This window comes from Petrimonas sp. (assembly GCF_963921705.1).
Classification (GTDB): Bacteria; Bacteroidota; Bacteroidia; order Bacteroidales; family Dysgonomonadaceae; genus Petrimonas; species Petrimonas sulfuriphila.
Map to the genome: position 1 here is coordinate 1614804 of NZ_OY997410.1, position 115343 is coordinate 1730146.

General features: G+C 43.7%; 75 protein-coding genes, 1 tRNA gene and 1 pseudogene (1 of these 77 only partly in view). 31 read left to right on the forward strand and 46 right to left on the reverse strand.

Translation table 11 applies throughout. From position 1 onward, the window contains the following. The 8 genes from AACM02_RS06775 to AACM02_RS06810 form a co-directional block, all read right to left on the reverse strand. Positions 1-864: the 5' portion of a lipoate--protein ligase gene (locus AACM02_RS06775; protein WP_321716205.1), read on the reverse strand. It extends 129 nt beyond the left edge of the window; the window shows 864 of its 993 coding nt (coding positions 1-864); its start codon is at positions 862-864; its stop codon lies off the left edge, out of view. A 124-nt stretch (positions 865-988) separates the two neighbouring features. Further along, positions 989-1282: a PG0541 family transporter-associated protein gene (locus AACM02_RS06780; protein ID WP_332457402.1), complete on the reverse strand. Its 294-nt coding sequence runs from the start codon at positions 1280-1282 to the stop codon at positions 989-991. Further along, on the reverse strand, positions 1279-4449 hold the full coding sequence (locus AACM02_RS06785) for an efflux RND transporter permease subunit (protein WP_339116454.1): 3171 nt from the start codon (positions 4447-4449) through the stop codon (positions 1279-1281). The genes AACM02_RS06780 and AACM02_RS06785 overlap by 4 nt, the downstream gene beginning before the upstream one ends. A gap of 15 nt (positions 4450-4464) precedes the next feature. Then, positions 4465-5484, reverse strand: a complete 1020-nt coding sequence (locus AACM02_RS06790) for an efflux RND transporter periplasmic adaptor subunit (protein WP_339116455.1) — start codon at positions 5482-5484, stop codon at positions 4465-4467. Between the two features lie 21 nt (positions 5485-5505). Further along, positions 5506-6948: a TolC family protein gene (locus AACM02_RS06795; protein WP_339116456.1), complete on the reverse strand. Its 1443-nt coding sequence runs from the start codon at positions 6946-6948 to the stop codon at positions 5506-5508. A 9-nt stretch (positions 6949-6957) separates the two neighbouring features. Then, the gene (locus tag AACM02_RS06800; RefSeq protein ID WP_321716204.1) at positions 6958-7572 is read right to left on the reverse strand and encodes a TetR family transcriptional regulator; all 615 of its coding nucleotides are present in this window, start codon (positions 7570-7572) and stop codon (positions 6958-6960) included. Between the two features lie 92 nt (positions 7573-7664). After that, positions 7665-8495: a LytTR family DNA-binding domain-containing protein gene (locus tag AACM02_RS06805; RefSeq protein ID WP_339116457.1), complete on the reverse strand. Its 831-nt coding sequence runs from the start codon at positions 8493-8495 to the stop codon at positions 7665-7667. Positions 8496-8509: 14 nt separating this feature from the next. After that, positions 8510-9112: a LiaF domain-containing protein gene (locus tag AACM02_RS06810; RefSeq protein WP_339116458.1), complete on the reverse strand. Its 603-nt coding sequence runs from the start codon at positions 9110-9112 to the stop codon at positions 8510-8512. A 160-nt stretch (positions 9113-9272) separates the two neighbouring features. Between AACM02_RS06810 and AACM02_RS06815 the strand changes: the two genes are divergently transcribed. Together AACM02_RS06815 and pncB are read left to right on the forward strand one after the other, a co-directional pair. Next, positions 9273-10223 carry an IS30 family transposase gene (locus AACM02_RS06815; RefSeq protein ID WP_238866016.1) on the forward strand — a complete coding sequence of 317 codons (951 nt, stop codon included), beginning with the start codon at positions 9273-9275 and terminating at the stop codon, positions 10221-10223. A gap of 130 nt (positions 10224-10353) precedes the next feature. Beyond that, positions 10354-11526 carry a nicotinate phosphoribosyltransferase gene (gene pncB / locus AACM02_RS06820; protein WP_332457397.1) on the forward strand — a complete coding sequence of 391 codons (1173 nt, stop codon included), beginning with the start codon at positions 10354-10356 and terminating at the stop codon, positions 11524-11526. Positions 11527-11567: 41 nt separating this feature from the next. Here the strand turns inward: pncB and AACM02_RS06825 are convergent, their stop codons facing one another. Then, positions 11568-13268, reverse strand: a complete 1701-nt coding sequence (locus AACM02_RS06825) for a M23 family metallopeptidase (RefSeq protein ID WP_339116459.1) — start codon at positions 13266-13268, stop codon at positions 11568-11570. A gap of 259 nt (positions 13269-13527) precedes the next feature. On the opposite strand from AACM02_RS06825, the gene AACM02_RS06830 reads away from it, so the two are divergent. The 5 genes from AACM02_RS06830 to AACM02_RS06850 all read left to right on the forward strand — a co-directional run bounded on the left by AACM02_RS06830 (position 13528) and on the right by AACM02_RS06850 (position 19118). Continuing rightward, on the forward strand, positions 13528-13917 hold the full coding sequence (locus AACM02_RS06830; RefSeq protein WP_339116460.1) for a PadR family transcriptional regulator: 390 nt from the start codon (positions 13528-13530) through the stop codon (positions 13915-13917). After that, entirely contained in the window at positions 13914-15899 is a 1986-nt protein-coding gene (locus AACM02_RS06835; protein WP_339116461.1) for a PspC domain-containing protein, read from the forward strand. Before AACM02_RS06830 ends, AACM02_RS06835 begins: the two co-directional genes overlap by 4 nt. Before the next feature lie 127 nt (positions 15900-16026). After that, entirely contained in the window at positions 16027-17373 is a 1347-nt protein-coding gene (locus AACM02_RS06840) for a DUF389 domain-containing protein (protein WP_339116462.1), read from the forward strand. A 101-nt stretch (positions 17374-17474) separates the two neighbouring features. Next, positions 17475-18932 carry a hypothetical protein gene (locus AACM02_RS06845; RefSeq protein ID WP_339116463.1) on the forward strand — a complete coding sequence of 486 codons (1458 nt, stop codon included), beginning with the start codon at positions 17475-17477 and terminating at the stop codon, positions 18930-18932. Positions 18933-18959: 27 nt separating this feature from the next. Further along, positions 18960-19118: a hypothetical protein gene (locus AACM02_RS06850; RefSeq protein ID WP_214062857.1), complete on the forward strand. Its 159-nt coding sequence runs from the start codon at positions 18960-18962 to the stop codon at positions 19116-19118. An 8-nt stretch (positions 19119-19126) separates the two neighbouring features. Here the strand turns inward: AACM02_RS06850 and AACM02_RS06855 are convergent, their stop codons facing one another. After that, positions 19127-21286 (reverse strand): DUF5686 family protein, encoded by a 2160-nt coding sequence (locus tag AACM02_RS06855; RefSeq protein ID WP_339116464.1) that lies wholly within the window; start codon positions 21284-21286, stop codon positions 19127-19129. 214 nt (positions 21287-21500) lie between these two features. On the opposite strand from AACM02_RS06855, the gene AACM02_RS06860 reads away from it, so the two are divergent. The 6 genes from AACM02_RS06860 (at position 21501) to AACM02_RS06885 (ending at position 26192) form a co-directional block, all read left to right on the forward strand. Beyond that, on the forward strand, positions 21501-22202 hold the full coding sequence (locus AACM02_RS06860; protein WP_339116465.1) for a Crp/Fnr family transcriptional regulator: 702 nt from the start codon (positions 21501-21503) through the stop codon (positions 22200-22202). 8 nt (positions 22203-22210) lie between these two features. Beyond that, positions 22211-22843, forward strand: a complete 633-nt coding sequence (locus tag AACM02_RS06865; protein ID WP_332457389.1) for a DUF4923 family protein — start codon at positions 22211-22213, stop codon at positions 22841-22843. Positions 22844-22943: 100 nt separating this feature from the next. Beyond that, a complete protein-coding gene (locus tag AACM02_RS06870) occupies positions 22944-24455 on the forward strand; it encodes a GH3 auxin-responsive promoter family protein (protein WP_332457388.1) in 1512 nt (503 codons plus the stop codon). A 79-nt stretch (positions 24456-24534) separates the two neighbouring features. After that, positions 24535-25347, forward strand: a complete 813-nt coding sequence (gene bamD, locus AACM02_RS06875; RefSeq protein ID WP_214024833.1) for an outer membrane protein assembly factor BamD — start codon at positions 24535-24537, stop codon at positions 25345-25347. A 47-nt stretch (positions 25348-25394) separates the two neighbouring features. Continuing rightward, positions 25395-25727, forward strand: coding sequence for a DNA-directed RNA polymerase subunit omega (locus AACM02_RS06880; protein ID WP_214024834.1), 333 nt, complete (start codon positions 25395-25397; stop codon positions 25725-25727). A gap of 9 nt (positions 25728-25736) precedes the next feature. Beyond that, positions 25737-26192: a DUF4293 domain-containing protein gene (locus AACM02_RS06885; protein WP_214024835.1), complete on the forward strand. Its 456-nt coding sequence runs from the start codon at positions 25737-25739 to the stop codon at positions 26190-26192. A 3-nt stretch (positions 26193-26195) separates the two neighbouring features. Here the strand turns inward: AACM02_RS06885 and aspA are convergent, their stop codons facing one another. After that, positions 26196-27632 (reverse strand): aspartate ammonia-lyase, encoded by a 1437-nt coding sequence (aspA, locus tag AACM02_RS06890; RefSeq protein WP_214024836.1) that lies wholly within the window; start codon positions 27630-27632, stop codon positions 26196-26198. Between the two features lie 197 nt (positions 27633-27829). Further along, the gene (locus tag AACM02_RS06895) at positions 27830-28741 is read right to left on the reverse strand and encodes a M48 family metallopeptidase (RefSeq protein ID WP_214024837.1); all 912 of its coding nucleotides are present in this window, start codon (positions 28739-28741) and stop codon (positions 27830-27832) included. A 265-nt stretch (positions 28742-29006) separates the two neighbouring features. Here AACM02_RS06895 and AACM02_RS06900 point away from each other — a divergent pair, with 265 nt between their 5' ends. Continuing rightward, positions 29007-31718: a DNA gyrase/topoisomerase IV subunit A gene (locus AACM02_RS06900; protein ID WP_339116466.1), complete on the forward strand. Its 2712-nt coding sequence runs from the start codon at positions 29007-29009 to the stop codon at positions 31716-31718. A 37-nt stretch (positions 31719-31755) separates the two neighbouring features. Here the strand turns inward: AACM02_RS06900 and aroC are convergent, their stop codons facing one another. The 23 genes from aroC to AACM02_RS07015 all read right to left on the reverse strand — a co-directional run bounded on the left by aroC (position 31756) and on the right by AACM02_RS07015 (position 79738). Next, a complete protein-coding gene (gene aroC / locus AACM02_RS06905) occupies positions 31756-32817 on the reverse strand; it encodes a chorismate synthase (protein WP_339116467.1) in 1062 nt (353 codons plus the stop codon). Between the two features lie 35 nt (positions 32818-32852). Continuing rightward, a complete protein-coding gene (locus AACM02_RS06910) occupies positions 32853-33404 on the reverse strand; it encodes an FKBP-type peptidyl-prolyl cis-trans isomerase (protein ID WP_339116468.1) in 552 nt (183 codons plus the stop codon). Between the two features lie 60 nt (positions 33405-33464). Next, on the reverse strand, positions 33465-34637 hold the full coding sequence (locus AACM02_RS06915; RefSeq protein WP_339116469.1) for a PatB family C-S lyase: 1173 nt from the start codon (positions 34635-34637) through the stop codon (positions 33465-33467). Position 34638: 1 nt separating this feature from the next. Further along, positions 34639-35484 (reverse strand): DUF3316 domain-containing protein, encoded by an 846-nt coding sequence (locus AACM02_RS06920; protein WP_339116470.1) that lies wholly within the window; start codon positions 35482-35484, stop codon positions 34639-34641. Between the two features lie 122 nt (positions 35485-35606). Continuing rightward, a complete protein-coding gene (locus tag AACM02_RS06925; RefSeq protein ID WP_339116471.1) occupies positions 35607-38333 on the reverse strand; it encodes a family 78 glycoside hydrolase catalytic domain in 2727 nt (908 codons plus the stop codon). 26 nt (positions 38334-38359) lie between these two features. Beyond that, positions 38360-41059, reverse strand: a complete 2700-nt coding sequence (locus AACM02_RS06930; RefSeq protein ID WP_339116472.1) for a family 78 glycoside hydrolase catalytic domain — start codon at positions 41057-41059, stop codon at positions 38360-38362. 115 nt (positions 41060-41174) lie between these two features. Continuing rightward, complete coding sequence (locus AACM02_RS06935) at positions 41175-43676, reverse strand: hypothetical protein (protein WP_339116473.1); 2502 nt, start codon at positions 43674-43676, stop codon at positions 41175-41177. A 23-nt stretch (positions 43677-43699) separates the two neighbouring features. Further along, the gene (locus tag AACM02_RS06940; RefSeq protein WP_339116474.1) at positions 43700-45337 is read right to left on the reverse strand and encodes a glycoside hydrolase; all 1638 of its coding nucleotides are present in this window, start codon (positions 45335-45337) and stop codon (positions 43700-43702) included. A gap of 13 nt (positions 45338-45350) precedes the next feature. Then, positions 45351-46553, reverse strand: coding sequence for a glycoside hydrolase family 99-like domain-containing protein (locus tag AACM02_RS06945; RefSeq protein ID WP_214063719.1), 1203 nt, complete (start codon positions 46551-46553; stop codon positions 45351-45353). 20 nt (positions 46554-46573) lie between these two features. Then, entirely contained in the window at positions 46574-49159 is a 2586-nt protein-coding gene (locus AACM02_RS06950; RefSeq protein WP_339116475.1) for a glycosyl hydrolase, read from the reverse strand. 10 nt (positions 49160-49169) lie between these two features. Continuing rightward, on the reverse strand, positions 49170-52427 hold the full coding sequence (locus tag AACM02_RS06955; RefSeq protein ID WP_339116476.1) for a glycosyl hydrolase: 3258 nt from the start codon (positions 52425-52427) through the stop codon (positions 49170-49172). A 22-nt stretch (positions 52428-52449) separates the two neighbouring features. Then, on the reverse strand, positions 52450-54105 hold the full coding sequence (locus tag AACM02_RS06960; protein ID WP_332457374.1) for an alpha-L-rhamnosidase C-terminal domain-containing protein: 1656 nt from the start codon (positions 54103-54105) through the stop codon (positions 52450-52452). 129 nt (positions 54106-54234) lie between these two features. Continuing rightward, positions 54235-56109 carry a beta-L-arabinofuranosidase domain-containing protein gene (locus AACM02_RS06965; protein ID WP_339116477.1) on the reverse strand — a complete coding sequence of 625 codons (1875 nt, stop codon included), beginning with the start codon at positions 56107-56109 and terminating at the stop codon, positions 54235-54237. 162 nt (positions 56110-56271) lie between these two features. Next, entirely contained in the window at positions 56272-58983 is a 2712-nt protein-coding gene (locus AACM02_RS06970; protein ID WP_339116478.1) for a glycoside hydrolase family 78 protein, read from the reverse strand. A 12-nt stretch (positions 58984-58995) separates the two neighbouring features. Beyond that, a complete protein-coding gene (locus AACM02_RS06975; RefSeq protein WP_339116479.1) occupies positions 58996-60426 on the reverse strand; it encodes an L-fucose/L-arabinose isomerase family protein in 1431 nt (476 codons plus the stop codon). A gap of 84 nt (positions 60427-60510) precedes the next feature. Beyond that, complete coding sequence (locus AACM02_RS06980; protein ID WP_339116480.1) at positions 60511-63618, reverse strand: glycosyl hydrolase; 3108 nt, start codon at positions 63616-63618, stop codon at positions 60511-60513. A 24-nt stretch (positions 63619-63642) separates the two neighbouring features. Beyond that, positions 63643-66339, reverse strand: a complete 2697-nt coding sequence (locus AACM02_RS06985; RefSeq protein ID WP_339116481.1) for a glycoside hydrolase family 78 protein — start codon at positions 66337-66339, stop codon at positions 63643-63645. 14 nt (positions 66340-66353) lie between these two features. After that, positions 66354-69167 (reverse strand): family 78 glycoside hydrolase catalytic domain, encoded by a 2814-nt coding sequence (locus AACM02_RS06990; RefSeq protein WP_339116482.1) that lies wholly within the window; start codon positions 69165-69167, stop codon positions 66354-66356. 14 nt (positions 69168-69181) lie between these two features. Then, the gene (locus AACM02_RS06995; protein WP_339116483.1) at positions 69182-71623 is read right to left on the reverse strand and encodes a family 78 glycoside hydrolase catalytic domain; all 2442 of its coding nucleotides are present in this window, start codon (positions 71621-71623) and stop codon (positions 69182-69184) included. 23 nt (positions 71624-71646) lie between these two features. Further along, positions 71647-73926 carry an alpha-L-rhamnosidase C-terminal domain-containing protein gene (locus AACM02_RS07000; RefSeq protein WP_339116484.1) on the reverse strand — a complete coding sequence of 760 codons (2280 nt, stop codon included), beginning with the start codon at positions 73924-73926 and terminating at the stop codon, positions 71647-71649. 165 nt (positions 73927-74091) lie between these two features. Then, on the reverse strand, positions 74092-75588 hold the full coding sequence (locus AACM02_RS07005) for a RagB/SusD family nutrient uptake outer membrane protein (protein WP_339116485.1): 1497 nt from the start codon (positions 75586-75588) through the stop codon (positions 74092-74094). 12 nt (positions 75589-75600) lie between these two features. Continuing rightward, positions 75601-78729, reverse strand: coding sequence for a TonB-dependent receptor (locus AACM02_RS07010; RefSeq protein WP_339116486.1), 3129 nt, complete (start codon positions 78727-78729; stop codon positions 75601-75603). A gap of 253 nt (positions 78730-78982) precedes the next feature. Further along, positions 78983-79738 carry a GntR family transcriptional regulator gene (locus AACM02_RS07015; protein WP_339116487.1) on the reverse strand — a complete coding sequence of 252 codons (756 nt, stop codon included), beginning with the start codon at positions 79736-79738 and terminating at the stop codon, positions 78983-78985. Between the two features lie 98 nt (positions 79739-79836). Between AACM02_RS07015 and AACM02_RS07020 the strand changes: the two genes are divergently transcribed. Genes AACM02_RS07020 through AACM02_RS07035 form a run of 4 tightly spaced genes read left to right on the forward strand, consistent with a single transcriptional unit; the run spans position 79837 to position 86987 of the window. Next, positions 79837-81084 carry an MFS transporter gene (locus AACM02_RS07020; protein WP_339116488.1) on the forward strand — a complete coding sequence of 416 codons (1248 nt, stop codon included), beginning with the start codon at positions 79837-79839 and terminating at the stop codon, positions 81082-81084. A 16-nt stretch (positions 81085-81100) separates the two neighbouring features. Next, on the forward strand, positions 81101-82567 hold the full coding sequence (locus AACM02_RS07025) for an L-fucose/L-arabinose isomerase family protein (RefSeq protein WP_339116489.1): 1467 nt from the start codon (positions 81101-81103) through the stop codon (positions 82565-82567). Between the two features lie 35 nt (positions 82568-82602). Continuing rightward, entirely contained in the window at positions 82603-85518 is a 2916-nt protein-coding gene (locus tag AACM02_RS07030; RefSeq protein WP_339116490.1) for a glycosyl hydrolase, read from the forward strand. 29 nt (positions 85519-85547) lie between these two features. Further along, complete coding sequence (locus tag AACM02_RS07035) at positions 85548-86987, forward strand: sulfatase-like hydrolase/transferase (RefSeq protein WP_339116491.1); 1440 nt, start codon at positions 85548-85550, stop codon at positions 86985-86987. Positions 86988-87012: 25 nt separating this feature from the next. On the opposite strand, the gene AACM02_RS07040 is transcribed toward AACM02_RS07035, so the two are convergent. The 11 genes and pseudogenes from AACM02_RS07040 to rpmH all read right to left on the reverse strand — a co-directional run bounded on the left by AACM02_RS07040 (position 87013) and on the right by rpmH (position 103289). After that, positions 87013-89694 carry a family 78 glycoside hydrolase catalytic domain gene (locus AACM02_RS07040; protein WP_339116492.1) on the reverse strand — a complete coding sequence of 894 codons (2682 nt, stop codon included), beginning with the start codon at positions 89692-89694 and terminating at the stop codon, positions 87013-87015. Positions 89695-89803: 109 nt separating this feature from the next. Further along, positions 89804-91369, reverse strand: a complete 1566-nt coding sequence (locus tag AACM02_RS07045) for a RagB/SusD family nutrient uptake outer membrane protein (RefSeq protein ID WP_286861213.1) — start codon at positions 91367-91369, stop codon at positions 89804-89806. 27 nt (positions 91370-91396) lie between these two features. After that, complete coding sequence (locus AACM02_RS07050; protein WP_339116493.1) at positions 91397-94462, reverse strand: TonB-dependent receptor; 3066 nt, start codon at positions 94460-94462, stop codon at positions 91397-91399. A 346-nt stretch (positions 94463-94808) separates the two neighbouring features. Beyond that, positions 94809-95651 carry a glycosylhydrolase-like jelly roll fold domain-containing protein gene (locus AACM02_RS07055; protein ID WP_339117441.1) on the reverse strand — a complete coding sequence of 281 codons (843 nt, stop codon included), beginning with the start codon at positions 95649-95651 and terminating at the stop codon, positions 94809-94811. 9 nt (positions 95652-95660) lie between these two features. Then, positions 95661-97975: pseudogene (locus AACM02_RS07060) on the reverse strand (glycosyl hydrolase); the annotation flags it as partial. A 429-nt stretch (positions 97976-98404) separates the two neighbouring features. Then, positions 98405-99013, reverse strand: coding sequence for a NigD-like C-terminal domain-containing protein (locus AACM02_RS07065; RefSeq protein WP_339116494.1), 609 nt, complete (start codon positions 99011-99013; stop codon positions 98405-98407). A gap of 7 nt (positions 99014-99020) precedes the next feature. Next, on the reverse strand, positions 99021-100184 hold the full coding sequence (locus AACM02_RS07070) for an acyltransferase (protein WP_339116495.1): 1164 nt from the start codon (positions 100182-100184) through the stop codon (positions 99021-99023). A gap of 3 nt (positions 100185-100187) precedes the next feature. Continuing rightward, entirely contained in the window at positions 100188-101171 is a 984-nt protein-coding gene (locus tag AACM02_RS07075; RefSeq protein ID WP_339116496.1) for a D-alanine--D-alanine ligase, read from the reverse strand. Positions 101172-101182: 11 nt separating this feature from the next. Further along, positions 101183-102331, reverse strand: a complete 1149-nt coding sequence (locus AACM02_RS07080; RefSeq protein WP_339116497.1) for an RluA family pseudouridine synthase — start codon at positions 102329-102331, stop codon at positions 101183-101185. After that, positions 102315-102989 (reverse strand): PASTA domain-containing protein, encoded by a 675-nt coding sequence (locus AACM02_RS07085; protein WP_332457354.1) that lies wholly within the window; start codon positions 102987-102989, stop codon positions 102315-102317. The genes AACM02_RS07080 and AACM02_RS07085 overlap by 17 nt, the downstream gene beginning before the upstream one ends. Positions 102990-103148: 159 nt before the next feature. Further along, entirely contained in the window at positions 103149-103289 is a 141-nt protein-coding gene (rpmH, locus tag AACM02_RS07090) for a 50S ribosomal protein L34 (protein ID WP_332457353.1), read from the reverse strand. 242 nt (positions 103290-103531) lie between these two features. On the opposite strand from rpmH, the gene AACM02_RS07095 reads away from it, so the two are divergent. The 13 genes from AACM02_RS07095 to AACM02_RS07155 all read left to right on the forward strand — a co-directional run bounded on the left by AACM02_RS07095 (position 103532) and on the right by AACM02_RS07155 (position 115020). Then, a tRNA-Glu gene (locus tag AACM02_RS07095) sits at positions 103532-103603 on the forward strand. 32 nt (positions 103604-103635) lie between these two features. Then, positions 103636-103890, forward strand: a complete 255-nt coding sequence (gene rpsT / locus AACM02_RS07100; RefSeq protein WP_332457352.1) for a 30S ribosomal protein S20 — start codon at positions 103636-103638, stop codon at positions 103888-103890. 359 nt (positions 103891-104249) lie between these two features. Further along, on the forward strand, positions 104250-104555 hold the full coding sequence (locus AACM02_RS07105) for a Dabb family protein (RefSeq protein ID WP_339116498.1): 306 nt from the start codon (positions 104250-104252) through the stop codon (positions 104553-104555). A gap of 146 nt (positions 104556-104701) precedes the next feature. After that, a complete protein-coding gene (gyrB, locus tag AACM02_RS07110) occupies positions 104702-106660 on the forward strand; it encodes a DNA topoisomerase (ATP-hydrolyzing) subunit B (protein WP_339116499.1) in 1959 nt (652 codons plus the stop codon). A gap of 12 nt (positions 106661-106672) precedes the next feature. Continuing rightward, positions 106673-107581: an LD-carboxypeptidase gene (locus AACM02_RS07115; protein WP_339116500.1), complete on the forward strand. Its 909-nt coding sequence runs from the start codon at positions 106673-106675 to the stop codon at positions 107579-107581. Between the two features lie 9 nt (positions 107582-107590). Continuing rightward, positions 107591-109105, forward strand: coding sequence for a potassium/proton antiporter (locus AACM02_RS07120; protein WP_339116501.1), 1515 nt, complete (start codon positions 107591-107593; stop codon positions 109103-109105). Then, positions 109105-110130: a M28 family peptidase gene (locus AACM02_RS07125; protein ID WP_339116502.1), complete on the forward strand. Its 1026-nt coding sequence runs from the start codon at positions 109105-109107 to the stop codon at positions 110128-110130. The genes AACM02_RS07120 and AACM02_RS07125 overlap by 1 nt, the downstream gene beginning before the upstream one ends. Next, on the forward strand, positions 110127-110561 hold the full coding sequence (locus tag AACM02_RS07130; RefSeq protein WP_332457346.1) for a SufE family protein: 435 nt from the start codon (positions 110127-110129) through the stop codon (positions 110559-110561). The genes AACM02_RS07125 and AACM02_RS07130 overlap by 4 nt, the downstream gene beginning before the upstream one ends. 61 nt (positions 110562-110622) lie before the next feature. Next, the gene (locus AACM02_RS07135; RefSeq protein ID WP_339117442.1) at positions 110623-112680 is read left to right on the forward strand and encodes a M3 family metallopeptidase; all 2058 of its coding nucleotides are present in this window, start codon (positions 110623-110625) and stop codon (positions 112678-112680) included. A 229-nt stretch (positions 112681-112909) separates the two neighbouring features. After that, entirely contained in the window at positions 112910-113224 is a 315-nt protein-coding gene (locus tag AACM02_RS07140) for an RNA-binding protein (protein ID WP_214062394.1), read from the forward strand. A gap of 113 nt (positions 113225-113337) precedes the next feature. After that, positions 113338-114024 (forward strand): tRNA (adenosine(37)-N6)-threonylcarbamoyltransferase complex dimerization subunit type 1 TsaB, encoded by a 687-nt coding sequence (gene tsaB, locus AACM02_RS07145; protein ID WP_339116503.1) that lies wholly within the window; start codon positions 113338-113340, stop codon positions 114022-114024. 425 nt (positions 114025-114449) lie between these two features. Then, on the forward strand, positions 114450-114611 hold the full coding sequence (locus tag AACM02_RS07150) for a hypothetical protein (protein ID WP_214062396.1): 162 nt from the start codon (positions 114450-114452) through the stop codon (positions 114609-114611). A gap of 64 nt (positions 114612-114675) precedes the next feature. Next, positions 114676-115020, forward strand: coding sequence for a hypothetical protein (locus AACM02_RS07155; protein WP_339116504.1), 345 nt, complete (start codon positions 114676-114678; stop codon positions 115018-115020). Positions 115021-115343: the final 323 nt, after the last annotated feature.

Genomic DNA, 115343 nt, shown 5'->3' on the forward strand with positions numbered 1-115343 from the left:
TTCCGACAGGTTGCTGTTGTTTCCAAAAAAAGTTCCGTAGAATCGGATTTGCTGAATAAGAGCGTTCTTCACATCGGCAAAAACCTGAATTTTTCCGGCCGTATACCGGGATTGCCTTTCGATGCCAAATTTAGGAGAATGCCCATAATTCCATTCCCAGGCACCGAATTTCGAAGCACGCAACTTCTCTATATCAGCCAACTCTTCTTCCGAAAAAGTGTACTCTTTCATCTCGGGGAATTTAGATTTCATGTGCTCCAGCAACTTATCGGAAAATTCATTGACCGATATCTTTACCGGCAGGTTGGGCAAAATATTATCCACTACACTTCGTACGGACTTCACGCTTTTGCTTTCGATCTTGTCTTTAGGCACTTCAAGAGCCTTTGAAAGAACGGTCAGGTCGGTATCAAAAAGCAGGCATCCATGGTGCATGATCCTTCCCTGCATGTATGCCTGTGCATTTCCGCAAATCTTTTTCCCGTCGATAACCAGGTCGTTTCGTCCCGTAAACTCGGCCTTAACGCCTAAATCAGCCAAGGTATCGATGACTGGTCTGGAAAATGTTTTGAAATCGAAATCGGCACCCTTATCCTCGTTTGAGATAATGGTGTAATTGAGGTTGTTCAGGTCGTGGTACACAGCTCCCCCACCCGATATACGCCGAATGACGTGAATCCCGTTCTGTTTTACGTATTCCGAATTAATCTCTTCTATTGTGTTCTGATGCTTTCCCACAATAATAGCCGGCTCGTTTATCCACAAGATAAACACTTTATCGTGGTGCAGCAATTTTTTGAAGCAGTACTCTTCCAGCGCTATATTATAATCGGGTTTATTGGATTTGTTGACTATATAAATCATTTTTTTTATTTTTTGTGCCACAAAGATAAAAATTTTATCGAAGATTTGGTCGACGGCTTTTCAAACAAAACAGCAGCTGCCTTTTGAAACAACTGCTGTTTTAAAAACTCGAACGGTAATCCCATTAAATCATATCTTCCACGTTCCATACGAAAGCCCGGAGCCCCAGATTTTCGTATGCCTTGTCTAATTTCTTCAAATAATCCATCAGCGGCGCTACCCGGTGATCCTCCACTACAGTAAGGACAGCATTGTTTACCGATGGCCAGGCATGGCTGCCATAATGCGGCTCGCCGGCCTTGCTTCCTCTGCCGAATACTTCGCGCCACGAAGTGAATCCCCGGATATTGAGTTTGGAAAGGTCATCGATTATTTGTGAATAATGTGCCTGGTCTAATATTATCATTACTGCTTTCATGCTTTTGCTCCTTTCAAATAAGTTGTTGTTTCTCCCTGTCCGATTTGATTGTGAATTTCCTCACGATGCTTGCGACGCCGGCGCTTCACGCCGTTTCCTCCGAAAATGGAGTAGAGTGCAGGAACAAGGATAAGGGTTATGATGGTAGAGAAAGTCATCCCTCCGATAATGGAAATTCCGAGTGACTTCCACATTTCCGAACCTTGTCCGGTACCGATAGCCAACGGAACCATACCCAGGATGGTCGTCAGCGTAGTCATCAAAACGGGACGTAACCTCGACCTTCCACCGTGAACCACGGCTGTTATGATGGACATACCGCGTTCTCGGTTCAGGTTGATATAGTCGATAAGCACAATCCCGTTCTTTACGACCATACCCACCAGCATAATCAATCCCACGAAGCCCATGATGCCGAGAGGTTCGCCGGTTATCGACAGCAAAAGTAACGAGCCTATGAACGCAAACGGGACGGTCAGGATAATGATGAACGGATAGGTCAATGATTCGAACTGGGACGCCAACACGATGTAAACCAACAACGAAACAATCATCAACAGTAATCCCAACTGCGAGAAAGACTCCTGCTGTTCCTCCAGCGATCCGCTTATTTCTACCTGTACACCAGGCGGGACATCAAGTGAAGCAAGAGTGGCATTTACATCTTTTACAATCTCGCTTAACGCACGTTTGTATATGGTCCCCTGAACGGTTACTATGCGCTGGCGGTCTTTCCGGTCGATTTGCGGAAGCGACGAGTTTTCTTCAACCCGTCCCACATCGCGTACACGAATACCGACACCCATAGGATTGTAGATCATTATATTTTCGATATCTTCGATCGATTGACGGTATTGTTCGTCGTACCGCACACGTATGTTATACTCTTCGCCGTCTTCCCGGTAACGCGACATAATAAGCCCGTTGATCCGGTTCCTTACGGCATTTGCCGTTGTTGCCATATTCAGCCCGTTTAACGACAGCTTCTCCCGGTCAAAAACAATGTTATACTCCATCCGGTAATCTTTACGCGAGATAGTGATATCGCGTAATCCGGCAATAGCCTCCAACTTAGGTTTCAAATCGGCGGCCAGTTTATCGGTTTCCGTCAGGTCGTAACCGTAAATCTCAACGGCTACGTTGCTACCTCCTGTCATTCCCATATCCCCACCGCCGGGCATTACCCTGAAGCGGTGTACTTCTGGCATGGCTGCCAATTCGGTACGCAGTTCGTCGGAAACATCGTATATGGATTTCTTCCTGTTTTTGGCTTCGGTCAACCGGATGTTATAGCTAAGAATGTTGGATCCGTTATCCTGCATGGCAGCCCACGCATTATCGTCACTCGCCTGTCCCACAGCAAAAGAAACTATCTCTACCTCCGGATGTTGTTTCTCCATCATTTGGGCAATCTTGTGTCCGGTTTCCCGAGCTAGTTCCATTCTTGTTCCCGTAGGCATCTCAACGGTCATAGCTATATCGTTGTTGTCCGAGGCAGGCATAAATTCCGTTTTAAGCGTTAAGGCGCTGATAACAACTCCCAATATAAATATGGCTAAAACAGTGGTAACGGTCGTTCTTCTGTTGGTCGCCACCTTTTTCACCAGCCGGGAATACCCTTTGTCGAGCTTATCCAACAGGGGCAGTACATTCTTGTTGTACCATCTATCGAACATACTCATTTTCTTATCCTTATCGGCTCTCATCATTTTCGCACTCATCATCGGCGTTAGTGTCATGGCAATAATCAAAGAAAGTGAAATAATGATAGTCACCATCCACCCAAGCTGTTTAAACATAACTCCTGCAAAACCGCCAACCATTGTCATTGGCAGGAACACAGCCACGATAGTAAGTGTGGACGCGATAATGGACAACGAAACTTCTTCGGTTCCGTAAACAGCCGCCTGTTTGGGACGACTACCCCGTTCGATGTGGGTAGTGATGTTTTCGAGTACCACGATAGCATCGTCAACCACCATGCCTATGGTAATAGACAGGGCCGACAACGATATGATATTGATCGAGTTGCCCGTTAGATACAGGTAAATAAACGATCCGATCAACGAAATAGGAATGGTTACCATGATAATGACCGTTGCCCGCCAACGCCCGAGGAAGAAAAGTACAACCAGCCCCACAATTACCAAGGCAAGCAAAATGGTCTCGAGCAAACTGTTGATAGACACCTTCACATACTCCGATGTATCCATCACGGTTACAATCTCGATGTCGGGCGGAAGGTTTTTCTTCAACTCCACAATTTCTTTTTTAACAGCATTGGCAATTGCTACCGTGTTGGAACCCGATTGCTTTTGCACCACAAGAGAAGCACTTCTCTCCCCGTTGGTATAATTTTCCATGATACGGTCCTGCAACGTATCCTTCACAACGGCCAAATCTCTTAAATAAATGGGCCGGCCTTGATTACTCCCCACAATGATGTTGTTGAGTTCACGGCTTTCGGAAAATTCACCTTCAAGACGCAGCATATACGTTTGTGATCCTATATCGAAGTTTCCGGCAGGGACGTTAACATTTTCAGCGGAAATAACCTGAGCGATCTGTTCCAGGGAGATATTGTAGGCTTCTAACTTCTCAGGCATGATATTTACCTGAATCTCCCGCTCCGGCGCACCTGATACAGCTACGGTCCCTACACCCGGGATACGGTTGAGCGGATTGGCCACCTGCTCGTCGAGAATTTTATACAACGCCCCTGCACTCTCCCGGGCCGTTGCCGAGAGAATGATTACGGGAATCATATCGGAGCTGAATTTCAGGATCATGGGATCTTCAGCACCTTCAGGAAGAAATCCCGAGATCATGTCCACTTTGTCCCGGACGTCGTTCATCACATTATCCATATTCGTCCCGAAATCAAACTCAAGCATCAGCATAGACATTCCGTCTCTCGACTGGGAAGTGATTTCTTTAATGCTCTCCGTAGAGTTCAGCACGTCCTCCAACGGCCTTGTGACGTTGGCTTCAACGTCGTCTGATCCGGCTCCGGGGTACGAGGTCATCACCGAAATAATGTTCATGTCTATTTCGGGATATAAGTCGATGGGAAGCTGACGGTAAAACATAAACCCGATAATCACAACTCCAATAAATATTAGTGAAGTTCCGACGGGATTCTTTACCGCGGTTTCATATATTTTCATTTTTCTGCTTTTAGCTTATTCTACAACTTCTACTTCGGTTCCGTCTATCAATCCGGCGTTACCTTGCACAATAACCCTGTCGCCTGCACTCAAGCCGGAAACAATCTCGTATTTATCTTCGATGCGGGTTCCTAATTGAACGAGGGTGTAAACCGCCTTTCCGTCTTTTTCAACGAAAACATACCTGTCGTTTGACCCGGTTTGTTTCAACACTGCCATATCGGGTACAAGCGGGCGATCGTTTGTTCCAAAATTCATGGTTACACGGGAAAACATTCCCGGACGGAGCCGCTGATCAGAATTATTGACTTCTATTTCTACCGGAAAAGTATGCGAAACAGGATTTAACGTAGGATGGATCAACGATACTTTTCCCTCGAAAACTTCGTCAGAGAGCGCATCTACCTGTACTTTTGCGGGCATTCCTTTTACCACCTGGCTATAGAACGATTCAGAAACATTGATGATAACCTTCACCGGATTAATGTTCTCAATGGTGAGAATAGGCTGACCACCAGCCATGTCTCCCGGATCGTAGTTTCGTACTGTCACCACTCCGTTGATCGGGCTCGTCAGGCGGGTGTTTTCACCCAGATTGTTCAGTGCAGTTTGAGCGACGTCGAGCTGGGCTTTTACCTGGTCGAGTTGTTGTTTGGAGATCCCTCCGACATTGTAGAGCTCCAGGTATCGCTCATAATCCCTTTTCAGTGTAGCCAGTTGCGTTTGCTGCTGTGAATAGTTGGCAGCATCCATAGTCACAACCGTCTGTCCTTTGCCTACCCGGCTGCCTACATCCACGTGAATGCTTCTGATACGCCCACCCATTGCCGGAGCAATGTTATTTACCGTATTGGCCTCAACCGTCGCGGTGAAAGTCGATAATTGGTCAACGGGGGTCAGCCGGACCTCTTCCACCTTTACGTTTTTCTTAACTGTTTCGGTTTGCGTTTCGTTCTTTGTCGTTTCTCCTCCGCAAGATGCGAGAAAAAAGAGAGCTGCCAGCGGCATAAATTTCAGCACATTTTTCCGTTTCATATTTAAATTTGTTTGTATTTCTTAATTTGTTGCCTGGATATCATATCCGAGTGTCTTTTCCAAATCGGCTTTAGCAGCCAGATAATCGTAAATAGCGTTGCGATACTGCAGTTCTGCGTTTGTTATTGCCAGGGCAGCTGCGTTGACCTCAACAATGGTACCCATACCGGTTTCGTAACGCTTCTGTGTAATTTGATACCCTTTGCGCGCTTGCTCCACCGCCGATTCAGATGCCACGACTTGTTCCATACTCTTTGCCATCAGGTCCCAATTGTTTTTAATCGAGAGTTTCAATCCACGTTCCACGTCTTTTCGTTGTTCCTTCAACTGATAAAGCTGAATTTCGGACTGCTTCATGTTGTGATAGCGCTGCCCGCCGTTGAACAACGGAATGGAGAGCGTGACACCCAGCATGGAATACGGATCCCAGCGATAAGTGCTGAACTTGAAATCGTTGTTCTGACTCATATACATGTAATTAAACGACGAGACAAGTGTCGGTGCGAATTGGAATTTCTGCATCTCGTAGCCCTTTTTCGCCATATCAGCTTGCAGATCAAATTGCTTGATGTCGCTATTGTTCAGAAGCGACGTATCTGCAGGAATGATTGTATCGAACATGGCTTTCCGGTAATTATCGAGCGAACCGACTACTTTCAGCGGTATCTCGCTATCAATTCCCATAAGCATTTTCAATTGCAACTCGGCAATCTTCATCATGTTCTCCGACTGTAAGATACTTGGAATAAGGCTTTTGAGGCGAACATCAGCGGTAATCACATCGTATTCAGCCACCACACCCTGTTTAAAACGGTCCCTGATGTTCTCCAGGTTGAGCGAATCGGTAGCATACGTTTTCTTAAAAACATCGTAACTGTCTTGAGCTAGCAACAAGGAGTAAAACGATTTTTTTACCTGGTTCGTCAAATCAATGCGCGACGAACGGGCTTTCTCCATAGCGAGTTGAATATCCACCCGGCTCATCTGAATATTCTTCCATAACGAGGGCACCACCAAAGGCATACTTACGTTCAGGCCGGCGGTGTAAACATTCAGACGCCCCATTTGAATGCCTTCGCCGGCACTTTCAGGGTCTGGGGCAAACATTTTACCCACGGTCTCCATTATCTTCAATTCTTCGGGTGTATATTTTGTTGGATCGATAGCGCCGCCACCCAGCCCGAAACCTTCATCAAAATATACGGTCTGCCGTTTAATAGCGCGTTGATATTGGCCGATAAGATCAAACTGTGGAAACAACGCCCCGTAAGCCGATTTCCGGGCATACTCTTTTTTGGTGATTTCCATATCGGCCACTTTTACGTTGGGATTTTCGCTGAGCGCGATCTCCAAAGCCGTGTTCAAATCTATTCGTAAACTGTCTGAATCCTGTGCAGCTGCCGTGGATAAACACAGCCCTCCCCAAGCCATCAGTAAAACGATACTTAATTGCTTTGCTCTCATATACAGTAATTAATTGTTTTCGTTTGTTTTGTTTGTAAGATAATCATCAATAATTTGAATCCCTTTATAGGTAGAAATTCCGCGAATAAAATTTACCATCATCGTAAAAAAAAGCTGCTGAAAGGAAAAAGGCGGTTTCTCAAGATACGCTGCACGAATATACGTGTAGGTACTCTCCTCCACCAGGAAGGCCGCCACGTCCACGTTCAGGTCCCCGCGGATATAACCTTGATCGATTCCCTGCTGCAGGTATGTTTTTATATGTATTTTATTGTTTTCAACATCTTGCTGAATCAGCTTATAGATCCGGGGATAATACTTATAGATATCTTCGTAAAATTTAATGGAAGGCAGTTCCTTATTTTTATGGTATTCAATTAAATAAAGAAATACCTCAATCATATTTTCCGACCGGTTTATTACCTCCACAATCTTATTGTTCCTTTCATCGCGCTTGCCAGCCAGGTAAGTCAATAAGACCTCTTCCTTATCCCGGAAATTCTCGTAAAGGGTGCGTTTTGAAATGCCTAAAGAAGACGCTAAGTCATCCATAGAGACGTTTTTGATACCGTACTGGTAAAAAAGAGTACCTGCTCTTCTGACTATTCTTTCTTTTAGTGTCATCGTATTTAAAAAAACGCCACAAAGGTAATTCAGAAAACTCAAAACATCAAATCGGTTTTCCAGGTTTTAACAAACTTTACAATAAGATTTTGTTACAAGCCCAGCCTTTCCCGAAGCCGCTTGTATCCGGAGACACTGATTTTTATTTTATCACCGTTACTCAAGGTAAGCAGTTGATTTTGTTTCTCGTACAATTCGATGCGCAATATTTTTACCGTGTTGACCAAATAAGAACGATGCACCCTTACAAACTGCTTCTCAGGCAAATGAAGTTGGAAATACTTCATGGTTTCTTCTTTCAAAAACTTGTCGGAATCGGTAAAAATACGCACATAATCGCCTTCGGCCCGGAAATAAACAATTTCTGAAACCTGAATCATGTTTATCTTTTGTCCCGATCTGATAACAATACGTTCGAGCGGTTGGATTTCTTCTGTGCCAATATCGCCTGGTTTCAACAAATCCTCTTCCGTATCCTCATCTACCGGCTGGGGAGAGGCCTCCCTTTCAGCAAGTCTTACCCTGAAAAACTGTACCAACAGGAGATATATGAGAAAAGCAACGAAAGCTTTCAGCGGAAACATCTTTATGGCTTCCATCAGGTTTTTCGGATTAAAAACCAAAAAAGCCGAAATATAACCTAAACCCGTCCAAATGGTTATGGCTAAGAAACCAAGTGCAGTGTAATTGATAAAACGCTGATAAATTTCCAATGTTTCAAAATTCCCGTACTTGACCACTTTCCAGAGCAAAAAACTTACACCTGTAAAAAACAACGCATTCATCATCCCGTCCAACATCAATTGGGGGAAAGGAAACGTTACAAGCGAACGGAATGCCAACGCCTGCATAAATGCATAGGCGACGCACAAAACGGCTATCGCTAATAAGCGCGAGACATTATTCGAAAGAAAAAAATTCATCTCAATAAAGGTGCCTACCGTATTTCACAACCTCCGAAAACGATCTCGCCACTAATAAGCAACCGGCGCGAAGTATCCTGATTCGTTGATTTTGAAAAATGTTTGTTGTCCACTCCCCCCAAAACGGTACTTATCTTAGGCACAACCACCCAATCATCGGGCAGGTACAATTTTATGCCGCCAAATACGGCTTCAACCTGAAGGTACGTATCACCTTCGGGCAGTGATGCCCGGCGCAGATCGAGCTCTACTCCTCCAAAGACAACTTCAATTTGTCCTCCCCGGAACACAGGTTCCAGAAAAATATCTTCGATACCGCCGAAAACAACTTCCCGTACATAGATACCGTCTGTGCCTTCCATTTTATCAACATTCAAAGGCCGTTGTATATGACCATGACGATGGCAACAGGCTTTTTTTCCAAACAGTATTTTTAATATAACTCCGGCTCCGACTACTATAAGCAGAACAGGCCAGAAGGTTGCGGTAAAACCTTCGTTAATACCCGGCAGCGCATCAGGATATAAATGAGCGATACGGGGCAATAGGAAAAAAGCAGCCAGGGTCAACCAGAAAAACAGGGCCAGGTACTCACTAAGTTCAAGATAGAAGTGCAAAAGATTTGATTACATTACACTTCTTATCTTAATTGTTTTTTTCCAAAATCCCCTTTCAAAAGTGCTTAAGGGGTTTTGAAAAAAACAATTAGTCAATCAGCAACATAAAAAAATAAAAAAGGAGACCGAAGTCTCCCTAAAATTAACTATTATGTTGCTTATGAAAAAATACAAACAGTTAACTTCAGAACAAAGATATGCTATTTATTTAGGCTTACAAAACGGAACAAGCAAGTCTGAAATAGCCAAGCAGATAAAGGTAAATATTTCTACGGTTTATAGGGAATTAAGCCGTAACAAAAACAAAACTGGAGGCTACTCATGGCGTTTGGCACAAGAGATGGCCCAAGAGCGCAAAGAACGTTTACCGGGCAATAGATCGACATCGGAGTGGATTAAACAGAAAATAATCCGTCTCATTCGCAAAGATTGGTCGCCCAAACAAATCAGCGGATATCTCGCAAAATATGATCAAATATCTATCTCTCACGAGACTATTTATCAATGGATCAGGCAAGATAAGAAATCGGGAGGAAACCTTTACAAGCACTGCCGCCACAAGCTCAAATACAGAAAAAGACCCGTAGGTTCTGCCACTAACATACCCAACAGAAAAAGTATTCGCCAAAGGCCAAAAGAGGCCGACGGAAGCCGGTTTGGAGATTTTGAAATGGACACCATAATAGGAAACGGACAAAAGGAAATAATACTGACAATGACAGAAAGAAATACAAACTTTATAATGATGAGAAAACTGCCTATGGGCAAAGACTCTAAGCAGGTTTGCAAGGAAGTCATTGCTATGTTGCTGCCTTATAAGGACAAACTGAAAACCATTACAACAGATAACGGATCCGAGTTTGCAGCACACGAACTGATAACAAAAAAGTTGAAAGTACCGGTATATTTCACTGATCCTTATTCATCGTGGCAAAAAGGAGCTGTTGAAAATGCCAATAAATTAATCCGGCAATACATCCCAAAAGGAGCAACATTTAAAGATTATTCCGATGAGAAAGTAAAAGAAATACAGCATAAACTAAACAGAAGACCAAGAGAAAAATTAGACTTTAGCAATCCTAAAATAGAGTTTTACAAAAATTATTACTAAATTGCACTTGCTGGTTGACTCTAGGGGGAACAAACGAGATACATATAGTTTGGAAGAAATGCTTTTTTTACAGGTGTGAACCGATTACTCTTTTAAGTGTTTTAGAACTAAAACTAATTATCTGCGAAAAATGGCAATTATCAAAAGTATTCTTGATACGGATTTGTATAAGTTTACCACCAGCTATGCATACAGCAAGCTTTTTCCCCGTGCCTTTGGAGAGTTTGTATTTGTGGACAGAAGTAATGGCGATTATCCCGACGGATTTGATGAACGGGTACGGCAAGAATTGGACAAGATGTCGGAACTGAGCCTGACGATAGGGGAGGAGGAGTTCGTGAGAAAAAAGATGCCGTATCTACCACCAATTTATATCGATTTTTTGAAAGGGTTCCGTTTTGATCCGTCGGAAGTGGAGGTTTCTCTCGAAGGCCGTAAATTAAAAATCCGTGCCACGGGGTTGCTTTATCGCATTACGCTTTGGGAAACGCCTATCCTCGCTACGGTATCTGAACTTTATTTCCGGGAAACGAAGCAGTATCCCGACACGCAATACATGGAAAAGGCGGCCATAGAGAAAGCACTTAGCCTGAAAGAAAACGGTATCACGTTTTCACTTTTCGGCATGCGACGCCGGTTTAGTTTCGAAGTGGAGGACCGGGTTACCGGATTGTTGAAGCAATACGCAGGAGATTCCCTGTTCGGTACCAGCAATGTATACCTGGCATATAGACACAACGTGAATGTGTCGGGAACACATCCGCATGAATGGGTACAGTTTCACGGATCAATTTACGGATATAAAATGGCCAATTACATGTCGATGGAGAACTGGATTAACGTGTACGACGGTGATCTGGGAACCGTACTCACCGATACCTATACCACCGATGTTTTTCTTCGAAACTTCAGCAAAAAGCATGCGGCGTTGTTTACCAGCCTCCGGCATGACAGTGGCGATGCTTTTGTTTTTACCGATAAAGTCATTCGACGGTATGAAGAACTGCGGATAGACCCCAAGTTGAAATACATTGTTTTTTCGGACAGCTTGAATGTAGACAAGGCGATCCTTATCAAAAACTATTGCGGAGAACGTATAGGGGCTACTTTCGGTATAGGAACGAACCTGACCAATGATGTGGGCAACAACATCAAGGGAATGAATATTGTGATGAAACTGTTCCGATGTAAAATGACTGCCAAAGAACAATGGCACGAATGTGTGAAACTGTCGGATGTGGAAGGGAAGCATACCGGAAGCGAAAAAGAAATCCGCCTGGCACAGGAAACGCTGGGACTCTGAAACGCGTTTTGGGCCAGGTGATAAGCTCTCAATAACTGAATTTAGTACTCGAAGGCATACCTGTATTCCGTTGTATTTCCCGCTCCGTCGGTAGCCACAAAAACAAGTTCCTGTGTTTTGCCTTTTTCCAGCCTTGAATCGTCGAACCGGTAAGTATATAGGGAGGATTTCATATCGTGTGAAAAGAGGACGAATTTCCCGTTAATGGTTCCTTTAAAGGCGGATATTCCGCTTTTGTTATCCGATAGCCGGATTTGGATCCTGCGTGAAGCCACCCATTTTTCAGGATTTACGGGGACGATATTCGGTGGGAAGGTGTCTGAATCAACGGCATACATCCTGCCCAGCTCGCGGATGGAAACCTCCATGCCGTTCCGTTTGTAAGTACCGCCTATCCAGTTGTCGTTACCTGTTTCCGTGATTTCCACAATACCGTATTGCTGCTTGTTATCCAGGGTGTCCGCGTTTAATTTTATCCATACGGTAGCGTTTTGGTGTAGCGGTACCGGTGAGTCATTCACCCGGTGTATATCGGAGTAATAGACCGTTGAGCCAGTTTTACGGTGTGAAAAACAAAAGCTGTTGTATAGATTTCCAGAAGGTATGTCGAGCATAAAATCAAAGTCTACAAATGTATTGTGTAGTGTCCACGGCATAAAGTTTTTGCAGGAATCCGTTTTTGCGACGGGTTGTTGCTGTCCTACGACCACAAAAGAGTATACAAGGGTATTTCCGTTATGATCTTCAAGTTCATAGCGCATGCGGTAATCTCGCTCTTCGTTGATATCGATAAATCCGTTATTGACTGCGTCGTAGAACTTGAGCGTGTTTCCCGGCTCTATAAATGACTTCATGTAAAAAGAACTTCGTTCCCGCCATTCTTCAAAGTCGATAAATGAATTCAACATGCGCGTCTTACTGAAAGAAAACCTGTCGATGGAACTGCTGAACACCTGCTTCTCGTCTACAAATAATCTGACGTGTTTGACACTGTAGATGTTGGATTGACCGTTCATCCGATCGTATGCTTTTACGGCTACACCGATTCTACCCCATGCGTTTATCGCTTGAGGCGGTGCCAGGAGTACCCCGGACTTGTTTTTCAAAATATTCATCCGTAGGGGATTGCTGCTTCCGTTCACGATTCCTTTCCCCTCAATAGTATAAAACGCAATGCCCCGAATCTCGGGCTTTTGAGTGTCGAGGATGGCCCGGCTGAAAAAAAAAAGCGGATCCAGTGGGTCCTGCGTCTGGGTGTCGCGTACTTCAAAGTGCAGGTGTGGGCCACCGGAACTGCCTGTATTTCCACTCAATCCTATTTGCTGACCTTTTTTTACGATCAGCAAACCCGGTTCGGGGTAAAGCTCCACCCGGTAACTTTCTTGCTCGTATTGCTTTTCTTTCACAAAATCGGCAATAGGGCTGGAAAAACTGTTCAGGTGCGCATAAACGCTGGTATGTCCGCTGGGATGGTCGATGTAGAGTGCCAACCCATATCCTCCAGGGGAAACACTTATGCGCGAAACATAGCCGTCTTCGATGGCCGCAACCGGTTTGTTTACCGTTTGTTGTGTTTTGAAATCAATGCCTGAATGAAAGTGGTTGCTTCGCAACTCCCCGAAGTTGGCACTGAGTGCCGGAGGAATATCAAGCGGGTTGGTATAGGGATGTTGTGTATAAGCCGAGAAACGAGCCATGGAAAAGAAAAGAAAAACGCATGAAAATAGTATATTGAACTTCATAAATCCTTGTTTGATTTGCAAACATAGGTATAAAAGAGTAAAACAACAATAGGAATTCCGCAGACAATCGATTCATAATCCGTTTTGAAGAACGAAGCATACACTCTAAATGCCGCATTTTACGAGGAGTAGGCGAGGATAGCGTCAGGTAGGGTTGTTTTGTTAAATAAAATTAAAATAAAGAAATTCATTGGTACTTTGCATTGCATATTACCTTGTTTAATTTATCTTTGTGGTGTAAATAAAAATTTATTGAAAAATGAATATTGAAAATACCCAAAGTCAAATGAGGAAAGGAGTACTGGAGTACTGCATTTTGGCGATTATCAGGCGGAACGAAGCATATCCGGGTGATATAATCGACGAAATGAAAAATGCAGGCCTGCAGCTTCTTGAAGGAACGCTATATCCTTTGCTCAATCGGTTGAAGAACGCCGAAATACTCACTTATCGCTGGGTGGAAAGTACTTCGGGCCCTCCTCGAAAATATTTTATCCTGACAGAGAAAGGTGAAAAATTTTATGATCTTTTAGAATCGACATGGATAGAATTATCCACCGGAGTAAACGTCGTTGTCAACGGCAATTATTCTAAAGAAGACACTGTTGTCAATGACAATTTAAATGAACCTAACACCACAGAACAATGAAAAAAGTGATTAATATCAATTTCCAGGGGCAGGTCATCGCTATCGAAGAAACTGCTTATGAACTTTTGAAGCAATACATAGACAGTCTGAAAAAATATTTTTCGCGGGAAGAGGGCGGAGAAGAGATTGTAAACGATATAGAAAACCGTATTGCCGAATTGTTTGGAAACCGGCTGAAGCTGGGTATCAATTGCATTACCGATGAAGATGTTCAGTCCATTATCTCCAGCATAGGAAGACCGGAAGATTTTGACACGGAATATCAGGAGTCGGTTTACGCCTATGGTGAAACACCTTTTGAACAGTTTGCCTCAACTTCGGAGCAGCCGAAATCGGAACCTGACGGAAGCGAAAGGCGGCAGACCCTTTACCGCAATGCAAACGATAAAATAATTGCTGGTGTGTGCAGCGGCCTCGCTCATTACTTCAAAATAGATCCGGTGTGGATGCGTATTGTTTTTGTTGTGCTTTTCAGTGTGTTGTTTTGGGTGTACCTCATTTTATGGATTGTCTTAAAGCCCAAAGTGCTGGAGACAAATGTTGCCAGAAGGCTTTATCGGAATCCCAATGACCGTTTCCTGGGAGGAGTTTGCGGAGGAATTGCAGCGTACTTCAAAATTGACACGTGGATTCCGCGTTTGCTCTTTGCAGCTCCGTTATTTCTGAATTTGATGGGGATGATCTCCATACCTTTTTTCCCGTGGAACCGTTTTTTTGACAACGTGGATTTCAACTGGAACATCAATATGTCGGTTGTCGTGATCTATGCCGTTCTATGGGTAATTATTCCGAGGGCCACTACCGTAAAGCAGAAACTCGAAATGATGGGAGAGGAGGAATATATCAAATCCATACGTGAAACTGTAAGCGATAACGTGGCAAGTGTGAAAAGCAAAACTGACGACGGTGATAATTATACCAAGCCGTACGCTGCAACAGCTGCTGTTGCCGGTGATTCGGAAAAAGTGTCTCTGGATGCCATGCCGCCCGAGCCCCCACGCTTCCATGCCGCGAAAGCGTCAGCAAACGCAACGGTTGGTTCTGGTAATTCGGGTTGTCTGAATGCATTGGGAATCCTTTTCAAAATTATATTCTTTGCGTTCGCCGGAATTTTTGCTGTAGTTACGACGGGAATGATGATCGCTTTTCTTGTAGCCGGCACAAAATTTGTCCCTCTAAAGTCGTTATTTATTGACCAGGGTTACGAAAATACCCTGTTGTGGTTGTCTGCAGGATTACTGTTTGCAGTTCCTATTATATCCATTATCGTGTGGATCGTTCGTCGGTCAATGAAAGCAAAATCACGTCCGGTTATCGGAGTCGTGTCGATTATCTTGTGGGTCGTCGGAATCTTTTCTGCTACTATGCTCGGATTTAAAGTGGCCGAAAAATTTAGTGTGGAGTCATCTGCTGAAAATGTACAGGCTCTTTCTGCTTTTAGCGGCGACAAGTTATACGTGGATATGGCGGTTTATCCGTCAGACTACTACTCTTTCAGCCGTAACTTCGGACCGGGTTCAGATTTGGATAATTTCCCCTATTATACCATAAATGAGGACTCCCTGCTGTTTTCAAACATTAAGCTACAGATTGTTCAAAGCCAGGATTCTTTGTATTACGTGAGAACCATTTCGTCAAGTTCGGAAAGAGACCTGAAGATTGCCAGAAAGAATGCCGGAGAGTTTACTTATCCCTTACAACAACAAGATTCCCTGTTGTTTTTGCCCGAGTTTTTCTCGGCACCTATTTCACAAGGTTTCCGCTTGCAGGGGATGATCGTGGAAATAGCTGTGCCGCTTGGCAAAAAAATTGAGATCGACGAACGGTTGGACGATTACGATAATTTTACCTCAAATTCGTCTGTTCGCCGAAAATTGAAAAAAAGCCGCAACAACAAGACTTTCGATTGGGATTATGGGGAAGAATATATTCTCGAAAACGGAGGTTTAAACAAGACGGTCATACTTACGGATTCTATATAAGTTTTACTTTTGCATTAATAACTTCATGTGTTCAAAAGCAGCCGGACGTTTTTTTCGGCTGTTTTTTTGTTGAAAAAGAGGAGGGATTTTCCTTTTTTTGTAGTTTTGTAAAAACAACCGCATAGCTATGGAGAAACAAGTCCGGAAAATCGTTACAATTTTTAATCTTCGTTCAGAGTTGGAGGATTACGAAACCATTCATGCAGAAATAGAAAAAGGGATTCAGTTCAGGGGGACCAACCTCTGGATCTTGATGTTTGCCATTGTGGTAGCATCGGTGGGATTGAACATGAATTCTACGGCTGTAATTATCGGCGCTATGCTTATCTCTCCGTTGATGGGTCCAATAAACGGGATGGGGTATAGTTTGGCAACTTACGATTTTTATCTTTTCAGGCGGTCGCTTAAAAACTTTATCTATGCTGTAGGGGTAAGCCTGCTCACCTCCGCACTCTATTTTTTCCTTTCTCCGATAAATGAAGCTCATTCGGAATTGTTGGCCCGGACCAGCCCCACTATCTACGATGTTTTGATCGCTCTTTTCGGTGGGTTAGCCGGTATTGTGGCCATCAGCAGTAAGCTTAAAGGTAATGTTATTCCCGGAGTAGCTATAGCTACAGCACTTATGCCGCCTATCTGTACTGCCGGGTACGGATTGGCCACACTACAATTCAACTTTTTCTTCGGAGCCCTGTACCTCTTCACGATCAATACGGTTTTTATTGCCTTTGCGGCATTGGTTGTGTGTCAATACCTGAAGTTTCCCATCGGAAGCATTGTCGATCCCGACAGAAAGAAGCGGGTAAATCGAGCCCTTACAGCCGTAATTCTTATCACGTTAGTTCCGAGTGTCTATTTCGGATATCAACTCGTGCAGAATGAAAATTTTATCCAGCATGCCGAATATTTTATCAGTCAGGTTTCTGTAGTGGAGGGGAATTACCTGCAAAAAAGCAACATTAATCCGTCGAATAAAAATGTGGATCTGGTGTATAATGGCTACGGACTTTCCCCGAAACACATCGATTCCATTAAACTGGTGGCTTTTTTTAATAAAATCGATACAGCAAAATTAAGCATCAGTCAGGGTTTTGAGGCTTCCTTCGTACAGGAAAATACAAGAAGATATCAGTCGGAGACCGAAGTCCTTAACAACAGACTGAATGCTACAACGTTTGCCCTGAAGCAAGCTGAAAACAGAATAGACAGCATTCGGAATATTCCTGCTTTGGGAGAAAAGCTGTTATCGGAAATACAACCGCTGTATCCGCAGATAAGCGGTTGTTCGTATACGGAAACTTTTTCTTACTTTATGCGAAAAGACAGTATTCTTCGCAGCAACAGAACCCCGCTTGTTATTTTTACCGTGTCCCGAAACGCGTTGCGTACTGCCGATAAGAACAAGATAGGGGAATGGCTCAAAAACCGGTTGGAGAAACCGGAAGTGCTTACCTATTACGATGAGATGCGATAAACGAAAAAAAGAGTGCTTAAGTCGCTATAAACAAAAGTTTTATTGCTACATTTGCAGCAATATGTCTTAATCTTCAATGTTTAACTAATCCAAGAAATACTATGGCAAGATTACTCATCTTAGGCGCCGGTATATCCGGCCACACAGCGGCATTGTCGGCAAGACGGAAATTGGGAAAAGAACACGAAGTAGTGGTTGTCAGCCCAAATGCCTACTACCAGTGGGTTCCTTCCAATATCTGGGTTGGAATTGGTTTAATGAAAGTAAAACAAGTTATTTTCGAACTGGCTCCGGTTTATAAAAAGAACCACATTGTTTTTAAGCAGGCGCTGGCGCTCTCCATTCATCCCGAAGGAAATGCGGAAACCGATAAGGGATTTGTGAAAATCAGGTATGTTTCTGAAGATAGAAAAGACCGGGAGGAAATCCTGGAATACGATTACCTGATTAACGCTACCGGACCCAAGCTTAATTTTGGAGCCACCGAGGGTCTGGGGCCGGAATTTTACACCGATTCCGTATGTACTTATCAACATGCGGCCTTGACGTGGGAGCACCTACAAGCCTGTTTTGCCAAAATGGAAAAAGGCGAAAGGCAGCGGATAGTTGTCGGAACGGGACATCCTCTGGCCACTTGTCAGGGAGCGGCTTTTGAATTTGCGTTAAACATCGCATTTGAGGTAGCCCGGAGGAAACTCGATCATCTGGCAGAAATAAGTTGGATCTCCAACGAATATGAATTAGGCGATTTCGGTATGGGAGGGGCTTTTATAAAACGAAGCGGTTACATTACCCCTACCAAGATTCTTGCCGAGTCGCTCTTCACTGAGTATGGCATTACCTGGACTGTGGGCGCGGGAGTCAAGAAAATTGAACCGGGAATAATCCATTACGAGACACTGGCGGGAGAAGAATTGATCAAAGAGTTTGATTTTGCCATGCTCATCCCCGGTTTTGCAGGAGTTGGTTTAAAGGCTTATAACAAAAGTGGAGACGATATAACAACAGTTCTGTTTGCTGCAAACGGGTTTCTCAAGGTGGATGCCGATTATACGTTAAAACCCTACAGTGAATGGAAACCATCGGATTGGCCTTCTATCTACGAGAACCCCACTTACAACAATGTTTTTGCTACTGGGATTGCGTTTGCTCCTCCGCATGCTATTTCTAAACCCATGGTGAGCACGAAAGGAACGGCAATCTCAGCCACTGCTCCCCGTACAGGAATGCCTTCGGGGGTTATCGGAAAAGTGGTTGCTGAAAATATTGCCGACAGGATTAAAACAGGCAGACGCGAGTACAAACACAAGGCTTCCATGGCACGTATGGGGGCTGCCTGCGTTATCTCTGCCGGATTTGGAATAAAGAAAGGGAAGGCCGCATCAATGACGGTTTTTCCTATTGTCCCCGATTGGGAAAAATATCCGAAATGGGGCAGGAACCTCCGTTATACCTTAGGCGAAATAGGACTTGCTGGACATTGGTTTAAGCTGATTATGCACTATATGTTTTTATACAAGGCAAAGGCAAACCCTTTTTGGTGGCTGATTCCTGAATGATTTCGATAACCATTAGAAAACACGGATATGGATAATAAAAATACAATACCCTATAGCCTGGAATCGTTTGCCACGGTTCCCACAGGCTGGACAAAATTCTGGCGAACCTGCATTTTGTATCAGACAGTGCGGTTTTTTGTCATAGGCTTTAAAGTGATGCGTATAGTAGCAGGAGGCCACTCGTAAGCAGTAGGTTACAGCTCGAAAGATGCCTTGACGCCGATTTCCCTGAATTTGGTTTTATGAAACGAGCAGAAAATCGCAGCATTTGCAGTTTTGAAAAACCGGTTGCCGACACCGTATCCAAATTCAGTGTACGAAACAATGTAGGGGGTATAAAGCTGGCTTATGTACAAACGTTCCCGGTTGATGTAATCAGAGATTAAAGGAATGTTCCGGATGATAAGAAAAGGGGTCTCAAGCATAATATGTCCCTGCACATAAGAGTCGGAAGCGTTGTACAGGTGGCGGTTCAGCAAACTGAATGTCCCACCTATGCCGTCTTGCCAGTTGTCGGGAAAGTTATTTTTGGCAAAGAAGGTAAAATCGGCAAAATATTCAGTGCTCTGGTTAACAAACCGTCCTGCACCCACTCGATACTTAAATGAACTCATCGGCCCGAGAGGAATATTTTGGCTCATGTCGAACTCCACCCGGTTGTATTGTGATGTGCTACCAAAAACATTCCGGTAGCTTCTTGAGAGTTCTATCTTGAAAGTGGGAAACCGGGAGCGGACGTAAATTTTTTGGCGTCCTTCATAACGGTAATATTGTTCCGGAGTCCAGCTGAGCCTCAGGTAAGGCGCAAACGCCTTCTTTGTGACAAGGATATTTTCTATCGGATTACTTTCTAGGGTGACAGGGGATAATAACGGTTGACCGTTTTTTTTGGGTTGTCGGATGTGGTATTCAATGCCGATCGTAGATACAAAACCGTTGAATAGTTCATAGTCGTTGAATAATTTCACGTAATAATCCTTGAAGTAATTTACGGAAATATCTTCGAACTTGATACCGCTGTTTTGCAAGTTTTTTTGGATTTCATGAATAAACAGCGAACTGTAGGTGGGGTTTCCTATCCCTGCCGATAAGGAAACGTTGCCGTGATAAAACGGTTCGTAATTCCAAGTGCTGGTTACGTCGGTGAAAAACTCTTTACGTCTGAACATATAACCGGCAAATGCATTTACTTTGAATGTTCTGCTCCTTTTCAAATCGAAATTGAAAGAGAGTTTTTGCCTGTACGTCACTCCGTCGATCGATGAATATCCCAGCATCAACGGGTTCAACAGTCCGCTATACCCGATCATGGTGGATTTTATTTTATACCGCGAATCCATGACCATCCGCTGTGCAAACTGTTGTACCCTTTTACCGTTTTGCAGTGAATTGTCGATCTTCTCTTCGGCCGGTTTTAGTTGATTCGTTTTTTTGAAGTTTCTGATAACTTCCACCTCCCTGGCTTGAAGAGGAATTGCCCTGTTTTGTGCCCAAAAAGCCGAATCGTTGTTGACCGGAACGGAGTCTAACCTTACCCTGAAAAAATCACTGATATTCAGTATCTTTTCTTTTTTCTCCTTTACGCGAAGAGTAACATCGTTGTAATTCATGGAGGCAAGGTGTCGGCTAGCCACTACATTTCCCAGGTAATTTGCCGTGTGGTAAATCACAAAATGTACCGGTAGATAATTGGTTATCCAGGTGTTGCCCATCGTTATTTCAAACGAGAAGTTTGAAAAAGACTCTACGCCTTCGGCGCTGAAATGCACAATGCGCCAGGTGCCGCTTTCGATTACAAAATGGCCTTTTAGCAGTTTTTGATTGCTGTATATCGGATTAAATTCAACGGTGTAATAAGTCTTGTTATTCTCAAACTGCGTTTGCCTCAGGTGATAGGTATAGTACCTGGCAGTAGAAAACCGGACAGGCATAAAGAAACTTTCGGTGTTTGTCGTTTCCCCATAGACATTGATGTTCAGCAGGTAAAAAGGGATCATGTCGATGTCTTTTTTGCCTGTCAGCGTCCCGGTCACGTTTTTGATATCCTGCAGGTAATTATTCGGATAGGTGAAGCTCAGTGTGCTTAGGGTTTCAATCAAGGCTTCGTCCGATTTCGGATCGTGAAGTACAAACCGGGGCACAAGGTGTGTGTACTTATAGAGAAAATTTTTTTTCAATGTTTCCACATAAGTACGCATATAAACATCGGCCGTGTAATTTTCAACCAGGCCGTTGTATTTTTCTGCTGCACTCATCGATCTTTTCAAAACAGTATCAAGCGGGATTGTAGTCTGGCTAAGCATGCTTGAAGTGATAAAAATCGACAAGATCAATATGCTCGATCTGATTTTCATTTCTAAGTTACAAATCTAATTAATTTTAAAAAGAGAATGATTTTAATCCGGTTAAATTTTTTACAAAGCATCCGGTTTAATTGTGCTCAAGGTGTAAATAATGTCAAAAAAAATCTTTCCCATCCCCTAATTCTCAAGTTTTTGCCGGATTTTTTAATTTTTAAGTGAATAATTTCGTATTTTTGTGCTTTATAACATAGTTTTTAAACATGTGATGGGCAGAAGAGCAAAAGAAACAATTGATTTATCATCCACTTTGGCAGATATTTGGCGAGTGCTCTCGGAAGAGGAGCGTGAACTGATCAAGAAAAATGCCAGGTTTGTTCATTATAAGAAAAATGAAACTATTTATATCGAGGAGGAGCAACCCCATGATTTGATGTGTCTGCTTAAGGGGAAAGTGAAAATTTACAAGAGCGGCGTGGGCGGAAGAACCCAGATTATCCGGATGATCCGTCCCATCCAGTATTTTGGATACCGCGCTTTTTTTGCGCGAGAGCCTTATGTGACCGCCGCTTCGGCGTTTGAATCTTCCACCGTTTGTTTAATTTCGATGGAACTGATCGAAAACATGTTGAGAAAAAACGGTAACCTGGCACTGTTCTTCATTCAGATGCTGTCTTGTGATCTGGGGGTCGCCGATAACCGGGTGGTTAATCTTACCCAAAAACACGTCAGGGGAAGGCTTGCTGAATCGCTTATCTTCCTGAAAGAAAGCTACGGCCTGGAAGAAGACGGTGCAACCATCAATATTTATCTGGCGCGAGAAGATCTGGCCAATCTTTCCAACATGACCACAGCCAATGCTATCAGAACGCTCGCCAACTTTGTGAACGAGCGCATCATTTCTCTCGACGGGAGAAAGATAAAAATAATCGATGAGGATAAATTATTGAAAATAAGCAAAATAGGATAGTGGCGCTGATGAATGCCTTTAACATACCCCTGATTAAAAAACCACAAGTTGTCGTTTTTATTTTCTCATTGTCTACCCTCTTTTTCAGCGTTTCGGCTCAGGAAAAAGTGGAATCGAAGAACGTGTTTCAGCAAGTATGGAGCCTGTTTGCAAATTCATCATTGTCGGATAAAGACCTGATAGGTGACTGGGGATATAAGGGTACTGCCTGTACGTTCGAAACCGAGAACCTGTTGAAAAAAGCCGGCGGTGCAGTAGTAGCCTCACAAGTAGAGAAAACGTTTAACGAATACTGTATGAAGATCGGGATCAGCGAGGAGAAGTGCGATTTTACTTTTAAGGAGGACAGCACTTACTCTGCGAAACTGGGTTTATTGAAGCTTTCGGGTAAGTTTAGATTAGACGAAGAAAAGAAAGTCCTTTCCATGAGTTATATGCGTGGTTTGGGACGTATGACGGCCCATGTTCACCGGTCGGGTTCGGGGTTAAAACTGCTGTTTGATGCCGATAGTTTTCTTCAAATGATGAAAACCCTGAGCATGTTCACCAAGAATAATTCCGTTGAAATTCTGGCTGCCATGGCTGATCTCTACGACGGTATGTTGTTGGGTTTTGACTTGGAGATGAAAAAACAGCCTTGACCTTCTTTTTACTTTTTTTATGTTTTCAAATTTTTTTAATGGTCAATTTTCAAAAAGTCCTTCTTACCTTTGTGCCGTCAAATCATAAACATGATTGTGGATGATCAAGCAAATTACAAGAGCCGTTTTTAAATCCTATTATAAGTCAGTCGAAAAATTCATCGACCATCCCGTCGCTACGCAAGAGAAAATATTTTCATACCTGTTGGAGCACGGACGAAATACGCTTTACGGTGCAGAAAATCAGTTTGGGGATATTCTTACGGTTTCCGATTTTCAGAAAAAAGTTCCTGTTACTTCTTATGAAGATTTACGGCCTTATCTTGATAAAATAATTAGAGACAGGCAGCAAAATGTGCTTTGGGACTCGCCTGTAAAGTGGTTTGCCATGTCGAGCGGAACCACTGAAGACAAGAGCAAATATATTCCCGTAACACAGGAGTCGTTGGAGCATTGTCATTACAGGTGCGGATATCATATGCTTGGCCTGTACACAAACAACTATCCCGATACGGAGTTTTTTCTTGGCAAAACGCTGGTGTTGGGAGGAAGTCAGCAAATTAACAATATTGGTGACAGTACGTTCACCGGTGATATTTCTGCTATCTTGATGAAAAACCTCCCTTTTATAGCCAAGCTGGCACGAACACCCGAAGAGATTGCCTTACTTCCCGATTGGGAGGAAAAATTGAAGAAACTGTCGGATTACGCAGTAAAGGAAGATATCCGGGCATTTTTGGGAGTCCCGTCGTGGATGATGGTGTTGTTGAAAAAAATTGTGGAGGATACCGGCAAGCCACTTCCCGACCTGTGGAAAAATTTAGAGGTATTCTTTCACGGGGGAGTGAGTTTCGGCCCGTTTCGCGAGCAATATGAAAAACTGATTCCTACGAAGAAAATGCGTTACTGGGAAACATACAATGCCTCTGAAGGGTTCTTTGGCGTTCAGTATTCGAGCAAATCCAACGATATGTTGCTGTTGCTGGATAATGAGGTTTTCTACGAATTTCTTCCCGCGGAAGAGTGGGACAAAGAGTGTTCTCAGGCTCTGACGCTGGCTGATGTGGAGATTGGGAAGCAGTACGCGTTGGTGATTTCAACTAGTGGAGGCTTGTGGCGTTACAAAATAGGCGACACCATCGAATTTACCTCCACCAATCCGTATTTATTCAGGATTACGGGTCGCACCAAGCAGTTTATTAACGCTTTTGGTGAAGAACTGATTGTGGATAATGCCGATCGTGCTTTGACAGAGGCCTGCCGGATTACCGGAGCTAAGGTGACCGAATACACGGTAGCCCCTATCTACTTCAGCGATAATCACGGGGGAGCACACGAATGGCTTATCGAGTTTGAAGATAAACCGTCTGATTTGAAGCAATTTGAATCTGTTTTGGATGAAAACCTGAAAAAGCTGAACTCCGATTACGAGGCCAAACGCTCATACAACCTGTCTCTTGGTAAGCCTGTAGTGCGTATGCTGGAACCGGGAGATTTTTATAAATGGATGAAATTCAGGGAGAAAACGGGTGGGCAAAATAAAGTTCCCAAACTATCGAACGACAGAAAGTATGTTGAAAGTATTTTGTCCGTGTTGGGTATAAAATCCTAAAATAGAATAAAATTGGCTTTCGATGAACTAAAACTGAGAAAGTTTCCGTAAATTTGTGCGCTAAAATCGATTTTACGAAATGAGAGTAAAACCTGTATATTTTTTATTGCTTGCTGTGTTGCTGACTTCGTGCGGCGAATACAACAAGATTTTGAAAAGTACCGATAAGGATGTGAAATACACATACGCAAAGAAGTATTTCGAAGAAGGTAAATACAGTCGCTCTATTACCTTGCTCGAGGAACTGGTGCCTTTTTTCAAAGGAACTGCCAGGGCAGAGGAGTCGTTATATCTGTTGGGACAAAGTTATTATAATTCAAAGGACTACCTGTCTGCAACGGAGATGTTTACTACTTACTATAATACATACCCCAAGGGAGAGTATGCTGAGCCGGCCTTGTTTTATGCAGCTTACGGTTTATATCTCGATTCTCCCGATTCCAAGCTGGATCAATCTAAAACATATAAGGCCATTGCCGAGTTTCAGCGCTACATGGAAGAATATCCTCAAAGTGAGCGATCGGAACAAGCCAAGAACTATATGTTTGAGTTGCAGGAGAAGTTGGCTCATAAAGAGCTGTTGGCTGCGCAGTTATACTTGAACCTGGGAAATTATATGGGTAACAATTACGAATCGGCAGTCATAACTGCTCGTGAAGCAATGAAAAGCTACCCGTTTTCGAAATACAACGAGGAGTATCAGATGATTATCCTCCGTGCCCGTTTTGAGTATGCCGAACGCAGTACATTAGGGACCCAGCCCGAACGATACCGTATGGTGCTTGATGAGTATTTCAATTACAAAAATACTTTCCCGAACGGAAAATACATGCCGGAAGCTGACAGATACTACAAGAAGGCGCAAAGTAAAATAGACGTGCTGCCGTCATAAATCAATTAATTGAACACAAGGAATATAACTAAGAATTAGCATATAAAATGGATTACAGAAGAACAAATGCACCTCAGAACACCGAAACCCGTGATGTGATGAAACTTGCCGAGCCGGTGGGGAATGTCTATGAGATGGTCCGCATAATCAGTAAAAGAGCTAATCAGCTTTCTGTCGAGATGAAGCAGGACCTGGATACCAAATTACAGGAGTTTGCTTCATATACAGACAATCTGGAGGAAGTTTTTGAAAATCACGAACAGATAGAAATTTCGCGTTTTTACGAAAAACTCCCGAAACCTTCACTGATAGCCCTGCAAGACTGGAAGGAAGGGGAAATTTATTACCGCAATCCTGCCAAAGAAAAAGAGCAGTTTTAACAGAACGGTATGCTTCAGAGAATTCAAACCCTGTTTTTACTGCTTGCCTCAGTTTGTATGCTGGTGGCTACGGTAACCCCTCTGGCTTCTTTTTTCTATAACGGTGATCCTGTTGTTTTTGAAGCGATGGGAATGTACAGGAGCGGAGACCTTGAAAGTTCCACTTGGGCACTTTTTGCTATTGGTGCCATCAGCGCTCTTTTGCCGATTGTGACAGTTTTCCTGTACAAAACCCGAATTTTACAAATCCGGATATCTATTTTTAATATCTTTCTGATGGTCGGATTTTACCTTTATTTTGGGTTTTTGATTTTCAATATCAATCCCGAAGCCGGATTACAGTTTCAAAAGATCGGTATTGGTGCAATTATGCCGGTTATTGCCATTATCTTGACCTATCTCGCCATCCGTAGGATCGGTGCCGACGAGATTTTAGTCAGATCATTCCATCGGCTGCGGAAATAACTTTTATTTTAACTTGTTTATTCTTCGAGGCCGGATCATATTTTCCGGCTTCAGTATTTCATCCAACTCCTCTTGGGCAATCAGTTTGTTTTCCAGTACGATATCATAAACGCCCTTTCCTGTTCTTAATGCTTCGGCAGCTACCCGGGTAGAGTCTTCATATCCCAGGTACGGATTTAATGCCGTAACCAAGCCAATACTATTTAACACCATATCCCTGCAGCGATCTTGGTTTGCCGTGATTCCGGAAATACATTTGCTTCTCAGTGTATTGATGCCGTTGATAAGCATTTCGATGTTCTCCATCAGCGAATAGGCGATTATGGGTTCCATAACATTCAGCTGGAGTTGTCCGGCTTCCGATGCCATGGTCACGGTTAAATCATTGCCAATGACCTTGTAGGCAATTTGATTGACCACTTCGGGAATAACCGGATTTACTTTGCCGGGCATAATGGAAGAACCAGGCTGCATGGGGGGTAAGTTAATCTCGTTCAGTCCTGTTCTTGGTCCAGAGGAAAGTAATCGCAGGTCGTTGCAGATTTTTGATAGTTTTACGGCTAACCGTTTAATAACCGATGAGTTCATGATGAAAACCCCCGTGTCGCTGGTGGCTTCGATCAGGTTATCGGCAGCAACGACGGCAATATCCGATATTTCTGCCAGGTAACGGGTGCAGATTACCGTGTATTCCGGGTCGGAGTTGATTCCTGTCCCAATAGCCGTTGCTCCCATATTGGTTTCGAGAAGTAACTGGCGGTTTTGGCTCAATCGTGATACTTCTTCCTCTAAAGTTGTGGCAAATGCATCAAACTCTTGCCCAAGTGTCATAGGAACGGCGTCTTGTAACTGCGTGCGTCCCATTTTTATAACTTCTGCAAACTCTTTCCCTTTTTCCCGGAAAACGACAATCAATTTCTCCAATGCGTTAATCAATTCGCCGATACTTCGGTATAAGGCTATTTTCAGCGCTGTGGGATAAGCATCGTTGGTAGATTGAGAAAGATTTACGTGGTTGTTGGGGTGACAATGGGTGTAATCTCCCTTCTCGAACCCTAGAATTTCCAATGCCCGGTTGGCAATTACTTCGTTGGCATTCATGTTGGTTGAGGTGCCTGCACCACCTTGTACCATATCCACCACAAACTGATCGTGGAGTTTGCCGTGTTTAATTTCCCTGCAGGCTTCCACAATGGCATCGGCAATGACGGGGTTTAACAATTCAAGTTCTTTGTTGGCCAGTGCTGCAGCTGCTTTCACATCTGCCAAACCCCGGATGAGCTGGGGGTAATGATGAAGTTTTGAACGGCTAATGTCAAAGTTTTCTACTGCCCGGAGGGTTTGAATACCGAAATAACTTGCTGTGGGGATTTCCATAGCTCCGATAAGATCGTGCTCGGTGCGTGTGTCTCTGCTAAACTTAGAGGTTGTCTTGTTCATAATAAATCGAATATTTAAAGTAATCCAAGGTGAATGGTCTATTGGTTTTTTCACATTGGCCAAAGTTAGCCATTATTTTGTATTAAAGCTACTTTATCGATCTTTAAAACATGATTTCCCCTCGCTGGTGACAGTCCCAAAAAAAGGGATCGCATAGCGACCCCTTAACTAAATTTGTCATTGAGGTATTATCCGGACTAAAACGTCCACTCTTTCGAAGTTTTTGCTTCTTCCGTTTTTGCGGGAACAGGAGCCTGGGTTTTTATGGGCTCACTCGTCGTGTTCTGAACGCCGGTTCCTTTATAGTACTGCTGTACGTTGGGCATAATTTGCTGAATGCGTGCGATGCGCTTTTCGTCCGTCGGGTGAGTGCTAAGAAATTCGGGTGGAGCACCACCTTGAGAACTTTGTGCCATTCTCGTCCAGAAGGGAACTGCTGCCTGAGGATTGTATCCTGCCAGGGCCATGACAATGAGCCCTATTTCATCGGCTTCGTATTCTTGTTTACGGGCATACGGCATCATCACTCCAAATTGAGCGCCAAGACCGAATACCTGTTGACCGATTTGTGCCCCTACCGAATTGCCTAAAAGGCCGCCGGCAACAGCTCCCCCGTATTGCAGGGCCATCTGCTGGCTGATTCTTTCCTGAGCATGCCGGGCAATGACATGGGCAACTTCGTGTCCGACCACCACTGCTAAAGCCTCCTCCGTTTGTGTCACCGGAAGTAATCCATCGTAGATAACAATTTTTCCACCGGGCATGGCAAATGCATTCACGCTTTTGTCTTTAACCAAGTTAAACTCCCACTGATAATACTGCAGCTCAGATTCATAACCGTTATTCTTGTAAAATGTTTCCACGGCGTTGGCAATCCGGGAGCCCACCCTTTTTACCATCTCGGCGTTGGTCGTACTCCTTTCAAGAGGCGCAGAACGCATAAAATCCTGGTACTGCTGCAAGCTAAGTGCAACCACCTGTTCGTTCGAAACCAGGCTTAATTGTCTTCTTCCAGTGAAGGGAACGCTTCCACAGCCTTGTAAAAGAGCGAGGGCGATGACCATTACTAAAGAAAATTTCACCGGTTGATTTAATTTTTTTCTTTCCATAGTTTTTGTTTTGTTGTTAATTTTTGAGTTTTACTTTAGCCGTATATTAATCATTAATGTATGCGAGACTAAAACAACTAGTATTTCCTTTTACTAATAACACATTTTTGGGGAAGTAGTTTACCCGGCATCAAAAAAACACACATCCACTGTAATTTTTCCGAGAATTGTCCACATGACGGAAAATAGAAATGCCCTTGGCTTTCGTTTGTAAATCACGCAAAAAAAAGGTAACTTTGAATGTTTTTTCAACCTGAAACAGTATATGTCATTAAAAGATAGCAACGAAGAAGATTTTGAAGATAAAGATATGCAAATGAATCCGGAAGAGGACGATATTCTTCTTTCCGATTCTTCGCAACACTCCAATCCCCGAATTATTACCCGGCTAGCCGAAGACTCCCCCATGAACCTTTCCCGGATGTATCAGGACTGGTTTCTGGACTATGCGTCGTATGTGATTCTGGAGCGTGCGGTTCCGCATGTTACTGACGGACTGAAGCCGGTACAGCGCCGTATTCTTCACGCTATGAAGCGAATGGATGACGGGAGGTACAACAAGGTGGCGAACATTATCGGTTTTACCATGCAGTTTCACCCGCACGGTGATGCCTCCATCGGCGATGCACTGGTTCAGCTTGGCCAGAAAGACATGCTAATCGACTGTCAGGGTAACTGGGGAAACGTACATACCGGAGATGGAGCTGCTGCACCCAGGTATATAGAAGCACGCTTGACAAAATTTGCTCTCGAGGTTCTTTTTAATGCCAAAACTACCGAATGGAAACCGTCGTACGACGGGCGAAACAAAGAGCCCGTAACACTACCGGCTAAGTTCCCGCTGCTGCTGGCGCAAGGCACGGAGGGTATTGCTGTGGGCCTGACCTCTAAAATTTTACCGCACAACTTCAACGAACTGTGCGATGCATCTGTTGCATACCTGCAGGGGAAGAAGTTCAGCCTGTTTCCCGACTTCCAAACCGGTGGATATATCGATGTGGAGAAATACAACGATGGCGAACGGGGCGGGTCGGTAAAAGTACGTGCCTCGATAAAAAAACTCGATAACAAGACATTGGTTATCACTAGCCTGCCGTATGGAAAAACAACGGCTTCTGTTGTAGAATCGATCATCAAAGCAAACGACCGGGGAAAGATAAAGATCCGAAAAGTGGACGATATTACGGCTGCAAATGTGGAGATTCATGTGCAGCTTGCTCCCGGGGTTTCGTCCGACAGGACCATCGACGCCCTATACGCATTTACGGATTGTGAGATCAATATTTCACCCAATTGCTGTATCATTGAGGACGACAAACCGCATTTTCTTACCGTCAGCGATGTGCTCCGCATCTCCACCGATCGCACTAAAGAGCTTCTCCGTTTGGAACTGGAAATTGAAAAACAGGAAAAACAGGAGGCCCTCCTTTTTGCATCACTCGAGAAAATATTTATCGAAGAGCGCATTTACAAGGACAATGAGTTTGAGAATGCCCGGAATATGGAGATTGCTGTCGCCCATATCGATAAGCGCCTGGAACCGTACAAGCCGTCATTTATCCGCGAAATAACATCGGAGGATATCCTGAGGCTGATGGAGATAAAGATGGCGCGTATCCTGAAATTCAATTCCGACAAGGCCGAAGAGAATATTGCCAGGTTCAGGGGCGAGATAGAAGAGATCAACCACCATTTGGATAACCTGACCGATTACACCATCTCGTGGTACCTGATGCTGAAAGAAAAGTACGGCAAGAATTATCCACGACGTACGGAAATTCGCAGTTTTGAGAATATCGAAGCTGTTAAGGTGGCGGAAGCCAATGAAAAATTATACATTAATCGTGAAGAAGGATTCATCGGAACCGGGTTGAAGAAAGACGAATTTGTCTGCAACTGTTCCGATATTGACGACATCATCGTTTTCTTCAAGGACGGAAAATACAAAGTGGTAAAGGTTAGCGATAAAATGTTTGTGGGAAAAGGAATTTTATATGCTAACGTCTTTAAGAAGAACGATAAGAGAACCATTTATAACGTGATTTACCGTCACGGGAAATCGGGTGCACATTACATCAAGCGTTTCCCGGTAACAGGAGTTACACGAGACAAGGATTATGATGTGACGCAGGGAAAGACTGCTTCACGCATCGTTTATTTCAGCGCAAACCCCAACGGCGAAGCTGAGACCGTGCGGGTCATCCTGAAACCCAAACCCCGTCAACGGATTTTACAGTTTGAGAAGGATTTCAGCGAGATCGCCATCAAGGGTAGGGGAGCGATGGGAAATATTCTGACAAAAGCCGACGTACATCGCATTATGCTTAAACAAAAAGGACTCTCAACACTGGGAGGACGAAAGGTTTGGTTCGATCCAGACGTGCTGCGGCTTAACTACGATGAGGAGGGCTTGTATCTGGGTGAATTTTTAGGGTCGGATAAGATATTGGTTGTCAATAGGGACGGGGATTTCTATACGTGCAATTTTGATTTGAGTAACCATTTTGAGCCCGACTTTGTCCGCATTGAAAAGTACGATGAAGGCAAGATATGGTCTGCTGCTCTTTTCGATGCCGATCAGGGATATGCTTATTTGAAGCGTTTTACGTTCGATGCAACCGATAAGGCAGCCAATTTCTTAGGAGACAATCCCGATTCGAAGTTGTTTTTGCTGACCGATGTGGTTTATCCGCGTGTGGAGGCCATTTTCGGCGGCGGTGATGATTTCCGCGAGCCGCTTGAAATTGATGTGGAAGAATTTATCGGCGTGAAAAGTTTTAAAGCCAAAGGAAAAAGGATTTCCAATTACGAGGTGAAAGAGGTGAAGGAGTTGGAGCCTACACGTTTTCCTGAACCCGAAGAGGATGAAAATGACAAGCCGTCGAAAGTAGAGATTGAAGCGGAAGAACCTCTCAACATCAACGATGCCGACTTGCTGGATGAAATCACCGGACAGATGAGTCTGTTTGATGACTAGTCCTATAAACCTGTAACGCTTATTTAGGACTAGCCAACTACATTTTAGCCAGCAGGTAGTAGTCCAGGATAACCATGGCGGCCATAGCCTCAACGATGGGCACAGCACGGGGAAGAACGCATGCGTCGTGTCGCCCGCGGGCCTTAATGGTCGTGTCGTTTCCGTGGACATCCACGGTTTGCTGTTCCATTAAAATGGTGGAAACAGGTTTGAAGGCCACCCGGAAATAAATATCCTGTCCGTTGGAAATACCTGCCTGGATACCGCCGGAATAGTTGGTGCGGGTACTTATTTTCCCGTTGTCGTTGAAAAATGAATCGTTCATTTCCGAACCCCGGCGACTCACATCGAAGCCGTGTCCGTACTCAAATCCTTTCACGGCGTTAATGCTGAGCATGGCCGAGCCCAGTGCCGCGTGCAGCTTCCCAAAGACCGGCTCGCCAAGGCCTACGGGTGTCCCCTGTATAACGCAGGTAACCACCCCCCCGATAGTATCCCCCTTGTACTGGACTTCCTTGATAAGGTTGATCATTTCATTCGCTTTTCCGGCATCAGGGCATCGAACGGGCGTATCTTCGATAGTGGCAAGGTCGTATTGTTTGTAGTTGTTGTCCAGTTTAATCTCACCTACCTGTGAAGTGTAGGCGGTAACCGATACACCGACCTGCTTCAGGTATAACTTGGCTACGGCTCCTGCCACTACACGGGCTACGGTCTCTCGTGCCGATGACCGACCACCGCCCCGGTGATCACGGATTCCGTATTTTTGAAAATAGGTGTAATCGGCGTGTGAAGGGCGGTAAACATCTTTCAGGTTGTTGTAATCGGCCGAGTGTTGATTTTCGTTCTTAATGATAAAACCGATGGATGTGCCGGTTGTTTTGCCTTCGAAGATGCCCGACAGAAAAGTCACCTTGTCCGGTTCAACCCGTGGCGTGGTAATACGCGATTGTCCCGGGCGGCGCCTGTCGAGTTCGTTTTGGACGAATTCCATATCCATCTCGATCCCCGGCGGACAACCGTCAATAACTCCCCCCACAGCTTCGCCGTGGGATTCACCAAACGATGTAAGCCTGAAAATATTTCCGAAAGTGTTCATTGAGTTTTAGTATTACCGGCAGTCCGGATAGAAAATTAACAGCTGCATCCGCTTCCACAACCTCCGCTTCCACAACCCTCACTTCCGCAACCGCATCCGCTTCCGGAAAACAGGGCCGCTATCTCTTCGGGAGAGGCGTCACGTACACCTTGCACAGTCCCTTCAAAATGCATGGTTTCGCCTGCCAGGGGATGGTTGAAATCCATGGTTACCGTGTCGCCGGTAATGGAGACAACCGATCCCATCAGCCGGTTTCCATCGGTATCCATCATGGGCAATGTATTGCCTTCGAAAAGCATTTCATTGTCTATCTTTCCGTCCACCTCGAAAATGTTTTTGGGGAGGTCAATGATCCTTGATTCGTCAAAATCACCGTAAGCCTCTTCAGGACTCAGTGTAAACTTAAATGGATCGCCTTCCGAAAGCCCGTAGATATTGTCTTCGAAAGCTTTCAGCATCGAGTTTGTGCCGAAAATAAATTCGAGCGGCTTTTCGGGAGTGGCCTGTTCCATGAGTTCACGTTCGTCCCCTTCGCCTACGTTTAGATCGTATGTCAGGGTTACATATTTGCTGTCAGAAATTTTCATTGAATTTGTTTTTATATGATTAAGTGTGTGAAATTTTAACAATGTGCGGGGGAAATAGTTTTAGCTGTTTAACGCTTTTCTCAGATTATCGAGTGCTTTCTCGATGTTCGAAAGGGGTGTACCCACGTTCAACCGCATAAATCCTTCTCCTTCCTTCCCGAAAACAGTGCCGTCGTTTAGCGCCAGTTTTGCTTTGTTGACAAACAGGTCAACCAGTTCCTGCTGCGTAAGGTTCAACGCCCTGCAATCCAGCCAGACGAGAAAGGTAGCTTCAGACTTCACTGCGTTGATTTGCGGAATGTATTCCTTTAGGTAATTTTCAACGAAATCGATATTTTTCTGAATGTATGCCAGTGCCTGATCCAGCCATTCCGCACCATAATTGTATGCGGCTTCGGTAGCAGCCAGTGCGTAAATAGTTGCCTGGTCGAGTTCCCGGGGAGCCAGGTAATTCAAGTACTGCTTCCTTATCTCCGGGTTGTGGATAACGGCAAAAGAACTGACAATCCCGGCAATGTTGAAGGTTTTGCTTGGGGCCATCAGCGTGATACTGTTCTCTTTTGCCTTTTCCGACACCGTGGCAAAGGGTCGGTGCCTGAACCCGGGCAAGGTCAGGTCGGAATGAATTTCGTCGGAAACAACCAGGATGTTGTTGTCACAACAGATTTCTGCCAGTTGTATCAGTTCATCTTCATTCCATACTCTTCCTACAGGATTGTGAGGATTGCAGAGGATAAGCATCTTGCAATCGTTTTCGGCGATAATTCCCTTTAATCCTTCAAAATCGATAGAGTATTTTCCGTTCTCCAAAAGCAAAGGATTGTTTACAACCCGTCTTTCAAGCGCTTCGGGAACAATCCGAAACGGATGATAAACCGGCGGCTGAATGATTATCTTGTCGTTTTTTTTGGTAAACGCATCAATAGCAAAGGCAAAGCCTTTCACTACACCCGGAACGAAAGTGATTTCATTGCGGTAAACTTCATAACTGTGTCTGTCTTTGAGCCAGTTGATGATGGAAAGGAAATACCCGTCGTAAGGGACCGTATATCCGAAAATACCGTGTCGGGTTCTCTCGATCAGCGCTTCGGTAATTGCCGGAGGCGATAGAAAATCCATGTCGGCCACCCAGAGGGGGATGAGGTCATCGCGCCCGAAAACCGTCTTCAGCTTATTCAGCTTTACACTGTGTGAGGTTGACCGGTCGATGATTTCGTCGAAATTATATTGCATATCAATAATAGCTGCTTTTTATTAGTTTACTGTTTTTTGCCTTCAACCCGCCAAAATTAAGCGACTCGACGGCTAACCCGACCATAAACTGGTGCGAAACAATGTTTGTAACAATATCGTTTACATCGGTTCTGTAAAAATCACCCAGGTATCCGGTACGGATAGTCAGGTTGTTGAGGGGAATATCAACGGTGAAATAGTTACGTAACGCCAACTGGTTCTGGAACGAGGTAAACCTTACCGTTCCTTTTCCGTTGCCCAGGGAGAAAATCTCGTAGTAGGATTGTCCGTATGCGGGAGAGAAGAACATGCCCAGAAACGGTGTGCTTACCTGCCAGCGAAAAGTGAGCCTTCGCCAGTTATAGCTTGCCATTGCCGAGAGGTCAAGGTTCACGGAAGCTTTCAGTGAACCCGGGTTGTTGGAGTTTCGTACATTATAAATACCTCCCAGTGATGCATCTCCTCCGCCACCAGCGAGAAGGCTGAACTTCGTGTTTTTGAAAAAGGGATAGAAAGCGTTGACGTTGTAGGAAACTTCGCCGGCATATTCCGATGCGGATGCAGAAGGATTTTTGGTAAATGCCAGTTGTATTTGAAACTGCTGCTGCAGGAGTAACTTTTCGTTGAAGTGCTTGGTGGGACTGATGCGGTCGTGCAACAAAGACATAGTCAACCCTCTGTACTCTAAAGGAGATAAATAGGTGTCAGTCAGAAAAGATTTGCCCACTCCCAGAAGCGTAGCTTGATTGGTGGATTTTGTCGTACTCTCCTGAGCAGAAAGCGAAATTGAACAAATCGTTAAAAATAAAGTGACCGTTATTGTAATTTCAGCGGGTAACCTTTTCATTCTTACTTATAATTCGATATTCAACTTACAAAAGTAAGAAAATATTTAAATAAAAGCCGTTGCCCCTGTCTAAAAGTCAGTTTATTTCCTTTATTAACGATTTGTTCAATTCAAACTACCGGTTACCGGTTGGACAGGGTATAGTTGCCTGATCCTAATTCTATTTCAACTCCCGAGTCGGTTTCCTTAAAGCTTCTTACGCCATTTTGACCCGGTTTTATGATTTGTAGCTCTTTCGGCAATTTCACCACAGCGGAAGTGTTTCCCGGAATAGAGATGTTCCAGTTAAACGACCCGTTTTCTTTTGTCCATTCGCTCTTGATTTCTCCGTAAACCGATTTGTACGAAGCTTTCACATGTGAAAGTCCTTCAGGAAACCGGGGTTCCATCCACAACTTTTTGTAAGCTACACTCCCGGGATAATTTTTAATTCCGGCCAAATCTTCGTAATACCAGATGATGAGATCTCCGAGCAACATGACGTGATTGGCGGAGTTCATTGCCGGGTCGGCTGTATCCCCGTTCCAAAGTTCCCAAATGGTGGTAGCACCTTTTTTGATCATGTACCCCCAGCTCGGATAGGTCTCATTTGTCGCAATTTTGTAGGCAAGGTCCACGTTTCCGTACTGTGTAAGTCCACGCATCAACTGCTGTATCCCCAGCACACCGGTACTGACGTGTCCGTTAAAATCGACTTCTGTTTTTTGAACGATATTTTCAAACACTTGCTGTTCCTTTCCTTCGGGAACCAGGCCCAGCCGGAGTGACAGCATGTTTGCCGTTACCGTGTTGTTGTCGTATTTTGCCGAGTCGGTGTTGAAGAACGTCGTGTTGTATGCCTCTTTTATCCGGCCTGCCAGCTCTTTAAATCCCTGAATATCCTGCTGATTTCCGGTCAATTCTGCAAACTCAACCATCAGGTTAAGCAGGCTGTAATACATGGTTGTACTCAGAATCGCTCCCGCTGTCTTGCGCGAAGGATCCTGGGAGTGGATCAGCTCCTGTTTTTCGGGAGGCATGCACCAATCGCCGTAGGTGTCTTTTGTGAGGATAAAGTCTTGCATGGATACCTGCTGGATACGCTCCAGATAACGTTTCATGGAGGGATAATGTTTTCTGATGGGTTCCGTATCACCGTATTGGTGGTAAAGCATTTTTGCTGCATAGAAATAAGCAGCCGGCCAGGTTACGTCGTCGTTGTAAATGGTCCAGTAACGGGGTGAAACCACCGAAATACTTCCTTCCGGACTTTGAGAATCCTCTATGTCCTGTGCCCATTTACTGTACAGCAAGGCGTTATTAAAAACAAACGCTTCGCCGAAGCATCCGGTTGCCCGGTCGCCCAGCCAGCCCTGGCGTTCATCGCGTTGCGGACAGTCGGTGGGCATTCCGCGGTAGTTTCCGCGAATTCCCCAATATGCGTTTTTGAAGGTCTGGTTGATGATGTTGTTGGAAGTTTCGAACTGTCCGGTGGTCTCCATGTTGTCGTACACCACTTTCCCGGTAAAACTGGATAATTCGGGTTGTTCATTCAATCCGGATATTTCAACGAAACGGAAGCCGTGATAAACAAAGGAAGGTTCCCAGCTAAACGCTCCGTCTTTCGCAGGGGTGTAGATGTCCGTTACCTTTGCGGAGCGGATATTTGCCAGGTAAATGGTGCTGTCCGGATTGAGTATCTCAGCAAAACGCATCGTCACGGGTTGATCCTTTTTCCCGTTCAACTTGTTTATCTTCAGCCACCCGACCATGTTTTGGCCCATATCGAGGATAAATTTACCATCGGCAAGCTTGGAGATCCGGACGGGTTTTATCTCTTCCATCACCCGGATATTCGGGTTGGGTTGGGCCGTGAGTTTGCCTTCGGGAGCAGTCATTATGTCCACTTGTTGCCACGAGGCATCATCGTAGCCGGCTGTTTCCCATCCGGTCAGTTCGAGGCGGGCATCGTATTCTTCTCCGTCAAACTCATTGTTGGCCACGATGGGCCCTTTTGAAGTAACTTTCCAGGATTCATCACTGGCAATCACCTCCCTGGTCCCGTCGGCATATTCTATATCGAGTTGAGCCAGCAAACGGGGCAACCCGAACATCTGGCTGCGTGATCCCCGCATTCCGAAATACCTGCCGTTGCCCAGTTTAACGGCCAGCAGGTTTTTGTCTTTCTGCAGGAGCGGGGTTACGTCGTACGTATTGTAATAAACCCGGTTGGGATACCAGGAAACCGTTGGGGCAAAGACATCTTCCGAAACCCGATTCCCGTTCAGGTAAGCTTCATGCGCTCCGAGGCCTGCAACATAAAGGACGGCCCGATGGATTGTACTGTTTCTCGTCTCAAAGGACTTTCTCAGGTAACGTGCGGCCAGGCGTGTGTTGTCCTTATCCGTCTCACCGGGATTGGACAATGAGTCCTCACCAATCCATTTTGCCTGCCACTCCGAATCATTCAATAGAGCCATCGACCAATAATTGACTTTGCTCCAGTTGCCGTCGCCTTGATTGGTGTTGATTTTTACGCGCCAGAAGTATTTGCTTCCCGACGAGAGGGGTTGGCCCTGGTAAGGAATGAGTACCGACCCGTCGCTGCTGACGATTCCCGAATCCCACAAAAGATTTACTTCTTTTTTCAGATCATCTTCCGACCGGGCAACTTGAATCTGATACGATTGTTGGATAAGATCGGGAGAATTGGAACTAATCTGCCACGAAAACCGTGGAGTAAGTGTGCTTAATCCTTCCGGATTTTCCTGCATTTCAATTTTCAGGGAAGCTACATTCAGCTTTCCTTCTTTACATCCGGCCAACAGGACGGAAAGTAAAATTACGGTGAATAAAAGGGTGTGTCTCATAAGAAAAATTAGTTCTAGATATGTTATTAGTTCTCAAAGATATAGTTTCCCGAATTAATTTCAAACAGAATGTACCCGTTTTTTTTGCCCGTTTCGGTTGCAAAACCGGAACTTTCACGTATTTCCCTACCGGATTCATCGGGGAAATAAACGGTTGCTGCGCAATTGGGTGGAATGGTAACGGAGAGCGTCGTTTTACCGTTTTCTCTTTTCCAATGTGATTGAATCATACCGGCAGGAGAGTTGAAGCCTGCTTTTGCCCATGAAACGTGCTCTTCTGCAAATTTTGGGACGCGGATATCGAACTTTCTGAATCCAGGCGAATCGTCTCTTCTGCGGATTCCGGCTACACCGTCTATGTACCATGCGCCGGGATAGAGATAGGAGCTGTGTAAAAGTGAATGGCCGGGTAAGTCTTTCTCCCACATTTCCCACATGGTGGAAGCTCCGCTTTCACGCATCAGCCCCCAGCTGGGATAGGTGGTTTGTGATGTCATGGAGTAGATGAGGTCGTCGCGGCCTTCTTCGCGCAATACCTTGAAAAGCATCGCACCGCCGGTAATTCCCACATCGATGTGGCCGTTGCGGTTGACGAGGATTTCTTTTTCGAGCCGTTTCATTACCAACGGACGGAGTTTCACCGGCATTATGTCTCCGTATAACGCTGCAGAGAGGCTTCGCATGGTTTTATCGGAATAATTGTGGTCATCGGCGTGAAAGTATTTGTCGTGAAGGGCTTTGCCCGATACCTCAGCCTGGTGTTTCCATTTTTGCGCTTCGGCCGTTTTTCCGATTGCTTCGGCTATCTTTGCACCTGTCTTTAAGTTGTAAATCCAGTAACAGTTGTTGAAAAACAGGTTTTCGTCGGAATAGTTGTTCATCCCTTGTGTGGTTGCACCGGGCCAAAGCCAGTCGCCCAAAAAATCCCACCGGCCGCCGTATCGTTTGAGTAGATTATTTTCCACATGGGTGTCCAGAAAAGCGAGCCAGCCTTTTATCATCTCGAAATTTTCCTCAAGTACCCGCACATCACCCTGGTATTGGTACATGAACCAGGGTAGGGTAACCACAATTCCGCCCCAAGCAGGGCCGCCGCCGCCGTGATAGGTGGGTGCCGTCTGGGGCAATATACCCCCGCCGAGTCTTCTGCCGCTGCCTTCCTTCTTGCGCGCCCAGTCTGGATCGTTCATGTTTCCGACCATCGGTTCGGTCCCTTGTACATCCCGCCAATCTTCGAGCCATTTGTTGTAGAACGCGCCCAGCTGATAATTCAGCATTCCGGTTTCGGATGTGGCGTGGGCGTCACCACCGTAGCCGAACCGTTCACGTTGCGGGCAGTCAACAACGTACCCGCCGAGAGACAGGTTCTCGAATGTCCAGTTTACGGTATTGTAAATCCAGTTTTGCAACGGATCGGAACATTCAAACGTGGTGGCATCCGCGAAATTGGTGCGGATCATCCAGCCTTTTATATCTTCTATTTTCGGAGCCGATTTCAGGCCTTTAAGGGTGATCCATCTGCCCGAGCTGTAATTAAACCGGTTTTTGAATGTGCCTTTCCCGGAAGGGCCGATGACGTATAAGTTGTATAACCCAAAGGTCATATCGTCCTGCTGGCGTTCAGAAAATTGGAAACGAACCGTGTCGCCGGGGTTTCCGTCAACGTTGATCTGCGTCCATCCCGCAAAATTTACCCCCATGTCTACCCGGAATGTCCCATCGGGGCGGCTTACGATCTCTACGGGTTGAATTTCGTTGAACAGGGTATTTGTTTCCACGCGTTGAGCGGACAGTTTTAGTGCCGGTGTATAAACCGTTGCCCTGTTCCATACCTGATCATTATAGGTCGCCAGGTTCCAGTTGTCGATTTCTTTGTTGGCATCCCAAATTTCACCACCGTATCCGCCAACGCCAAACCCCCAGTTCCCGATGAGTTTATTGGGACTGGGATGTGTTTTCCACGACTCGTCGGTGATGATCCTCACCAGTTTTTGGTCGTTCTTTCCGAAAATATCGGTTTGGGCTGTCACAATGGGTGTCCGGGGTTTATCGGGAGTGGCATAGGGTGCGTAGATTGCCCAGGATGCTCCCAGCCACAACGCGATGACATTTTTCCCTTGTTTTAACTGCGGAGCGATGTCGTAGGCAATGTATCGGGCGCGCTGTGTGTGGTCGGTCACAGCCGGTGCCAACACGTGATCGTCTATTTTTTGGCCGTTCACATACACTTCGTGATAACCTACCGATGCTACAAATAGGGTTGCCCTGGAGGGTTTTTGTTTTAAATCGAAAGATTTTCTGAACCACGGATCAGAAATTTTGTTGGGTCCTGCCGAAGGGTCATAGATTTCCGTGGTGCCGATCCATTTTGCTGTCCATTCAGCATCATCGAACAGCCCGGTGGTGAAAGACGCTGATTTACTGAATGCAGATGGGTTGCCCTTTTCGTCTTTTACTGCAACTTTCCAAAAGTAACTCCGATCAGATTCTAGCTCTTTTCCTTTATAATCAACAAGCTGCATGTTATCTGAAGAGATCCATCCCGTATCCCAAATATTGCCCTTGTTTTTATCGAGATCCCGTTTCGTCGAGCTAACCAAAATGCGGTACGCTGTCTGCGCCTGGCCGAAAACTTGCGGGTTTGCAGTAGCCAACTTCCAGCTAAACCGTGGTTGTCGGACATCCAATCCTGTGGGGTCGACAAGGTATTCTGTGGTTAATTCCATAGGATATAAAGCACCTTGCTTCTGGGAAAATATTGAAAAACTGGCTGATAAAAAAATAACTATTAAAAGTAAGTTTCTTGTTCTCATATGATTAAAATTATTTTTCAGATTGAACCTATCCTTGTCGGTAAGTGCTGATTTTATCCAGGTCGACAAGCTGGTTTTTGCTCCGGTTCTCTATCGTTACTTCATAACCTGCGGGTACATCCAACCGATATTGTATTTGGTTATCCACTCTTTTCCATTCGAGCCGGATTACCTCATCTTCCACAGGAATGGAACCGCTGCATTGTTCCAGGTCGAGATCGGTGAAGCGAAGAACGATTTTCTTGTTCTCATAGTCAATGTTACTGATGCCCAGTACGTCACGGTAAAGCACATGGCCGATGTAGGAGGCAAATCCGTGGTTGCAGCTGGCCTGGCTGTGTACATTCTCCCAAAGGGTTCCGGTACGTTCGGCCATATAGAAGAAGTACTCCTCGATTTCGGAGATGAGTTGGGACTGGAGTCCGTACCGGGAAAGGATATCCATCCGGAGATAATTGCCGATAAATGCATTGGCAACGGCCACCTGGGGATAGGTGATGGCGGTGTTGCGGTGCGGCCCGAATTCATCGGTCAGTTTTTTCCACAAGGCAGGATAACTCTCCGGGGTTGCGATGTTGAAAAAGAAAGCGTAGTACTGGCAAACTTCGGTAATCTGGTCGGTTACCCGTAAAACCCCGTCTTTTCTTACTGCATTGTCCACAAAAAACTCGCCATTGAAGGATTGTTTCTGTATCTGACTGCGGATATGGTCCGCTTTCATTTGCCACGCTTCATTGTCGTAGAGACGCGCCGCACTTTGGAGTGCAGCGCTGTAGAGCATGTTCGTGGGATAGTTCACATCCTGTACGAGGCTGTTGGCTTTGGACCATTCCACAAAGATCCAGCTTTCCAGTTTTTCCAGCAGTCCGTCTTCGTTTTCGAACTTTTCGAAATATGCCAGCAGATCGGTAATCCGTGTTTTCAGGTCAGCGACCAGTTGCCTGTCGCCGCCGCGTTTGGCATAATCATCAATCTGAACGATAAACCAGAGTGACCAGTTGGGGATAAATACGCCGTCGTTGTGATCGGCGGGATAACACATCGGGATCATGCCTTCCGGAAGGAACTCAAATTTCTCCGGCAATGCATAGTTCTCGTAAAAATTATGGGCTACTTTTGAATACCCGGTGAATTCTTTCTCCATGATTGCGGTAAAGTAACTGTCACACAGCCAGCCGGCACGCTCCCGCGAGGGACAATCCATAAAAACATCCAGGGCGTTTTGCCGGTATGTCTGTTTGGCCGCATCATAGATCCGGTTTAATTTTTCGTTGCTGCTGGAGAAGGCAGCATCCGGATGTTCGGGTGCTGCAAACTCCCTGAGGAAGATTTTTTCTACCCGACAGTCACCTTGTGTAACCAGGATCTTTAGAAATTTAAAGGTGTAGGGTTCGAACGACTCGATGCGGTATTCTCCCGGCTGAAGTTCGTAGACTACTTGGTTGTTGACGTCGGCCATCCGTTTCTTGCTGATCACATCATCGTCTGTCAGCATCTCATCGAAATGAAACCACACCTCGGTGGGTTCCGTACAACGAATTACGGCACCGATGAATCCGGTCTGATTAATGCCGAAGTCGAGGATGGAGAACTCATTCGTTTTCAGATCGATCGTGGTTGAACCAACATAAGGTGTGTTCAACGATTCTTTCGTCACCGTCTGCAACTCCTGTATGTGCTGTGACGGTACGGCCTCCAACTCTGTTTCAGGATAGCCCTTGAATTGTTCGCTGATATTTACCAGCGAACGGTCTTTGTAGTATTGCCCCGGTATCTTGCTGGCAAAAGTGCCCCTGGAGTAGAGTTGTACCGGTTTCAGCAGAGTGTAGGCAGGTTGGTCCACTCCCCGCGGTAAGAGGTTTACCAAGGGCATCGGAACGAGTTTGACCGTTTCCAGGGTCCGGGTCTTGTCCGAACGCCATTGGTCGTATCCCTCCTCCAACCGGTAATATTCGGTAAAAGGACGCTGGAAACTATAGCGCTCTACTTTCTGCAGGCGTTCCCTTATTTCGGTGGCCTCAAAACGGCCGTTTTCACCGGTATGCAGCACCACCTTGCCATCCACCGTTGCCTCTGCCTGTAGAAAGGAGGGCTGGTCGGTGGTGTAATACGTGTTTACGTTGTACCCGGCTACCTCGATCGCCACGATATTTTCTCCCGCTTTCAGGCGTTCCGAGAGGTCATACCGGTCCACCCGGAAATAACCGTGCCCGGCACGGGCCGGTCCCGATCCCACAAACTCACCGTTGAGGAAGAGCCTGTAAACAGTAGAAGCCGCAACTCGCAGGATGGCCTCTGAGTGTGGGTCTGCGTTGAAGGTACCCCGGAATCCCAGGGTGAGGTTCATCTCTTTTTCGCGGCCTTCTGCCCATACCGGGACAGCTTTGCTCATCAACTCAGCCGATTCCTCTCCTTTAGTGTTGTTTGCGACACAGCTTCCCAGCAACAGGACGAGCATGATGACGTAAAAATAACTAATTACGCAGTGATTGCCTGTGACGGATAATTTCGTTTTTTCTTTTTTCTCCATAAAATTATTGTTGGTGTGTAGATTTATTTTAGCTGAAATATTTCCGGATATTTTCTGATGAAATAGACCGGAGTACAGCTCCAGGCATGACAATAGCTATTCACCGGAAAAAAATTGTAAGGGGAAAGAAAATCGTCATTAGGATCATAGGCCTCCCAAAAGGTATCAGCTCCCTTCTCTAGCATCCCGCCCCAATATTTTTTTAATTCTTGTTTTGCAAGACTGTGTAACCCGCTATTTATAAGCGATTGAATGTAATAGTGATAAAGATAGGGAGTTCCCGGATAACTTACATCGCGGGCATGGGAGAGATTCAATAGTGCAGTTTGCGCTTCTTTTGTAGTTGCTACACCGCTTAAAATCATCCATAACTGCGACGCATAAGAAACCTGATGGTTGATTGTGCCGGCAAAAAAACCGGTTTTCTTATCGTAAAATTTTTTACGTGCCGTGCTTTTCATTTTTTTTATCAACGGAGGAACATTTTTTACTTCATCTTCCTTTCCGATCAGTTGTGCCAGCTTATACGTTTCTTGTAAAGCAAAAATGGACACTCCCTGTAAAGGCACTTCTTTGTGTAATCCTTCACGCCAGTCAATAAAGATCCACCATTCCCTGTTTGCTCTGGCAAAATCCATCAATCCATCCTTGTCTACATATTGATAGATGATGTCCAATTGTTTTTTGGCTACTGGCCATAAATCCAAAGCAGTTTGTTTGTCGTTGGTTGCCAGAAGGTAATCTTTAAGGGTTGCATTAAAGAGAAGGGCGTATTCCAATAGGAACAGCCGTTCATCACCACGGGGTTCCGGTGTTTCATAGATGCAGGGATGCAGGTAGCCATTCCGGTGGCTCAGGCCTGCTAACAAATACAGACAACGCTTTGTCAGGTCATGTTGCCCGAAAGAATAATTATTGGTCATCGCCTGTAAATACAGGTCGCCTATCCATAACCGTTGGTCTCTTTTGGGCCCGTCCTCGTAAACCGTTTGCATACATTCTTTTAGAGTGGCTAACCCTGTCTGATCGATTTTTTTTATTATTTCTTCAGTAGAGGGAGCCAGTTCTTGTGGTACAGAGGTTACTGAAGTACCGGCATTACACTTTATATCCGATACATAAAAATCATACGAAGGTGACGCGATCAGTTCAATTTTAACATACCTGAAAGAGAGGCGCCGGGGTATGGTTATCGTTTGTGGCAAGGCAGTAACCGTGACGGTTTCATCCTGAAGCCAGGCTCTACTTAAACTACCCGTGTATGGCTCAAAGGATACTGCCAGTTCCGATGGCACTTCACCGAATGTGAATTTTAACCGCAATGGAGCATCCGGGGTTATGTTGGTAGGGCGAATAGAAAACGTAAAATAACCGGTTATATGTTCCTTGAAATCGAGGATCGTCGATTGATTTTTTTTGAATGTGGTGGAGTAAAATGAATCGATAGCTGAATGAGGAACAATTTTCCAGTGTTGAAAAGAATTTTCATCGCGGACAATGTTGATTACCCGGACGGGTTTCTTTTCAGTAATCACTAGCTGGGGTTTGTTGTCTTCAGCCTTTTGGAGCCATTCTTGTCGGTACGCTTTATAGAAATCTTCCTGAGCATAGGTACTGAACAAGCTAATAGTTAAAATACAAACGATTAAAATAGGTCTCATTCTTTCTTTTAGGTCATTGGTTATTATTTCCGGGGAAAACATGTTTTACAGCTTCCAGATATCCGTATTCCCAAACAGTGTCCGGTTCCAGGTAACTCCCTTCCGACCATTCGTTCCATGCGTTTAAGGTAATTATTTTGGGTTCGATGGAGTTGTTGTCGACAAACTTTTTTGCTTTAATCAGATACTTCTCAAACTTTTGAGGTGTGGAGTTATCTATGTATCCTGCTTTAAAAAGAAAACGAGGATTGGCGTCCCAGCTGATTGTTACATTTGGGAAATAGGTCATGGAAAAGTCGTTGTTGAATTTATCCCACATACCGGTGGATGCATCTCCCCACACTTCGTAATCTCCGTCAGGATTTTGCAGGTGAGCCCAACAATAGTTTGTTAAGCTTTTGAATCCGAAAAATTCCAGTACTTTGTTCTGACTCTCTATACTGTCTCCGGGTACCCCCACAAGGGTTGAGGGTAATGCTCCCCATAAAACAGCTTGCAAATGCAGTCCTGAAAATCCGGCCTCTTTCGTTTTCCGGGTGAAATAATCCAACGCCTCTTTGGTTTTTTCAGCCCCTCCTAAACCATGGATGAGTGTATTTAACTCGTAAATGCAGAAGACAGGTTCATCGTTTATCTTTAAATAGGAAGGTTCTTTAAAATAGCGTGAAATGACCCGGTCCACCACAATGTTAAATTGTTCCCTGTTCACTTCTCCATCCCAGATAACTGAATCTATATTGGGATTATCTACGTCCCAATATGTTGTTGCATCGTGATTGGCCCACATTAAGTAGAAGTTCATCCGATTGTTGTTCGCTTTTAAAAATCCATTGTTTACGGCATCCTCCAGGAAAGGTTTATTCTCGTACCAGTACCAATCGAAAATAAAAGTATTCACTCCGTAATCGAGTGCGGCATCAATCTTTTTGCCCATATCCTCCGGATCTGCCTCGTCCAGGTATCCCCATAAAGGGACTTTCGGTTGTTGATGGCCTTCTTCTTTAGGTACAGCATTATAAATGATCTCCCATTCCCCTTTTTTATCGGGGAACAGAAATTCAGCGCGCGGTTCGTAATGGTATGCCGGCCAGTAAAAGGCTGCCAGAATATATTCTGATTCCTGACCGTTGTTTTTCCTGTTGTTGCTTGTGCACGAAGAGATAAGAAGAGCAACCAAAAACAGGAAGAGATTAAGTGAAAATTTAAATGTTCTCATTTCCTTATACTATCATTAAATTAACTTAATGGAACAGTTGTAGAAGCATCAATTAAAAGTAAACGGACCGGACCAATCAGGCCTGATGGTATTAATGGGGATTCTCTTGTGAAATAATTATAAGTTGTGAAACAATATCTTCCTTTTGAAGGTCTTGGTTGGTTGTTCAAAAACCAATCCGGAAACTTTTTCATGTAACGAAACTTGCCGTAACCAAAGTCAGCCATACCCCATTCCATATCTTCAGGTTCCTGTTCATCTCCAATTAACCGGTTTGCCCACACATTCGTAATTTCAATTAGTATTTCGTTATTGTTCCTTTTTAATATTTCTGCAGGGATTTTTGTCATCCATGGATCACACCAGACTACTCCCAAATCTGTGCCGTTAACACGAACACGGGCAATGTGTTTGACATGACCTAAATCGACGAAAATATCTTTTCCCAAAAGCGTTTCTTCACAATCGAATAACTTGTGGTATGTAGCTGTACCGCTATAATATTTAATCCTCTTATCAGTATTTTCTGTCCAATCTTCCAATCTTGAAAAGAGGACTGGTCTCTCCGGACCACCCCATCTATGGTCAAAGGTTACCGACCAATCACGTGAGATGTCTTTCACAACCTTATGATTCGGGAAATTTTTAAGGGAAAGGGTTGAAGATTTATGAGACAGGGGTGTCCTGAATACAATGAAAAAACTCTGTGATGGTGAAAAATTGAGGGGTATATGAATTCTTCCATCTTCAATTGTGTACGCTGGTAAATCACGAATAGTGGTTGTGACAGGATCCCATAGTTCTGGTTTATTACCGGCATAAGGAAACGAACATATGACATTTCCCTGTTCCCGTGAAACATTGGCAACAAAAAAGAAGTGGATTGTTTGGTGGCTCCGTTGGATTGACTTCAGTGATATATTGCTTTCATTTGTGACTACTTTAAAAGCATTGGGGTCATCAACGTTCTTTCCGTAGAGTAACATGGCCTGACAGCGGTGCCAATATTTAAACATTGCTTTACCGTGTTCCCACCATGTTTGAGTATGGTCAAAATGTGTACCCCATTGTCCCATAGAGACACCGGGCTTGTATTTCTCCGCATAGGGTTGCTGCGTAAAACGGTGAAGAACGAATCGATTGATACCCTCACAAAAAGCCTCATCGCCAATTGCTTTGAGCCCGTGAGGTGTCTCTGACCACATACTCATGGATGGCTGGCCTGAAAAAGCTTCTGCTTCTATAAGATTTTGTCCGCTCTTCCTGGCAGCTTCGATAGTGGGTTTAACCTTGTAGGGAGTATATCGGTTATTCGTTGTCCAAAATTCTGTCATAACACGATCTACCTTCGGCAAAACATCTTCTTCTTTCCAGGGACCTCCATACGGTTCACTCGAGAAGATGAGATTGGCTTCGTGTAATTTTTTCTGAATGATAGAGAAATAGACATCTGCATGAAGGTCTCTCACTGTGGCATTAAAATCTTGCTTGAATTGTCTAGTCTTGATACTGTCTACAAAAATTTTGTCAGCAAAAGTCAATAGATAAGGCGTGAGATCGTATCCCCTTCTGGCATAAAATTCTTCTTTCATACGGGGTGTCCAGTTGGCGTTTCCTGCTTCATAGCTGTCGAAGTGAAAATGCGAGAAGGTATTACCAACAAGATCTTTTAGATGTTTCTTAGATTCACTGATAATGTGATCCAGATGAAAAGAAACAGCATCTGGATTCATTTTATCGCATTCAAATCCAGCTGCTTTCCATTGAGCTGGATAAATTAATGCCCCCATGGTAGTGTGTCCAAATCGATATATTGTCCATTTCCCTTCCGGTAACATGCAATCAACCGTATTGTTGGCATTCATTTTGTCTGTCAGATCAATGATTTGATCCGGGCTAACAGGTTTATTATCGTCAGGAATGGCTAAAAGAGCAATATCTTTGAAATAGGTGTTACGTTCCGGGATAACGGGCTTTTCCAATTTTCCGGTTTCCGGGTTGTGTACCGGACCAAGCATAACCGCTCTCGGGTCAACCGTGGGTTTGGGGATGTACAATGAGATGGGCTTTCCTCCCTCTGCTGCAGTTTCCGAATAACATATCTGCTGCATGGAATATTCAACAGGAATCCATTTTCCTCCACTTGTCTCATAGCCCGGGCAATTATTCATTCCAAAGTCCATCCCCAGTCTCTTTGATTCTTCGGCCGCGAACCGGACAAGTTCCCACCACGGTTCGGTCCATGCAACGATGTTTTTCTGAAAGGAGTTTTCGAAATCATATGCGAAAACCGTATTTACATCAGTTAAACTAAACATGGTTGTCCCGCCAAAGCCAGCCTCATGTAATGTTTCCAAGTCGCGAGTGATACCTTCTTTGCTGATGCTTGTACCCATCCACATCCACATGACTCTTGGCTTTGCATTCGCAGGTGGGGAAATGAACAAATCAACCAATTCGTCTGATAGTTTGGTATTGTGTTGATTGATTTGGAATGCAGTGTTCTCAGGGTTGGTATTTTGTGCGAAGATATTAATCAGCGATGCGAATATCAATGTTAAAAAACCAGATAATATCCTGATTATATGCAAATTATCTATTTTCATGTGTGTAATATTAATTATGATATTCAACGGTTTCAATTGTTACCGGTCCAAAAAGACCTGATGGCTGTAACTTACTTTTTGTATTGTAAGGATTGACAAAACTCCATGTTTCTCTCTTATGGTCAGGAAGTAGCTGGTCACCTATCAGTCGGTTCATCCAGTTGTTTACCACTTCTATCTCCAGTTCGTTTTGTCCCGGTTTCACCCCTTGGGTGATATCCAGCTTGTAGGGATAGGACCATACTCCCCCTGCATAATTACCGTTGATTTTCACTTTGGCCATGGCGGTCAGGCTACCTAAGTCTAACTCAATGGTCTTATTCCCTTTGTTATCAGGAGCTTTGAATGTAATAGAATAAGTGGCTGTTCCGGAATAGTATTTTATAGAATCATTCCGGGAGGTAGTCCAGTCGTATAGAGTATCAAACACTAGTGGGCTGGCAGGCCCTCTGAAAGCGGGATCAAAGGTGACACGCCAGGGTCCTTTCAGATCAGCAATGATTTCCGGTGTCGGATAGTTCTCTTCAAGATTGTTCATTACATTTTTTCCTGCTTTGTTCCTAAATACAATAAATACACTCTCGTATGGAGCTAGTTTCAGAGGTACAACCGTAGATTCTGTTTTGGCTTTGAATGCAGGAAGAGGCCTGATGTTACCGTTGTTCGTTTCCCACAGTTCTGGTTGTTTACCGGTAACCCTGAATTCAGGCTGGATCACTGTTTCTTTATCGGTCTGGTTGCTAAGGAAATAAATGTCTATTCCCTTCATTGTCCTGTGTCCGTAGTGGATGGAATTATCCTCAGGCAGTCTGCAGTCGGGGATCTGGTTGATGCTGCGAAAGACCTCCTCCAACGTTAATCCATCCATGATCCGTCCTTTTCCGTAGGTTCTTTCTTTCACCTTTATCCCGTCCACTTCGGCCCACAGCTCGGCAGCCGTTCTCATCACTTCCCGGTCAGCCTCCGGCTGATTCTGAAGGCTGGGTGAGCGGGAAGGGGCGGGGCCGTGAACTACGGCTCCATCCTGTACCAGTTGTTTAATTTTTTTGAGAAGCTCGGGCCTCATTGTTTCGAGTTTTGGCAACACCAGCACTTTATACTGTGTGCCGTGCGGTAAGGTGAGTTTGCCATCCTTTACTTCTATGTCCCTTAGAATTACCTCGGCATTGATGTAATCGAACTGGTATCCGACGGGCAGTGGTGGATCGGTGGTCCCTGTCATTTTAGGAGCATCTTCTCCAATAAAATACGCTACGTCAGCAACGTTCAGACCCTGCTGGAGCATGAAATTTACTCTTTTCAGGTATTGTATATACACGTCCAGTTGAGAGAACCATGTATTTTTCCGGTCGAATTCGTTTCCGAACCAGGCATTCACACCCGGATTCCTATCTTCATAGGGCTGCATGATATAGACGTGAAGCAGAGTGCTGTTGATCCCTTCGGCGAAGAAACGGTCGTTCCGTTGTTTCATTTTGGCGGGATAACGCGAATAAGCCGGCCCACCCGAGGTGTTTGATTCGGCTGATATTTTGTTTTTTCCGTAAATGTGTCCGGCCGAGGTTGCGGCTCTGTTTTCGATATCTCCCAACTCTCCCTCGCTCCAGAACTCACCGCCGATCTCATCGGATTGTCCTCCATACATCAGAAATTCCCCGGGAAATCCCCAGTGTCCGTAGTTCTCGAGCCATGTTCTTAGTCCGTGCTTGTGGCTGACATCCCTTAATCCGCCCACATAATCGTACGCCACTTTGTCTGCAATCATCCTCCTGATATCCCACAGGAACCTGTCCGATTCGAGTTGGCTGTTTACTACCACTCCTTCGAATACGGGTAGGAAAGGTACAGGGTTGTACCCGTATCTCTCCCTGAACTCATCGAGGAATCCATCGGTAAAGTTTTGTCCTCCTGTTTCGTAACTATCTTGTACTACTACTTTGAATGTTTTCCTGTCCTGTTCGGGTACCCTTCTTATGATTTCTCCTATAAACCTGTCGAAATGTTCAGCTACCCACTTTTTGCTCATTTTGTCCACCTCCAGGCCGGTCGCTTCAGGAGAAGCCGGGCTGTTTGTCACACGGGTTGTCGTCATCCCCATCCGCAGTATCCTCCAGTTTCCTTCAGGTACCTCCCAGTTTAGGGTTCCATCTGTAGAAAGAGATTCCGAAATATCGATTACCTGGTCTGTTTGAACTGCCAGGCTTCTGTCATCCGCTTCGGGTTGTTCCCGCCAAAGATAAGCATCCCAATAAGGCAGAGGGGTAGGGTGCATCTTGGCCAATGTCTTTTCGCTGTATCTTTCCACCTTAGGCAGGCCGCTGATTTCCACCTCGGCCAGGTTCAAAGGCTTGCGTATGTTTTTAAGCACCAGTTTAAAGCTTTGTGATGTTGTAGCCGGAATGGAAATCACGACTGGGGCGAAAGGTTTGAAGCCCACGTTCAGGCTTATGTTCGATCGGTTGACACTGAATTCCGAAACAATCCTGTATTCCCCCCTGTCGTCCTTAGCCTGAAAGACCGCTTCTACGGAAGCCGGTGTTTCGGCCAATGTAACGGTTACGCTTCTTGCCGTAAAAGGCTGCCCGGTATCAAACGTAATAGTAAATTCACTTGCCGGAGAAATTGATAGGGAAGTAGCTCCGTTTTTGTCAACAATCCTCGACAACTGTTGGTGGGAAGGAACTGAGCTTATCGTCGCGTTCTTGTCGTTTACATCCGGTTGAACGTTACCGGGCATCCGGTATGCCAATACTTTAACATCCTGAAAAAAATCGGCAGGCGGATCAATTTTTTGCGATAATTTTTTTGGCCCTTCCACCGTTAACTGGGAAGATGTAAGATACCGCATGGATTCTTCGGGTTTTATCCACGGCCCACCCGACTGGCTCCACCCGGGGGAGTTGAATATTCCTATTTCGATACCTAAGTCAGAGGCTGTCTTTAAAGCCAAATGCATAATTTCCCACCATTCTTCAGTAAACATTTTAACGTCTCCAGAAGGGAGGTCATTGAGTCCGATGTTGCCAATAAAAGCCCTGTTTATCCCCACTTCTTTCATGGCATGGAGGTCTTTAATAACCCCTTCCCTGGAGATGTTATCGGAGATCCAGTACCAGTAAACACTGGTTTGAACCGTGTCGGGTGGGGAAATAAAACCGGATTCCAGGGATTTTGATTGTTGGAGAATGGTCTCGGTATTATTCTGTTTACACGAAGTGAAAAGTAATAGAAAGAGAGAGAGAGAGAGGCCACATAAAATCTTTACCATGATGTTTTGCTTAAATATAAATCTACTTGATAACGTTTATTTCTTTCGGTGCATGAACGGTGGTATTTATCTTTCCGTCAGCCTGCTTTACATGTTTAACATAAACCTTTCCGTATGGGGTAGGGTAGTTGCCTTCGGCAAATTTCAGGTTCCCCAGGTTGGGTTTTATCCGGATTGTTTTGGCGCCGGGTTCTACAACCTTAATGCCTAAAACGTGTTCCGTCAACCAGGTAGTGGGTCCTGAAGCCCAACCGTGGCACAGGCTTCCCCTCAGCCCTACGTAACAGTAGTCGCCGCCATCTGCGTGTATGTCGTATTTTGATTCGGAAACCAATTCATCAATCCGGCCTGCATTTTTTCTTTCTTCATAGATGAAATTCTCCCAAAAAGTAGTAGCTCCCAGGTCCAGCATAGCACCCCAATAGTCCGAGATGATGTCCATGGCTTCTTCGTATTTTCCGTCTTTAGCCAATGCTTCCAGCATGTAATATCCGTAGAAAGTGGCAAAATCGGTTGCCCCGTCCTTCAATATCACTTTTGATGCAGAAGCGGAAGGGAGAACGTTGGCTATGGACAGCAGGGCGGCTGCCTGTTTGCTGTCCCGGTGTGAAGGGATGTATTTCTGCATGGAGGATAAGCTGGATAGGCACATCTTTTTTAGCGCCTCATCCTTTAACCAGCCAGCAATATCTTCTCCCGCTTTCAGGCTCATGATCGTCAGGGCTTGCAACCCGGAATGAATAACATCCTTTTTCTCTGACGTGGGCCAGTCTAAAAAGCGTCCACCGTCGAGCTCTTCCTTTCCGTTTGATACCCGGGCAACAATTTGTTGAATAAGGGCGTTCAAGTATGTTTGCTGTTCTTTCAGGTATGCTAAATCTCCCTGATGCAGGTATAAGTCCCGGTGAATAATAATCCACCATAAAGAATAGGAGGAGATGGTGTTCATCCATCCGGGTAAAGGAGTTGTGTCTCGGGCAAAATCGAGGCTTTTCCTGACCACTTCATTTTTCCCGAATACCGTGTTTATTGTCATCACCTCCGGATGCATGTCGCCGACCCAAACAAGCCGGTCGCGTTTAATCCCGTCCCAGAGGTACTCCTGCATGTTCAGATGGACAGTATATGCACCGGTTTCCCATATTCTGTTTAGCCTTTCGTTGTCGCACCTGAAGGATCCGGTATAAGGAATGTCCCGGTACCGGAAGATGGCCCTGACCGCCTTTAACGGAAGATCTTCGTTCAAATCCAACAGATCAATTCGTACGAACCTGAATCCTGAATTTCCCACTTCAACACTTCCCAGCCATGGCAACTCGATGATAAAATCCCTTAATGAATGATCGTTAGTGGCAGAATTCATTCCGGGAACAGAGTTGTCAATGCTGTTACTCATCGCTTCCGAGACCGATTCTCCCAGCCTTACCCTTACCTTTAGCGGTTTTTTGTTTCCCCTGATTCCGGCTGCTAGCTGGAGACCGCCATAGAGTTCCGTCCCAAAATCCAGTAAAACCGATGCCTGTTTATCTGTATCGGAACGCATGACGCACATTCCGGCACCGCTTGTGGATAGCTGACCGTCAAATTCTTTCAAAAGAACCTCCGGGTTTTTTACATGCTCTCCCGTTTGATCGGAAGACCAGACTAGTTTGGCGGGAGTGACGTAACTTTGAGTCATATCATCCTTTTGTAATCTGTTCTCAAAAGCGTTTTTCAAAATATTGTTTTGAGAAAACAGAGTGCTTGCTCCAAGCAAAATTATTGAAAACAGTAAACTCTTGATTTTCATTTTTAAATAATTAAATGTTTATTCCGTTTTTCTCGGATCCACTAACTGCGGCATCCAGACTTTAAAAAAGGGGTAGGTGCCCATTGTATTGCCAGCAGAAGCATAGTCGCATAAATTTACTTCAACGGGTTCTGCGTTGTATTCGGTATAAGCTTCGGGCAGGAACTTAGCGGAAAAAACCATCCAAGCATCGGAATTATGGTTTTTTTGGGGAGTTAAGTGGATAAATCCGTTCTTGTCTTTTATTGGAGCGATTACGGCTTCGAGTTTAGGGCCGGCCAACCTTTCGTCTCGCGTTAAGACAACAGGTCCGCGTGTGATAGCAACGTTTACCGGGCTTTGACCCGTATAATGGAGTTCCCCTTTCATATCCAATCTGATTTGAATCTTATCACCCTCTTTCCAGGTACGGCTGATTTTCAGGTAATCGCCCCGAGTCACCTTTTCAACCGGCTGGTCGTTGATTAAAACGGTTGACTCATCACTCCAAGAGGGAATCCTTAAGGCCAACGTCATGTTTTCAGCCGTTTTCATTTCAAGCGATATATTCACATTTCCCGAAACAGGATAATCCGTATGTTGTTTTACGGTAATTACATTTTTTTGGGGTGAAGTTGTTTGATAAGAACCTTCCATGTAGAAATTTATATTCAGGCCTTCGTTGCTCGACATAACTGCTGTTAAGGGAATAGTGAATAATCCGCGAGGCCCGCTGGCATTGCAGCAGTTCAATCCCATTCCACATTGCTCCGATCCGGGTAGCCTTTGGCCGGAAAGCGGTGTATATTTTGCCCAGTCAGACCCATCGGGTCTCATTGCTCCCAACAAAGCATTGTAATATGCCCATTCAATGGCGTCGGCATACTTTGACTCGCCGGTCAGCCTGAGTAATTGTTGATTGAATTTTATCCACGTAACGGTCACGCACGTCTCCTGATAATGCGCTATGGGGACGTGCTGGATTTTTTTTCCGGAGAACCAGGCTTCCATTGCCGCACCCGAACCTGCAATATTTATTTCGGTATCCGTAATGCTTTGCCAGGTTTGCTCTGCAGCTTTTTTGTAAGATTCTTTTCCTGTAATCCGGTAGAGCTCAAGCAACCCTTCGTAGCACGACATCATTTCATATGCTTTTTGTCCCTGTTCCCATCCGTACCAATTTTCAGCCGGTTTTGCAAATCGTTGACCCACAGGAACCGATGCTTTGGAAATAAGCTGAGGCCCTTCTGGCGTTTCCCATTGACGAACAATTTCTTCCGCAAAATCCAGATACCTTTCATTCCCGGTTCGCATGTAGAGCTGACAAACCGGTTCCAGGACAGAAGAGGCAGCCATACCTCTGTGGTTACCCATTTTTACAATCAGGGCATTTTTATCCGCTAATTCCTGGATAAGAAAATCTGCTTCTTTTGCAGCCGCTTCCAATGCCTTTCTGTCTTTTGATACATCGTAATAAGCAATTAAACCCAGCATAACGTATTTTCTTCCCCAGATATCCCACGCTTTCAACCGGCTTTCGGAGGCATAATTGCCAATGTAGCCTTCGGGAGTCTGTGTTGCCATCAGTTCGTACGCTGCATTTTTAAGCTTATTGATAAGTTGCTGGTCAGGGCGGTAGGAATAAGCCAGTACGGCTGAAGTGAACCATTTGCCCCAGAATTCGCTCTGCCAGCAGCTGTACTCATCGTGGATTGTGAACGGACGGATCAACCGGTGAGCATCCTGTGCCAATACCCGGTTGTTGAAAGAAGCATCAAGCTTTTCTCCAATATGGCCTTCAATATTTGCCGTTGTTGCAGGTGAAAGTTTGTCCTGAACAGCCGATTTTACTTTTTTTTGGGGAAATAAATGAAAGCTGCTGAAAAACAAGATCAGCAACAGGTAATACTTCATGAGAATAAATTTTTATTGTAAATCTCAGTTATCTATTTTTCTGTTTTCATTCCATGAATCCAGCGTTTAGGTCCCTATACCAGACTTTCCCTGGGCAAAGCTAAGAAAAATTGCGAAGGAAAGCCGGTAAAAGGCACTAAAAACAGTCGTTTCATGAGTTGTTTACTGCAATCTCTTTTTGAAACTGTATTTTCCGCTTTTCACGGCGGTGTAATTGGTTTCCTGAGGCAGATATACTTTTGCTTCGCAATTAATGGGAACCTCGATATCCATTTCGAACTGGCCGTTATCCACCTTCCAGTCCACCTTGATGGTCCCGTATAAGGTGTTGTAAGAGGCGTTTACATACGTTAAGTCACCTACGACCTGCGGCGCGATTTTGAAGTTCTTGAATCCGGTGTATGCGTTTTCTTCTACATCAATACCTGCCAACGACCTATAGAACCACTCTTCTATCTGTCCCATCATAAAATGATTCCACGAAGCGCCTTTTCTCGGATCCCAAAGCTCCGTAAGTGTGGTGGCTCCAAACTGAAGCTGGAAGCCGTAACCTGGAACTTCGTTGTGGTTATGCATCTTGTACATCACTTCATTCAATCCGTTTCTTGCCAGTGCCTGAAACAAGTATCGGTTCCCCACATCACCGGTGGAGAGTCTGTATCCTTTTTCTTCGATATCCTTGACCAGGTTGTCGAGGACCGATTGTTTGTCTTGGGGGTTAACCAATCCTGCAAACAAAGGCATGGCGTTGGATGCCTGGCTTCCGGTTCCGTACTGTTTGGTGTCTTCGTTGAAGAACTCCTTGTTAAAAGCGGTTCTTACCTCCTCCCGGAGATTGGAATAGAATGTTATGTCTTCTTTTTTACTAAGCATCTCGGCCGCTTGCACCAAATAATCAATCACCATGAAGTAATGAGTTGTTGCGGATAATGAGATGCGGGTATTGTGTGATACGCCATAAGGCTGATCTTCCCGGTAATCGCACCAATCGCCCAACCCGTGCGAAACGATGTGGTCTTTTGCTGTTGTGGTTAGGTAGTCGACATACCTTTTCATAACATCGTAATATTCAACTATAAGCGAGTTGTCTCCGTAAAACTCGTAGTACATAAACGGGAAAATAACGCTGGCACTTCCCCATTCGGGGGAGTCCCGAAATCCACCGTTGAAAACTACGTATTCGGGAGCAATACTTGTTACCAAACCGTTCGGTAACTGTGCATCGCGAATGTCCTGCATGATTTTAGGAGCAAACCTGGCCAAGTTGAAATTATAGTATAACCCGGGTCCATTCAGGTGCACTTCTTCCAGCCATCCGAGTTTTTCCCTGTGCGGACAATCGGTAAATACGGCTTGCATATTGCTTTTAATGGCATTCACAATCAGGTTGTGCGCGTTATTGAAGATCTCGTTGGAAGAATGAAAACTACCTGCCGGTTCGGCTGAGTTATAAACAAAACAGGATTTTATCGCTTTTATGACCGGAATATCCCTGTTGTCTTCCGATTCCGATAACTTGGCTCCATCAACTTGGATATACCGGAACCCGTAATAGGAAAAACGGGGTTGCCAGGTCTCTTCGCTTTCTCCTTTTAGTGTATATTCGTAGTAATAGGGCCCGCCAGACTGTGTTTGATTTATACTGCCGTCGTCGTTTATCCGTTCGGCAACGGTCAGACGAATTTTGTCACCCCGTTTTCCCTTTACGGTAAAGGCCGGATATCCGGAGAGGTTTTGTCCCATATCCAACACATACGATTCACCTGTTTTCATACTCTCTTTAATGGAGAAATATTCCATTTCCCTTACAGGGGTTGAAGTTTGCGGTTTTAACTCCCCATTAGGAGCATTATCCACAACAACAGGAAGCCATTGTGAATCATCAAAGCCAGGCGTGTCCCATCCCGGTTGTTCAAGACGCGCATCGTAATCTTCTCCACCATACATACTGTTAAAGACAATGGGGCTGGGAGAATATTTCCAGTTTTCATCGGATATGATCTCTTCTTTTGTGCCGTCTGTGTAGGTAATGGATATTTTTAGGAACAGGGTAGGAGGGCCGAAGCTTACCTGCATTTTCTTGTATCGTCCGCCTTGCTCGTTGTAGAATCCGTTTCCGAGGAGCACACCTACGGTATTATCTCCCTTTTTTACTCCCTCTGTGAGGTCGTATGCGTTGTAATAGACGGTTTTGTCATAATCACTCCACAGCGGATTGTACTGGTCGTTACCGATTTTCTTTCCGTTTAATGAGAGTTCGTAGTGCCCCAATCCGCTGATGTAGATAATTGCATCCTCGATCCGTTTTTGAGCTTTAAAAGACTTACGTAAATAGATGCTTCTCCTTGACAGAGGATCCGTCTCTCTCCATAGCTGTCCTTTTTCGGAGGAATCAGGTACATTGTGGTAGTTTCTTCCACCCGGAAGATTGGAGTCCTCTCTCTTTATAGCACCTATCCAAAGGGCATTAAGCTGCTTTTTATCGGGAGCGATACGAAAAAATGATTTTTCACTCCAGGACGTGCTTTTGTCGTTGTTGTCCCAGATGCGAACCCGCCATTGATATTGTTCTCCAGCACCTAACTGGTCTTTTCCCGTGTACGGGATATGCTGGCTTTCGTCGGACTGAATTTTTCCTGATAACCAAACGGTGTTGCCTTTAATGTCTAATATCTCCAGCTCGTAAGCCGTTTGTCCAAATCCATTTTCCGTTGAATGTAACTGCCATCCGAAGCGTGGAGTTTGTTCTTCAACCAGTAATGGAGATTCTTCATATTCGCATACCAGCCTGCCGAAACTTACACGGCCGGATGAATTATTCAGACTACAGCCGAAATTGATTGCAGCAATAAGCAGAATTAAGACTTTTTTCATGAGATTGTGTTTTTATTTTTTAGAAATTTCCTGGCAAACATTTACCATGGGGATATTTAACAAGAATGCCACTTTTTCAATTTTGTGCGCTATATGTCCAACCCCTATAGCACAATGGTGCGATGGCCCGTATTTACTCCAACTGTTTACGAAATCACGAATATTACACGGAAAGCTGTAACGGCTGTTTGTGTTACCTGTTTCCAGGATGGGCCCTTCAACGGAGTCGCCTTCAGCGACCAGCAAGAAGACCGAATCTTTACCCTCAACTACCGAAAGCAAAGTAACAGGCCCTTGTTTTACCGACATCTGAATGGATAGTCCATTGCCCGGTTTCCCGTGATACACAGGCAAAGGAACCAGCTTGACACGACCTTCGGCGATGTTGAAGTGAGCGGGGCCGTCGTGTCCTAAAAACACCACGTTGTCTTTAAAATCCATAAGATAGAATTCGGAAAAAGATCCTCCGGAGCCTAATTCGCTCATGATTTTCATAGCATGTGCGTTTTTTACTTCACACTCTCCTGCAACAGGAATACTTCTGCCCGTGAGCAATGTGTTTCCTGCAATCACAGAGGTAATGATATTCTCGTAGTCATTTCCCGTCTGCCCTTCGTAATAATATGCCAATGAGCCCAGTTGATATGTTTTCACCAGTTTATCCAGCGCTACGGAGGTTTTTGCCGCACGTTCAATTTCTTTCGGATCACATTTCCGGTCAATATCGAAAACAGATTCAAATTCCGCTATTTTTTCCGTTATTTCACCGGGAGAAATATTATCGCGGATTTTCTTCAACTCACACATTTCCAACATCTCGAAATGAGTGCCGAAAGTTACACTTTGTCCGGTTAAATCGGTATACACATCGAGCATCCCTCCGTAATAATTCCCCAATACACCCATCCTGTTGTTTTGCAATGCTTTAACAGTATTTGTTGCATCTATCCATCCCCTGATTTCATTCCAGACACTGCCTTCATTCAGGTATCCCGTAACAGTGTGGTATCGGGTTTCAGCCTTATTCATCACGCAGGCAATTTCCGGTATGGCGCACGCCTGACAATGTTCAAGCCATATTCCTGTTTTTTCGGCGTAGTCGTCCAAGGCATTGAATTTTTCATAATCCAAACTTCCTACCGGTTGCAGGTTAAGTAATATAAAAGGAACCTTTGATTGTTTGGCAATCGGGAGGACAGTAGAGGACAAAGCATAGGTGGATACAAAAAGGAAAATCAGATCAACATCACTGTTGTTCAGTAACTTTGCCGAATTCTGTGCCTTGTCAATATTGTCGACCATGCCGGCATCCACGACTTCAGCGCCAAAGCTCTCTAATTTGTTTCTGATTTGATTGTGGTAACCTGTGAGGTTATTAAGCAAGGCGCCAAATTGTCCCCAATAGGTGTCCAACCCAACGCTAAACAAACCAACTTTACTCATATTTTAATTTTAAATTTATGTAAATAATATAACTTTCGCATGTGTAACGGTAACAGTAGTTACGACATGCGAAAGTTAAATGAATTAATAGACCAGCTCGAAATCTTCAAACAACCCGTAATCAACCATTTTGTACGCTTCGGGTGGTATCGGAGCATTTATATTCCTCCAGTTAAAAGGTCCGGCTAAACCCTGAGAGGGATTGTTGTAATGAGGGCCTAAAAGGTTTCTTAAGCTGCCGATTACACATACGTCAATTTGATTTTTTCCTTTTTCCAGCCAGGGGGATACATCCAGCGTGTAGGGATCAAAACCAATGATTCCTGCCTTTTTGTTGTTGACATACACTTCGCAAACAGTGCCGTTCCATTTTCCGAGTTTTAGGGTGTGCTTTCTTGTTGTATCGTCAATGGAATAGGTCTTGCTGTATTTTACATCCCAGGAGTAAAAAGGTTGGCCCTGCTCCTTCCAACTTCCCAGGGTCAACTCTTTTTTGGCAGCATCAATGCTCCAGCCCACTTTTTCGGGAACAACCGTAAAGTCTCCCAACAGGTAAACGGGTTCGATTTCAGCAAAGATACTCATGGTTGGGATGCTTAACTCCACACTGTTCTCTCCGGTTTTTAAAAATTCACCCACGGAATATACTCCGAAAGATTTATCCAACCACCATTCTCCGGGTATTGCTGAAGCTTTTTTCCCATTGACACTGACAGAAAACAGGTTGGGCCTTTCAACCACTAACTTAATGTCTTTGTCCAGATTTCCAGTAACTTTAAAACGATAGGTAACTTCAAATCCGCCGCCGGAGAAGGTGTCTCTCTCGACCGTATTCTTTTTGTATTGTACCGACGAATTCCAGGGATTGCCGTTCTCAAAACCGTTTGTTTTGAAAACAATATCCGTTGCTTTGGAAACGTGCAGGTTGGTTTCGGATTTGTTGTTAATGACGAGATCGCAGAAGTCTACAATAAAGACATTGTCTTTGAGTCGCGAGACCTTTGTTTCCGTTTCGGCTTTCACCTGGTTTGTTTGTTGACCGGATTCCCTGAGCGGATAGTTATGATTTGTTTTTTTGGAGGAAAACAAGAGTAAGCTGCCGGAAGGTTCAATTTTAAACTCAAAAGACAGCAGCCCTTTTTCTTCTTTTTCAGAAGGGTATGTATACATGTTGCCCTCAAGTGCATCCAACTCAATCAGTGAGGCTCCCTTCAAAGAAACTTTTCCAGTTGAAACTTCGCTCAGGGAAGAGTTGACAATAAACAACATCTCGCCGTCCGAATAACTTTTCCGGTAATGATACAGGTCGCCACCGGCATGGGTTATTTTACACCCTTGCTCCGACAATAAACTGTTAATGATTTCGGGGTTGAGATCGGTAACGTGTTGTACTGTGTTTTGATTTAGCAGAGCAGTCAATTCTTCATTTTCTTCTCCGTCCACCCTGCTGGGTCTTGAAAAGCAGATCAGTTTACCGCCGGATGCTACGAAGAGATTTAACAGCTCAACAGTCGGCTTACTGAGGTTTTCGGTCAGCGGGGGGATTATCACGGTTGTGTAGTGTGCCTTGCCGATGGAAAACTTGTCATTCTGAACTTTTCCATTATCCTTGATGATGTTTTCGGAGGCCAGGTCAAACTCTACCTGACTTTTTTCCAATTTTGTAACAAAAGATTGAAAATTTTTCCCAATTTCCATCAATTGTGGATATTGTGGATTGCCACCACTGTGAGAGTAATAGCTCCACAACGTGGAGTTAGGTTCAATAATAACAATATCGTTCTTCTGGACCCCTTCGCTTAATACGTACGATAACCTGCCGAAATAATCGTTCAGATACTTGTAATTATTCCACCAGGGAGAATGATAGGTGAAAACAGGCGGGTAGTCGTATTTTCGTGCTCCGGTCAGGGTTTGATGGGATAGGTGTTGGTTCATGAAGTTTATGCCCAATACATATTCCCAGTCTCCCAAACGTTTTAAGTCCTTAAAGGTCACGTCCCATCCGCCTCCGCCATACGTCTCGCTCAAGGTCCTTTTATATCCCATTTGATTGGCAACACTTCGAACTTCTTTTACCGATCGTACATTCCCAAACTGGGCTTGTGGTGAGTCTTCATTAAACTGATTGAAAAGCATATCAATCCCCGGCATTTGATGCCAAGCGTACATGGCCATATTGTCAGGCCCGTCGTTCATGTTGGGCCATCCGTGTTCCCAGTAATGTCCGGTCCAAATCAGATTTCTTTCTTCTGTATATTCAAACCACGGTTTTGCCCACCTGTCAATAAATAGTTGCAGCAATGTTTCCATATAGTGATAGCGGACTTTTTTCCAATCCCCGATTTCTTCGCTCAGCAGAGGTAAATACTCCTTCAAGTCGTATCCCCACTTTGCTTTAAAAATATCAAAAAGATCGGGAGTCCACCTGAAACCACCGGAGGTTACAATATTGGGTTCATCCGTGAAGATTCCCCTGACTGTCTTGTTGAACTCACGTCCCAAAACCCTGTTGTATCCTTCCATGGTCACGTCGATGAATTTCTCCGTTACGCCGGGGAGCAATAAATCAACATAAGAATAGCCGGCGTACCAGGGCGAACTGCGGTAAAAGGTTTTGGCGTAAAGGTAGTAATCTCCTTCTTTCCCCAGATAGTCTGTTGTTTGCGAAGTAATGTCGATATACTTGCCGTTTGAGTTCATCAAACACAGATAATCTGTAGGAAGAGAATCCGGAAGAAAGGTGTATTTTGTCAAATTATATCCCTGTCCCTGATTATAGGACTCAGGCATCTGTGCGGGTACATGGCCTCCGGCAAATCCGCTGGGATAAGAGTTTTCATCATAGATCCAGGCCTCCATTCCCAGTTGCGAAGCTTTTTCTGTAGCGTATTTGAAAAGATCAAACCACTCTTCCGAAAGATACTCCGTAATCAATCCCGGGCGGGGGTGGACAAAAAAGCCCCCAAATCCAGCTTCATGCAGTTCGTTTATCATTCTATCCAAGTCAGGCTTGGTTATTACTTCATTAAACACCAGAAGGGGACTCGACCTGAATTCACTGCCCGGATTGGAAAAGTTCTTTTCAACCTCGTTAAAGTAAAATTTCTCAGGATTGTTCTTTTCAGGAGTCAATGTACATCCGGAAAGGCATATAGATATGAGGACAAGTAACAGGTGTATTTTTCCCATATTGGAAATTCATTTAATGGATGATCATTTTATAGAGAACGAATAGGAACCTGCTTTTAATCTTAAAATATGCATGCCTGGGTCCGATTTGTTTAGTTCAATCAACGGATTTTTTTCGAGGGGTTTATTATTCTCCCGAATACTCTTTCCGTTCAAATACAGTGTTGCGGTACTGTTTGCAGGAACCGTCACTTCATACTCTATCGTTTTGCCTTTTCTCCGCCATGAGGAAATGATATTACCGTAAGGGCTTTCATGAGAAGCTTCAAAATGGGTTAACCCCTTAACAAAATTGGGCTTAAGGACAGTGTTTTTAAATCCCGGTTGGTCTTCATCCGGAAAAATTCCCCCCAATGCTTTATAATACCAAGCATTTACTTCCCCAAACATGATGTGATTCAACGAGATATCACTTCCTGCGTCAAGTGGCCAGTTTTCATAAAAAGTGGTGGCTCCGTTCACTATCCACCAGCCCCACGACGGGAAGGTCTCCTGTGATGCCACTTCATAAGCCAGTTGTGCGTATCCGTTTTCACTCAATGCGTTTAAGATGGTCTTGGTTCCGAGCAACCCCACGTCGATGTGTTTGTTGTCTTGTTCCACACGACGTGCCAGGTTGTCGGCCACTTTACTTCTTAGCTCTTCGGGAACTAAATTCCAATGTAGAGCCACACTTAACTCGGTTTGCAAACCGCTTCCGTAAATTCCGGTTTCATAGTCGAGGTACTTCTTATTGATGGCCGATTTTATTTTCTCAGCAAGTGTGGAATAACGCTCAAAATCTGTCATCTTTCCAAATAATTTGGCTGTTTTGGCAAGGATAAGCGCATCTATATAAAAATAGGTGCTTGAAGTATACTCCTTCGGTGTTACCGATTTTACGGGTACCCAGTCGCCAAGTCCCCAATCGGTTATGCCCGTAGGATATTGTTCGTCGATATAATCCACGTACCGTTTAATATTGTCGTAACACAATTCCAGTAACCGGGTATCGCCGTAAAAAAGGTAGATGTTCCACGGGATGATGGCGATGGTGCTTGTCCAGTCTGGTCCGTTTGCCCATTGGTAACCCCATCCGCTTGACGGAATAATGGCCGGAAGCACGCCATTAGATTGTTGTTCGTCGCGATGGTCTGCCAACCATTTTTCGTACACGGTGATCCCGTCAAAATTATACAATCCTACTTCGATAGCGATATGGGCGTCGCCCGTCCACCCGTTTTTCTCCCGTTGAGGACAATCGGTAGGATAACCGAATAAGTTGGATAAGTAAGATGCGTTGGATGCCTGCCAAGCTTTGTTGAGGGTATTGTTGGAAGAATTTATTTTCCCTACCGGGGGTACATCGCTGTGCATAAAATAGGCAGTCAGGTTTTCTTCCGACAGATTCAACGGATTATCTGAGGTCACTTCAACGTACTGAAATCCCTTGTAATTAAAGCGAGGCATAAAGTCATCTTCTTTTTTACCGCTCAGGATAAGGATATCCGTTTGGAAAGGGTCTGAGTCATCCGTAGGCCGGTAATGCACATCGATGTTTGACATGTCAGCACGTCCTGCCGAGTCAAGTCGTTCCACATGTTTCAACCGGATTGTAGTTCCTTGAGGCCCGTTTACCTTCATTCGGGTTACCCCCGACATGTTTTGCCCGAAATTGTAGAGCCAGGTGTATTCGTCAATTTTCTTCAGGCTTACCGGACGGTATTCCCTGACATTGCGGATCGGGTGCAGTGCCTGTGCCACTATATTATTGGAAGGTGCTCCTGTGGTGTAAATGTTTTTCCAGCCCTTCGCGTCGAAATTCGGAGTGTCCCATCCGGGCTGTTCTTTTCGGGCATCGTAATGTTCGGCCGTGTAGATACTGTTAAAGATTACAGGGCTTTCTGAGGTTTTCCACCTTTCATCGGTTGCGATAACCTCTTCTGTTCCGTCGGAATAGGTTATGTGCAGGTCCATGCAAAATTTCGGTCGTGCGCGCCACGGAGCTTTGTCGAAATACCACACGGCAGTAGATTGATGGTTATACCAGCCGTTACCCAGCAAAACACCCACCGCATTGTTCCCTTGTTGCAAATTTTCGGTAACGTCGTAGGTTACGTATAAGTTTCGCCGGTCGAAGCGTGTGTAAGTGGGGTCAAGCCGATGGTTCCCTATACGTTTCCCATTGATGGAGAGCTCGTAGAGTCCTGCTGCAGCTATGTATACGCGTGCTGACTTTATGGTTTTATCCGTTTTAAAAGCTCTGCGAAAATAAGCTGCTGGTTTCACGTTGAAATCGTATGTGTCGGTAATCCATTTTCCTTTCCAGCTGAGCTGTCCCATCATTCCGGTCTCAAAGAAATGAGGTAGAGACCAGTCCGACCATTGTTGGCTTTCGTCTTTCACCCGTACACTCCAGAAATACCGGGTAAACGGATTTAGCCCTTTTCCCCCGTAGACAACAGGGATTACAGAGCTTTCTACAACTCCCGACTGCCATACATCGCCTTTTCCTGAAGCAACATCTGTCTCTGTTGTTCCCACCGCCAACTCATATGCCGATTGGTAGTTCCCGGGTTTATGCAATTCCATCTGCCACGTAAAACGGGGATGAGTTTCGTCTAATCCGACAGGATTCTCCAGATACTCACATTTTAGGTTTTTAACGGTGACTTGAGAATAGCTTTGAAAATTAATTAGAAAAATCAAAAAGATTGAAAATACTGGTAAAAATCTGCTCATGTCAATTTATTATGTTATTTATATTCAATTTTAAAGTTGTAGACTCCTGATGCTACATCGATGATTAATTTATCTCCTTTGTAGGCAACATTCTTTATTCCATCCGTAAGGCTTAAAGATTCGTTTTTACTCCATATCTTTTTATTGTCTTCGTAAAGATCCATATCTTTAATACCCACGGGTATGGCAATAATCGCTGAAGTGTTTGCCGGAATAGAAACGGTATGAAAAAAGGCATTGTTTTCTTTTTTCCACGAAGAAGCAACATATCCGTTAACGGTTTCTATGGATGCACTGACAGCATTCAGACTTTGTGGTACATGAGGTTCAATATAAATCTGTTTGTATCCTGTGCTAGTTCGCCCTTCCATAGGTGACTGTATTCCGGCAAGAAATTTGTAGAAATATTCCGTAATTGTACCGAACATCTGATGGTTGTGGGAGTTATCCCCTTCCCATTGTTCTAAAAGAGTGGTGGCTCCGTTTTTTATCCAGTACCCAAAACTGGGATAAGTGGTTTGTGAAGCAATGCTGTAAGCAAGCTCATTCTGACCATTTTCAACGAGGACCGGCCAAAGGTATTTCGTCCCGATTATTCCGGTATTCAGATGATCACCGCGTTTTTGAACATCGTCAATGATGGTTTGCAATACGCTCTCCTTGTATTCCTCCGGCACCATATCTCCAACCAGAGCTAAAAGCTGATAGGTCTGGTAGGTCTCCTCTGTACCGTAAAGGCCTGTGCTTGGGTCAAAAAACTTTTCGTTGAACTTTTGTTTGATAGTGTCGGAAAGTGCTTTAGCGTACTCACTGTCCTGAGTATGCCCGAGTTCTTCGGCAATTTTAGAAAAGATAAGGTTGTTGTAATAATAATAAAAAGTATTTACCACTGCATGATTGGGACAATCGCTTTTTCCGTTTAGTTTCCCCGGAGCACACCATTCTCCCAAAGAATACCAGTAACCCATAAAGTTGTCAATGATGTAAGGTTCAGAAGGGTCTTCGTCTTTATTCCCCAGTTCCTTAAGATAAGTAAGGTATTTTTTTATCGCAGGATAATGGTCTTCAAGTATGCGTTTATCCTGATAATAATTATACATCCACCAAGGAATAAGAACATAAGCACTGCCCCAGGCAACTCCACCTCCCATTCCTCCGACAAGTGTTGGGGAGGTATTCGGGATTCTTCCGTTTTCTTCCTGGGAATCCCTCATATCGTTTAGCCATTTGGTGTAAAAAGGTGCCATCTGAAAATCGTGTATGGAAGTTTCTGCGATGATTTGTCCGTCACCGTTATATGCCCCTTTCTCCCGGTGCGGGCAATCTGTAGGGTAACCGTGGGTATTTCCCATCTGTGACCACAGTCCGGCCTCATGAATTTGGTTCAATAAAGAATCGGAGGAAGAGAATGTACCGTTTCGGGTTAAATCTGTCCTGACTACCCTTCCCTCTACCTTCACATGATTGAGGTTTTGGTTGTTCGTTGTGGTTACTTCAACATAGCGGAAACCGGTGTAAAAAAAGCGGGGTTCGTAAATCTCCAGTTTATCACTTTTGATGATGTAGTCCGTCCATACTTCGGAGTGATACCTTTGAGCAGTACTCAGTTTATCCCCTTCTTTAAGCGGTTCAGAAAAGAGTGAATCATTGAGTGTCTCAGCGCCGCGAACCCTGACGGTCTGGCCCGGGCTCCCCTTTACTTCAATTTTCCACCACCCTGCTATGTTTTGGCCTAAATCAAAGAGATAGACTCCGGGTTCAGGATTAATTTGCTTTATGGGCTTCAATGTTTCCGTTACTTTGATCGCAGGCATCATTTGTGATTTTAATGCACCTTTTGGCTCTTCACTTAACACCGCAAACTCCCAAGCGGAGTCATTCATTCTTGTTGTGTTCCAGTTCGGAATTTCTTTGCGCGCATCGTAATCTTCTCCGCCGTATAAATTATTGAAAGTGATTGGGCCGGATGTTGTTTTCCATGTATTGTCGGTAACAATTGTCTCTTCACTTCCATCGGTATAGGTGATCATTAACTGTACCCACAAGGCCGGTTTGCCAAGAGGAGCTGAACCGTGCCAACTCCATCTTCCCGTAGTCTTTCGTAAATTCCATGCACCGTTTCCTACCATGGCACCCACCACGTTCTCTCCTTTTTTCAAGAACGAAGCAACATCGTAAGTTGAGTATAAAACAGTTTTTCTGTAATCGGTTATTCCAGGATCAAGAACGTGGTCACCCACTTTGCTACCATTAAGGTACAGCTCATAGAATCCTGCTGCTGTCACGTATGCCACTGCATTTTTTATTTTTTTCTTCACCGGGAAAGATTTCCGGAATAAAGGAGAAGCGTCGGTAATTTCATCAGGAGATGTTATCCATCTTGCTTTCCATAACGCGTTGTTTAATACTCCTGTATGAAACGAACTTTGTTCACCCCACATCACCTTATCGTTACCGAGTGTGACACCTACCGTCCAATAATAGGTCTTGTTGCTTTCAAGCGGAATTCCCATGTAATCAATATTTACGCTTTCATCGCCTGTGATTTTTCCGGAATTCCAAACCGTGCCTTTTCTTTTTTTTATGTCTTTCTTATGTTCACTCACAATTATTTGATAAGCAACTTGTTTTACCTCCCTATCCTGAGAAACAATCTTCCAGGAAAAACGCGGTTTTTCAGTATCAACACCCAGTGGATCATTTAAATATTCCACCAACATTTCCTTAACTGAGTTTTTAACTGGCGATTGGCACGAAACATTAAAAAGCATATTCAGGCTTAACAACACTACCGTGAATCCCCTCAACAACAGGTGTTTTTTTCCCATTTTATTGATATTTTTTAAAACGTATGGTTGTAAATGGTAACTACATATTTCCCCGCACTTAATTCAAAGTTCCCTTCGTTTAACCCCTTAATGGCGTTTGGATTTAATGAAGGGTCAGAAACAGCTGTAACGGTAATCTTCTGAGAAAGATCTTTTTTAAGCTGGATCTGTGCGCTTGATTGTTGCGGAATTTCAAATTCGTAGGTGGTTTTATCTTCGTCCTTCACCCAGTTGGAGACAATTGTTCCGTAAGGCGATCGGTAGTTTACCCTGACCTCGTTTAACCCGTCGGGCGTACAGGGAGAAATAATAAATTTTTCAAATCCCGGATGTTGAAGGATTGGACGAATTCCTCCCAGCCATCTGTAAAACCATTCAGTTATAGTTCCAAACATGGGATGACAATTAGAAAATGTATCGTCACTCTCTTTCCATGTTTCCCAAATAGTGGTTGCACCCCTTGAAATCATGAAACCCCATCCCGGGAATTCCTTGCTGTTCACGATCTCGAATACTTTTTCGGGTGATACATACTCCGAAAGAGCTTCCAGAATATACTTGGTCCCAAAAATACCGGTGGTAAAGTGGCTGGCCGGAGCCTCTTTTATGGCTTGAATCAGAGAATCGACAGCCATCTTTGTTTCCTCTTCAGGAATAACTTTATGATACAACAATGTTGCAAACAGCGTTTGTTTGTTTATTTTTTCTGTTACCGGCTTGCTCCAAAACTGTTCTTTCAACTGTTTTCTCAGGGAGACGGCAAGTTGTTCGTATTTTTTTTCGCTTGCTCTGTCATTCATGATCGAAGCAAAATGTTGCATGATCTCTGCACACATCAAATAATGGCTGGTTCCGGTTAGTTCGACAGGAACGGGTGACAAGGACTCGTGGTCCCCTAATCCGGAATCCACTACTCCCCGGGGATGAATACGTTGTGCCTTTTCCATCCATTTTTTGTTGAACTCGTACATTTCTTTAACCAATTCCTGGTCGTCGTAATAAAGGAGCAGGTAATATTGAGTTGTAAGAAAGGCAGACTCCCAACTTAATCCGCAATATTGAATTCCCACAAATGGGGCAGTATCAACAAAGATAGAATCATTAATGGCATCAACCCAATCATAGACCGTTTTTCTGTAGAACGATTTCATATCAAAATTGTAGATAAAAGACTCACTCGTTGCATTGAGATCTCCTCCATAACCAAATTTTTCCCGGGCTGCACAGTCGGATTGAACGCTCATCAGGTTAGACCTGAACGTTCTTTGTGTTGCGTCCTGGATTGAGTTGAGCAAATCGGATGAACTGTAAAAATTGTTGTCCGCCTGAACAGCGGTACTTAAAGCCAGTCCAGAGATGTCGCTTAATGCCGGCTGTGCGGATATGCCCGAAACCTCCATGTATCGAAATGTATGAAAAGTAAACTCGGGTTGAAACCAAACCGGATTTTCATCTTTCAGTATATAGGTGTCTGTTTGCCAGGCGATATCCGGCGCTCCAACTCCCCCCATTCCTTTCTTTTTAATTTGTCCGCAGACAGTGGTTAACGGGTTTAAACTCCCGTCCGGGTAAACCCTTTCTCCAAAGCGGAAGACAATCGAATCTCCAGGATTTCCGAAAAGCTTTATCCGGTACGTACCCGTAAAGTTTACGCCCATATCAATAATAAAGGTATCTTTCCCGGAAGAATAAATGTTTATAGGTTTAACATAATCTGTTATCTGAATATGTGGAAAGAAAGATTTTTGGAGCTCACCTTCCGGACCGGTTGAAAATATCGCTTCAGACCAGTTAGAGTCATCAAAACCGGGTAAATCCCAACCTTCGGTTTCATTTTTGGCGTTGTAAACTTCTCCCAGATAAACGTTGTTCTTCAGTATGGGACTGGGAGAAAATTTCCAGTTTTTGTCGGTACCCATCTCTACCTTTTCCCCGTTTTCATAAAGTAAAACAATTTTGGCAATGAATGCCGGCCTGCCAACATCCAACACTTCGCGTAAGTTCCGGCGTCCCCACATTTTTAAAGGCAGCGGGTTATAGAATCCGTTTCCCAATATTACCCCTATGCAGTTGTTCCCATTATTGAGCAAATCGGAAATATCATATTCAGCGTAATATATCCGTTTTCTTGTATCTGTCCACGCTGGATCAAGGTAATTTATACCCACTCTTTGGCCGTTAATGGTCGCTTTGTAGTAACCGGCTGCCGTAATCAGTAATGTTGCGGATTTAAGTTTTTCCTTTACCTGTATTTCCTTTCTAAACATGGGCGCCGGATCATCACCGTAAAAAAGTGAATCGTGGGCCAAGGGCGTTTGCCCATCTCCAATCCAATAAACGGAAGGTGTGGTTTTTAATTCAAAAGAATCGACATTCTTCTTATCGGTGCAATATAGGAAAGGAATAACCATTACTGCAGTGAGGGCTATTTTTTTCAGGTTTTTATATACAAGCATGATTCCAATGTTTAGTTAGCTATTTATTCTGCAACAAAATTCCAATTTCCGGATTTAATCTTAAACGTATGGTATCCGTTGTCAATACCTAAATATTCTGACCATTGGTTTCTTTTTTCCTTACCGTTCCAGATTAAGTGATTGTTCAGGTTTATTTTTTTATACGAGACGGGAATCATAACTATGGCATTGCTTTCCTGCGGCAAGAGGGTGTGAATACGATACTTGCCGTTTGATTTGTTAATTTCTACGGAAAACTTGCCGTTCACCGTTGTATTTTCAGTTGCGGCATAGGTCAGACTACCCATTTGTGGTCTTATGCGAATAGTTTTCCAGGCAGCTTCAACGGGATAAACGCCACAAACATATTGAGACAAAATGGTTAATCCTCCACCACTCCAGGCGTGATTGACGCTACCACTGCCAATATTCCACAACTCATATAGGGTAGTCCTGGCGGGATCATTAATCATTTCAGAATATCGCTCTTTCATTCTCTGAAGTCCGTACTCTTCGTAGCCCATGATGAAAAGAGCTTCCAGTACGTATTTTTCCAGATAGGGGCTGGCAAATTTTTGTGTTTTAAGTTTTTGGAGTATTTCCGGAAATTTCGCTTCATCCGCAAGTCCAGCAACTACGGCCAATGCCTGTGTCCTGTCATCGGTTTCCCCGGTGTACGTCTCCGATCTGTATTCCCCATTTTTCCACAACTGAGCGTTGAATGCTTTTTTAAATGCGTCCATTTTTTCTTGTGTCTTTTTGACCTCCCCATTGTATCCAAGAAGTTCGGACATGTTTCTAAATCCCTTGAGAGCCAGGTAATAGAACGCATTAAATATACCTTGTTTGTCTATATTGGTACCCCAGTCGCCCCAATACCAATCCCCCTCACGGTGTACGAGAATTCCTTTCTCATCAGTTTCCCATACACTCAGGTACTTTTTAACACCATTGTATACTTTTTCTACGGTCTCTTTATCTCCGGTGTTCATGTAATAGTTCCAGAATCCATAATATCCTATACTGGCCAGCATCTGGCCAGGCAATTCACTGGTATACATTCCGGGAACAGGAGAATATATTGTCCCGTCACTTCTCTGCCAGTTTATTAACTCCAACATCCCTTTTTGGGTTAAAGATGCTGCAGAAGGTGAAAGGGCATAAAAAGCTTCACCGCTTTCGTTGACCAAATCGCCCCACCACTGTGCCCTTTCACGATCCGGGCAATCCATGTAGGTGTCGCGCATAGTAACGTATAGTGTTCTGAGCGCCTTTTCCCAAAGACGGTTAAAGAATGCGTCATTGCACGTGAAGCTTCCCGTAAATTCAGTGTCGTATCCTGTTTCTCTGTATTTCACATCCATTATTTCAACTCCCTCCGGAAAATAGTACCGTACCTGATGGCCGTTCATCCAGCCCAACGATTCATATTCCTGCAGTCCGGAGGAGGTGACGTATTCGGCTCTAACGCTCAGTGTGTTGCCAATCCGGTAGTTGTCGGTCCGGATATCAATGACTTTTCCGGCATCCGATCTGATTTGAAAATAGGGAGTAATCTGTGCGTTGTAGGGTAATGTTAGAATTAAGGTGTCTCCCTCGCTCACAAAAGGAAAGTTTATTTTGTTTTTATACTCTTTCAGTCCACTGTTTTTCCATAAAGGTATCGGCCTTTTGACTAATTTATTCCACGGGGATGATTCCGCATCTCCCAAGACCTTGGCCCGGCCAAAACCGCGAAGATTATCCTCCAGCAATATCCAGTCGAAACTCTCTTTTCGGGCATCGAACCGGACATTCGATTCAGACAAGCGATAATTCGGGTAGTCTCGTGATGTATATTCAAAAGCTTTGTTTAAACGACTTAGCCAGGTATTGTCGCTATGGATATGGAGTACATCATTTTTAAAAACAAGACCAGCCTGGCCGCTGCTCTTGTGAGAAAAGCCGTCCTTACCGAAATACCAGACGAGAATGGCAATTTTGTTTTTCCCCAGTTTTAGGTAAGGGGCTATATCTACTTCATCGTAATAGGTGTCGTTGGGTGTTGGCCCACGTTTTAACTGGCCTTCAAAAACAACCAGCTTCTCATTGATCCACAACCAGTATTTGGAATCGCAGGCGATTTGAGTCAATGATTTTTCTGGTATTTCACTCAGTTCAAACAGTTTGACAAAGTTTATCCACGAATTTGATTCGTTTTGGGATTCATTGGCCGTAATTCTTTTAATCCCTTTGAAATCATTGCCGTTCATACTTAAAGGCAATGCGAGGATTAACAAAAAAGAGAAGATAACAGATTTCATTGAATAACAGGTTTCTTTATTAAGTAAAAAATTCAATTCGTAAAGAATTGATTCAGAAAATACGACATATTCTCAGTTTGTTATGAATATAAAATTATGCCGAATGATATCAAAAGAACAAAAAGGGATGGGTGTTACATCCATCCCTTTTTGTAATAAATAATTTTATTCGTATTCCGGATTCTGTTCCATTGTCGGGTCGTTTTCCAAAACCCAGGAAGGAATGGGGAATAAAATATTAATTTTATTGAAAGCAGAACTGGAAATTGCTCCTGATCCTGAACGATTTGCTTTTTCACGCGTTCCATGAGCTAACATTACTTCTTGTGCCTTACCGGTTCTGACAAGAACCCACCATCTATCCGCCTCACAATGGAATTCCACCCTACGTTCTTGGATGATGTCATCCAAAGTCACCGAAGTAAGATTTGACAATCCGGCTCTTCTTCTCACCTGATTTACCAACGGAACAGGATCACCGCCACCCTCACGCAGGTAGCATTCGGCCAACATCAATAAAACGTGTGGATATCTGTACAGTGGAAAATCATTCCCGGTTATATATTGTACGGCGTGTCCCGGATCCCAGAATTTCTTGGTAAAGGGAACAATATTGCCCTGATATGTGCCAAAATCATTGTCTATAAAACCGAAATCAATCATGTCCTTACGTTTGTCACCTTCTTCGAAAGAATTGATAAGGTCTTCCGTTGGTATGTTCATTCCGGTTCTTGCAACTACCTGTCCGTGGGAAATATATTTAGTTCCGGAATTCCAGGGCAAAAAAGTATACATGTTGGCTGATCCCAAACCAAAGGTTCCGACAATGAATTGAACAGAAAAAACAATCTCTTTGTTTTGTTCATTGTTGAGATCAAACACAGATGCATAATCATCCAGAACAGCATATTGATTGCCAGCAACTACAGCTTCCAATTCTGTCTTGGCTTCGTTATATTTCCCTAACCACATTTGAACATCGGCAAGCAATGTCCTCGCAGCACCTTCAGTCGCCCTGCCAAACTCTGAGGCAGAATAATTTTTAGGCAAATTTTGTTTGGCATCATTCAAATCGGATAGAATGGTTTGGAAAATCAAATCTTTCGAAACTCTTTTGTTTCCTTCAAAAGCACTATTATAGGAAGTTGCCGGTTCAGTGATCAAGGGCACATCGCCAAACACTCTAACCAAGGTATAATAATATAAAGCCCTTAGAAACTTTACTTCAGCTAAAAATTGAGCCTTTTTATCAAACTCTATGCCTTCACTGTACTTAATTACCGTATTGCATTTTCCGATTCCAACGTAACACGTATTCCACGGTTGGTTTACAATCTCATTGTTAGGGTTCATAATGAACTGATCCACATGCCAGAAGCGGTGTCCAGACTTGTCCGTCTCACTGTATTGAAATGTTGTGTTGTCCGAACGCATTTCGCCGGCAATCCAAAAAATGCCATTAAATCCTACATCATTAGCTCCTGCCAACTCACGGAGACCTGAATATGCCCCATTAACGGCCTGTTCGAATTGAGCCTGATCCTTAAAAAATGATTTTGTGCTAATCTCAGAAACCGGATACTCGTTTAAAAAATCTTCGCATCCCAAAAGGCCCAAAGCCAGAAACACAATAGGCAGTATTTTAGTATAAATTTTTCTCATAATGTTTTAATATTAAAAAGTTACATTTACTCCGAAAACAATGGTGCGAGTCAATGGATAATCATAGTTATCGAAATTTCTTTGTAAAGAATTGTTCCCATAAACACTTGCCTCAGGATTTCCATAACGATAGTTTGTGAACAAAAATGGATTCTGTGCCGTGCAGTACAATCGTAATAATTTCATGAAACTAATGTTCTTTAGGTTATATCCAAGGGTAATGTTCTGCACTTTAAGAAAAGAGGCATTATGAACCCAGTCAGAGTTTTCCCACCTATCGTATTCGGTTTCGTGAAATGATGCTGCAATCCGGCCATTCCCGGGTTGTTCCGGTGATCTCCATCTGTCTTTTACTTCTCTGAGTACATTGAAAACCCCATCAAGGTTTATCACGTCTTCTTCAAGCTGTGCCCAGATATCGAAATCATGTGCAAAACTCATGGCAATACCCAGATCCCAGTTTTTGTAGGTGAAATTGTTGCTAAATCCTCCCCTGAATTTGGGCCAAGGATTGCCAATAATCTGCTTGTCTCGTTGATCCAATATGCCATTTTTGTCGGTGTCTTCATAATGAGGTGTTCCGGGAAGTTGTGATGAAAAATGAGGATATTTTTCCAATTCTTCATATGAGTTGATTATTCCCAAGCTCTTATATCCGTAAAACATAGCCATAGGCTGTCCTTCCTTTGTAAGAGAATAAGATCTTGGTCCGGCTAAGATCTGGCCAACAGCACCCATATCCAGCACTTCATTTTTATTGAAAGATATGTTAAAGTCAGAACTCCAGGTGAATTCAGCATTGGTGATATTTATGGTATTTAGTGAAAATTCCAATCCTCGGTTCTGAATTTTACCAATGTTGTCCTGTACAGAACTAAATCCCGAAGAGATGGGTATAGCAACTCCCCACAACATATCTTCAGTAATCTTGTCATAATAGTCGAAGATGAAGTTGATTCTACCTCCAAGCAAGGTTAAATCAAATCCAGTGTCAAACTCTTTGGATCTTTCCCAACCCAAATTGGTGTTTTCAATGGCATTTACCCTTTTACCATTAGCTACCTTACCACCAAAGGTATAGTTGCTATTGACAACTGTGGGAATCCACGTGTAATTACCAATCGAGTTGTTACCGCTGGCTCCATAGCTTACTCTCAACTTTAAGTTGGTCAGCCAGTCAGTTTGTGGGAAGAATGCTTCTTTGCTGATGTTCCAACCTGTTGAAACTGAAGGAAAGTATCCCCATCTTCTATCAGAGCCAAAGCGAGAACTTCCATCACGCCTAATAGTTCCGGTAAATAAATATTTAGCCTGGTAGTCATAACTCAGACGTGCCATGTAGGATATCATAGACCAGTTCGATTCGCTAGTGTTTCCCCATTGTACTACCGAAGCATTGATGGTTTCAATGTCATCACTAGGAAATTGATCCCCATTGATATAGCTGGAAAAACCGTTGTAATGTTCCATCGTAAAACCGAGTAATGCATCTATTCTGTGATCCCCAAACATTTTGTCGTAGTTGGCTGTGTTTTCGAATTGCCAGTTAAAGCTTCGTCCTATACTGTAATATCCATCAGCAGCCGCTGGGGGAGGATTGTATATATCGCTTACAGTGGATGGCTTGAAATAATCCCTTCCGTTATAGTCCAATTCTAGGTTATATTGGGATTTTAATGTCAGTTCCTTAACAGGTTTGATAACGACAAAAGGAGAAAACCTCAAATTGAGCCGTTTTGTTTTGTCCTTGATAGTATTAAGGGCATGCAATGCATTTACATTACTGAAAGTTCCCGGAGACCAGATATCCAAGTCCCATTCCCCGTCGTAATAGAGCGGGTTTTCTCTTTCCCAGAGGCCGTCTTCCTTATATGGCCCATCAAGAGGAGATGACATGAATGCACTTCCAAACACTGAACCTCTGTCTCCTCCAACCTGGTGATCCCAAGTTTGGATCGTCGGGCTGACGTTCATACCCAATGTCAAGTATTCGATGGGTTCGTATGACATATTGGCTCTCATGGAAATTCTCTCGTAGCCTGTTTCGTGGATAATTCCTTGTTGGTTAAGGTAGCCCATCGAGAAAAATCCCCTGAAATTCTTGTAACCGTGAGTAACCGAAAGGTTATATTCCTGTTGAGGAGCCGTTTGTGTCATTACATCATACCAATCGGTTCCTTTGCCCAAAGCAGCAGGGTTACGGTACACTTCCGGTACGTCGGCATCCGTAACGGTACGTCCGTAAAAGGCTGCTTTATCGTAGATATCCTCTTTTCTCCATTGGGCAAACTCTTGGGCATTCATCAAATCAAGTTTTTCACTTTCGAGCATTTGATCAAACCCAAACTGACTGTTAAAATTCAACTCCGTTTTTCCTTGCTCACCAGACATGGTATTAATCAGTATGACTCCGTTTGAACCGCGTGAGCCATAAATTGACGTGGCAGATACCCCTTTCAACACATCAAGCGATTTAATATCCGCTGAATTCAACAGAGCTAAGGGCGAAACTTCCTTCCCATAGCCACCCTGCATAGGGAACCCATCTATTACTATCAGTGGCTGATTTCCCGCACCAATGGATCCGGCACCTCGAATAGTCATTTCTGCACCTCCTCCGGGAGCACCAGTGGTTTGTCGTACACTCAATCCTGCAATTTGGCCTTCAAGTGCACGGTCAACTCCGCTGGTAACCTGAGCTTGTACTTTTTCAGGTGCGATAGAAACAATGGATGCAGAAACACGGTTTCGCTGCATACTGCCGTAACCCACTGCAACAACTTCTTCTAAGCCAATTGTTTCTTCTTCCATAACAACAGAAACTGAATTCCTGCCAGAAATATCCACACTTTGCGTTCTCATTCCAATAAATGAAAACTGCAACGATTGAGTTTCACTGGGAACTCTTAACGAAAAGTTTCCATCCACATCGGTTACGGTTCCCTGGGCTGTACCTGTGATAACAACAGAAACTCCCGGAAGAGGTTCTCCGCTTGTTGTCACAACCTGCCCAGTAATGGCTTTGGTATTTTGCTGAATATCATACCTTAATTCGGATGCTCCATAAATGGAAGACACTGTCACTGATTGCAGGAACAAAATAGTGACACAACAATAGAAAATTCTTTTTAGTTGATTCATAGTCATTTAAATTAGTATATACATAGTAATTAAAAATAAAAAAATAAATAAAAATAGAAGAATGAGCTTTCAGGATATCTGATTGAAAACTACAATTGCCTAATAATTCAAAAGTATAGAGTTGTTGTCACAATAATATTCACGAAAAATATAATATTTTAGACAAAATTAATAATAGGTTATTCCAGAATAACTATGTAAAATGATATTTTTACTGTAGGAATTGCGTTTACTTTTAAAATTACAGTTAAGTTTAAAGCAGGTCGGGTTTTGTGTTGATGGTAAAGCTGTATTTGTCGCCTCTGTACAATGAATATTCTATCTCAATCGTTTCGGATCGATCATTAGAAGCCACGCTCCCCAGGATAAATACAGCCATAGGAGTATTGTTGCCAAAGTAGTTTTCTTTCTCTTTCGGATCGACAACTTTGGTGGAAATCGTTCTTTGTATATCGCTCAGATGGATGCGGTATTTTTTTTCATATAAATTTATCAATGAGTCATTCATTTCATCCAGGTGAATGTCGGGACACAGGGTCATTGAGATATATTTGGTTTCATCTTTCATAAGAACGTCATTTGCATACCGCAGGCGATGCAGTTTGAGTACCTTACCCTCAATGACATGATTCTTGTTATTCACGTTAATTGATATCCCTTCATTTAAAATTATTTTTTCAAGTAAGATGTCTTTGGGCGTTAAGCCTTCTTTTATTAAATTGTTCCGGAAGCTTTCTTTCATGGCATCGAAAGACCCCAGAATCCGATTAAGGTGCATCTCTTTTGACCGGTTAATGACAAAAGTTCCTTTCCCTTTTATTTTTTTTACCCACCCTTGGTTTTCAACATAGGAAAGGACTTTACGTGCCGTCGTATTGCTGATTTTATATTCATTAATCAGTTCATTTTCAGAAGATATTTTGTTCCCTGGTTGTAAAATCCCCGATTCAATTTGAGAAATTATTTCCTGGCTTATTTTCAAGTATTTCGACGTACGATCCCGATTCATTGTTTTGTTTTACATTTTATTTTCCGCAAAAATAATCAAATATATTTTTTTACAAAAATAAATAATATATTTGCAATTTCAAACTTAGTGCGTTAACAATGAAAACGAAAAATAAATATTCCGGTTTTATTTGGTTGGTTGTTCTGATGTGTGCTTTGGCAACCGGACTAAGTTTTTTGGACAGGCAAGTACTTTCCATATCCATTATTGAAATTAAGGGCGAGTTAAACATCAATGATACCGACTACGGACTTATCAATACTTCTTTTCTGGTTGGTTATGCTATCATGTTTACTCTCGGCGGTATCTTGATAGATCGTTTCGGAAGCCGAAAAGGGTTAGCCCTGTCGGTTGCATTGTGGTCGGTTGCTACATTTATGCACGGTTTTGCCGATAATTTTTATGAATTTGCGCTGTTTCGGTTTATTTTAGGAGTTGGGGAAGGGGGAGCCTTTCCAGGAGTAATTAAAGCGGTTGTAGAGTGGGTGCCTAAGAAAAACAGAGCCTTAGCGAACGGATTAGCTATTGGTGGTTCTGCCTTTGGAGCAGTAGTCGCTCCTCCGTTAACGGTTTCTTTAATGGATAGTGTAGGTTGGCGCGGCGTTTTTTTTATTGTAGGGGGGATTGGTATTCTGTGGACGTTGATCTGGCTGTTCTTTCCACAGGCAAAATCAGAAAATAATCATCTGAATAAAGAGTTGAGCAACAATAGGTCGGATGTTCCGCCTTTAAGAAAGCAATTGTTGGGTTTACTGAAATCTAAAGAGGCCGGGACCTTTATCCTGATCCGGTTTCTGCTTGATCCCATCATTTATTTTTACATGTTCTGGATACCTAAATTTCTGAATGAGACCAAGGGCGTCTCTTTGGAAATAATTGGGAACTTATTCTGGATACCCTATTTAGCGCTGGGTGTCTCCAATATTTTTGGAGGATTTGTGTCGGATATCGTTTTGAAAAAGACGGGGGATGTCAATCTGTCAAGAAAAGCAGTAATGGGATTTGCTGCTCTACTTACCGCTTCAGCTATTTTTGTGAGATATACAGATTCTGTCGGAGTCATCATCCTGTTATTAAGCTCAGCATTTTTTGCGCACGGCTTGTGGATTACAAATTACATTACCTCCATCGGGGATATGTTCGGCAAAAATTCAAGTTCCACCGTTGTTGGGTTGTCCGGTACAGCCGGGGCTTTATCATCCCTCATTGTTAATCCGTTCATGGGAGTGATAATATACAGATTTTCTTACAATCCGCTGTGGATTTATGCCGGAGTAATGTATTCCGTGGCATTTATTATATTCACTTTAGCTATTCCCAGAATAAAATCGATTTCAAATTCATAAACTAAAAGTATAAGAGATGAACGAGTATAAAGAATTTTTCTCTCCCCAGTTAAATAAGGAACTTCATATTGGTTTTTTTGGAGTTGGCTATGATTTTTATTGGAGTCAATTTCCCGGATTATTTGAAGAATTGATGGAGAAACATCAGGTTATCATGGGTAAAGTGCCCCCCAAAGCGGTAAAAATCATTGATTTTGGGATGGTTGACAATCCTTCTAAGGCATACGAAACCGTATTGAAAATTCAAGCAGCCAATCTTGATATGCTGTTCTGCAATATGTTGACCTATGCTACATCAGGAACATTTGGCGTTATTGTAAGGGCTGTTGATGTGCCCATAATATTGGTTGCTTTACAGCCAAGAAAAGCGTTAGACTATTCAAAAGCTTCTACGTATATGCAGCTTGCGAACGATGACATATGCTCCTTGCCAGAATTTACCGGTGTTGCTGCAAGGATGGGGAAGAGGATCCCCGGTGTAATCATTGGTACCCTGTACGATGATCCCGAGGCTGACAGAAAAATAGCGGAGTATTGTCAAATAGCAAGAGTCCTCAAGGGACTGAAACAAGCTCACTTTGGGCATATTGGACATCCTATAAATGCTATGCTGGATATGCATACGGATATAACCATGCTGACATCTTTTTTCGGATGTCATGTGGTGGAGTGTGAAGCCAATGAAATTGTCGACCACTATGTCAGTTGCAGGGAGAGTGAGATAGAGGAAACGGAGAACATGATTTTAGAATTCTTTGATACACCTGATCCAGTGTCCGACCCTATTGCGGTGAAATTAAACAAAGAAGATCTGAACACCTCCGCTCGGGTAGCTGTAGCGCTAAAGAAGTTTATTGAAAGTAAGAAGATCGACGGGCTGGCTTATTATTATAATGGAAGTCCGAACAGCACGGAAGAACTTGTCATGTCGAACCTGATAGTGGGTAATTCGCTACTCACTTCTTCCGGATTTCCGATGTGTGGAGAATCTGATTTAAAAACGTTGGTTGCTATGATGATCATGAATTTACTGGGCATAGGAGGGAGTTTTGCCGAATTTCATCCGGTGGATTTTAATGAAGGGTTCGTATTGGTTGGACACGACGGGCCACACAATATCTCCATTGCTGAAGGGAAACCCGTGTTGCGAAGTTTGATAAAATATCACGGTAAACCGGGTAGTGGGGCCGGTGTAGAGTTTAAAATCAAAGAAGGGCCTATCACTATGCTGTCCATCAATTCAACCTGTGACGGAAAATTCAAATTTGTCATTGCTGAAGGAGAATCGGTAAAGGGACCAATTCCGCCAACAGGAAACACAAATACCCGGGGATATTTTAAACCGGATGTCAGGACTTTCTTGTATAGATGGATGAACGAAGGCCCTACACATCATTTTGCTTTAGGAATTGGACATAATGCCCATCTCATACAAAAAGTGGCCAATTATTTGAATATCGAATCAGTAATAATTTCACAATAATGCCAGTAATTATACAATAACATACAAAACGGATCATGAAAAAGTTACCATTTGTTTTTTTAATTTTAGGTTGTCTGTTTGGTAGTCAACTTGTTTTGTCACAGAACAGATACGATGCTCTGAAAAAAGGGTTTGAAACGCCTCCTCAATATGCACGTCCCAAAGTTTACTATTGGTGGCTAAACGGATATATTGATACCAACAGGATCAAAGAAGAAATAAAAGCTATGCACGAGGTGGGGATAATGGGCTTTGATATTTTTGAGATAGGGGTCAATGCCTCGGATACAGTAACCCCTGCTGGGCCTGCTTTTTTAAGTTCAGAATCCTTGCAAGCCATAAAAATTGCGTTGGATGAAGCAAAGAAATACGGGATGGAGGCAGGGCTAAATATGGCAAGCAGCTGGAATGCAGGCGGCAGCTGGGTAACTCCCGAATTTGCCTCGAAAGCAATTTATATGTCAAAAACAAAAATAGATAACACAAAGAAACAACAAAAAATTAAATTGCCTTTTCCGGAAGTACCCAAAAATGATAACCGGGGGCAAGAAACAATAATCAAATTCAATAGAAACGGGAAACCGGTATACTATAGAGAGATAGCCGTTGTCGCTTTGCCTTCAAAGGAGGTGATTGCTGATACGGCAAAAATTATTGACGTAACGCGGTTTTTTGATCCTCAGAGTGAAACTTTGAACTGGCAGGTTCCAGAAGGAGATTGGGATGTTTATCGTTTTATTACGTCCAACTCAACAGAAAAACTAATGCTGCCAAGTCCAAATTCAACCGGACCCATTATTGATCATTTTGATGCCAACGCCACCCAGATGCACTTTGACTACGTTATTGAAAAGCTCAAAACCATTGTGCCGGATTTTCGGGAATCTTCGTTGAAAAGCCTTTATTTAGCGAGTTATGAAGCCCGAGGAATGACCTGGACCCCTAGCTTGCCAGTCGTTTTCAGGGATATGCACCGTTACGACATATATAAATTCCTGCCTTTACTTTTTAACAAAGATCTGTATCAACCTTCCCTGGCAGAGAGGTTTCAAACTGATTTCCAGAAAACATTGTCTGAACTTATGATCAATAATTTCTATCGTAAAGCTAAGGAAATCACCAACAGCTATGGATTAAAGATCAATTCAGAATCGGGAGGCCCGGGTTATCCGCTTCATAACGTTCCTGTTGAACCCTTGAAGTCCCTGGGAGCAATCGATATTCCAAGGGGAGAGTTCTGGATTAACCACAACAGACTTAACAAAGACGGCATAGATGTGTTGCGTATGGTCAAAGAAGTCTCCGCAGCATCACATATCTACCAGCGAAAAATTGTTGAACAGGAAGCTTTCACGACTTTTCAGCATTGGCAGGAAGCCCCTTCCGATATGAAACCATACGGAGACCGGGCTTTTTGTGAAGGGATGAACAAGGTGGTTTTCCATGGCTTTACCCATTACCCCGGTAACATAAAAGAACCGGGAAGTGTTTATTCTGCGGGTACACACTATAACCTTAAAAATATCTGGTTTCCTAAAACCGAACCTTTTAACGATTATTTATCAAGGGTTTCCTTCATACTTCAGGAAGCTGATTTTTATGCAGATGTACTCTATTATTACGGTGACAGAACCCCCAATTTCACGGGCCACAAAAACAGCCGTTTTGCTGTAGGTCCGGGGTATGACTATGAAGTTATCAACACGGAGATTTTCACCCGGTTAACGGTGGAGAACAAAAAGCTCAAATTGCCATCAGGAGCCATTTTTGAGTTATTGTATTTAGAACCTGAAAAAGAAATGCATCCGGATGTTTTGAAGAAAATTGAAGATCTCTTACGGCAGGGCGCACAAATTATCGGAGAGAAACCTCTGCGGGTGTCGGTTAGAGACGATAACGAAACAAAACAGCTTATCGATAAATTATGGGACAAGAACAATAAAAGTGGTTTTGTGATCACTGATGCGACTCCACTGGGTTTATTGATGAAAATGAATATTCAACCCGACGTAAGTTATCCCGGATTTGAGTTTAATGATTTTGATTATACTCATTACAAAACAAACGGTATGGATTTTTATTATATCAGAAACACAAGAAACCACTGGGTTTCCAAAAATGTGGCTTTCCGTCAACAAAATAAAATTCCTGAAATATGGAATCCCCAATCAGGTGAAACCGATTCTCCGGATATTTACAGCCTGAACAGCGCTTCCGTGAGTATACCAGTGTCTCTACCTCCATACGGGGCGATCTTTTATGTGTTTAGAAAAGGAGAAAACCGGGCGAAGTACGATCAGGTAACCAGCTTGAACCAGTCAGACAGTCGGGTATTTACATACCGCAATCGGACGTATATTTTGAACGATGGAGTATTTGAATTAAATAAAGGAAGTCAAAATTATGTGTTTGATAACCATATTTCTATGCAGCCTATTGACGGGGCCTGGGAACTTTTCTTTCCCGGAGTATTTGACACGCCCGAGAAAGTCATCTTGCCTGAATTAACCTCCTGGACAGAGTCGAAAAACGAAAAGATCAAATACTATTCCGGAACGGCCACTTATAAAAAAACATTCCAGTACGACATCAATTCAGCTTTTAAAAAAGAAGGCCAGAAAATATTTCTCGATTTGGGAGAACTGTCCAAAATAGGAAGTGTAATCTTGAACGATGTCTCCCTGGGCATTGCGTGGACGAAACCCTATTGGTTTGATGTGACCGACATAATCCGGCCGGGAGATAATACGCTGGTAATTGAAGTAGCCAATACCTGGTCCAACAGGTTGACGGGTGATGCAATCACAGGTGGAAATTTTACGGATACAAACATTAACGCTACCAATATCCCCGGGTTAAACAAGGTCTATGTGCCCTGGACACAGGTTCCGTTGATTAAATCAGGATTGTTGGGGCCGGTGACACTTAAAACCGTGAATCCGGTTGAGTAATATTTTTTATCAAGTAAATTTATTTAAATATGAAAAATTTAAATATTTCACTGGGGGTTTCAGTCGGACTGGGTCTCTTTTACTCCCCTTTCTCTTCGCTGAGTGCCAAGGACCAGGACAAAAAAATGAATATTGTCTTTCTTCTGGCAGATGATCTAAGATGGAACTCGATAGGCTGTTTTGGTAACGATGTTGTTCACACGCCAAACCTCGATAGATTGGCTGAAGCAGGAGTCAAGTTTGAAAATACCTATGTGACCACTCCCATCTCCATGGTTAGCCGGGCATCGATATTAACCGGTCAGTACATGAGCAGGCATGGAATCAATCGCTTTTCGAAAGAGCTAGATGAAGGGAGTTTTGCCGATACTTATCCATCTGTGCTCCGAAGAAATGGGTACTATACCGGATTTGTAGGAAAATACGGGGTAGGGAAAATACGGGAAGATGATTTTGATTATGTAAATTCGTACGAAGGGTTACACTGGATGCCATTAAATGGGGCACGGATCAATGTTTTGGGGAAAGACGAGAACGGACTTCTTTACACAAAAATTCAAGGAGATTCTATTCATGTCACCGATAAAAACCTGAACGATGCCATTAATTTTTTGGAAAACAGGCCAACTGATAAGCCTTTTTGCCTGTCGGTAAGTTTTTTTGCCACACATGCACAGGATAATCATCACGATCAGTATCGGTATAAGCCGTCGAGCGAAAAATATTATCAAGACATTGAAATTCCAATGCCTGTAACCTCTACGCCGCAACATTACTACTCATTGCCTCCTTTCATAGCCAATGAAAAGTGCGAAAGCAGGGTCCGCTGGCACTGGCGGTTTGATTCTCCGGAAAAATATCAGAAGTATATGAAAGCATACTATAGAATGGTTACCGAGATTGATCTGGCAGTCGGTGAGATTATTGAAAAATTGAAAGAGCAGGGTGAGCTGGACAATACGTTAATAATATTTACAGGGGATAACGGATATTTTCAAAGCGATTTTCAGATAGCCGACAAATGGTATGCATACGAGCAATCCATCCGTGTGCCTTTAATAGTCTTTGATCCCCGGATTCCTGCTGGCAGAAGGGGCGTTAGCTATGAGGAAATTGCCCTGAACATAGATATCGCCCCAACTCTTGTTTCTGCATCCGGAAGCCCTGTTCCCAATGTCATGCAGGGGGAGGACTTGTCAACTATTTACTTGAAGAAAAAACATCCCCGGAGGGATGATTTTTTCTTCGAACATCCTTTTATAAACAATGAGGAGTTTATCCCCTCCTCCCAGGCGGTAATATCCATTCAGGAGAAATATATACTGTATCCTCATTACGGGTTTCAGCAATATTTCGATCTAAGAAAGGATCCGTTGGAAACTGACAATGCTTTTCTCCGGTTGAAAGACTCCCGAAAGATGAAAAAACTGAAAAAAAGATTTCAGGAATTAAAAACTATGGCAAAATAAGTTCATCAATTGCTGTTCATCGGTTTTACAACGGATATTCAATGGAATATTTTCCGCTCTGTAATTCTACTGATCCGTCTTGGGGGGAATGCAGTTGATGGTTTATTTTGATCTCCTTACCTGAAACAGGACACTTTACTTTGGCGATTGAACCGACAGGGATCTCTACTTCCATTTTCATCCGGTTGTCAACTGTTTCCCAATGCACGCTTACCCATCCTTTTGGGGTGTTTATCCGGGTTTTGGCCCAGGTTACCCCATTCGGGATCTGGGGATCGATAAGAAATTCGCTGTACGCGGTTTTTCCATCGATTTGACGGATTCCTCCCACCGATTGGTAAAACCATTGCCCTACACCGTTATAACAATTGTGTATTCTGCTTCTAGCTCCGTTCCAGTGTTCCCAGGTGGTTGTGGCTCCATTTTCAAGCATGTGCAAATATCCGGGATAGGTTTTTTTCTTCAGCATGGAATAGATAAATTCCGGTTGATTGTTTTTCGCAGCCCATTCCATCATTACGGGTACTCCTACGAGCCCGGTATTCAGATGCCCGTTATTTTCCTTTTCCGTTCTTTCCATCAATGTTCTTATCAAATCACCCTGCAGATGTTGAGGAACTGCTTCGGCAAGCATTGGAAAAATAAGGTCAATCTGCGATCCGGTTGAATAGAGTCCTTTTTGTTCATCAAAAAACGTGTCATGAATGACCTCGTTTAGTTGACTTTTCTTTTCAGAATAGTACTTTTTGTCGTTGTCTTTACCCAGGTACCCGGCAATATCCGCCATTTGGCTGAAGCAAACAGACAGGTAGCTGTTATTCACCAGGTCAACCGATCTATCATCCAGGTGGTTGGGGTTTCCAACGCCGTCCGGTGTAGCCCAATCCCCCAGGTACCAATTTCTGTAATCGGTATTCGGCCAGCGTTTCAACAGCCCGTCAACACTATACTTTTCAACGTATCCAAGCCATTTTTGCATAACCGGATAATACTTTTCAAGTACACTGATGTCTCCGTAATTCTGGTAAGTGTGCCATGACGCCGATATAATGAATCCGCACCAGTAGGGTCCTCCTCCTGCCGAATAGGGGTTAGGTGCGGTGTGCGGCATGCTGCCGTCTTCCCTGATCACATCCGACCATGCATCCAGCCAGTTGCTGTAAAGCGGGGCGAGGTTAAACATGGTTTGGGCAGTAACGGTTGAAGCGTTACCGTCTCCTCCGTAGCCCAATCTTTCAATTTGAGGGCAGTCTACCAGGTAGCCGCCTAATCCGAGGCACTGCAGCGTGTAAAACACCATATCGTGAATGCGGTTAAGATCAGTGTCTGAGCATTCAAAACCGGAATTGAGTTCAAAATCGGTGTGGATAAGGTATGCTTTAACAGAAGCTGGATTGGGTGCTTCGTAAAGATTGGATATCTTCACATACCTGAATCCGTGATAGTTGAACTTATTCCTGAAAAATTCTGTACCGCTGCCAGATGCGATGTAACGATCTGTCTGTCCTTGATGGACTATCTCTCCGTTCTCGTCCAGGTGGTCCGAATACTCCAGAACAACTTGTTGCTTGTCTTGCAATTGGGGGAAAGTTATCTCGAACCATCCGGCAAGGGTTGTTCCCATATCCACTAGAAAAGTACTGTCGTTAAGCTTGTTTATTGCCGAGGGGTTGATTTCTTTTGTAATCCTGTTGGGTTCAACCATCTGAGGGGTTACGGCGTGTTTGGGTACTTCAACAACGGACGCTTTATTCCAGGTCAGTTTTTCAGGTTCTGTGAACAGGAGGTTTTGTGTTTCCAGGTTTCCGGAAACCTCTTCTCCACCGTACCTTCCGGACATCCAGTCGCTGATCCGGGTATATTCACTGTTTCGAGCCAGCCAGGTATTGTCTGTGACGACAATATTTTCTGCCGATTGACCCGAGAATTTTTCCAGCTGAGCTTTTACAGACGGCCCTTCCCCGACTACTCCCGGCAGCCCTTTTGAATACCAGCCGCTGCCTAACCAGATAATCAGGTTATTTTCACCTGCCGTCATGTAGGGCGTAACGTCGTAGGTATTGACCAGCGAACGTTTGTTAAACTGAGAAACTGCAGGTGAGAGGACATCATTGCCGATCTTCTGTCCGTTAATAAACACTTCGTGATAGCCCAAGCTGTTGATGTGAAGCAGATAAGTGTCGTCCTTATTCACCTTTTCTATTGAAAACACTTTCCTGAATTGGGGACAATGTTGAAATCCGTTTTCTGTAGGATAACCTATATAGGAAGCTGCCCAATCGCTTTCATCCAGTATCCCGATGCTGAATGTGCCTGTTTCACTCCATTTAGAAATGTTGCCGTTCTCATCCCACGTACGAATTTTCCAATAGAGCAATTCTCTGGAATGAAGGGGGCTACCCTGATAATCGATCAGTATATTTGACGGAGATAGCACTTTCCCGGAATTCCAGAGGTCGGCTTTTTCTTCACTTAAGTTGTTGGTGTTGCTGGCTACAAGTATCTGGTATGCAGTTTGTTGTGTGCCTTCTTTGTCCGAAATATTTTTCCAGCTAAACCGTGGATGCAACGTGTTTATCCCTAAAGGGTTGCGCAGGTTTTCACATTTCAAATCAACAATTTTTGAGATATTGCTTGGAGAGCATCCGAGAATGCTCAAAAAAATCAGTGAGCAGATTAGTTTTTCTACTGGTTTTCTTAACTTCATTTGGTATTGTGTTTGGTATGTAATTGTTACTGAAAATTTTCTTACCATAAACAAAGATAGTAAGGAGAAACACATTTCCCCTTACTATCCTTAAAATTTTTCGGATTTATTAATAACCCGGATTCTGTTCAAGCAGATTGTTGATGTCTATTTCGCGTGTTGGAATGGCATATATCATTCTGAAATCGTCAATGATATAGCAACCGTCGTTGTTGGTAGCCTTAACCCAGGGATGGAGCTCTTTTATTCTTTGTCCATGGGCTGTCATAACCTCTTTCACTAATCCTGTGCGCTTTAAGTCACTCCATCTGTGGTTTTCGTATGCAAGTTCATGCCTCATCTCGTCAGATACATCTTTCAGCGTACAACTGCTTAATGGGGGAATTCCGGCACGGGTCCTGACCTGATTGATATAAGGTAAAGCCTCCGTGTTCTTACCTTGCTTTACTAAACATTCTGACAAAAGTAATAATGCACCGGCATACCGGTATATGGGGAAGTTCTCGGTACTTCTCAAGCTGTATGAGTACGGTGGATGAAAATATTTTTTCACCATGTAGTGATACGTTTTGCCGTCCGGTTTTTGATATCCTTTGGCTTCCTTGATGCTTTCGTAATAGAAATTATCGCCTTCAGAATATCCTTCAACCACAACAATGGATGCCGGTAGTCTGGCATCACCTGCTTCGTAGGAATCAACCATCTCTTTTGTTGGCACTACCCAGCCGCCACTGGTCCCTGCATAGTTTGATCCTCCTATTCCCATCATATCAATCAGGTTGCTGCATTTGGGTGCAAGCCTCCATGCGAAGGTACTGTATTGATCTGTTGATCCGTCTTCGGTAAATTGTACCTCAAGGATGGATTCCTGGTGATTTTTATTGCTCGGATCAAAAACATCTTCGTAGTTTTCCAACAGCTCGTAATTCATGTTCGTTATGGCTACCAAATCCTGTTCGGCAGTCTTGTAATCCGGAGTTGATTTCGTCATACTGATATAGGCACGCAACATTTTTGCGGCACCCATGGTTGCACGTCCTTTGTTGTCTTTGGAGAAATCAACAGGCACGGGTAATCCCAGTTCGATCGCCGTATTCAGGTCGGTCAGCATTTGAGTATAGCATTCTTCCGCAGTAGATCTGGGTAAAAAAGCCTGCTCGGCAGTTGTAACTTCTTGCAAACTAAGGGGCACACCACCGAAGCATTTAACCAGGTCGAAATAATAGAAGGCGCGTAGAAAAAGAGCTTCTGCTTTAACTTTAGATTTTTCAGCATCCGTCAGTTCCGAGGCGTCCACCCTGTCGAGTATGGTGTTTACTTTGGCAATGTTCTGGTAGTTAACCGTCCAACGGTCTCTTATCGGTCCCGCATTTGCAGATACCTCATCATCAATAAACAAGCACGGTTTTTCAGTTGCATTGTATGGGCCACGGTCACCGTAATAGATTGTATAGAAGGCATTGTCCGACCTCATCTCATCCATAAACAAACCGTTATTGGCAATATTCCGGAATCCGGTATATGAAGCATTTAATGCCTGATCAAAATGAGTCATGGTTTTATAAAATGAGGCAGACGTCACATTGGTTTCCGGATATAAATCCAGAAATGATTGACTACAGGACGATAAAATAAATATTCCTGTAAGTACTATCAATAAGTTTCTTTTTGACATAATTATGTGTTTTTTTTAAATTTATTATTAAAAAGATACATTGATCCCGGCTGTGTAAATCCTTGACACAGGATATGACGTATGATCCACTCCGTAGAAAGAAAGGCCGCCTGTACCGCTGCGGCTAACTTCGGGATTCATGCCCGGATATTTAGTCAGAGTAAGCAGGTTTTGAGCCGTCAGGTAAAAACGCAGGGATTTGATGAATGGATTTGACTTCAGCGGCACTTTATAACCCAATGTTAGATTTTTAACCATAAGGTAGGAACCATCAAAAACCCATCTCGAGTTGGTATAACGGAACAGTTCCGTTGATCCCGTAAGCGTTCTGGGGATATTTCCTTTCCCTGGATTTTCTACGGATCTCCATCTCTCTGCCACTTCTTTTCTTACGTTAAATACTGCGTCAATGTTTTCAGTCCATTCGTAAGTTGCATCCATAATATCGTTACCTACAGATCCCGAAATAACCACACTTGCATCGAAGTTATTCCAGCTGAAAGAGTTGGTTAATCCATACAGGAAGTCCGGATTCGGATTACCAATAAATGTTTTATCTGCCGAGTCAATCTTTTTATCACCGTTGATGTCTTTCATACGAACTGTTCCAACGGTTGATGAGGCATGCTTGGGCTGTGAATCATACTCTTCCTGAGTCATGTAAACGCCGTCATATACATATCCATAGAACATACCCAACGGTTTCCCAACAGCTGTTCTGTTATAGTCAACCTGGTTGTTGTAACCGCCTATCGGGGTATCGTTTGTTCCCAGTTTAACTGCTTTGTTTCTGTCGAAAGTGATGTTGAAGTCAGTCGACCATTTAAAAGCACCGGTTAAATTTTTTGTCTGCAAGGTAAATTCATGCCCCCAGAAACGGAATTCACCAATGTTGGATTGTATGTTGGAGAATCCTGAAGAATAAGGGATATCTATCTGGTAAAGTAATCCGTTGGTTACTTTATTGTAATAATCATACATAAAGAAAACGCGGTCTTTGTATAGACTTACATCAGCACCAATGTTCCACGATTCAGTAGTTTCCCAGGTCAGGTTGTTGTTTCCGATATTTCCTAACTGACGGCCGGGAACAATTGTTCCGTCTAGCACATAGTTATAGTTGTTTACAGAGGCGATGGATGTATAATTACCGATATTGTTGTTACCAACCTTACCCCAGCTGGCCCGCAATTTTAGAAAACTCAAGTTGTTGACATCTTTTAAGAAGCCTTCTTCGCTGGCCACCCAACCCGCAGAAAATGAGGGGAAGTTGGCCCATCTGGCGTTTGCTCCAAAACGAGAACTTCCATCCCTTCTGTAAGAGAAGGAGAGGATGTAGCGGTTCATGTACTCGTAGTTGAACCTCGACAGCCACGACAACATGCTCCATGCAGATTTTCCGCCGCTTCCAACTTTTGTTTGTGCAGCATTGAAAAAACCAATTTCGTCGCTGGGATAGTTGGATGCATTTATAGTGGAGGAGATATCTTTGGATTTTTGAGCTGAATAACCTAAGAGAACGTCGAAATCGTGAACTTCGTTAAATGTTTTTTGATAGGTTAAGGTATTTTCAACCAGCCAGTTTTCGTAGTTGAAAGTGTTGTACGAGCCATATGCCGGATTGGGGGGTGCAGAAAACATACCACCACTTACGTATGACGGTACCCATCTTTCCTGCCTGAAGTTACCCATATCGGCGTTTGCACTGATACGGTATTTCAGCCCTTCTGCCAGTTCAACCTGCGCGTAAGTGTTTACTGTTCCGCGAATAGTTTTGGCGGGGTTCTGCCTGTCTCTGAGAACTAAGTAATAATTCGCGTTACCAAACATTCCCGGAGGAGAGTAGGAAATGGGATAGGTACCATCTTCGTTCTTGTATTTCAACGCCGGATCCATTAAGAAAGCAGATCCAATGATTTGCCTGTCAATACCGATTCCGTCCTGCACCTGGCGATCGATGTAAGATGCAGATAAATTCATCCCGAAAATAATGCGGTCAGACGCTTTAAATTCATTGTTTGAACGAACAGAGAACCTGTTTGCATAAGAGTTTATGATAGTTCCTTCAGTGCTGTTGTAATTCAAATTCACAGACGATTTAACCACATCCGTGCCGGTTTGTAAACCCAAATTGTAGTTTTGGGAATTTGCTGTTCTCAATAACACTTTATACCAGTCGGTGCCTTCCGATACCGAAGCAGGATTTGCATATTGTTCAGGTACAGGAGTTGTTTTTCCTTCGTATTTTTGTGCATCTTCATAATACTCCTTTTTGAATTGGGCGAACTCGCGGGCGTTCATTACATCAGGCATTCCTCTGCTGGACACATCCTGAATCCCGTAATTTGCATTAAACGTGATTTCCGTTTTTCCGGATCTTCCCTGCTTTGTAGTGACAAGGATAACGCCATTCGCCGCGCGTGAGCCATACAATGTGGTTGAAGCGGCATCTTTCAAAATTGAAATAGATTCAATTTCATCGGGAGACAGTGTTTCTAATCCTGAACTGCTGGGGAATCCATCTATTACAACTAGCGGGTTATTACCTGCATTAATCGAAGCTTGTCCCCTGACCCTGATGGACAGGTTTCCGTTGGGTTCTCCGGAGTTGTTCAGAATTTGAACACCTGCAAATTTACCTTGCATTTTTTGAGTAATATTGGAAACAGGCATGTCAACCAATTCGTCAGTATTTATTCTGCTCATGGCGCCAGTCACTGAACGTGCCTTTTGTGTACCGTAGGCAACAACAACCACTTCGTCAAGCAGTTCGGTATCCGTTTCTAAAATAACGTCTATCGATGTTCTTCCTCCAACCTCGATAATTTGTGATTTCATCCCCACATAGGACACTTCCAGTTTAGCATTAGACGGTACGTTGGATAATATATAGTTGCCGTCAATATCAGTTATTGTTCCAACTGATGTGTTTTGTACTTGAATAGTTACGCCTATCAAAGACTCTTTGTTTACGTCAATCACTTTTCCCTTTACCGTAATATTCTGGGAAAAGATTAAAAAAGAGGACAACATACACATGATGGTTACTGCCATTGTCCGTCTAAATAAAATTGCAAAATTCTTCTTTTTCATTCGTTGTTTATTAAATTTAAATTGTTCATGATTAAATTAAATTTCAAATTAGAGTATTTCAATTAAATGGAATTGCCGTTTATCGCACATTAGATTTTTTATAAATTTTTACAAATTTAGATCCGCAAAAATAATGGATGTGATCGGGGGAAACCTAATTAAAATGACACTTGTACTGTCTTTTTTGATATAAATTTTGAATTTAATGTGACAAAATTCTTGTTTGTTCCAATATTATTGAGTGTAAGGTATTGTCGATTAATTATATAATGCGATTTTTCTCTCAGCAGGTTAATTGTTTTTTTTATTTATAGGTTCTGTAAATATTTCACAAAACACCTTAAGTTTATTTAGTTAATGCTATATTTTTAGTTAAAATTAATTTCACAGTTCCTCCCAGGCCAGATTTTCTGAAAAAGGCCTCTTTGTTGTCTCGTTCAAATTTTTGGATGTTAGTTTGGGTAAAACGTTCTTCTTTTGAGAGATAACTGTCTCCGATCAATCTGTTTACCCATGAATTTGTTACAGTAATCACAATTTTATTGTTCCCCTCCTTAATATAGGGTGTTATGTCAACGGTAAAAGGGGCAATCCAGCAAACACCCGCATTTTTTTCGTTTATACTTACAGAGGCAATATCTTGAACATTCCCCAAATCGAGACATATGCTTTTCCCTTTAATGTTATCTTCATTCAGGTTAAAAGTACTTGAATATTCTGCCGAACCGGAATAATATTTAATGAGTTCATCGGGTAAATCACTCCAGAACATCAGGCTGTCCATAACAACCTTTTGTTTGGGGGCCCATTCTCTGTTAAAACTCAATCCCCACGGGTTATCAAGAATTTTTTCTACGTACGAGCTCTTTTCAGTAAAAGAGGACGTCTCATTGTCAGACCAGGAAAGTGTATACGTTCCCGGGTGCAGAACCTGGCCGGAAATTTTTTTATGTTCCTGCTGAAATTTAAAGTTTGGGGAGGTGGAAGCAGACAGGCTCAATTCAGGAAAAATTTCTATTCCATTTCTTTCTATTTTTGTAATGTGTCTGTCTTGTTTCTTTTTTCTGAAAACAATAATTTTGGAGCCTTCAGGGGTAAAATGCAAAGGCACATGTGTATATCCGTTCTTTTCGTAATAAACGGGAATTTCCTGAACGTTGCCTGTTATGGGATCCCATAACTCAGGCACTTTACCGCTGACCCTGAATTTACAGACGGTTTCTTCGTATCGATCAGGCAGATCTGTAAAATAATGATATTCATTATGATCTATCCCGTGCCGTGATAGACGATTCGCTATGAAATAAATGTCCTCAGAGGGTGTATACCGGTGAATATAGTCCAGATGAGTGTCGGGATACACGCTCTCATACCCAAAGTCCGGAGGTATGTTCTGTAATTGAAGCACTTTTTCCGGCGAAATTCCCCAGAATACCTTCCCTTTACCGAAATTGTTGACAACAATTTCTTTTCCGTCAATATCTCCCCACATCTTGTCAGCAAGGAGTTTTACCGTTTTATCAGACATGGGATAGTTCTTTAAACCGGTGGCTTTCCCGGGTTTTGGCCCTACCAGAATCATCCCGTCTTCCACAAGTTCCTGAAGTTTTACTAACAGTTCAGCCTTGATTGATGTGGCATTGGGGAGTACTAATATTTTATAGTTCATCCCATCGGGAAGAAAAATCATCCCGTCTTTTATTTTTACATCATTCATCAACACGTCAAAGCTGCATTTATCCCAATCGTAGCCTTTCCCCAGATCATTAACCTCTTCTTTTAGAAATATAAAATTTGGCGCATCATCTCCATAATAATACAGGGCATCGGCTCTGAATAAGCCTTTCGACAATACAGATGATACCCGGTTCATGTATTCAACAAATGATTTTGACTCTTTCCACCATGTAGCGTGACGATTCAGATGAGTGCCTGCAAAGTACTCGTTCCCGGGTTCGCCATATTCATCAGGAGAAGCAGTATATGTATGCCATACAATCCTGTTAACACCCGAACAAAAGATCCTGTCGATATCATTCTTGCAATCTTTAGGAGGACGTTCCCAATGTGGGCCAATGCTTGTGGGACCTTCAGCAGCAACAAACCGTTTTCATAAATGTGAGCAACGCTCGCACTTTGTTTTACGGAAAGACGTTGGTCTTCTTTAGTAAAAAAAGTCTGAGACCGTATCCAAAATTCACCCATAGGCACATCATTAAACTTCATGGTTTGAACCGCATCAATCGGAGCTGCATGTGGGCCTCCTGACTCGGGGTGAGTTCCCAGTTTGTTCGAGTGGGCAATATCTCTGAATGTTTGATAAAATTCCTCAGCCACCAGATCTGCAACGGTGCGACGAAAATCGTGGAGAAACCTGCTTGAAACCTCCCGGTTAATTACAATGCGGTCCGTAAGAACAGGTAGAAAGGGAGTCATGTCATAGCCGTTTCTTTTTTCAAATGTTTGCATAAAGTGATCTGTCCAATTTGCAACACCCATTTCCCAGCTATCAGTATGGATGAATTTTAATGAGTTTCCCGCTTTTCCTGCAGTCTGAATCAGCTTGGATATAACATCTTGATTGTATTTCAACAAAGCCTCCTTATTCAGGTGGTCCATTGCCAATCCTTCCCATCCGTCACTGGCAGTAGATACTCCTTTGCCGGTATTTATCATTACAAAACGAAGAACAGACCATGTTCCGTCAGGTGCATTCCATTTAAGGTTTTCTCCATCAAAGTATTCCGTAATATCTATTATATCACTCTTATTTATCGGATTTCCTTTTCCCTCAAAGTCCTCTCTCAGCAGATGTAGGGGATAAATGCCGGCAGAGCCGAGTCTCTGTTCCAAAGTTTTGAGTTTTATGTTTTTGATTCTGTCGGATTGCGGAACGGTATCACCTGATTGCTTTACGGCAATAATTTTCACATCCTCAAGGATATTTTCTCCGAGAGGGAGAGGCAATTCCCTGTTAACAGCTTCCGGGCCATTTATCGTCATTTCGCTCCAGGTTATTTTTTTTAAAGCAAGTTCAGGTGTTACGGAAGGCCCGCCCGGATTCCATCCGCTTTGGACATTTATCGATAGTTCCAATTCAAGCCGGTCTGCCTCACTGACGGCGTGCTCAAAAAGTTCGAGCCATTCTTTGCTTAGAAACGCCGGCCCCGCTTCTGTTTTGTGTGCCACATCATAAGCAGAAGACCCGGCATCGAAGATCATTGCTCCGCCGTATCCATTATTCTTCATGGCTTCCAGGTCTTTGGTTATACAATCTTTCGTCACATTGCTGTTGAGCCACCACCAATAAGCCCTTATTTTTGCATCGTTAGGTGGAGACTTAAAATCATCCAATAACTCAGAGTATGAAGTTTTAAACGTTGTCTTGTAAATATCTCTTTCGGTTTTGCAACCATTGATCAAGAAAAAAGTAATGAGGATAATTATGAATTTTGAATCGAACAGCATCTGTTTACTTGGGTTTGTGATTGCCGCTTTGTTATTTATTTTCATGTTGCAAGAGTTTTGGATGAGTAACTTTTCTTTTACAGGATATTAGTATAATAACAATCCGAATTTCATAAATGCCGGATTTGAAAGTCACAAAAATAAAATATCCTCCAACTGGAAAACTGACTAAAATGACACATAAGCTGTCTTTTTTGATATTTTATCTTTCGAACTTTTATGTTAATGATGTAGCGAGATGCGATATTGCCCTTCTTTATAACCCGAAAGGCAATTAAAAAAAGTTAGAAATACAAAACTACAATTGGAAGTTTTTTGCAATAGGATAAATTTGCCCGGAAATCTGTAGGGGGATACAATAATTCCTTATTAAAAATATGAAAACTGTGAAAAATGATATAGTAATTGAATGTTTTTGCTGGCCGGATCCAAGGTTTATTGCTGTAAATATGTGTTAAAAATAGAGGGGGTGGATCATGTTACTTTTAGTTCGAATACGCGTACGCCGGTGTGCGTTTGGATATGAAACCGGAAAGGGGTGGGGGAACCGTTGGGGGATTTAATGGCGGAAAGTGAGAAAGAAGCATAAAGTTTCTGGGTGTATCCAGGTGGATCGTTTTCTTTTGAATGGCTGAAGTGCAGATCGATAGTGGAAGATTGCGTATCGCGAAACAATCCGATAACGTGAGTTTTGTCGAAGTATTCTATTTCGAGGATCAGATTCAGGTAGTTTCCTCCTACCCAGACGCTTTGCACTTTTACAGGGTCTTTGATGAGGTTGGTCACGGCGTTGCTTTCCTGGACTACCCCCGTGAAAATATCGTTAACGCTGTTGATTTTCACCGTGTCGCCGCGTAAAGGCGTGTAGTTGAGAATGACACGTTGCCCGTTTTTGCCCGAATAATCTTTCAATTCAATCGGGATAAGGGTCTTGAAGTTATCCAGTTGAAACGTTATCCGCTCAACTGGTTTTATTACTGTGGCAAACTCTACGAAGAAGTTATCGATACGCTCCGGTTCTTTCTCACATGCAAAAGCGATAAGAAAAACAACCATCAGGTATGCGATAAACCTCCATCTCATCATTTGATCACTTTATCCCTGTACCCTCCGCTTTTTCCGCCGAAACGTAGTTCTTCACCGTATTCCCGTACATCCCGATCAGCCTTTCACGCAGAAAACCGTAGTCTTTGCCGGGGATATCGATTTTTGCAATCTGCCCGTCGATATAGTTATCGAAAGCTGCCTTGTCTTCATCGGTATATCTGGCGGCAAACAAGTTGCTGTTTTCCATCAGGTCGTAGGCAATGTAGTTCATCGGAAAAAAGACGTAGTTTTTGTAAATCTCCCTGTCGATGGCCTGGGTTACAGTTTCCAGTACCTGTGCCCGGCTGGTCTTTTCATCGATACGTGATAATGTGTCGTTGATCCGGTTTCCGAACTTGAAAAAAACTTTCCCTTTATAACCCAAAATGCCCGTTCGCATATTTTCGATATCGTCGGCTTGGCTTTTTTTATATCCGGGGTTGTCTCTTTTAAGCTGGTATTCTTTGGCTTTGAGGTAATCGCACGGATCAAATTCGTAGGTGATGGAAAGAGGTATTATGTCAAGCGACCTGAGTGCCTCAGCCGGCTTTGAGCTGTTGTACAGTGTCAGCATCTTCAGCAGGCTTGCCTGGGTCTTATCGTCCGAATCTTTTGCGCGGCCTTCGCGTTGGGCAATCCAAGCAGATTGACGGCGACGGGTGATGGTGTCGAAAATATACTCCGACAGGTGTCTGGAGGTATCCAGCATCTCACGGACTGAAACGCGGCGTTTCACGATAAAACTTTTGTTAAGCCTTACCAAATCAGTAATCCAGTTATATATCAGTAAATTATCTCCGATGGCAATTTCCGACGTATCTATTCCTTTATCGAAAAAGAGAATATTGAGGAAAGCTGCATCCAGTACAATATCGCGGTGGTTGGAAATGTAAATGTGGCTTGAGCCGTCTTTGAATTCTTCAAATCCTATACCGGTAAGTTCTGATGTAGTTTTGGCAATAAGCTGTTTCATAAAAGGATAAATGATGGTTCGCTGAAAATCGTTAATCGATTTGCAAGCGAGCATGGCACCACTAAATATTTCCCACGTTATTGGCTTGATCAGGGGTTCGGCCGCTCTGCGAAAGTAGGGATCGTTGATAAGGGACCGAATAACTGAAGGGACCTCGCCGTCGTACAAAGGGCGGATATCATCGAAATTTTGCATAGTTTATTTTTTTAACCGGTTATATTCGTATTCAATAATATCGGTCATCACGTCAGAAATGTTGAGCCCGGCGGCGCGTACCTGTTGAGGTATAAAACTGGTCTCGGTCATTCCGGGTGTAGTATTTACTTCGAGTAGAACGGGAATACCGCCGGAAATGATGTAATCTGCCCTGATGATACCTTTTGCACCGATAAGTCGATAGATCCGTTCGGTCTGTTCCTGAACTTGTGCTGCCATGTCGTCCGGAATCCGCGCCGGAGTAATTTCTTCAACTTCCCCTTTATATTTGGCGTTATAATCGAAAAACTCATTCCGGGTAACCACTTCAGTGAGCGGCAGATGCTGAAATCCATTTCCTGCCCGATAGCATCCGCAAGTCACCTCTGTCCCTGCAATAAAACTTTCGACCATCACTTCGGAAGCTTCATTAAAAGCCTCTTCTATAGCTTGTTGTAGGAGCGATAGCTCTTTTACCTTGGTCGTAGCAAAGCTGGATCCGCCGATATTGGGCTTTACAAATAGAGGGAGGCCTAATTGATGAACGATCGATCCGGTATCGTACGATTCCCTGGAACGAAGTATCACCGATTCGGCCACGTTGAACCCGAAGCTCTTCAGGAAGTGGTTGCATGTGAATTTACTGAAAGTCAATGCAGATGCTAGCACTCCACAATTGGAGTAGGGAATGTTGAGCATATCGAGATAGCCCTGTAAAACACCATCTTCCCCCGGGGTGCCGTGAATGGTGATGTAGGCAAAATCAAACGCTGTTCTTGTTCCATTCGCCGCGAAGCTGAAATCGTTCTTGTCGATGGGAAAAGTTTCGTTTCCGTATTCCGCTTCCCAGACTTCTTTATCAATTTTTACCTTATAAAGGTTATACCTGCTTTTATCAATAAAAGAGTAAATGCCCCGGGCGCTTCTCTCTGAAACTTCCTTTTCAGACGAATAGCCTCCCCATATGATGGCAATGTTCTTTTTCATATTTTATGCATTTATATCTGTTGTTCTCCCGTTTCCCTTGCAGCCGTATATGTGCGCCAACGACCAATAACCTCCTGCATATCCTGCGGCAGTTCGCTCTCAAAAAACATCTCCTTTCTTGTACGAGGATGTATGAATCCGAGCGTTTGTGCGTGCAGGCATTGTCGCGGACAAACGGTGAAACAGTTGTACACGAACTGTTTGTATTTTGCAAAATGTGTTCCGCGCAGTACTTCGTTTCCCCCGTAACGTTCGTCGTTGAACAGCGTGTGTCCGATGTGTTTCATGTGTACACGTATCTGATGTGTGCGGCCTGTTTCCAGCTCGCACTGAACAAGCGTTACGTAACCAAATCTTTCCAGTACCTTGTAGTGAGTAACCGCAGGCTTTCCTTGTTCGCCATCGGTGAAAACGCGCATCTGCATCCGGTCTTTTGGGTTACGACCGATATTCCCGGTAATGGTGCCTTCATCGCTGGTAACGTTTCCCCACACCAGTGCCGTATATCTCCTTTTAGTGGTTTTGTTGAAAAATTGTGCGGAAAGGTATGTTTTGGCATCGGGTGTTTTAGCAATAAGTAACAAGCCCGATGTATCCTTGTCGATGCGGTGTACCAGTCCCAGGCGCGGGTCGGTCATATCCATGCCGTGTTCGTATTTCAAATGAAACGCTATCGCGTTAACCAATGTACCTGTATAGTTACCGTGCCCAGGGTGTACTACCATACCGGGAGGTTTGTTGATAACCATAAGGTCGTTATCTTCGTAAACGATGTTGAGCGGAATATCTTCCGGAAGTATTTCCAGCTCCCTTCGCGGGCGATCCATCACAACCGTGACTACATCCAGCGGTTTGACCCTATAGCTCGATTTTACGGCAATACCATTCACCAAAATACATAGAGCATCGGCAGCCTGCTGAATCCGGTTTCGTGAAATTCCTTCGATACGGTCCGATAAAAATTTGTCGATTCGCAGTAAACTTTGTCCTTTATCGGCTACAAATCGAAAATGTTCAAACTTTTCTTCCTGCGCGGAAATGCCGGTCAGCTCATCTTCATCTTCCGGAAAATCCTGAATATCGTATGGGGCCTCTTCTTTCACGTGTACATGTTTTAGCTCTTCGCAACTTGTCGCGCCTCTTTTAAAAGAACGATTCATCCATGTTGGACGGTTTTACGGGTACATTTCGTGAAGAATCGGGAATTGTTCCGGTAACTCCGGGAGAAACCACAATTTCCCTGTTTATGCTTAGCGAATCTTCTGACATCCCGCTTCCTACGACCAATTTCAAAGGTGATCCGGCAGGAATTTGCTCGTCGGGTATCAGTTTTTTCCCCCGATATTCAACCGAAATAACCAATCCGCTATACTGGGCGGGGATTTCTTCTATAGCAATTTGCGTGAATCCGATGGAGTTGAGCAGTGCAATAGCCTGTCGGGCGGAAAAATCAACCAGCCCCGGAACGGAAACCTGTTGCGGGTTGCGGGCGTAAATGGTGACATATATATCCCGGCCTTCCTTTACTTTGTTGTTCGGCTTGGGTGTTTGATCAATAATCGAACCGGGAACAGCGTCCTTTTTGTAAATCGAGTCAACGACCTGAATGTCCAACCCTTTGGATTTCAAAATAGCTTCGGCTTCCTCTTCCTGAAATCCCTGTAGCTGAGGAACCACCACGTTTTGTCCGTGACGGGTGTATACATTCAGAAAAAGTAGGGTGAGGACGAACAACAAAATAGCTACAACGCCAATGGCTACTACGTTGAGGAGAATGTTGTTGCCCGGAAATTTTTTACTAGTCGGTTTTGTGCTCATATAGTTGAATATGATGTTGAAATTTCATTGCAAAAGTACAAAAAAAATGGTTGCCTTTGTCTTTTCCGGACAAAGAGTTTGGAGTATATGCGGAACACAACAAAAAAAGCAGGAATATGCATCACATATTCCTGCTTCCCATAAAAGGCCTTTTTCGGATTAATCGGATACGGTCAATCTTACTCTTCCTTTAGCACGGCGAGAGGCCAATACTTTTCTTCCGTTCTTGGTCGCCATTCTCGAAAGGAACCCGTGTTTGTTTCTTCTCTTTCTGTTTGAGGGTTGAAATGTTCTTTTCATTTTATCTGATGTTTTATTTGTTGCTTAAATATTGGGGTGCAAAATTAGAAATTATTTTTCAAATATCCAATTTATTGGACTTAAAATTCTGTATAGCTTTGTTTTTTTATAATCAAGGTATAAATTTGTTGCTTTTTTGAGAAAAAAATCGGGCAAAATTTTGTCGGTCTCAAAAAAGGTTCTATCTTTGCACTCGCAATTTGAGGAAAGGTTAATTTTTCTTTCGGGTTCGCAACTCAAATGGCCCATTCGTCTATCGGTTAGGACGCAAGATTTTCATTCTTGAAAGAGGGGTTCGATTCCCCTATGGGCTACAATAAAAAAGATTTAAACAAGTCAAACAATAATGGCAAATCACAAATCAGCAGAAAAAAGGATCAGACAAACAAAAGTTCGTCGTTTATCAAATCGTTACGTTTCACGCACAACCAGAAATTCGGTACGCGCGTTGCGCGCTTTGACCTCAAAGGAAGAGGCTGCAGCCATGTATCCGGGGGTTTGCTCAATGTTGGATAAACTGGCAAAAAAGAAAGTTATTCATCAAAACAAAGCCAATAATTTAAAGGCTAAATTAGCTGCTCACATCAGCAAGTTGAACTGATTTTTTTATCTGTTAAGAATAAACGGAGCCGGTCACAAGTGTGTCCGGTTTTTTTTTAGCCTATACCTGATAATGGCAGTTGCTTTTCATTGCGTTTACTTTCTGCCTTTGTATTTTCGCCTTCTTTTCTTACTGGCATTGTAGTATTGATAAAACGCCAATGCGATCACTGCGATGCCTACGATGGTGATAATTGTTCCTATATTCATAGCTGTTTAATTGATTTGTGATTGAAACAAAGTTACGAAAAAACGAGAAACTTTTTCGATTTTCTCAGGCAATATTTTTTTAGTAATTTTGAGTTTTGTCTAAGCTCCAGATTTTGCTAGGATGACAGGATAAATTAAAGCACCCAATTTATGATTAAGCACATTGTACTCTTTAAGCTGGCTGAAGAAGCCGAAGGTAACTCAAAAGCCGCAAATGCGGTAATAATCAAGCAGCGCCTCGAGGCACTGAAAGATTTAATTCCCGAAATTTTAAAAATGGAGGTATCGATAAATCATGCCGATGCTCCTGCGGGTAACTACGATATTATGCTCGACAGCGAGTTCAGGAACCTGGATGATTTACATACCTATATTTCGCATCCGGAACACCAGAAAGTAGGGGCGTTTATTGGTAAGGTGCGGATTGGCCGTGCAGCTATCGATTGCGAATTTTAAACGGCTTTTCAATAGTTTTCCCTCTGCTAAAAAAACGAAAAACGGTTGGCAGGACGGCGAATTTTTCGTATATTTGTTCGGTTTTTTAACCAAAAAACGGATAGGGATAAATTATAAATTCTCAGAGAGATATTTAAAGGATAAAAATGACAGAAGAAGAAAAAAAATCGGCAAGCGGAAATTATTCCGCGCAAAACATTCAGGTACTTGAAGGGTTGGAAGCGGTTCGCAAACGCCCGGCTATGTATATCGGAGACGTAAGCGAAAAAGGATTTCATCACCTGGTTTACGAGGTGGTTGACAATTCCATTGACGAAGCACTTGCCGGATATTGCAATGAAATAAATGTAACCATCAATGAGGATAATTCCATTACTGTTACCGATAACGGGCGCGGAATTCCGGTGGATTACCACGAAAAGGAAAAAAAATCGGCGTTGGAAGTCGTGCTTACCGTACTTCACGCCGGGGGAAAGTTTGACAAGGGAACGTACAAGGTTTCGGGCGGTTTGCACGGTGTGGGCGTATCGTGTGTGAATGCCCTTTCGATGCATCTCAAAGCCGAAATTCATCGGGACGGAAAAATTCATGTGCAGGAATATTCGCGCGGAAAGCCTTATTCCGACGTGCAAGTGATCGGGCAGACCGATAAAACCGGGACCATAATCACCTTTAAACCCGATGATACTATCTTTATCGTTTCAGAATACCGCTATGACATTTTGGCTACACGACTTCGTGAACTGGCTTTTTTGAATGCCGGGGTAACGTTGACCCTTACCGATAAAAGAACGCCCCGGGAAGACGGTACGTTTAAAACGGAACGTTTTTATTCCGAAAACGGGCTGGAAGAGTTTGTTCGTTATATCGACAAGGCCAAGGAGCCGCTCATTTCGGAGCCCATTCACATTGTAACCGAAAAACAGGGCATTCCCATCGAAATAGCGATGACGTACAATTCCACGTACAACGAAAATATATTCTCTTACGTAAATAACATCAACACCATCGAAGGAGGTACACACCTTACCGGCTTCAGAAGAGGACTTTCGCGCACACTGAAGAAATATGCCGAGGATTCCAAGATGCTGGAAAAGGTAAAGGTGGAAATCAGCGGTGATGACTTTCGTGAAGGGCTTACAGCCGTGTTGTCGGTAAAAGTAGCCGAACCGCAATTCGAGGGGCAAACAAAAACCAAACTGGGAAACAGTGAGGTGATCGGCGCTGTAGATCAGGCTACTGGAGAAGCATTGAACAATTACCTGGAGGAGCACCCAAAAGAAGCAAAAATTATTGTGGAAAAGGTTATTCTTGCTGCTACGGCACGCCACGCTGCACGAAAGGCACGCGAGCTGATTCAGCGGAAATCACCGTTGTCGGGTGGAGGACTTCCCGGAAAGTTGGCCGACTGTTCCGACAAGGATGCTGAGAAATGCGAAATTTTCATCGTCGAAGGAGATTCTGCAGGGGGAACAGCCAAACAGGGCCGCGACCGTATGTTTCAGGCCATCCTTCCGTTGCGCGGAAAAATCCTGAATGTGGAGAAAGTGATGACCCACCGGGTTTTCGAAAATGAAGAGATCAGAAATATTTACACGGCTTTAGGGGTAACTATCGGAACGGAAGAAGATTCCAAAGCGTTGAATATCGAAAAACTCAGGTACCACAAGGTGGTGATCATGACTGATGCCGACGTGGACGGAAGCCACATTGCCACGCTTATCCTGACTTTCTTTTTCCGGTATATGAAGCCACTTATCGAGAACGGGTATGTCTATATTGCCACTCCGCCGCTCTATCTGTGCAAGAAAGGCAAAATCGAAGAGTATTGCTGGGATGACCGTCAACGCCAGGCATTTATCGACAAATATGCCGATGGAAATGAGAACGCAGTTCATTCTCAACGATACAAAGGGTTGGGAGAGATGAATGCCGAGCAGCTTTGGGAAACAACAATGAATCCCGAAAAACGTACGCTCCGTCAGGTAACCATCGAAAATGCGGCGGATGCCGATATAATCTTCTCCATGCTGATGGGTGAAGATGTTGCTCCACGCCGGGAGTTTATCGAAGAGAATGCTACTTACGCGCACATTGACGCATAAAACTGGGATTGTATGCTCCAACCCCCAATATTACAAACCGGTGATAAGGCAGTTATCCTTTCACCTGCCGGGAAGATAGATGCCGGGCTGGTGGCAAAGGCAGCAGACTTACTTTGTGATTGGGGATTGGGGGTGGAGATTTCCGAAAATGCATTGTGCAGGACCGGACGTTTCAGCGGCTTCGTGGAGCAACGGCTAGCAGACCTGCAGCGAGCCATGGACGACCCTGAGGTGAAGTTGATTTTCTGTTCGCGCGGAGGATACGGAACTGTACATCTGCTGGATAAACTCGACTTTACAGGTATAAGACAGTACCCGAAATGGGTTGTCGGTTATAGCGATATTACCGTTTTGCATGCAACGTTGCAGCAACATGGGATTATGTCTGTCCACGGGCCTATGGCCAAGCATTTTGCCGAGGAAGGCCCGGGTGACATTTCTGTTCGTTTCACCAAAGCCATACTTGCCGGAGAACCCGTTTTCTACGATATTCCCGTCGCAAAGTATGCTTACCTCAACCGGAAAGGCAAAGCCTCCGGAAGGTTATTTGGCGGAAACCTTTCGGTTTTTTGCGGTATTCTAGGTACACGATTTGCCTATTTACCCAAAAACGGCATTTTGTTTATCGAGGATATTGGCGAAGAGCCTTACAAGATCGACCGGTACATCAATCAACTTAAACTTGCAGGTATCTTCGACCGGATATCGGGATTGATCGTAGGTCAGTTCAGCGATTATACCGAAGACAACGATATGTATTCAGCGCTTTACGAATCCATCGCATCCGTTGTGACGGGATATGATTTTCCGGTTTGTTTCGACTTCCCGGCAGGACACGTGAAGCACAACTTCCCGCTTGTGATGGGAAAGACGGCAAAGCTTGTTGTCAAAGAGGATCAACTTATATTCAAACAATCTTAAAGCAAAAAGATGGAGGTTTCAACTGAACTTATATTGCTTATTGGTTCTTTTCTTTTTTTCGTAAGTATGCTGGTGGGAAAAGCCGGGCATAAATTCGGTGTTCCGGTTTTGCTACTCTTCCTGTTGGTAGGAATGATTTTCGGAGGGGATGGATTCGGACTTAATTTCGAGAACATTCAAATAGCACAGGCCATTGGAACCGTTTGTTTGACAATTATCCTTTTTTCCGGAGGCCTGGACACAAAGTTCAGAGAAATAAAACCGGTTATTCAGCCTGGGGTTGTTTTGGCTACGCTGGGCGTATTTATTACGGCCATTATTACGGGTGTTTTTACCTGGTGGCTGTCTGGTCAGGTTTACTCCGGGTTGGGAGTGGGTTTTCTGACGGCCATGTTGCTGGCTTCCACGGTTTCTTCTACCGATTCTGCGTCCGTTTTCGGCATTCTCCGTTCTAAAGGACTTATGCTGAAGAATAATCTTCGTCCGTTACTTGAGTTGGAAAGTGGGAGTAACGACCCTATGGCTTATATGCTGACGGTTACCTTTATCAGTCTTATCAATTCGGGCAACGACCCCAATTATGTGATGGTAGCCGTCAATATCGTTGTTCAGCTTGTGGTTGGAGCGTTGCTGGGATACTTCCTTGGGAGATTTTCGGTAGTCATCATCAACCGTATCCGAATGGACAATACTTCGCTCTATCCGGTCTTGCTCCTTATTACCGGAATATTTATTTTTGCAGTGACCTACTACCTGAAAGGCAACGGATACCTGGCGGTTTATATCGCGGGGTTGGTCATCGGGAACTCAAAGTTTGCACATAAACGCACATCGATGAGTTTTATGGATGGATTTGCCTGGATGAGTCAGATCCTCCTGTTCCTGACGCTGGGATTGTTGGTTAATCCCAGTGAATTGGTGCCGGTGTTGATTCCGGGCATTATCATTGCCCTTTTTATGATCTTTATTGCGCGTCCCATCACGGTTTACCTCTGCCTTATTCCTTTCAAAAGAATTTCATTTCGCGACAAAGCCTACATTTCATGGGTGGGATTACGCGGAGCCGTACCTATTATTTTTGCCATATTGCCGTTGGCAGCAGGAGTGCCCGGGGCAAGAACAGTGTTTAATATCGTCTTTGTGATTACCATCGTTTCCTTGTTGTATCAGGGTACTTCACTTCCCATAGTGGCCAAATGGCTTGGGCTGGCGGAAAAGCCGAGCAAGTACAAAAGTTTTGAGGATTTCGATGTTGAGTTCTCCGAAGAAATAAAATCGGCCATGACTGAGATCAGCATTACTGAAGAGACGCTAAAACACGGCAAGAACCTTATGGAGATGCCGTTGCCCGACAATACGCTGGCGGTGATGGTGAAGAGAGGTGAACGGTTTTTTGTCCCTACCGGACAAACGGCTCTCATGGATGGAGATAAGCTGTTGGTTATTTCGGACGATGAGGAGGCGCTGAAAGAAACGTACAAGAACATCGGAATTTCCAACTTCACCTATCAGAAAAACGACTGATGGAAAAATTAAATTCACTGTTCATCGTGTTGCTAGTGGGAGTTGGCCTTGTTTTTTCTGCATCGTGCAACTCTTGCCAGTCACAGAAGAACGCAGGTAAAGAAATGCCAGCAATCGCATATGCAAAAGTATCCCCCGATTTTAATTCCGACAGCGCATACCGTTTTGTTGAAAAGCAAGTCAGCTTCGGACCACGGGTTCCAGGAACGACCGCACATAAAGCTTGCGGTGACTACCTATCGGAAAAACTGGCTGCCTTCGGTGCGGATATTTTTGAACAAAAAGCCCACGTAACGCATTATAACGGACAGAACATTCAGATCCGTAACATTATCGGGAGTTTTCAGCCCGAAAAAGAGAAACGTATTTTATTGTTTGCCCATTGGGACAGTCGCCCGTTCGCCGATGAAGAGCCTGACCCCAACACACAAGATAGCCCTATTCCCGGTGCAGACGACGGAGCAAGTGGAGTAGGGGTGCTTTTGGAGATTGCCCGCCAACTGCAGCTGCAGCCTCCCGGGATAGGAGTTGACATCATCTTTTTTGATTTGGAAGACTGGGGGCAGCCCGCATTCGATAAAAATTATCTTTCGGGTGAATGGTGGTGTGTGGGATCCAGGTATTGGTCGGAAAATCCACACAAAGACAATTACAAGGCTTCGTACGGAATTTTACTCGATATGGTGGGTGCAGCAAACGCTACATTCTTGCGCGAAGGCTATTCAATGCAGTATGCGTCGAATGTCGTGTCAAAGATATGGAGCATCGCTTCCCACATGGGATACGGGAAATTTTTCGTACAACGGAACGGCAGTTATATCACCGACGATCACGTGCCGGTAATTGAGAAACGGGGTATTCCGTGTGCAAACATCATTAATTTAAAGGATACTGACAATGGCTTTGCGCCACACTGGCACACGCACAACGACGATATGCGCAACATCAGTAAGGCAACGCTCCAGGCTACCGGACAAACGGTGCTGGAAGTGGTTTACCGGGAATTAGACGAAAACAACATATGACAATCAACGAAACAGAACAAGAGATTATCGATGAATTCAGCATCTACGATGACTGGATGGATAAATACGCTTATATCATTGAGCAGGGAAATCAACTGGCACCACTTGACGAGAAGTACAAGGTGCCCGAAAATATTATTCAAGGCTGTCAGAGTCGTGTTTGGCTGCAGACTGACTACCGGGACGGGAGATTGTACCTCCAGGCAGAAAGCGACGCTGTAATTGTGAAAGGCTTGTTAGCGTTGGTATTGCGTGTGTTTAATCACCGTACTCCCGACGAAATCCTTGCTTCCGACCTCCGCTTTATGAAGGAAATCGGACTTACTGAACACCTTTCTCCTACCCGGTCGAATGGGTTGCTTTCCGTGATCAAACAAATCCGGTTTTATGCTATGGCATATAAAGCAAAGAGCGATTCGGAAAAAAGATGACTCAACCCTCAAAACCCAATATATGAAACAACTCTTATTCTTATTATTATTTATGACGACTATGACCACCGCTTCAATGGCGGATGAAAATCCTTTTTTTAAACCGTACGATACTCCATACGGCACGCCACCGTTCGATAAAATCAAGATTGAGCATTATGAGCCGGCTTTCGATGAAGCTATCCGGCAGCACAAGGTTGAAATTGAAACCATTGCTGCTAATCCGTTTGCGCCGACTTTTCAGAATACCATTGCTGCAATGGAATATTCAGGCGAAATGTTGAACCGTGTGAGCGGTGTTTTCTTCAATTTACTGAGTGCTGAAAGTAACGATGAGATGATGATGATTTCGCAGCGGTTGAGCCCGAAATTATCGGAACATTCCAACAACATTAACTTGAATGAAAAATTATTTGCCCGGGTGAAAATGGTTTATGATAACCGCCTGACTTCGGGTTTACTCCCTGAACAGATCCGTTTGGTGGAAAAATACTATGAACAGTTCGAGAATAGCGGCGCAACACTTTCTGCTGAAGACAAGGAAACCTACCGGAAGCTGTCGATGGAGCTGAGCAAAACAACCCTCGATTTTGGGCAAAACAACCTGAAAGAAACCAATCGGTTCGAAATGCTGCTCACCGATGAAGCCGATCTGGCCGGATTGCCCGTGAGCATTCTGGAGGCAGCTGTTGCCAAGGCAAAATCGAAAGGAAAAGAAGGATGGATGTTCGATTTGTCGGCTCCTAGCTACATCGGTTTTATGAAATATTCTACCCGTCGTGACTTGCGCGAGAAGCTTTACATGGCTTACAACACCAAAAGTGTTATGGGTGGAGAGTTTGACAATAAAGAAAACATTAAAAGAATCGTAAACTTACGCCTGCAGATTGCCAATTTGCTGGGTTACCGGAACTACGCCGCCTACGCCCTGAAAAATAGGATGGCAAAGAACGAGGAAGGGGTTTACAGCCTGCTCGAAGAGCTGGCCCGGGCTTACGGAGAAACAGCTCGCCGGGAGGTGAAAGAGGTGGAGGCCTTTGCTGTCAAAATGGAAGGGAACCCGACCGAAATTCAGCCGTGGGACTGGAGTTTCTACTCCGATAAGTTGAAAGACGAGCGTTTCGACCTTAACGACGAAATGACGCGTCCCTATTTTGAACTCGAGAACGTGAAGAAAGGAGTTTTTGGACTGGCTACCGACCTGTACGGGCTGACCTTTGTGAAAAATAGCCAAACGCCTGTCTATCATCCCGAAGTCGAGGCGTTCGACGTGATGGATGCCAACGGCGATTTTCTTGCTGTCCTGTTTACTGATTTTCATCCGAGAGAGGGAAAACGTTCGGGTGCCTGGATGTCGTCGTTTAAGTCGCAATTCGTGAAGAACGGAGTGGATAGCCGTCCGCACATCACCATCGTGATGAACTTCACCCGCCCCACCGAAACAAAGCCAGCACTGCTCACTTTCGACGAAGTGGAAACATTCCTGCACGAGTTCGGACATGCCTTACACGGCATGTTGGCGAAATCAACGTATGAAACCTTGTCGGGAACAAGTGTTTATCGTGATTTTGTGGAACTTCCGTCACAAATTATGGAAAATTGGTTAGTAGAAAAAGAATACCTCGATAAATTTGCATTCCATTATCAAACGGGTGAAAAAATGCCTGCGGAGTTAGTGCAGAAGATCATCGATGCCGCCAATTACAATACCGGCTACTTGACACTTCGTCAGCTTTCGTTCGGATACCTGGATATGGCGTGGCACACATTACGGCAACCGTTTGACGGAGATGTCCGTGAATTTGAACAAAAAGCGATGCGTCCGGTGCAATTACTTCCGGTTGTGCCTGAAACAAGCATGTCGACAGCGTTTGGACATATATTCTCCGGAGGGTATGCTGCCGGATACTACAGCTATAAATGGGCAGAGGTACTAGATGCAGATGCTTTCGCGGCCTTTAAGGAAAACGGAATCTTTGACAAGAAAACGGCTCGGTCTTTCCGGGTAAATATTCTGGAAAGAGGAAACACTGAAGAGCCAATGATTCTGTACAAACGTTTTCGCGGGCACGAACCCTCCATCGATGCCCTATTAGAAAGAAACGGAGTGAAACAGTGAAAAATAGCCTTCGGTAAAAAAATGATGACCGAAGGCTATTTTTTTTTGCTAATTTGTTTTGTCACAACAAATTTATTCCTACCTTTGTTGCTGCAAAAGTTTTTTATAGCAGAAACGGGTATTTGGTTATTTTCTTCCTTCTCAGGGGCAAATCAATTCTTTAACCTTATCTTTTATACAATATCTTCTGCACCAATTAATTTTTTATTTATTTTATTTTTATTTTTACATGAACATTTTTGTTGCAGGCTTGAGTTATCAAATTAACGACGCCGATTTAAAAGAACTGTTTGAGGAATACGGAGAGATTACCTCAGCTAAAATTATTACTGACAGAGAAACACGCAGATCGAAAGGTTACGGTTTTGTTGAAATGGCTGACGAAGATGGTCAGCGCGCTATTGAAGAATTGAACGGAGCTGAATACGACGGTCGTACACTGTCAGTATCAGAAGCTCGTCCCCGTGCCGAAGGAGATAATCAACGTAGCAATAGAGGCGGTGGTAACAGAGGCGGTTACGGAAATCGTGAAAGAAGATATTGATATTTCTCAATAGGTCAAAGAAAAGGAGACTGCGCGTTTATGTGCAGTCTTTTTTTATGAACCATTGCTATCATTAAGCGTTATACCAGGCAGTTTATAAACTCACAACCCCTATGCCTACTATCATACATATAGAAACAGCTACAGAAGTTTGTTCATGTGCTTTATCGTCCGGAGGAAAAGTTTTGCTGAACAGGGAAAACCTGAACGGACAATCGCACGCTACGTCCTTGGGCGTTTTTGTGGAAGAAATGATACAGTTTGTCCGCGATAACGGTATGAAGATCGATGCTGTGTCGGTAAGTAGCGGCCCCGGTTCTTATACCGGATTACGCATCGGAGTATCGGAAGCCAAAGGATTGAGCTATGGATTGGAAGTCCCCCTTATTGCTATTCCCACCCACAAGATTATGGCTTGGATGATGAGAACGGGAATTGAACCTGACCACTTGCTCTGCCCTATGATTGATGCCCGGCGAATGGAGGTCTATGCTACCATCTTCAACGCGAACTTGGAGGTTATTCGTGCCACCTCGGCAGATATCGTGGATAAAGAGAGTTATGCCGAGTTACTGAAAAATCAAAAAATCCTGTTTTTTGGCAACGGTGCCGAAAAATGTAAAGGTATTATCCTGCATCCGAACGCTTCGTTTATTCCGGCTGTAAAACCAAAGGCAGAAGCTATGACTGCCTTGGCTGAAAATGCGTTTGCCGCCTCTGATTTTGTTGACTCTGCCTATTTCGAGCCTTTTTACCTGAAAGAGTTTGTTGCTACTGTTCCCAAGAAAAAAATAATCTAAACACCCGTCTGTTTCCCTTCCTTTCTTTCAAACACTATCGCTCTGACAGGGTTTGTCAGGTCCTTTTTGTGTCCTTTTTTTGTAATATATGCTTGTAACAAGCTATAATTTAATTCTTTTCCTTCTTTTTTTACAAAAATACCCCCAATTTCCCTCAAAAGACTTTTTTTTTGAAAAAATGTCCAAAAAAAACCGATAAATCTTGCTAAATAAAAAAATTAGAATAATTTTGACAATAAACGGACATAAAGTAAATATTGTTGCGTAAAGTAAAAGATTTTGGTATCCTAAAAGGATAATAAAGTGTCCTTTTTCTGTAAAGACTTTTTTAACAAAAAATTGGAAGTATTATCCGGCTTGAACATATAATTGATTCATGCCGGATAATTAATCTACACAATCTGTAAACTATAAAAATGGAAAAAATGAAAAAGATTTTATTTGTGCTTTTAGCGGTGGCTTTTCTATTGACTAGCTGTGCCGAAATGGATGTAGGGCTTGCGGGCAACAACCGTTTTTCGTTCGAAGGAGCAACCTGTTCCATTGAACAGGCCGTTGTTCTCCATGCCCACTGCTTAATACTTTGAAAAATGTATAAACTTGCAAGAAGATGTGAAATCATGAAACAACTTATTTTAACACTAAAAGCAAATGAAAAAAGTAATTTTATTATCCCTATTGGCGGTATTATTCGCCTGTGAAAAAGACGATACTGTTGTCTCCGCGTACGAATTAAGATCCTTGACAAACACAGAATGGATTGGTGTAATGTTGGATTACTATAATGGCATGGTTGTTGTCAAAGTTATATCTAACACAGAGGCCACAATGACTGCTGGTGTTTTAACAATGTCATTCAACTACACTTTCGATTCATCATTAAAAACGGGAACCCTTACTTCCGAAGGGAACACATTCATCTATGAAGTAATGGAGAATACGTTGATCCTTTCTGACTCTTATGGTGATAAATACTATTTCACTCAAAGAAAGTAAATAGTTGTTCCCAAAAATTACTTGGCCGAATCGTAGTGATTCGGCTTTTTTTCTGCTTATCTAAATTGATGCCCAGGCAGTCTACCAGTAGCAAAAGTCTGCGAGATTTGATGTTTACCGTTGCTAGAGAAGCATATTGTGAAAAGTCACAGCATTTCCCCCGCCCCATTAACAAACAGGTTAAATCTTATCTGAAGAAACAACATAAATAAAATAGACTCAAATTATTTATTAACACATTGGTTATATTGTAGATAATGATTAAGAATGCCTGCAGGGTCATAATTCACAAATGTTAATGTTCCTATTGTCCAAAAAATTGT

Coding starts and splice junctions, on each gene's coding strand:
- AACM02_RS06780 (WP_332457402.1), bottom strand. CDS start 1,282: ATGAAAGCAGTAATGATAATATTAGACCAGGCACATTATTCACAAATA.
- AACM02_RS06785 (WP_339116454.1), bottom strand. CDS start 4,449: ATGAAAATATATGAAACCGCGGTAAAGAATCCCGTCGGAACTTCACTA.
- AACM02_RS06790 (WP_339116455.1), bottom strand. CDS start 5,484: ATGAAACGGAAAAATGTGCTGAAATTTATGCCGCTGGCAGCTCTCTTT.
- AACM02_RS06795 (WP_339116456.1), bottom strand. CDS start 6,948: ATGAGAGCAAAGCAATTAAGTATCGTTTTACTGATGGCTTGGGGAGGG.
- AACM02_RS06800 (WP_321716204.1), bottom strand. CDS start 7,572: ATGACACTAAAAGAAAGAATAGTCAGAAGAGCAGGTACTCTTTTTTAC.
- AACM02_RS06805 (WP_339116457.1), bottom strand. CDS start 8,495: ATGAATTTTTTTCTTTCGAATAATGTCTCGCGCTTATTAGCGATAGCC.
- AACM02_RS06815 (WP_238866016.1), top strand. CDS start 9,273: ATGAAAAAATACAAACAGTTAACTTCAGAACAAAGATATGCTATTTAT.
- pncB (WP_332457397.1), top strand. CDS start 10,354: ATGGCAATTATCAAAAGTATTCTTGATACGGATTTGTATAAGTTTACC.
- AACM02_RS06825 (WP_339116459.1), bottom strand. CDS start 13,268: ATGAAGTTCAATATACTATTTTCATGCGTTTTTCTTTTCTTTTCCATG.
- AACM02_RS06830 (WP_339116460.1), top strand. CDS start 13,528: ATGAATATTGAAAATACCCAAAGTCAAATGAGGAAAGGAGTACTGGAG.
- AACM02_RS06835 (WP_339116461.1), top strand. CDS start 13,914: ATGAAAAAAGTGATTAATATCAATTTCCAGGGGCAGGTCATCGCTATC.
- AACM02_RS06840 (WP_339116462.1), top strand. CDS start 16,027: ATGGAGAAACAAGTCCGGAAAATCGTTACAATTTTTAATCTTCGTTCA.
- AACM02_RS06845 (WP_339116463.1), top strand. CDS start 17,475: ATGGCAAGATTACTCATCTTAGGCGCCGGTATATCCGGCCACACAGCG.
- AACM02_RS06850 (WP_214062857.1), top strand. CDS start 18,960: ATGGATAATAAAAATACAATACCCTATAGCCTGGAATCGTTTGCCACG.
- AACM02_RS06855 (WP_339116464.1), bottom strand. CDS start 21,286: ATGAAAATCAGATCGAGCATATTGATCTTGTCGATTTTTATCACTTCA.
- AACM02_RS06860 (WP_339116465.1), top strand. CDS start 21,501: ATGGGCAGAAGAGCAAAAGAAACAATTGATTTATCATCCACTTTGGCA.
- AACM02_RS06865 (WP_332457389.1), top strand. CDS start 22,211: ATGAATGCCTTTAACATACCCCTGATTAAAAAACCACAAGTTGTCGTT.
- AACM02_RS06870 (WP_332457388.1), top strand. CDS start 22,944: ATGATCAAGCAAATTACAAGAGCCGTTTTTAAATCCTATTATAAGTCA.
- bamD (WP_214024833.1), top strand. CDS start 24,535: ATGAGAGTAAAACCTGTATATTTTTTATTGCTTGCTGTGTTGCTGACT.
- AACM02_RS06880 (WP_214024834.1), top strand. CDS start 25,395: ATGGATTACAGAAGAACAAATGCACCTCAGAACACCGAAACCCGTGAT.
- AACM02_RS06885 (WP_214024835.1), top strand. CDS start 25,737: ATGCTTCAGAGAATTCAAACCCTGTTTTTACTGCTTGCCTCAGTTTGT.
- aspA (WP_214024836.1), bottom strand. CDS start 27,632: ATGAACAAGACAACCTCTAAGTTTAGCAGAGACACACGCACCGAGCAC.
- AACM02_RS06895 (WP_214024837.1), bottom strand. CDS start 28,741: ATGGAAAGAAAAAAATTAAATCAACCGGTGAAATTTTCTTTAGTAATG.
- AACM02_RS06900 (WP_339116466.1), top strand. CDS start 29,007: ATGTCATTAAAAGATAGCAACGAAGAAGATTTTGAAGATAAAGATATG.
- aroC (WP_339116467.1), bottom strand. CDS start 32,817: ATGAACACTTTCGGAAATATTTTCAGGCTTACATCGTTTGGTGAATCC.
- AACM02_RS06910 (WP_339116468.1), bottom strand. CDS start 33,404: ATGAAAATTTCTGACAGCAAATATGTAACCCTGACATACGATCTAAAC.
- AACM02_RS06915 (WP_339116469.1), bottom strand. CDS start 34,637: ATGCAATATAATTTCGACGAAATCATCGACCGGTCAACCTCACACAGT.
- AACM02_RS06920 (WP_339116470.1), bottom strand. CDS start 35,484: ATGAAAAGGTTACCCGCTGAAATTACAATAACGGTCACTTTATTTTTA.
- AACM02_RS06925 (WP_339116471.1), bottom strand. CDS start 38,333: ATGAGACACACCCTTTTATTCACCGTAATTTTACTTTCCGTCCTGTTG.
- AACM02_RS06930 (WP_339116472.1), bottom strand. CDS start 41,059: ATGGAATTAACCACAGAATACCTTGTCGACCCCACAGGATTGGATGTC.
- AACM02_RS06935 (WP_339116473.1), bottom strand. CDS start 43,676: ATGGAGAAAAAAGAAAAAACGAAATTATCCGTCACAGGCAATCACTGC.
- AACM02_RS06940 (WP_339116474.1), bottom strand. CDS start 45,337: ATGAGACCTATTTTAATCGTTTGTATTTTAACTATTAGCTTGTTCAGT.
- AACM02_RS06945 (WP_214063719.1), bottom strand. CDS start 46,553: ATGAGAACATTTAAATTTTCACTTAATCTCTTCCTGTTTTTGGTTGCT.
- AACM02_RS06950 (WP_339116475.1), bottom strand. CDS start 49,159: ATGAAAATAGATAATTTGCATATAATCAGGATATTATCTGGTTTTTTA.
- AACM02_RS06955 (WP_339116476.1), bottom strand. CDS start 52,427: ATGGTAAAGATTTTATGTGGCCTCTCTCTCTCTCTCTTTCTATTACTT.
- AACM02_RS06960 (WP_332457374.1), bottom strand. CDS start 54,105: ATGACTCAAAGTTACGTCACTCCCGCCAAACTAGTCTGGTCTTCCGAT.
- AACM02_RS06965 (WP_339116477.1), bottom strand. CDS start 56,109: ATGAAGTATTACCTGTTGCTGATCTTGTTTTTCAGCAGCTTTCATTTA.
- AACM02_RS06970 (WP_339116478.1), bottom strand. CDS start 58,983: ATGAAAAAAGTCTTAATTCTGCTTATTGCTGCAATCAATTTCGGCTGT.
- AACM02_RS06975 (WP_339116479.1), bottom strand. CDS start 60,426: ATGAGTAAAGTTGGTTTGTTTAGCGTTGGGTTGGACACCTATTGGGGA.
- AACM02_RS06980 (WP_339116480.1), bottom strand. CDS start 63,618: ATGGGAAAAATACACCTGTTACTTGTCCTCATATCTATATGCCTTTCC.
- AACM02_RS06985 (WP_339116481.1), bottom strand. CDS start 66,339: ATGAGCAGATTTTTACCAGTATTTTCAATCTTTTTGATTTTTCTAATT.
- AACM02_RS06990 (WP_339116482.1), bottom strand. CDS start 69,167: ATGGGAAAAAAACACCTGTTGTTGAGGGGATTCACGGTAGTGTTGTTA.
- AACM02_RS06995 (WP_339116483.1), bottom strand. CDS start 71,623: ATGCTTGTATATAAAAACCTGAAAAAAATAGCCCTCACTGCAGTAATG.
- AACM02_RS07000 (WP_339116484.1), bottom strand. CDS start 73,926: ATGAAATCTGTTATCTTCTCTTTTTTGTTAATCCTCGCATTGCCTTTA.
- AACM02_RS07005 (WP_339116485.1), bottom strand. CDS start 75,588: ATGAGAAAAATTTATACTAAAATACTGCCTATTGTGTTTCTGGCTTTG.
- AACM02_RS07010 (WP_339116486.1), bottom strand. CDS start 78,729: ATGAATCAACTAAAAAGAATTTTCTATTGTTGTGTCACTATTTTGTTC.
- AACM02_RS07015 (WP_339116487.1), bottom strand. CDS start 79,738: ATGAATCGGGATCGTACGTCGAAATACTTGAAAATAAGCCAGGAAATA.
- AACM02_RS07020 (WP_339116488.1), top strand. CDS start 79,837: ATGAAAACGAAAAATAAATATTCCGGTTTTATTTGGTTGGTTGTTCTG.
- AACM02_RS07025 (WP_339116489.1), top strand. CDS start 81,101: ATGAACGAGTATAAAGAATTTTTCTCTCCCCAGTTAAATAAGGAACTT.
- AACM02_RS07030 (WP_339116490.1), top strand. CDS start 82,603: ATGAAAAAGTTACCATTTGTTTTTTTAATTTTAGGTTGTCTGTTTGGT.
- AACM02_RS07035 (WP_339116491.1), top strand. CDS start 85,548: ATGAAAAATTTAAATATTTCACTGGGGGTTTCAGTCGGACTGGGTCTC.
- AACM02_RS07040 (WP_339116492.1), bottom strand. CDS start 89,694: ATGAAGTTAAGAAAACCAGTAGAAAAACTAATCTGCTCACTGATTTTT.
- AACM02_RS07045 (WP_286861213.1), bottom strand. CDS start 91,369: ATGTCAAAAAGAAACTTATTGATAGTACTTACAGGAATATTTATTTTA.
- AACM02_RS07050 (WP_339116493.1), bottom strand. CDS start 94,462: ATGAAAAAGAAGAATTTTGCAATTTTATTTAGACGGACAATGGCAGTA.
- AACM02_RS07065 (WP_339116494.1), bottom strand. CDS start 99,013: ATGAGATGGAGGTTTATCGCATACCTGATGGTTGTTTTTCTTATCGCT.
- AACM02_RS07070 (WP_339116495.1), bottom strand. CDS start 100,184: ATGCAAAATTTCGATGATATCCGCCCTTTGTACGACGGCGAGGTCCCT.
- AACM02_RS07075 (WP_339116496.1), bottom strand. CDS start 101,171: ATGAAAAAGAACATTGCCATCATATGGGGAGGCTATTCGTCTGAAAAG.
- AACM02_RS07080 (WP_339116497.1), bottom strand. CDS start 102,331: ATGAATCGTTCTTTTAAAAGAGGCGCGACAAGTTGCGAAGAGCTAAAA.
- AACM02_RS07085 (WP_332457354.1), bottom strand. CDS start 102,989: ATGAGCACAAAACCGACTAGTAAAAAATTTCCGGGCAACAACATTCTC.
- rpmH (WP_332457353.1), bottom strand. CDS start 103,289: ATGAAAAGAACATTTCAACCCTCAAACAGAAAGAGAAGAAACAAACAC.
- rpsT (WP_332457352.1), top strand. CDS start 103,636: ATGGCAAATCACAAATCAGCAGAAAAAAGGATCAGACAAACAAAAGTT.
- AACM02_RS07105 (WP_339116498.1), top strand. CDS start 104,250: ATGATTAAGCACATTGTACTCTTTAAGCTGGCTGAAGAAGCCGAAGGT.
- gyrB (WP_339116499.1), top strand. CDS start 104,702: ATGACAGAAGAAGAAAAAAAATCGGCAAGCGGAAATTATTCCGCGCAA.
- AACM02_RS07115 (WP_339116500.1), top strand. CDS start 106,673: ATGCTCCAACCCCCAATATTACAAACCGGTGATAAGGCAGTTATCCTT.
- AACM02_RS07120 (WP_339116501.1), top strand. CDS start 107,591: ATGGAGGTTTCAACTGAACTTATATTGCTTATTGGTTCTTTTCTTTTT.
- AACM02_RS07125 (WP_339116502.1), top strand. CDS start 109,105: ATGGAAAAATTAAATTCACTGTTCATCGTGTTGCTAGTGGGAGTTGGC.
- AACM02_RS07130 (WP_332457346.1), top strand. CDS start 110,127: ATGACAATCAACGAAACAGAACAAGAGATTATCGATGAATTCAGCATC.
- AACM02_RS07135 (WP_339117442.1), top strand. CDS start 110,623: ATGACCACCGCTTCAATGGCGGATGAAAATCCTTTTTTTAAACCGTAC.
- AACM02_RS07140 (WP_214062394.1), top strand. CDS start 112,910: ATGAACATTTTTGTTGCAGGCTTGAGTTATCAAATTAACGACGCCGAT.
- tsaB (WP_339116503.1), top strand. CDS start 113,338: ATGCCTACTATCATACATATAGAAACAGCTACAGAAGTTTGTTCATGT.
- AACM02_RS07150 (WP_214062396.1), top strand. CDS start 114,450: ATGAAAAAGATTTTATTTGTGCTTTTAGCGGTGGCTTTTCTATTGACT.
- AACM02_RS07155 (WP_339116504.1), top strand. CDS start 114,676: ATGAAAAAAGTAATTTTATTATCCCTATTGGCGGTATTATTCGCCTGT.